This window comes from Massilimicrobiota sp. An142 (assembly GCF_002160725.1).
Lineage (GTDB): Bacteria > Bacillota_I > Bacilli_A > Erysipelotrichales > Coprobacillaceae > Allocoprobacillus > Allocoprobacillus merdigallinarum.
Genome location: NZ_NFLD01000004.1, coordinates 1 through 115,343, shown reverse-complemented (window position 1 = coordinate 115,343; position 115,343 = coordinate 1). Strand labels below are relative to the sequence as shown.

109 protein-coding genes, 1 pseudogene, 1 riboswitch and 2 other annotated features (1 of these 113 running past the window's edge) are annotated in these 115,343 nt (G+C 29.7%); of the genes and pseudogenes, 82 read left to right on the top strand and 28 right to left on the bottom strand.

Features of this window, described 5'->3' with window-relative positions; translation table 11 throughout:
* Positions 1–270, bottom strand: partial view of a biotin transporter BioY gene (locus B5E87_RS03000; protein ID WP_087243469.1) — the 5' end (the start) only. Its footprint begins 279 nt before the window's first position; only the first 270 of its 549 coding nucleotides appear in the window; its start codon is at positions 268–270; its stop codon lies beyond the left edge, outside the window.
* Between the two features lie 170 nt (positions 271–440).
* Complete coding sequence (locus B5E87_RS02995; protein WP_087243468.1) at positions 441–1,121, bottom strand: response regulator transcription factor; 681 nt, start codon at positions 1,119–1,121, stop codon at positions 441–443.
* Between the two features lie 181 nt (positions 1,122–1,302).
* On the opposite strand from B5E87_RS02995, the gene B5E87_RS02990 reads away from it, so the two are divergent.
* The 3 genes from B5E87_RS02990 to B5E87_RS02980 all read left to right on the top strand — a co-directional run bounded on the left by B5E87_RS02990 (position 1,303) and on the right by B5E87_RS02980 (position 4,726).
* Entirely contained in the window at positions 1,303–3,381 is a 2,079-nt protein-coding gene (locus B5E87_RS02990; protein ID WP_087243467.1) for a glutamine synthetase III family protein, read from the top strand.
* A gap of 122 nt (positions 3,382–3,503) precedes the next feature.
* Positions 3,504–3,965 carry a GNAT family N-acetyltransferase gene (locus B5E87_RS02985; protein WP_087243466.1) on the top strand — a complete coding sequence of 154 codons (462 nt, stop codon included), beginning with the start codon at positions 3,504–3,506 and terminating at the stop codon, positions 3,963–3,965.
* A 113-nt stretch (positions 3,966–4,078) separates the two neighbouring features.
* Positions 4,079–4,726 carry a YczE/YyaS/YitT family protein gene (locus B5E87_RS02980; protein ID WP_087243465.1) on the top strand — a complete coding sequence of 216 codons (648 nt, stop codon included), beginning with the start codon at positions 4,079–4,081 and terminating at the stop codon, positions 4,724–4,726.
* A gap of 14 nt (positions 4,727–4,740) precedes the next feature.
* On the opposite strand, the gene B5E87_RS02975 is transcribed toward B5E87_RS02980, so the two are convergent.
* Both B5E87_RS02975 and B5E87_RS02970 read right to left on the bottom strand, forming a co-directional pair.
* Complete coding sequence (locus B5E87_RS02975; protein WP_087243464.1) at positions 4,741–5,163, bottom strand: VanZ family protein; 423 nt, start codon at positions 5,161–5,163, stop codon at positions 4,741–4,743.
* A gap of 49 nt (positions 5,164–5,212) precedes the next feature.
* A complete protein-coding gene (locus B5E87_RS02970) occupies positions 5,213–6,631 on the bottom strand; it encodes a glycoside hydrolase family 1 protein (RefSeq protein WP_087243463.1) in 1,419 nt (472 codons plus the stop codon).
* 274 nt (positions 6,632–6,905) lie between these two features.
* On the opposite strand from B5E87_RS02970, the gene B5E87_RS02965 reads away from it, so the two are divergent.
* Both B5E87_RS02965 and B5E87_RS02960 read left to right on the top strand, forming a co-directional pair.
* Positions 6,906–8,024, top strand: coding sequence for a phosphotransferase enzyme family protein (locus B5E87_RS02965; RefSeq protein ID WP_087243462.1), 1,119 nt, complete (start codon positions 6,906–6,908; stop codon positions 8,022–8,024).
* Between the two features lie 41 nt (positions 8,025–8,065).
* The gene (locus tag B5E87_RS02960; protein ID WP_087243461.1) at positions 8,066–8,449 is read left to right on the top strand and encodes a DUF2500 domain-containing protein; all 384 of its coding nucleotides are present in this window, start codon (positions 8,066–8,068) and stop codon (positions 8,447–8,449) included.
* A gap of 12 nt (positions 8,450–8,461) precedes the next feature.
* On the opposite strand, the gene abc-f is transcribed toward B5E87_RS02960, so the two are convergent.
* On the bottom strand, positions 8,462–10,327 hold the full coding sequence (gene abc-f, locus B5E87_RS02955; RefSeq protein ID WP_087243460.1) for a ribosomal protection-like ABC-F family protein: 1,866 nt from the start codon (positions 10,325–10,327) through the stop codon (positions 8,462–8,464).
* A 119-nt stretch (positions 10,328–10,446) separates the two neighbouring features.
* Here abc-f and B5E87_RS02950 point away from each other — a divergent pair, with 119 nt between their 5' ends.
* From B5E87_RS02950 to B5E87_RS02915, 8 genes are all read left to right on the top strand, one after another.
* The gene (locus tag B5E87_RS02950; RefSeq protein WP_087243459.1) at positions 10,447–12,366 is read left to right on the top strand and encodes an aconitate hydratase; all 1,920 of its coding nucleotides are present in this window, start codon (positions 10,447–10,449) and stop codon (positions 12,364–12,366) included.
* Positions 12,366–13,358: an isocitrate/isopropylmalate dehydrogenase family protein gene (locus tag B5E87_RS02945; protein ID WP_087243458.1), complete on the top strand. Its 993-nt coding sequence runs from the start codon at positions 12,366–12,368 to the stop codon at positions 13,356–13,358. Before B5E87_RS02950 ends, B5E87_RS02945 begins: the two co-directional genes overlap by 1 nt.
* Before the next feature lie 11 nt (positions 13,359–13,369).
* Entirely contained in the window at positions 13,370–14,068 is a 699-nt protein-coding gene (locus B5E87_RS02940; protein ID WP_087243457.1) for a GntR family transcriptional regulator, read from the top strand.
* Between the two features lie 208 nt (positions 14,069–14,276).
* Positions 14,277–15,671: a 6-phospho-beta-glucosidase gene (locus B5E87_RS02935; RefSeq protein ID WP_087243456.1), complete on the top strand. Its 1,395-nt coding sequence runs from the start codon at positions 14,277–14,279 to the stop codon at positions 15,669–15,671.
* A gap of 272 nt (positions 15,672–15,943) precedes the next feature.
* On the top strand, positions 15,944–16,747 hold the full coding sequence (locus B5E87_RS02930) for a PD-(D/E)XK nuclease family transposase (RefSeq protein ID WP_158095536.1): 804 nt from the start codon (positions 15,944–15,946) through the stop codon (positions 16,745–16,747).
* A 181-nt stretch (positions 16,748–16,928) separates the two neighbouring features.
* Entirely contained in the window at positions 16,929–17,804 is an 876-nt protein-coding gene (locus B5E87_RS02925) for an ABC transporter ATP-binding protein (RefSeq protein WP_087243454.1), read from the top strand.
* 6 nt (positions 17,805–17,810) lie between these two features.
* Positions 17,811–18,611, top strand: coding sequence for an ABC transporter permease subunit (locus tag B5E87_RS02920; protein WP_087243453.1), 801 nt, complete (start codon positions 17,811–17,813; stop codon positions 18,609–18,611).
* Between the two features lie 59 nt (positions 18,612–18,670).
* Positions 18,671–19,582, top strand: coding sequence for an NAD-dependent epimerase/dehydratase family protein (locus tag B5E87_RS02915; protein ID WP_158095535.1), 912 nt, complete (start codon positions 18,671–18,673; stop codon positions 19,580–19,582).
* Positions 19,583–19,606: 24 nt separating this feature from the next.
* On the opposite strand, the gene B5E87_RS02910 is transcribed toward B5E87_RS02915, so the two are convergent.
* Together B5E87_RS02910 and B5E87_RS02905 are read right to left on the bottom strand one after the other, a co-directional pair.
* Complete coding sequence (locus B5E87_RS02910) at positions 19,607–20,419, bottom strand: purine-nucleoside phosphorylase (RefSeq protein ID WP_087243451.1); 813 nt, start codon at positions 20,417–20,419, stop codon at positions 19,607–19,609.
* Between the two features lie 64 nt (positions 20,420–20,483).
* Positions 20,484–21,002, bottom strand: coding sequence for a ferritin (locus B5E87_RS02905; protein ID WP_087243450.1), 519 nt, complete (start codon positions 21,000–21,002; stop codon positions 20,484–20,486).
* Between the two features lie 123 nt (positions 21,003–21,125).
* On the opposite strand from B5E87_RS02905, the gene B5E87_RS02900 reads away from it, so the two are divergent.
* From B5E87_RS02900 to B5E87_RS02870, 7 genes are all read left to right on the top strand, one after another.
* Positions 21,126–22,391, top strand: a complete 1,266-nt coding sequence (locus tag B5E87_RS02900; protein WP_087243449.1) for an HD domain-containing protein — start codon at positions 21,126–21,128, stop codon at positions 22,389–22,391.
* A complete protein-coding gene (locus tag B5E87_RS02895; RefSeq protein ID WP_087243448.1) occupies positions 22,372–22,782 on the top strand; it encodes a GNAT family N-acetyltransferase in 411 nt (136 codons plus the stop codon). Before B5E87_RS02900 ends, B5E87_RS02895 begins: the two co-directional genes overlap by 20 nt.
* A 281-nt stretch (positions 22,783–23,063) precedes the next feature.
* The gene (locus tag B5E87_RS02890) at positions 23,064–23,861 is read left to right on the top strand and encodes a PD-(D/E)XK nuclease family transposase (protein WP_158095534.1); all 798 of its coding nucleotides are present in this window, start codon (positions 23,064–23,066) and stop codon (positions 23,859–23,861) included.
* 163 nt (positions 23,862–24,024) lie between these two features.
* Entirely contained in the window at positions 24,025–25,092 is a 1,068-nt protein-coding gene (locus B5E87_RS02885; protein ID WP_087243446.1) for a hypothetical protein, read from the top strand.
* On the top strand, positions 25,089–26,363 hold the full coding sequence (locus tag B5E87_RS02880; RefSeq protein WP_087243445.1) for a hypothetical protein: 1,275 nt from the start codon (positions 25,089–25,091) through the stop codon (positions 26,361–26,363). Before B5E87_RS02885 ends, B5E87_RS02880 begins: the two co-directional genes overlap by 4 nt.
* A gap of 120 nt (positions 26,364–26,483) precedes the next feature.
* A complete protein-coding gene (locus B5E87_RS02875) occupies positions 26,484–27,593 on the top strand; it encodes a DNA-processing protein DprA (protein ID WP_087243444.1) in 1,110 nt (369 codons plus the stop codon).
* A gap of 1 nt (position 27,594) precedes the next feature.
* A complete protein-coding gene (locus tag B5E87_RS02870) occupies positions 27,595–28,788 on the top strand; it encodes a ComF family protein (protein ID WP_087243443.1) in 1,194 nt (397 codons plus the stop codon).
* Between the two features lie 39 nt (positions 28,789–28,827).
* Here the strand turns inward: B5E87_RS02870 and B5E87_RS02865 are convergent, their stop codons facing one another.
* Entirely contained in the window at positions 28,828–30,384 is a 1,557-nt protein-coding gene (locus B5E87_RS02865; RefSeq protein WP_087243442.1) for an AAA family ATPase, read from the bottom strand.
* 195 nt (positions 30,385–30,579) lie between these two features.
* Positions 30,580–32,139, bottom strand: a complete 1,560-nt coding sequence (locus tag B5E87_RS02860) for an AAA family ATPase (RefSeq protein ID WP_087243441.1) — start codon at positions 32,137–32,139, stop codon at positions 30,580–30,582.
* A gap of 405 nt (positions 32,140–32,544) precedes the next feature.
* Here B5E87_RS02860 and B5E87_RS02855 point away from each other — a divergent pair, with 405 nt between their 5' ends.
* Positions 32,545–33,141, top strand: coding sequence for a recombinase family protein (locus tag B5E87_RS02855; protein WP_087243440.1), 597 nt, complete (start codon positions 32,545–32,547; stop codon positions 33,139–33,141).
* Positions 33,142–33,353: 212 nt separating this feature from the next.
* On the top strand, positions 33,354–33,800 hold the full coding sequence (locus B5E87_RS02850) for a hypothetical protein (protein ID WP_158095533.1): 447 nt from the start codon (positions 33,354–33,356) through the stop codon (positions 33,798–33,800).
* Between the two features lie 251 nt (positions 33,801–34,051).
* Here B5E87_RS02850 and B5E87_RS02845 read toward each other — a convergent pair whose 3' ends face one another.
* From B5E87_RS02845 to B5E87_RS02830, 4 genes are read right to left on the bottom strand one after another with little or no spacing between them, the layout of a single operon-like run.
* Complete coding sequence (locus B5E87_RS02845; protein WP_087243438.1) at positions 34,052–35,047, bottom strand: hypothetical protein; 996 nt, start codon at positions 35,045–35,047, stop codon at positions 34,052–34,054.
* Positions 35,047–35,757 (bottom strand): CpsD/CapB family tyrosine-protein kinase, encoded by a 711-nt coding sequence (locus B5E87_RS02840; RefSeq protein WP_087243437.1) that lies wholly within the window; start codon positions 35,755–35,757, stop codon positions 35,047–35,049. Before B5E87_RS02840 ends, B5E87_RS02845 begins: the two co-directional genes overlap by 1 nt.
* Positions 35,758–35,759: 2 nt before the next feature.
* The gene (locus tag B5E87_RS02835; RefSeq protein WP_087243436.1) at positions 35,760–36,542 is read right to left on the bottom strand and encodes a CpsB/CapC family capsule biosynthesis tyrosine phosphatase; all 783 of its coding nucleotides are present in this window, start codon (positions 36,540–36,542) and stop codon (positions 35,760–35,762) included.
* A 1-nt stretch (position 36,543) separates the two neighbouring features.
* Positions 36,544–37,236: a YveK family protein gene (locus B5E87_RS02830; RefSeq protein ID WP_241147119.1), complete on the bottom strand. Its 693-nt coding sequence runs from the start codon at positions 37,234–37,236 to the stop codon at positions 36,544–36,546.
* A gap of 251 nt (positions 37,237–37,487) precedes the next feature.
* Between B5E87_RS02830 and B5E87_RS02825 the strand changes: the two genes are divergently transcribed.
* The 21 genes from B5E87_RS02825 to istB all read left to right on the top strand — a co-directional run bounded on the left by B5E87_RS02825 (position 37,488) and on the right by istB (position 60,362).
* Positions 37,488–39,395 carry a nucleoside-diphosphate sugar epimerase/dehydratase gene (locus B5E87_RS02825; RefSeq protein ID WP_087243473.1) on the top strand — a complete coding sequence of 636 codons (1,908 nt, stop codon included), beginning with the start codon at positions 37,488–37,490 and terminating at the stop codon, positions 39,393–39,395.
* Between the two features lie 493 nt (positions 39,396–39,888).
* Positions 39,889–41,115 carry a DegT/DnrJ/EryC1/StrS family aminotransferase gene (locus tag B5E87_RS02820; RefSeq protein ID WP_087243435.1) on the top strand — a complete coding sequence of 409 codons (1,227 nt, stop codon included), beginning with the start codon at positions 39,889–39,891 and terminating at the stop codon, positions 41,113–41,115.
* Positions 41,115–41,762: a sugar transferase gene (locus tag B5E87_RS02815; protein WP_087243434.1), complete on the top strand. Its 648-nt coding sequence runs from the start codon at positions 41,115–41,117 to the stop codon at positions 41,760–41,762. The genes B5E87_RS02820 and B5E87_RS02815 overlap by 1 nt, the downstream gene beginning before the upstream one ends.
* Positions 41,755–42,282, top strand: coding sequence for a GNAT family N-acetyltransferase (locus B5E87_RS02810; protein ID WP_087243433.1), 528 nt, complete (start codon positions 41,755–41,757; stop codon positions 42,280–42,282). Before B5E87_RS02815 ends, B5E87_RS02810 begins: the two co-directional genes overlap by 8 nt.
* 3 nt (positions 42,283–42,285) lie before the next feature.
* Complete coding sequence (locus B5E87_RS02805) at positions 42,286–43,293, top strand: hypothetical protein (protein ID WP_087243432.1); 1,008 nt, start codon at positions 42,286–42,288, stop codon at positions 43,291–43,293.
* Positions 43,294–43,308: 15 nt separating this feature from the next.
* Positions 43,309–44,373, top strand: a complete 1,065-nt coding sequence (locus tag B5E87_RS02800; RefSeq protein WP_087243431.1) for an ATP-grasp domain-containing protein — start codon at positions 43,309–43,311, stop codon at positions 44,371–44,373.
* A gap of 11 nt (positions 44,374–44,384) precedes the next feature.
* Positions 44,385–45,566: a glycosyltransferase family 4 protein gene (locus B5E87_RS02795; protein WP_087243430.1), complete on the top strand. Its 1,182-nt coding sequence runs from the start codon at positions 44,385–44,387 to the stop codon at positions 45,564–45,566.
* Between the two features lie 14 nt (positions 45,567–45,580).
* A complete protein-coding gene (locus tag B5E87_RS02790) occupies positions 45,581–46,411 on the top strand; it encodes a glycosyltransferase family 2 protein (RefSeq protein ID WP_087243429.1) in 831 nt (276 codons plus the stop codon).
* Complete coding sequence (locus B5E87_RS02785) at positions 46,395–47,543, top strand: hypothetical protein (RefSeq protein ID WP_158095532.1); 1,149 nt, start codon at positions 46,395–46,397, stop codon at positions 47,541–47,543. Before B5E87_RS02790 ends, B5E87_RS02785 begins: the two co-directional genes overlap by 17 nt.
* Positions 47,544–47,578: 35 nt before the next feature.
* The gene (locus B5E87_RS02780) at positions 47,579–48,376 is read left to right on the top strand and encodes a glycosyltransferase family 32 protein (protein ID WP_087243427.1); all 798 of its coding nucleotides are present in this window, start codon (positions 47,579–47,581) and stop codon (positions 48,374–48,376) included.
* Between the two features lie 19 nt (positions 48,377–48,395).
* Entirely contained in the window at positions 48,396–49,790 is a 1,395-nt protein-coding gene (locus B5E87_RS02775; protein ID WP_087243426.1) for a lipopolysaccharide biosynthesis protein, read from the top strand.
* A 52-nt stretch (positions 49,791–49,842) separates the two neighbouring features.
* Positions 49,843–50,547: a GT-D fold domain-containing glycosyltransferase gene (locus B5E87_RS02770; RefSeq protein ID WP_158095531.1), complete on the top strand. Its 705-nt coding sequence runs from the start codon at positions 49,843–49,845 to the stop codon at positions 50,545–50,547.
* 9 nt (positions 50,548–50,556) lie between these two features.
* Positions 50,557–51,441 carry a glycosyltransferase family 2 protein gene (locus tag B5E87_RS02765; RefSeq protein ID WP_158095530.1) on the top strand — a complete coding sequence of 295 codons (885 nt, stop codon included), beginning with the start codon at positions 50,557–50,559 and terminating at the stop codon, positions 51,439–51,441.
* Entirely contained in the window at positions 51,438–52,043 is a 606-nt protein-coding gene (locus B5E87_RS02760; RefSeq protein WP_158095529.1) for a CatB-related O-acetyltransferase, read from the top strand. The genes B5E87_RS02765 and B5E87_RS02760 overlap by 4 nt, the downstream gene beginning before the upstream one ends.
* A 756-nt stretch (positions 52,044–52,799) precedes the next feature.
* A complete protein-coding gene (locus B5E87_RS02755; RefSeq protein WP_087243422.1) occupies positions 52,800–53,738 on the top strand; it encodes an IS30 family transposase in 939 nt (312 codons plus the stop codon).
* A 531-nt stretch (positions 53,739–54,269) separates the two neighbouring features.
* The gene (locus B5E87_RS02750) at positions 54,270–55,028 is read left to right on the top strand and encodes a DDE-type integrase/transposase/recombinase (protein ID WP_087243421.1); all 759 of its coding nucleotides are present in this window, start codon (positions 54,270–54,272) and stop codon (positions 55,026–55,028) included.
* Positions 55,029–55,155: 127 nt separating this feature from the next.
* Positions 55,156–56,721, top strand: coding sequence for a tyrosine-type recombinase/integrase (locus B5E87_RS02745; RefSeq protein ID WP_087243420.1), 1,566 nt, complete (start codon positions 55,156–55,158; stop codon positions 56,719–56,721).
* Positions 56,694–57,707: a tyrosine-type recombinase/integrase gene (locus B5E87_RS02740; RefSeq protein WP_087243419.1), complete on the top strand. Its 1,014-nt coding sequence runs from the start codon at positions 56,694–56,696 to the stop codon at positions 57,705–57,707. Before B5E87_RS02745 ends, B5E87_RS02740 begins: the two co-directional genes overlap by 28 nt.
* Positions 57,694–58,731, top strand: a complete 1,038-nt coding sequence (locus B5E87_RS02735; protein WP_087243418.1) for a tyrosine-type recombinase/integrase — start codon at positions 57,694–57,696, stop codon at positions 58,729–58,731. The genes B5E87_RS02740 and B5E87_RS02735 overlap by 14 nt, the downstream gene beginning before the upstream one ends.
* Positions 58,732–58,956: 225 nt before the next feature.
* On the top strand, positions 58,957–59,640 hold the full coding sequence (locus tag B5E87_RS02730; protein ID WP_143746864.1) for a Mu transposase domain-containing protein: 684 nt from the start codon (positions 58,957–58,959) through the stop codon (positions 59,638–59,640).
* Positions 59,637–60,362 (top strand): IS21-like element helper ATPase IstB, encoded by a 726-nt coding sequence (istB, locus tag B5E87_RS02725; protein ID WP_087243416.1) that lies wholly within the window; start codon positions 59,637–59,639, stop codon positions 60,360–60,362. Before B5E87_RS02730 ends, istB begins: the two co-directional genes overlap by 4 nt.
* Positions 60,363–60,854: 492 nt before the next feature.
* Here istB and B5E87_RS02720 read toward each other — a convergent pair whose 3' ends face one another.
* From B5E87_RS02720 to B5E87_RS02700, 4 genes are all read right to left on the bottom strand, one after another.
* Complete coding sequence (locus B5E87_RS02720) at positions 60,855–61,505, bottom strand: glycosyltransferase family 4 protein (RefSeq protein ID WP_143746862.1); 651 nt, start codon at positions 61,503–61,505, stop codon at positions 60,855–60,857.
* A gap of 1,128 nt (positions 61,506–62,633) precedes the next feature.
* Positions 62,634–63,842: a glycosyltransferase family 4 protein gene (locus tag B5E87_RS02710; RefSeq protein WP_087243413.1), complete on the bottom strand. Its 1,209-nt coding sequence runs from the start codon at positions 63,840–63,842 to the stop codon at positions 62,634–62,636.
* Positions 63,832–64,620: an NAD-dependent epimerase/dehydratase family protein gene (locus tag B5E87_RS02705; protein ID WP_087243412.1), complete on the bottom strand. Its 789-nt coding sequence runs from the start codon at positions 64,618–64,620 to the stop codon at positions 63,832–63,834. The genes B5E87_RS02710 and B5E87_RS02705 overlap by 11 nt, the downstream gene beginning before the upstream one ends.
* On the bottom strand, positions 64,620–65,237 hold the full coding sequence (locus B5E87_RS02700; protein ID WP_087243411.1) for a sugar transferase: 618 nt from the start codon (positions 65,235–65,237) through the stop codon (positions 64,620–64,622). Before B5E87_RS02700 ends, B5E87_RS02705 begins: the two co-directional genes overlap by 1 nt.
* A gap of 328 nt (positions 65,238–65,565) precedes the next feature.
* Here B5E87_RS02700 and B5E87_RS02695 point away from each other — a divergent pair, with 328 nt between their 5' ends.
* The 4 genes from B5E87_RS02695 to B5E87_RS02680 all read left to right on the top strand — a co-directional run bounded on the left by B5E87_RS02695 (position 65,566) and on the right by B5E87_RS02680 (position 69,430).
* The gene (locus tag B5E87_RS02695) at positions 65,566–66,978 is read left to right on the top strand and encodes an LCP family protein (protein WP_087243410.1); all 1,413 of its coding nucleotides are present in this window, start codon (positions 65,566–65,568) and stop codon (positions 66,976–66,978) included.
* Positions 66,979–67,009: 31 nt separating this feature from the next.
* Complete coding sequence (locus tag B5E87_RS02690; RefSeq protein ID WP_087243409.1) at positions 67,010–68,437, top strand: LCP family protein; 1,428 nt, start codon at positions 67,010–67,012, stop codon at positions 68,435–68,437.
* Between the two features lie 135 nt (positions 68,438–68,572).
* A complete protein-coding gene (locus B5E87_RS14960) occupies positions 68,573–68,764 on the top strand; it encodes a hypothetical protein (protein ID WP_087243408.1) in 192 nt (63 codons plus the stop codon).
* A 186-nt stretch (positions 68,765–68,950) separates the two neighbouring features.
* Positions 68,951–69,430: a hypothetical protein gene (locus tag B5E87_RS02680; protein ID WP_087243407.1), complete on the top strand. Its 480-nt coding sequence runs from the start codon at positions 68,951–68,953 to the stop codon at positions 69,428–69,430.
* A 45-nt stretch (positions 69,431–69,475) separates the two neighbouring features.
* On the opposite strand, the gene B5E87_RS02675 is transcribed toward B5E87_RS02680, so the two are convergent.
* Positions 69,476–69,925 carry a LytTR family DNA-binding domain-containing protein gene (locus B5E87_RS02675; protein WP_087243406.1) on the bottom strand — a complete coding sequence of 150 codons (450 nt, stop codon included), beginning with the start codon at positions 69,923–69,925 and terminating at the stop codon, positions 69,476–69,478.
* Between the two features lie 657 nt (positions 69,926–70,582).
* On the opposite strand from B5E87_RS02675, the gene B5E87_RS02670 reads away from it, so the two are divergent.
* The 6 genes from B5E87_RS02670 to B5E87_RS02645 all read left to right on the top strand — a co-directional run bounded on the left by B5E87_RS02670 (position 70,583) and on the right by B5E87_RS02645 (position 77,533).
* The gene (locus tag B5E87_RS02670; protein WP_087243405.1) at positions 70,583–71,020 is read left to right on the top strand and encodes a hypothetical protein; all 438 of its coding nucleotides are present in this window, start codon (positions 70,583–70,585) and stop codon (positions 71,018–71,020) included.
* A gap of 404 nt (positions 71,021–71,424) precedes the next feature.
* Positions 71,425–71,961, top strand: coding sequence for a VanZ family protein (locus tag B5E87_RS02665; RefSeq protein ID WP_087243404.1), 537 nt, complete (start codon positions 71,425–71,427; stop codon positions 71,959–71,961).
* A gap of 515 nt (positions 71,962–72,476) precedes the next feature.
* The gene (locus tag B5E87_RS02660) at positions 72,477–72,932 is read left to right on the top strand and encodes a hypothetical protein (RefSeq protein ID WP_087243403.1); all 456 of its coding nucleotides are present in this window, start codon (positions 72,477–72,479) and stop codon (positions 72,930–72,932) included.
* A gap of 947 nt (positions 72,933–73,879) precedes the next feature.
* Positions 73,880–75,292 (top strand): oligosaccharide flippase family protein, encoded by a 1,413-nt coding sequence (locus tag B5E87_RS02655; protein WP_342670393.1) that lies wholly within the window; start codon positions 73,880–73,882, stop codon positions 75,290–75,292.
* A 266-nt stretch (positions 75,293–75,558) separates the two neighbouring features.
* Positions 75,559–76,572, top strand: coding sequence for a glycosyltransferase family 2 protein (locus B5E87_RS02650; RefSeq protein ID WP_158095527.1), 1,014 nt, complete (start codon positions 75,559–75,561; stop codon positions 76,570–76,572).
* Positions 76,547–77,533, top strand: coding sequence for a glycosyltransferase family 2 protein (locus tag B5E87_RS02645; RefSeq protein WP_087243400.1), 987 nt, complete (start codon positions 76,547–76,549; stop codon positions 77,531–77,533). Before B5E87_RS02650 ends, B5E87_RS02645 begins: the two co-directional genes overlap by 26 nt.
* A 429-nt stretch (positions 77,534–77,962) precedes the next feature.
* Here B5E87_RS02645 and B5E87_RS02640 read toward each other — a convergent pair whose 3' ends face one another.
* Complete coding sequence (locus B5E87_RS02640) at positions 77,963–78,286, bottom strand: DUF2589 domain-containing protein (protein ID WP_087243399.1); 324 nt, start codon at positions 78,284–78,286, stop codon at positions 77,963–77,965.
* Between the two features lie 192 nt (positions 78,287–78,478).
* On the opposite strand from B5E87_RS02640, the gene B5E87_RS02635 reads away from it, so the two are divergent.
* The 11 genes and pseudogenes from B5E87_RS02635 to B5E87_RS02585 all read left to right on the top strand — a co-directional run bounded on the left by B5E87_RS02635 (position 78,479) and on the right by B5E87_RS02585 (position 88,611).
* Positions 78,479–79,645: a MerR family transcriptional regulator gene (locus B5E87_RS02635; RefSeq protein WP_087243398.1), complete on the top strand. Its 1,167-nt coding sequence runs from the start codon at positions 78,479–78,481 to the stop codon at positions 79,643–79,645.
* A gap of 164 nt (positions 79,646–79,809) precedes the next feature.
* Positions 79,810–80,288: pseudogene (tnpA, locus tag B5E87_RS02630) on the top strand (IS200/IS605 family transposase).
* Positions 80,289–80,436: 148 nt separating this feature from the next.
* Positions 80,437–81,315, top strand: a complete 879-nt coding sequence (gene rfbA, locus B5E87_RS02625) for a glucose-1-phosphate thymidylyltransferase RfbA (RefSeq protein WP_087243397.1) — start codon at positions 80,437–80,439, stop codon at positions 81,313–81,315.
* Positions 81,315–81,893 (top strand): dTDP-4-dehydrorhamnose 3,5-epimerase, encoded by a 579-nt coding sequence (rfbC, locus tag B5E87_RS02620; protein WP_087243396.1) that lies wholly within the window; start codon positions 81,315–81,317, stop codon positions 81,891–81,893. The genes rfbA and rfbC overlap by 1 nt, the downstream gene beginning before the upstream one ends.
* Positions 81,893–82,927 carry a dTDP-glucose 4,6-dehydratase gene (gene rfbB / locus B5E87_RS02615; protein ID WP_087243395.1) on the top strand — a complete coding sequence of 345 codons (1,035 nt, stop codon included), beginning with the start codon at positions 81,893–81,895 and terminating at the stop codon, positions 82,925–82,927. The genes rfbC and rfbB overlap by 1 nt, the downstream gene beginning before the upstream one ends.
* Positions 82,927–83,763, top strand: a complete 837-nt coding sequence (gene rfbD / locus B5E87_RS02610) for a dTDP-4-dehydrorhamnose reductase (RefSeq protein ID WP_087243394.1) — start codon at positions 82,927–82,929, stop codon at positions 83,761–83,763. Before rfbB ends, rfbD begins: the two co-directional genes overlap by 1 nt.
* Positions 83,764–83,939: 176 nt before the next feature.
* Positions 83,940–85,283: a sugar transferase gene (locus tag B5E87_RS02605; protein WP_241147118.1), complete on the top strand. Its 1,344-nt coding sequence runs from the start codon at positions 83,940–83,942 to the stop codon at positions 85,281–85,283.
* A gap of 12 nt (positions 85,284–85,295) precedes the next feature.
* The gene (pssD, locus tag B5E87_RS02600; protein WP_241147117.1) at positions 85,296–85,778 is read left to right on the top strand and encodes a PssD/Cps14F family polysaccharide biosynthesis glycosyltransferase; all 483 of its coding nucleotides are present in this window, start codon (positions 85,296–85,298) and stop codon (positions 85,776–85,778) included.
* A gap of 11 nt (positions 85,779–85,789) precedes the next feature.
* Positions 85,790–86,290, top strand: coding sequence for a glycosyltransferase (locus B5E87_RS02595; protein WP_087243392.1), 501 nt, complete (start codon positions 85,790–85,792; stop codon positions 86,288–86,290).
* Between the two features lie 2 nt (positions 86,291–86,292).
* Positions 86,293–87,204, top strand: a complete 912-nt coding sequence (locus B5E87_RS02590) for a beta-1,6-N-acetylglucosaminyltransferase (protein WP_087243391.1) — start codon at positions 86,293–86,295, stop codon at positions 87,202–87,204.
* A gap of 216 nt (positions 87,205–87,420) precedes the next feature.
* Positions 87,421–88,611 carry a hypothetical protein gene (locus tag B5E87_RS02585; protein ID WP_087243390.1) on the top strand — a complete coding sequence of 397 codons (1,191 nt, stop codon included), beginning with the start codon at positions 87,421–87,423 and terminating at the stop codon, positions 88,609–88,611.
* Between the two features lie 96 nt (positions 88,612–88,707).
* Here B5E87_RS02585 and B5E87_RS02580 read toward each other — a convergent pair whose 3' ends face one another.
* A complete protein-coding gene (locus tag B5E87_RS02580; RefSeq protein ID WP_087243389.1) occupies positions 88,708–90,153 on the bottom strand; it encodes a DDE-type integrase/transposase/recombinase in 1,446 nt (481 codons plus the stop codon).
* Positions 90,154–90,368: 215 nt separating this feature from the next.
* Between B5E87_RS02580 and B5E87_RS02575 the strand changes: the two genes are divergently transcribed.
* The 3 genes from B5E87_RS02575 (at position 90,369) to B5E87_RS02565 (ending at position 94,167) form a co-directional block, all read left to right on the top strand.
* On the top strand, positions 90,369–91,394 hold the full coding sequence (locus tag B5E87_RS02575; RefSeq protein WP_087243388.1) for a glycosyltransferase family 2 protein: 1,026 nt from the start codon (positions 90,369–90,371) through the stop codon (positions 91,392–91,394).
* Positions 91,391–92,890, top strand: coding sequence for a lipopolysaccharide biosynthesis protein (locus B5E87_RS02570; RefSeq protein WP_087243387.1), 1,500 nt, complete (start codon positions 91,391–91,393; stop codon positions 92,888–92,890). The genes B5E87_RS02575 and B5E87_RS02570 overlap by 4 nt, the downstream gene beginning before the upstream one ends.
* A 155-nt stretch (positions 92,891–93,045) precedes the next feature.
* The gene (locus B5E87_RS02565; RefSeq protein WP_158094018.1) at positions 93,046–94,167 is read left to right on the top strand and encodes a glycosyltransferase; all 1,122 of its coding nucleotides are present in this window, start codon (positions 93,046–93,048) and stop codon (positions 94,165–94,167) included.
* 354 nt (positions 94,168–94,521) lie between these two features.
* Here B5E87_RS02565 and B5E87_RS02560 read toward each other — a convergent pair whose 3' ends face one another.
* The 5 genes from B5E87_RS02560 to tnpA (B5E87_RS02540) form a co-directional block, all read right to left on the bottom strand.
* The gene (locus tag B5E87_RS02560; protein ID WP_241147120.1) at positions 94,522–94,935 is read right to left on the bottom strand and encodes an IS66 family transposase; all 414 of its coding nucleotides are present in this window, start codon (positions 94,933–94,935) and stop codon (positions 94,522–94,524) included.
* The gene (locus tag B5E87_RS02555; RefSeq protein ID WP_158095526.1) at positions 94,869–95,252 is read right to left on the bottom strand and encodes an IS66 family transposase; all 384 of its coding nucleotides are present in this window, start codon (positions 95,250–95,252) and stop codon (positions 94,869–94,871) included. The genes B5E87_RS02560 and B5E87_RS02555 overlap by 67 nt, the downstream gene beginning before the upstream one ends.
* 528 nt (positions 95,253–95,780) lie before the next feature.
* The gene (locus B5E87_RS02550; RefSeq protein ID WP_087243383.1) at positions 95,781–96,608 is read right to left on the bottom strand and encodes an IS66 family transposase; all 828 of its coding nucleotides are present in this window, start codon (positions 96,606–96,608) and stop codon (positions 95,781–95,783) included.
* 107 nt (positions 96,609–96,715) lie between these two features.
* Positions 96,716–97,063 (bottom strand): IS66 family insertion sequence element accessory protein TnpB, encoded by a 348-nt coding sequence (gene tnpB, locus B5E87_RS02545; protein ID WP_087243382.1) that lies wholly within the window; start codon positions 97,061–97,063, stop codon positions 96,716–96,718.
* Positions 97,060–97,323, bottom strand: a complete 264-nt coding sequence (tnpA, locus tag B5E87_RS02540; protein WP_087243381.1) for an IS66 family insertion sequence element accessory protein TnpA — start codon at positions 97,321–97,323, stop codon at positions 97,060–97,062. Before tnpA (B5E87_RS02540) ends, tnpB begins: the two co-directional genes overlap by 4 nt.
* A gap of 690 nt (positions 97,324–98,013) precedes the next feature.
* On the opposite strand from tnpA (B5E87_RS02540), the gene B5E87_RS02535 reads away from it, so the two are divergent.
* The 5 genes from B5E87_RS02535 to B5E87_RS02515 all read left to right on the top strand — a co-directional run bounded on the left by B5E87_RS02535 (position 98,014) and on the right by B5E87_RS02515 (position 103,706).
* Positions 98,014–99,504 (top strand): LCP family protein, encoded by a 1,491-nt coding sequence (locus B5E87_RS02535; RefSeq protein ID WP_087243380.1) that lies wholly within the window; start codon positions 98,014–98,016, stop codon positions 99,502–99,504.
* A gap of 130 nt (positions 99,505–99,634) precedes the next feature.
* Positions 99,635–100,531, top strand: coding sequence for a nucleotidyltransferase family protein (locus B5E87_RS02530; protein ID WP_087243379.1), 897 nt, complete (start codon positions 99,635–99,637; stop codon positions 100,529–100,531).
* 173 nt (positions 100,532–100,704) lie between these two features.
* Entirely contained in the window at positions 100,705–101,655 is a 951-nt protein-coding gene (locus B5E87_RS02525; protein ID WP_087243378.1) for an Rpn family recombination-promoting nuclease/putative transposase, read from the top strand.
* Positions 101,656–101,827: 172 nt separating this feature from the next.
* Positions 101,828–102,127 (top strand): phasin family protein, encoded by a 300-nt coding sequence (locus B5E87_RS02520; RefSeq protein WP_087243377.1) that lies wholly within the window; start codon positions 101,828–101,830, stop codon positions 102,125–102,127.
* Positions 102,111–103,706: an ABC1 kinase family protein gene (locus B5E87_RS02515; RefSeq protein WP_087243376.1), complete on the top strand. Its 1,596-nt coding sequence runs from the start codon at positions 102,111–102,113 to the stop codon at positions 103,704–103,706. Before B5E87_RS02520 ends, B5E87_RS02515 begins: the two co-directional genes overlap by 17 nt.
* A 6-nt stretch (positions 103,707–103,712) precedes the next feature.
* Here B5E87_RS02515 and B5E87_RS02510 read toward each other — a convergent pair whose 3' ends face one another.
* Positions 103,713–104,327 carry a Crp/Fnr family transcriptional regulator gene (locus B5E87_RS02510; protein WP_087243375.1) on the bottom strand — a complete coding sequence of 205 codons (615 nt, stop codon included), beginning with the start codon at positions 104,325–104,327 and terminating at the stop codon, positions 103,713–103,715.
* Positions 104,328–104,416: 89 nt separating this feature from the next.
* Between B5E87_RS02510 and B5E87_RS02505 the strand changes: the two genes are divergently transcribed.
* From B5E87_RS02505 to B5E87_RS02490, 4 genes are all read left to right on the top strand, one after another.
* Positions 104,417–105,268, top strand: a complete 852-nt coding sequence (locus B5E87_RS02505) for a YitT family protein (protein ID WP_087243374.1) — start codon at positions 104,417–104,419, stop codon at positions 105,266–105,268.
* Positions 105,269–105,441: 173 nt separating this feature from the next.
* A complete protein-coding gene (gene ahpC / locus B5E87_RS02500; protein ID WP_087243373.1) occupies positions 105,442–106,005 on the top strand; it encodes an alkyl hydroperoxide reductase subunit C in 564 nt (187 codons plus the stop codon).
* A complete protein-coding gene (locus B5E87_RS02495) occupies positions 106,005–107,618 on the top strand; it encodes an FAD-dependent oxidoreductase (RefSeq protein WP_087243372.1) in 1,614 nt (537 codons plus the stop codon). The genes ahpC and B5E87_RS02495 overlap by 1 nt, the downstream gene beginning before the upstream one ends.
* A 67-nt stretch (positions 107,619–107,685) precedes the next feature.
* The gene (locus B5E87_RS02490; protein ID WP_162607361.1) at positions 107,686–107,931 is read left to right on the top strand and encodes a hypothetical protein; all 246 of its coding nucleotides are present in this window, start codon (positions 107,686–107,688) and stop codon (positions 107,929–107,931) included.
* A gap of 9 nt (positions 107,932–107,940) precedes the next feature.
* Here B5E87_RS02490 and B5E87_RS02485 read toward each other — a convergent pair whose 3' ends face one another.
* Complete coding sequence (locus tag B5E87_RS02485; RefSeq protein ID WP_087243370.1) at positions 107,941–108,645, bottom strand: DUF2238 domain-containing protein; 705 nt, start codon at positions 108,643–108,645, stop codon at positions 107,941–107,943.
* Between the two features lie 37 nt (positions 108,646–108,682).
* Entirely contained in the window at positions 108,683–109,180 is a 498-nt protein-coding gene (locus B5E87_RS02480; protein WP_087243369.1) for a DNA-deoxyinosine glycosylase, read from the bottom strand.
* 121 nt (positions 109,181–109,301) lie between these two features.
* Positions 109,302–109,421, top strand: a riboswitch (FMN riboswitch).
* 62 nt (positions 109,422–109,483) lie between these two features.
* Here B5E87_RS02480 and B5E87_RS02475 point away from each other — a divergent pair.
* The 6 genes from B5E87_RS02475 to B5E87_RS02450 form a co-directional block, all read left to right on the top strand.
* Complete coding sequence (locus B5E87_RS02475; protein WP_087243368.1) at positions 109,484–110,101, top strand: ECF transporter S component; 618 nt, start codon at positions 109,484–109,486, stop codon at positions 110,099–110,101.
* A gap of 3 nt (positions 110,102–110,104) precedes the next feature.
* Positions 110,105–110,746, top strand: coding sequence for an ECF transporter S component (locus B5E87_RS02470; RefSeq protein ID WP_087243367.1), 642 nt, complete (start codon positions 110,105–110,107; stop codon positions 110,744–110,746).
* Positions 110,747–110,758: 12 nt separating this feature from the next.
* On the top strand, positions 110,759–111,223 hold the full coding sequence (locus B5E87_RS02465; protein ID WP_087243366.1) for a pyridoxamine 5'-phosphate oxidase family protein: 465 nt from the start codon (positions 110,759–110,761) through the stop codon (positions 111,221–111,223).
* 137 nt (positions 111,224–111,360) lie between these two features.
* Positions 111,361–112,935 carry an LCP family protein gene (locus B5E87_RS02460; RefSeq protein WP_241147116.1) on the top strand — a complete coding sequence of 525 codons (1,575 nt, stop codon included), beginning with the start codon at positions 111,361–111,363 and terminating at the stop codon, positions 112,933–112,935.
* A gap of 37 nt (positions 112,936–112,972) precedes the next feature.
* Positions 112,973–113,221 (top strand) — a binding site (T-box leader).
* Positions 113,222–113,258: 37 nt separating this feature from the next.
* The gene (gene aroF, locus B5E87_RS02455; RefSeq protein WP_087243365.1) at positions 113,259–114,278 is read left to right on the top strand and encodes a 3-deoxy-7-phosphoheptulonate synthase; all 1,020 of its coding nucleotides are present in this window, start codon (positions 113,259–113,261) and stop codon (positions 114,276–114,278) included.
* A 105-nt stretch (positions 114,279–114,383) separates the two neighbouring features.
* Positions 114,384–114,636: a binding site (T-box leader), on the top strand.
* A gap of 47 nt (positions 114,637–114,683) precedes the next feature.
* On the top strand, positions 114,684–115,343 hold a 660-nt coding region (locus tag B5E87_RS02450; RefSeq protein ID WP_087243364.1), incomplete at its 3' end, for a 3-deoxy-7-phosphoheptulonate synthase.

The following is a 115,343-nucleotide window of genomic DNA, read 5'->3' as shown; positions in this document are numbered from 1 at the left end:
CGTTGTACCTAGAAGAACACTTATGCCACCAGTCAATCCAGCAAATACAGGAACTCCAATAGCCCCAAGAAGGATATATGTCAAAATTGTCAATGTCCCTCTTTTACCACCTAAAAGACCAACTGTCGTAAAGACACCCATTGTTTGTAGAGTATACGGAATACTGGCAGGAATGGAAATCCATGAACAAATAGAAATCATGGCAGTGAAAACACTCATATAGACAATATCTCTGGTTTTATTTGAATCAGTATCTTTTATATATTCCATAGTTTATACACCTCTTTCTAGTGAAGACAGTAGGCATCATAACAGATGTTTCTTTTATTGTAAACTATTAAATGTATTTTAGTTTACAATAAAATGTATAGTACTAGTTATTTGTAGAAAAAAAGAACTTTATGATTTGACTCAATAAAGTTCTTTTCTGTATGTATTTTTTAAAATGCCATTTTATAGCTATCTTTACCAAAACGCTTGATATATTCCTGATCATTATTAGCCAGTCTTAATTTCATCATGACATTACCAATCAAAGCTGGAATGGATGTACCATCTTCATATATTGAAGAACCCCAAACCTGTTCAAACAAATAAGAAATACTAAAAGGCTGATAAGGATGGGCAATGAGAATGGATAATAACTTATATTCATTTTTTGTTAGTGTTAAAGCTTTTCCATTACATGAACATGTTTTGGCAGTTGTATCCATCACAATATCTTTAAAACGATATATACGTCTAGGTTTTAATATTCCATTTTTATAAACTGATTGAATTTTAATATCTAAATCTTTTAAAGCAAAAGGTTCAGTTAAGTAGTCATCTGCTCCAGCGTTTAATAATGATTCTAAATAATCAGGAGCTAATGCATCACTTAAAACAATCGTAATGGGCTGACCTCTTAATTTAATTTGTACTAGAAAATCTCTTATTTGAATGCGTGGAAAATTATCTTCAATGATGACACAATCATAAGTATGATTTTCAAAATAATTTTCTAAATCTTTATATGTGATGACTTGTTGACAGATATAATCTTTAGATTCCAGATAGTCTTTGATTTGATTATTGAAATCTTTTTGACTATGAATAATAAGAGCTGTAAATTGTCCAAACATAAAAATTCACCTCTTTATAAGTATAATATGAAACGCAAAAAATACAATAGAATATATTCAAAATATTTTTATTTCATTATATGAAAATGTACGTTATTTAGCTATGACATGATAGATTTTATGTAGACATTGTGAAAATAAATTGATACAATGGTGGAAAAAGAAATGGGGGATGTATTGAATGGATATGAATAAGTTACTTGAAAACTATGGATGTTTGACTTTTAGTGATGATATCATGAGAGAACGTATTCCAAAATCAACTTATAAAGCTTTTCATGAAGCTTTAGATAAAGGTGAACCTTTAGCTAAGGAAACAGCAACAGTTATTGCGAATGCTATGAAAATATGGGCAGTAGAAAATGGGGCCACTCACTTTACACACTGGTTTATGCCAATGACGGGATTAACTGCTGAAAAACATGATGCTTTTTTAGAACCTGATGGTAATAAAGCTATCTTAGAATTTAGTGGTAAAACATTAAGAAAAGGGGAACCTGATGCGTCTTCTTTTCCATCTGGGGGATTACGTGCAACTTTTGAAGCACGCGGTTATACGGCCTGGGATTGTACTTCACCAGCTTTTGTGAAAGATGGAAGCTTATATATACCAACACTATTTTGTTCATATACAGGTGAAGCTTTAGATAAAAAGACACCTTTATTAAAATCCGTTGATGCTTTGACAAAAGCTTCATGTCGTTTATTACCAATGCTTGGTATGGAAGGTATCACTCATGTCAGTGCTTCTGTAGGAAGTGAACAGGAATATTTCTTAGTAGCAGATGAATATTATCAAAAGCGTATGGATTTAAAATTAACAGGTAGAACGCTTTTTGGTGCTATGGCACCTAAAGGTCAAGAATTGGAAGATCATTATTTTGGAAGCTTAAAGCGTAAAGTTGCTGCTTTTATGAAAGAACTTGATCAGGAATTATGGAAATATGGTATTCCTTCTAAAACAAAACATAACGAAGTGGCTCCTGCGCAACATGAAGTGGCTTGTGTTTATCGTAATGTCAATATTACAACAGACAATAATCATTTATTAATGTTATTGATGCAGGATATTGCGAAAAAACATGGATTAAGATGTTTGTTGCATGAAAAACCATTTGATGGTGTGAATGGATCAGGAAAACATAATAATTGGTCAGTTGTCACAAATACCGGTGTTAATTTATTTAATCCAGGACAGAACCCAAGTGAAAATTTACCTTTCTTAGCTGCTTTAGCATGTACAATTAAAGCTGTTGATGAATATGCAGATTTATTGCGTATGACAACTGCTACAGCTGGTAATGATCATCGTTTAGGAGCTAATGAAGCACCACCAGCTATCATTTCTATCTTTTTAGGTGAAGATTTAGATAAAATCATTCATGCGATTATTGAGGGAGCAGAATTAGAAAATATTGATAAAGCAAGATTCCAGACAGGTGTTTCTGTTGTTCCTGATTTTTCTAAAGATAATACCGATCGTAACCGTACATCACCATTTGCTTTTACAGGTAATAAGTTTGAATTTAGAGCTGTTGGTTCATCACAATCTATTGCGGGTCCTAATACAATCTTAAATTCTATTTTAGCTTATGAAATGGAAGAAATGGCAGATGAAATAGAAAGTGGTAAAGAACCTATGGAAGTTATTAAAGAATTTTTATCTCAACATCAAAGAATTATCTTTAATGGAGATGGATATTCTAAAGAGTGGGAAGAAGAAGCAAAAAGAAGAGGACTTCCAAATCGTAAAAATACAGTTGAAGCTATGGAATGCTTATTAGATGAAAAGAATGTTAAGATGTTTAAACGCTTAGGTATTTATAGTGAAATTGAACTTCAGGCACGTTATGAAATCTTACTTGAAAATTATAATAAAACGATTCAAGTTGAAGCTTTAACAGCATTAAAAATGGCAAGAAATGAAATTTATCCTGCCGCATTAGCTTATTTAGATCAAATGACAAAAACATCTTTGCATATGCAAGAATTAGGTGTCAATATTGATTATCTGGTGGATGATGTCAAATCATTATCATCATTGTTATCACAAATGAAAAATCAAACGATGATTTTAGAAAAACATATTGATAGAGCACAACATCTAGAAGCTGATATTTTAGAAATTGCAAAAATATGGCGTGATGATGTATTATCAACAATGACGATATTACGTCAGATTGTTGATCAGATTGAAAATTGTGTAGATGAAAAATATTGGCCTATGCCAACATATATGGATTTATTATTTGGTATATAAACTGGTATCTTTTGATACTGGTTTTTTTATTTGACAGGTAACTTTTGGGGTTCTCATACGAAAATGTTTCTTATTTGTCAAGAGTGTGATATAATGAAAATAGTTTTGAAGGGGTGGTGTAGATGAAAACGAGGTTATATAGGCAAAGTGATTTAGATTCTATTTTAGAGTTATTTTATCATAATATTCATACTGTTTGTGTTCATGATTATACATTAGAACAGCTAGATGCCTGGGCACCTGCAAATCCAGATGTTTATCGTTGGCAGGTTTCTTTGAACAGAAATCATACTTTGGTTGTAGAAAAGGATTCACAAATTATTGGATTTGGTGATGTTGGTGAAACAGGATATTTAGATAGGCTTTATGTACATCCTGATTATCTACATCAAGGCATTGCTTCATTGCTTGTTGAACAATTGGAAAAATATGCCAAAGCTAAAGGAATATCTTTTATGAATACGGCTGCTTCTGTGACATCAAGACCTTTCTTTGAAAAACAGGGGTATAATGTTTTAGAAGAACAGATCGTGGAAAGACGTGGCGTGAGATTGAGAAGATATTTAATGGAAAAGAAACTTTAGTTGTTGAGGAAGAAAAGAGATTTTCTTCTTTTTATTTTGAAGTTTCATAATTTGAAATTTAAAAGACAAAAATAAATATTTCGATATAATCATGATGATTGTGGAGGAAAATCATGAATAGAAATATAAAGAGATATATCATTATTATATTAGGGTTTATTATAACTGGGACAGGTTCAGCTTTAACTTTAAAGGCTGGTATTGGCGTTGGGGCCTGGGATGCTTTAGCTAAATCAACATCAGATCTGATTGGGATAGAGGTTGGAACAGCGGGTATTCTTTTCAATAGCAGTTGTGTGCTGGGACAAATTCTTATTTTAAGAAAACAATTTCGTTTGCGCCAGTTGCTTCAAATCCCTTTTAGTATTTTACTAGGTACGGTTATTAATTTTATGGTTTACCATATTTTAACTTTCCCATTTGATTCTTTTGGTGGCGGAATCGTTTTATATTTATGTGCCAGTACTTTATCGGCATTTGGTGTGTCTATTGTCATGTTGTTGGATGAAGTAACATTTGCTTTAGAAGGCTTCTGTATGGCATTGACAAAGCTTTTACCTTTTAAGTTTTCTACAATCAGACAAGCTGTTGATGTGATATCTATCTTGATGATTATAGGACTGACTTTATCAGCTCATATTTCCTGGTCTATTGGTGTAGGAACAATTCTAGGAATGTTAACATTTGGACCAACATTAGGTATTTTTATGAAATTATTTAAACCTATATTAAAAAGACATCAGTTGCTTAATTATGAATAAAACTCAAATCTATTTCAGACTTGAGTTTTTCTTTTCCAATAATTATAAAAATAATAAATCACAATGGCGATCAGGGCACCACATGTATCAATAAGAACATCTGTGAATTGACCAGCTCTGCCACCTATAAATAACTGATGGAATTCATCAGTGCAGGCATATAGAAAAGCACATATAAGTGAATAGACGATAATCTTTTTCAATGGATATTGATTCTTATAGAATCCATAAATAAAAGTCAAAGTTAAAACAGCATATTCGCTCATATGAGCAGCTTTTCTGACAATCAATTCTGTTATAGGAATATGTAAGTAAGTTTGAATCCATAAAACAATTTGTGAACTTAGTCCAGATGATTCATTTCCTGTTTGTTGTGAAAACATAAAAATGATGATCATTAAGATGAAGGATGGTATAAAATATTTGATTTTCTTCATAAAAACACCTCTTGGTTATTATAAAAGAACTTGTCTTTTTCGACAAGTTCTAATCTGTTAAATCTTCACCGTTAGAAGCAATGACTTTTTTATACCAATAGAAAGAATCTTTACGATATCTCTTCAGTGTTCTTAATTCAAATTCATCTCTGTCTACATAAATGAAACCATAACGTTTTTTCATTCCTTCATGAGTAGAAATTAAGTCAATAGCAGACCAAGGATTATATCCAAGCATTTTGCATCCATCACTAATCGCAAGTCTAATCTGTTCAATATGTTTTCTTAAATATTCAATACGATATGCATCATGGACTTTTCCATCTTCTGTTAATGTATCATAAGCTCCTAAACCATTTTCAGTGACTAATAATGGTAAACGATATCTTGAATACATTTCACGAATAGTCGCTCTAAATCCCATAGGGTCAATTTCCCAACCGAATTCAGTTGTTGGAAGATAAGGGTTTTTAAATCCTTTAAACATACCTGTTTCCCCACGTGCTGTTTGTTGGTCAGCTGCAGAGTCACATTCTACAGTGCCATCTTCCCACTCGCAAGTTGCCGTATTGTAGTAGTTGAATCCAATGAAATCTGGATGTCCATTTTTCAATGCTTCTGCGTCACCTTCACCAAAATCAGGTGTTGCATCATGTTCTTCTAGCCAAGCCCAAACAAGATTATTGTAAACACCATAAACAGCCATATCTAAATATAACCAGTTTCTAACGGCATTATAGTTTTGAGCAGCTAAAACATCTTCTGGTTTACAGCTAGCTGGATAAACAAGTGAAATGTTTGGTGCAGGCCCAATTTTAGCATCTGGTAACATTTCATGACATAATGCCATGGCTTTTGCCTGAGCTACTAACATATGGTGGTTTTGTTGATAGATTTCTTTTAATTCATTTGTACATCCTTCAGGTATAGTCAATGTTCCAATCACAGGGCCAACAAGTGTTAACATATTTTGTTCATTGATTGTTAACCAGTATTTGACTCTATCACCGAAGTTTTCAAACATCACTTTCGCAAAATTCACAAACCAGTCAATTGATTCTCTATTTGACCAGCTACCTCTTTGATCCAATGCAGCAGGCATATCAAAGTGGAACATTGTCACGATCGGTTCAATGTTGTATTTGAGACATTCGTTAATTAAGTTGTTGTAGAATTCAATACCTTTAGGATTGACTTCACCAGTTCCTTGAGGCAAGATTCTTGTCCATGCAATAGAAAAACGATAAGACTTGAATCCCATTTCAGCCATTAAGGCAATATCTTCTTTATAATGATGATAATGGTCAGCACAAACAGTCAAATCAGAAGTTCCTTCAGGAACTTTTTTAACATCCTGACAAGATGGCCCTTTTCCATCTTCTAAATTTGCACCTTCAACCTGGTAGGCAGAAGTACTTGCACCCCAAAGAAAATCTTTAGGAAATGGTTTTAATGTTTTGTGTATCATAATTTCTCCTCCTCATACAAGCGTTATTATATCGAAAAGTTTTTTGAAATAAGAAATTTTCCAGAAGATGAAAAAAATTTTTATAAAATGAAAACTATTTGAAGAAGGTGTATTGAAAATTGATGATTTATCATGAATAATAGAGAAAGATGTGAAAATAATCAGATAAATTGAAAATGGGATGTTCAAAACAATATTTGATAAGAGGATAGAAATCATTTTCGATTTTAGACAGTAATGATTCATGGTTATATGGGAAATAGGAGGGAAAATAATGAATCAAGACAAAATTATCAATGAAATTATTCCACATTTTTTATGTGAGGGGAAATTATTAAAAATCATTTCTTTTGGCAATGGTCATATTAATGATACATATCGTTTATATTATCAGCTTGAAGGTGGTCAGACACAATCTATGATTTTACAGAGAATGAATACATATGTGTTTCAAAGTCCTGACAAGTTAATGGAAAATGTTTTAAATGTCACTTCATTTTTAAAGAACAAAACAATTCAAAATGGAGGAGAACCTGAAAGAGAAACACTCACTGTGATTTTAACTGATCAGGACTTACCTTATTATCAAGATCATGACAATCATGTCTGGCGTATGTATGCCTTTATTGAAAATACAATGAGTTATGATTTGGTTGAAGATGAGAATATTTTTTATCAGAGTGCTTTAGCATTTGGAAAGTTTCAAAATTTGTTAGCTGATTATCCTGCTGATACGCTCTATGAAACAATTCCAGATTTTCATGATACAAGAAAGAGATATGATGCTTTTATAAAAGCAATGCAAGAAGATTGTATGCAAAGGGCTCAAGGTGTATCAAAAGAGATTGCGTTTGTTATTGAACATGAACATTATGTAGATCGCTTTAATGAAGCATTACAAAAAGGAGAAGTTCCTTTAAGAGTGACACATAATGATACCAAATTAAATAATATATTATTTGATTGTGATCAACATCAGGCTGTATGTATTGTGGATTTGGATACAGTGATGCCTGGACTTGTGATGAATGATTTTGGAGATGCTATTCGTTTTGGCGCAAGTACAGCTTTAGAAGATGAAAAAGATTTATCTCAGGTTGCATGTGATATGCATTTATTTGAAGTTTATACAAAAGGTTTTATTGAAGGAACACAAGGAAAACTCACACCTCAGGAAGTAGAATTGTTACCTTTAGGTGCTTTAATGATGACATTAGAATGTGGTATTCGTTTTTTAACTGATTATCTACAAGGTGATGTTTATTTTAAAACTGAGTATCCTGAACATAATTTGGTTCGTTGTCGTACACAATTTCAATTAGTCAGTGATATGGAAAAGAAATGGAATCAGATGACAACTATTGTGCATCAATATGCCTACGTTCACCAATAATACACTTCTTTATGGGATAATGATTGTAAGGAGGGAAGACAATGGTTGGTTTTGAGATGGGATTGGAAACAGGTGGTTATGATATGATGTTTACATTGGTTGCGTTATTGATTTTGGGCATGATTTTCGTGATTATCATCAGAGGGATTCAACAATGGCATCATAACAATCAATCACCTAGGCTTACAGTGAATGCTAAGGTTGTTTCTAAACGTACTAATGTCTCTTTTCATCATCATGGTCATGATCATGGCGTGACATCATCAACAACTTATTATGTGACTTTTGAAGTGAAAAGTGGAGATCGTTTAGAATTTGTAGTGAATGGACGTGAATATGGTTTTCTAGTGGAAGGTGATTATGGAGAACTCACTTTTCAGGGAACACGCTATATAGAATTTATAAGAACAGAAAAAAAGGGTTAAAGTTCATTGACTTTAATCCTTTTGCATATTTTCCCATTGTTCAAGAAGCTGATCAAGTTGTGTATGACCATCATCAATCTTTTGAACGATTTCATTATATTTTTTATAATCATTGAGTACGTCTTCTTCCTGTAATTGAAGATTCCATTCTTTGATTTGATTTTCTAGTGTGGAAATTTCTTTTTCAATTTTCTTGATTTGATTTTGATGTTTACGTTGTAAAGACTGTGCTTTTTTATTTTCAATATAAGATGTATTATTTTTTTCTTTGGTTTCTTTTACTTTTATTTTGTGATCCATATATTGAGAATAATTACCACTATAAATATGACTGCCATGAGCATCCATCTCTATAACTTTTGTAGCAAGTTTATTAATAAAATAACGATCATGACTAATAAAGAGAATTGTTCCTTCAAATGAAAGTAAAGCATCTTCTAAGACTTCTTTAGATTCAATGTCTAAATGATTGGTTGGTTCATCTAAAATCAGGAAATTACAGCGTGATAATAATAATTTCATTAAGACAACACGACCACGTTCTCCACCTGATAAAACATCAATTGTTTTAAAAACGTCATCACCTTTAAATTGAAAAGAAGCACAGGCATTTCTAATCTGGGTGTTATTCATTTGTGGGTATGTATCACTGATTTCCTGAAAAATCGTTTTATTGAAAGATAATGATGTGTGTTCCTGATCATAATATCCAATCATGACTTTGCTGCCTAATTTGATTTTACCAGCCGTTGGGACATAATCATTTAAAATCAGATGAAACAATGTTGTTTTCCCAATACCATTTGGACCAATTAAAGCAACACGTTCTTGTTTTTTAACTTCAAAATTAATGTGTTCAAAAAGTGGTTTATCAAATGCCATGGCTAAATCTTTCACTTTAAGCACATCATATCCTGATTCTACCAATGGTTGAAATTGGATACGTATCGCTTGTGGCAGGGCATCTGGTTTTTCAACTTTTTCCATCTTAGCTAAAGCTTTTTCTTTGCTTTCTGCACGTTTAACTTGTTTTTCACGATTAAATGATTTTAATAAATCAATACTTTCCTGCATACGTTTGATTTCTTTTTGATTATCAATATAATGTTTTAATTCTACTTCACGATTATGTTTTTTAATAATTGCATATTCCTGATATGAACATTTATAAGTTGTAGCTTTGCCATGTTCAATTTCAACAATCTGATTAGAAATCTGATCAATGAAATAACGGTCATGGGAAACCATAATAATCGCATGAGGATAATTTTTTAAATAGTTTTCCAGCCATTCAATGGATTCAACATCTAAATGATTGGTAGGTTCATCCAATAATAAAAGATCTGGTTTTAATAAAAGAAGTCTACCTAAAGCAATACGTGTTTTCTGTCCACCAGACAAAATAGAAATAGGCATTTCCCACATAGATTCATCAAAACCTAAACCTTTTAAAACACCTTTGATTTGACTTTGATAGCTATAACCATCATTATGTTCAAATTCATATGTTAAGCGTTCATATTCATCCATGATAACATCTAATTGTTGACTCGTTGACATCTGCTGTTCAAGTTCACGAAGACGTTTTTCTGTTTCAATAAGAGGCTGAAAGACATCTTCGAGAGCTTGATAAATAGAAAATTCTGGATTTAATGTATTATGTTGAGATAAATAGCCTATTTTGGTATTTTTAGGCATAAAGATTTCACCACTGTCATAGCTTTCCTCACCACAGATGATTCTAAGCAGTGTGGTTTTTCCTGCCCCATTGACACCAATAATAGCCAGTTTATCATGATTTTCAATTTTAAAAGTAATATCTTTAAGCAAGTCTGTTCCTTGGAATGACTTTTTTAAAGATGAACAAGCTAATATCATTTTGATCACCTCGTTCATTGTAACATACATCATTGAAAAGATAAACTGTAAAAGTTATAGTTGATTGTTTAAACATAACCTTGTATAATTGTATACAATAAGTGAAGGGGTGGTTAAAAATGAATTTAGCATATAAGGTTTTACAGGCACATTTAAAAGAGGGAGAATTAATTCCTGGAACTCCAATCTGTATTGGAATTGATCAGACATTGACGCAAGATTCTACTGGAACAATGGCTTATTTACAGTTAGAAGCTATGGATACAGGGAAAGTTGCAGTTGAAAAGGCAGTAGCTTATATTGATCACAATATGTTACAGACGGGGTTTGAAAATATGGATGATCATGAGTTTATTCGCAGTGTTGCGAAAAAACATGGGATTACTTTTTCAAAACCAGGGAATGGTGTTTGTCATCAGTTACAGTTAGAAAACTTTTCAAAACCAGGGAAAACACTGGTTGGAAGTGATTCACATACACCGACATGTGGCGCTATGGGAATGATTGCGATTGGTGCAGGGGGATTGGATGTTGCAGTTGCGATGGCAACAGGAAAATATTATTTACAATGTCCAAGTGTGATTCAGGTTCATCTGACAGGTAAAAAAGCACCTTGGGTGAGTGCTAAAGATATCATTTTAAAAATTTTACAGTTATTAAGCGTAAAAGGTGGCGTGAATAAGATTGTAGAGTATACAGGTGAAGGAATCGCTTCTTTATCATTAACAGATCGTGCCACAATCTGTAATATGGGAGCTGAACTTGGTGCAACAACATCTATTTTTCCAACCGATGCAAGAACTTTAGAATATTTAAAACAACAGGGTAGAGAAGCTGATTATGTGGAAATGAAAGCTGATGAAGATGCCCAATATGATGAACGATTAGATATTGATATGTCTACACTTGAACCAATGGTAGCCAAACCTCATAGCCCAGATGCTGTGGTAAGTGTTAAAGAACTAGAAGGTATGCATATCAATCAGGTTGTCATTGGGTCATGTACGAATTCATCATTTGCTGATATGATGCGTGCGGCCAAAATTTTAAAAGGTAGAAAAGTTGCAGATCATGTTTCATTGGTTATTGCGCCAGGATCTTCAAGTATTTTGGCTATGTTATCACAAAATGGGGCTTTGGCAGATATGATTCATGCAGGAGCCAGAATTCTTGAATGTGGCTGTGGTCCTTGTATTGGTATGGGGCAGGCACCTCTTTCTCAAGGGATTTCTTTAAGAACAATCAATCGTAACTTTAAAGGACGTTCTGGAACAAATGATGCTGGTGTTTATCTGGTTTCACCAGAAATTGCTGCCTTGTCTGCTGTTAAAGGATATTTATCTTGTGAATTTGAAGAGGATATGTATTTAGATGAAGTTCCATCAACACCATTTATTAAAAATGAAAACTTTTTTATCAATGAATATGATCCAAATACAAAAGTCTATATGGGACCTAATATTAAACCAGTTCCTCGTGGTGAAAAACTCTCAGCTGATATTCAAGGAAAAGTTGTGTTAAAAGTAGGAGATAATATTTCAACTGATCATATTGTTCCTTCAGATTCAAAATTATTACCATTCCGTTCTAATGTTCCACATTTGGCTAAATTTGCTTTTTCAAAAGTGGATGATCAGTTCTATACAAGAGCTAAAGAAAATCATGGTGGATTTATCGTCGGTGGTGATAACTATGGACAGGGATCTTCAAGAGAACATGCGGCTTTGGTACCGAATTATTTAAAGATTAGAGCTATTTTTGCTTTATCATTTGCAAGAATTCATCGTTCTAATTTGATTAATAATGGTATTTTACCGATTGTGATTGATCAGAAAGGTTATGATTTCTTTAATGAAGAAGATGACTATATTTTATTAAATGTCAAAGAATCCGTAGAAAATGATCAGCCTATTATAGTTCAAAATCAACGTACAAAAGAAACTTTATCAACGCAGTTGACTTTAGCACCAAGAGAAAAAACAATGATTTTACAAGGTGGATTATTGAATGCGATTAAAGAATTAGGAGGGGATTTTTAATGAAAGCTGTATTAATTCCAGGTGATGGGATTGGACCAGAAATTGCCAAAAGTGTTGAAGCTTTAACAACAGCCATGAATTTGGATATAGAATGGGTGAAATATCGTGCTGGGGCTGAATATGCCAAAGAAACTGGAGATGTTTTTGAACCTGGACTTGTCGAAGCCATTGAACAATATAAATGGGCATTGAAAGGCCCAACAGCAACACCTATTGGAACAGGATTTAGAAGTGTCAATGTGGCATTAAGACAAAAGTTTGCGACTTATGCCAATATTAGACCAATCCGTTCATTCAAGGGAATCAATTCTAGATATGATGATATAGATTTGGTCATCATTCGTGAAAATACAGAAGATTTATATAAGGGGATTGAATATAAACTCAATGAAAACATAGCCAATGGTGTCAAATTGATTACCAGAGAAGCCAGTGAAAAAATTTGTCGTTATGCCTTTGAATATGCGAAAATCAATCATCGTCATAAAGTGACTGCTATTCATAAAGCCAACATCATGAAATATACAGATGGACTTTTCTTGGAAGCTTTTAGAGATGTTGCCAAGTGTTATCCTGATATTGAAGCGCAGGAAGTCATTGTAGATAATATGTGTATGCAACTGGTTTTAAGACCTGAAACTTTTGATGTTTTGGTTGCACCTAATTTATATGGTGATATTGTTTCTGATTTATGTGCTGGATTAGTTGGTGGATTAGGTTTTGCGCCTAGTGGTAATATTGGAGATGAATATCGTATTTATGAAGCTGTTCATGGTAGTGCCCCAGATATTGCAGGGCAAAATATCGCCAATCCAAGTGCATTATTATTAGCTTTTGCGTTGATGTTGGAAGATTTGGGAAAGATCGAAGCGGCAAATGCTTTAAGAATGGCATTATCAAAAGTTGTTGAAAAACAGGAAACTGTTACACCTGATATTGGTGGACATGCTTCCACTACTGAATTTGTAGACGCAATTATAAAAGAATTATAGGAGGGAAACATATGCCGTCACATAGTTTATTTGAACATGTAACACATGGCTCTTTGGGAAATAAAATATTTGATATTTTAAGAGATCGCATTTTAAATGAAGAATATGAACATGGGCAAAAATTAAATGAATTGGCTTTAGCTAATGAATTAAAAATCAGTCGTACACCTATTAGAGAAGCTTTAAAACAATTAGAGTTAGAAGGATTGGTTGAAAGTATTCCTAATAAAGGTGTTTATGTCAAGGGATTTTCACCACGAGATATTGATGATATGTTTGAAATTCGTTGTGCTTTAGAAGGCTTAGCGATTCAACTGGCTATTGATAGAATGGATGAAGAACATTTAGCTAAAATTAAAGATGTGTTTGAATTGATGGAATTTTATACTGCCAAAAAAGATCAGGAAAAAATTAATGATTTGAATATTTTGTATCATGAAACCATTTATCAGGCAACACAATCTCAATATTTTGAACAGCTGTTAAAAGATGTGCATTATTATGTTTCTGTCACAAGTCGTCATTCTATTACCCAGCCTGAAAGATTGGAAACGGCTATTCAGGAACATCGTGCTATTTTAAATTCTATTGTGGCTGGTGATAAAGAATTAGCAAAAGATACGATTCAAAAACATATTAGAAAGACACAAACGCTTGTTCGTGCTTATTATGCGAATAAGAAAAAGAAAAATAATAAAGTGAATGATTGAGTCTGAAAATTCTTTTTCATGTCATATAAATCATCTCATAAAACATTTGTGAAGATACGATAATAAGTATCTTCTTTTTTTGATAAAATAAGCATGAAAAGACTGATGAATGATATAAGGAAAGAAACTCTTTTCAATAAATGAAAATAATAAGCAAAATAAACGATTTGATATTATACTTATCATTAAGGATAAAGGAGGATTGATTATGGAAAAGAAACCAGTAAAAATTGTAACAATTGGTGGAGGAAGTAGCTATACTCCAGAATTGATGGAAGGATTTATCAAGAGATATGATGAACTTCCAATTAGAGAAATTTGGCTAGTTGATATTGAAGATGGAAAAGAAAAATTAGAAATTGTTGGTGCTATGGCTCAACGTATGTGGGATGCATCTCCTTATGATGTCAAAGTGCATTTGACTTTGGATCGTAGAGAAGCATTAAAAGATGCAGACTTTGTCACAACTCAATTTAGAGTAGGTTTATTGAATGCTCGTGTCAAAGATGAAAGAATTCCATTTTCATATGGTATGTTAGGTCAGGAAACAAATGGAGCTGGAGGAATCTTTAAAGCCTTCAGAACAATTCCTGTCATCTTAAGCATTGTCGAAGACATGAAAGAATTATGTCCAGATGCATGGTTGATTAACTTTACAAATCCAAGTGGAATGGTCACAGAAGCTGTCATGAAATATGGAAAATGGGATAAAGTGATTGGACTATGTAATGTTCCAGTAGGTGCAATGATGGCTGAACCTGAAACAATTGGAAAAACATTAGATCAGTTAACATATAAGTTTGCAGGATTAAATCATTTCCACTGGCATAAAGTTTATGATGAACATGGAAATGAAGTGACTCAACAAATCATTGATGCAATGTATGAAGGAAAAGATGGAGGAATTCCTGCGAATATTCATGACATTCCTTTCTTTAAAGAACAGCTTGATACAATGCAAATGATTCCTTGTGGATATCATAGATATTATTATCGTCAAGAAGAAATGTTGAAGCATGGTCTTGAAGAATACAGTACAATTGGAACAAGAGCACAACAGGTCAAACAGACAGAAGAAGAATTGTTTGAATTGTATAAAAACCCTGAATTAGATCATAAACCAGAACAGCTTGCCAAACGTGGAGGAGCACATTATAGTGATGCAGCATGTGAAACAATCGCATCTATCTATGCGAATAAGAATACACATATCGTTGTCACAACAAGAAATAATGGAGCTGTCCCAGATTTACCACCAGAAGCAGCAGTAGAAGTTTCAGCATATATTGGAGCAACAGGCGCAAAAGCGATAGCATTTGGACCATTCCAGCCAGCAGAAAGAGGATGGCTACAATGCATGAAGAACATGGAATGGTGTGTAGAGGAAGCTGCAGTCACAGGAGATTATGGAAAAGCATTACAGGCATTTATCCTTAATCCACAGATTCCATCAGGAGCTACAGCGAAGAGAGTATTAGATGAATTATTATTAGCACATAAAAAATACTTACCACAGTTTGCTTCTAAGATTGCCCAGCTTGAAGCAGAAGGTGTTACAATCAAAGATGATGTCGCAAGAGAATTAACTGAAAAAGGTTTATAATAAGATTAAAAAGGCTATAAAGAATGAAAAGTTCTTTATAGTTTTTTTATGGATAAATATTTGTTTTAAAATGAGTTTATACCATAATATTTACTATCAGCAAATATTGTGGTATATTTGTTTTAGAAAGATATGTTTTTTAACTTTTTTATCCTGAAAAAAAGAAAAATGTCAAAATAATGCGTATATAGATAAGTGAAGGGTTCCTGATTATCATTCTTTAAATATCCAAGAGATTGAAACTATAAAAAATAAAAGGAGGAATGATCAAAATGAATCAGGAATATCTTGAATTTGTGAAAACATTAAGACCTATTGATGATATCTTTATGAAAGTCATCTTCAATGATCAGCACTGCATTGAATTATTATTCAATATCATTTTTGAAGAGGATATTTCCATTACAGAATGGCATATTCAGGATGAATACAGAAATCTTCATGGTAGAACAGTCATCATGGATATAGTGGCTTCAACAGAGAGTGGGAATATTATTGATGTGGAAATGGAAAGAAGTCTAAAGAATGCTTCACCTTTAAGAGCGAGGTTTCATGCCAGTATATTGGATGGCAGTCTGTCATATGTCAATGAGAAATGGGAAAAGTTGCCTGAAATTTATGTTATTTTCATATGTGAAAAGGATGTTCTAGAAACAAACAGATTGAAAAATCATATCCAGAGGTATGGAGAAGATGGAGAAGCATTTGAGGATAAGGTACATATCATTTATATGAATGCCACCAAGGAAGATGAAACACCTTTAGGGAAGATGATGCATGATTTAAGATGTGAAGATCATGAAGATATGTATGATGAAGTCTTGAAAGAAAGAGTCAGATATTTTAAACAAAAAGAAGGAGGAAAGAAAATTATGTGTGATATGATGAAAAAATTAGAAAAACGAGGAGAAAAAAGAGGAGAAATGAAAAGTCTTATTCAAATTCTATTGAAGAAATTTCCAGGCATGAACTTTGAATGGGTCAAGGAATGCAATGAACAACAGATAGAGAAAATCCAAGATCATATCTTAATGAATATCAGCTATGAAGAATTTTATCGCTTGATTCACTCATAAGTGAAAATGTAAAATAAATATTTATGGCTTTCTATGAGTTGATACTATTGTGAGAAAGATAATCGTTGAATGATGGAAAATGATTATCTTTTTTATTTTATTAAATATTAAAAAGTGAACATCATATTTTTATTGTGAAAGATTGACAAGAGAGTAAAATAGAAGTAGGGAGGGGAATGGAATGAATATCATAACAATTGATCATGTGACAAAGGATTATGGATGTCAACGTGGTATTTTTAATATGAGTTTTCAAATCAAACAAGGAGAAACACTGGGATTTTTAGGACCTAATGGTAGTGGGAAGACAACAACGATTCGACATTTGATGGGATTTATGAAACCAGATAGTGGCGTTGTTCAAATTCATGGTTTAGATTGTTTTCAGGATGCTGCTCAGATTCAAAAAATGGTAGGCTATCTACCAGGTGAAATGTCATTTATTGATGATATGACAGGAATAGATTTTATTCAATTGATTGCTAAACTGAAGGGAATGCAAGATTTGAGTTATGCTTATGAATTGATGCAATTTTTAGAATTGGATGCAAAAGCTCCAATCAAACGCATGTCTAAGGGAATGAAACAGAAGATAGGTTTAGTCATAGCATTTATGCAAAATCCGCCAATCTTGATTTTAGATGAACCTACAAGTGGACTTGATCCATTAATGCAATTAAAGTTTGTAGAATTGATGAAACAATTCAAACAACAGGGAAAGACAATTCTTATGTCTTCGCATATTTTTGAAGAGATTGAAAATATATGTGATCGTGTGGTTATTATTAAAGCTGGTCAAATTGTAGCTATTGAAGATATGGAAAAACTTAAACATAATCGTTATAAACATTATGAAATTCAATTCAGTTCATTACAGGAAGCAAACTTATTTATGCAAAAATATCCTGATGCCAGGCAAAATGAATGTTATGTGTCTTTAATGCTTCAAGGACATATTGATGATTTTATTAAAGATTTATCTCATTATAAGGTGAATGATTTGAATATTCGCTCACAATCATTAGAAGAAATCTTTTTACAATATTATGGGGAGTGATGGTAGATGTCCTGGATTTTATATCAAAAAGAATTAAAATCAAACTATAAAATTCTTTTGCTTTTTCTTGTTGTGATAACGATGTATTCAAGCATTATTATCGCTATGTATGATCCAGATATGAATAGTAGTCTGGAAATATTAGCAAAATCTATGCCACAAATTTTTGCGGCATTTGGTATGATGAACATAGCGACAACACTTTTAGATTTTATTACAAATTATCTATATGGATTTATACTTATTGTTTTTCCTTTTTTATTAAGTGTGATCTTATGTTATCGTTTGATTGGCAAATATGTAGATCATGGATCTATGGCTTATTTATTGGCAACACCTTTAAGTCGCCAACAGTTCATGATGACACAGCTGATGGTTTTATTAACGGCTTTGGTTATTGTTGTGATATATGCTTTTGGATTTATTTCTATTTATGCGTGGTTGATGGTTAAAGATGCGAGTATAGATATGATTTCCTTTTTATCTGTCAATATAGGATTGTTAGGTATCCATTGTTTATTGGGAAGTTTATGTTATCTATCTTGTGCTTTGTTTAATGAAGCTAAGTTATCTATTGGCTTTGGTGCTGGATTAGGTATTGTGTTTATTTTGATTCAAATGTTATCTGATGTCAGTCAACAATTTGAAATTCTTAATTATTTGACACCTTTAACTTTATTTGATCCTCAAAGCTTATCGAGTGGAGAATATCAGGCATTTGTTTATGTATTTATACTTTTTGTAAGTGCTTTGTTGTTGTTTGGGATTGGACAATGTCTTTTTAAAAAACGTGATTTACCATTATAGGCATATATGTTGTGCCTATGATGGTTTTTCTATATAATGAAGACAAAGGTGGGATATTTGTGAAAGTATTAGTTATTGGTGGTAGTTATTTTTTAGGACGTGTTTTAACCATGTCTTTATCAAAGCAATGGGATATGACATTGGTTAATAGAGGACATTATTCTATGAAAGATTATGGTGTCTTGGAATATATTTTGGATCGTCATGATTTGGATGCCTGGCAAAAATTACCAAAAGAAGATTATGATGCGGTTATTGATTTGTGTGCTTATCAAAAAGGAGATATTCAAACAGTGATTCAGTCCTTTCCTGGTCAGATTCGTCATTATATATTGATCAGCACTGTTGATGTGTATCAGCGTCAAACAGGTCTTGACAAAGATGAACAGCATCCCCTTGAAACACGTCAGTTTGAAGGAGAAACAGGGGCTTATATTTTAGGAAAAGTTCAATTAGAACAAGAATTACAGTCATTATCAAAAGAATATCATATTCCTTATACCATTTTAAGACCAGGCAATATTTATGGTCCATTCAATTATGCACCTAGAGAATCTGTATTGATTGAAAGAGCAGTGAAAGGATGGCCTCTATTTTCAATTAAGGATGCTCAGTGTACTTTTCAGCTTGTCTATGTGAAAGATGTTGTCAGTGCGATTGAAAAAGCTGTTGAAAAGAAAGCTTATAATACTATTTATAATGTTATTAATGATGAACAAGTGACTTATTCTATTATGAATGAAATTCTTAAAACTTGTCAGCCTGATGTCAGTATAGAAGAACATTCTTTAGTTGAAGCCATTGAACAACAATATCCATTGCCATACCCTATTTTTCAAGAAGAAATGGAATCTTATAATGGACAAAAGATTGTTCAAGAATTAGGTTTATCTTATACCCCATTAAAAGTCGGATTAAGTAAGACTTATCAGGCTTTTTATCCAGTCTTTAGTCAAAATGAAAAACGATGAGATTTTGATTCTCATCGTTTTCTTTTACATATCTTGAATAGTTTGTTTGACAAGTTTCACAAGATTGATTTCAGCCTGATTGGCAGCTTCCATGACTTCCTGATGATTTAATTCGCTATTTCCTAAACCAGCCGCTTTATTTGTCACAAGTGAAATACCTAAAGTTGTCATACCAGAATGTCTAGCGACAATCGCTTCAGGAACTGTAGACATTCCAACCATGTCTGCACCAATTGCTTTTAAAACACGAATTTCAGCAGGTGTTTCAAACATTGGACCTTTAAAGAAACAATAAACACCTTCTTTAAGAGAAACATTTGTTTTTTGGGCTGCTTTTTTCGCAATTTCCTGTAAATGTTTTGAATAGACTTCTGTCATATCTTTAAAGCGTGGACCAAATTCATCTAAGTTAGGGCCACGTAATGGACTAGGTGCCATAAATCCAATATGATCTGAAATTAAAGTGATTTGTCCAGGATTTAAATCTTCTCTAATTCCACCACAAGCATTTGTAACAAATAAATAAGGAATGCCTAGTTTCGCAAATACACGAATAGGTAATGTCACAACATCCATATCATGCCCTTCATAATAGTGAAAGCGTCCTTTCATGGCACAGACTGTTTTTCCAGCAATGGTACCAATATAAAGTTTTCCTTCATGTCCAGGAATAGTAGAAACTGGAAAATGAGGAATATCCTGATAATCAATAATGATTGGATTTTCAATTTCATCAGCCAATGGACCTAAACCAGATCCTAAAATAATCGCAATATCAATTTTCCCATGATAGCGAGAATGGATATATTCATAAGCTTCATTAATTTTTGTATACATAACTCTCCTCCTTGTTTTCATTATAAACAAACTGTGCATGAAAAAAAAGACCTTTTTGAGGTCTTTAGTCAGCATTTAAGATTGCTGCCTGTGTATATGTTCTTTGAGTTAATTCATTATTTAATGAATAAAGTGATTTAGGATCATGACCAAACAATTCAAATTGTGTTAATAAGTCAGTTGCATTTTTTTCTTCTTCACCTTGTTCAGAGACATACCAGTCTAAGAATTTCATTGTACGATAATCTCTCACTTCATATGCAGCATCATAGATTGTATGAATTAAACTTGTGACATATTGTTCATGTTCTAATCCATATTTTAATGGATCATCAAGATGATTTAATTCTTTATCAGGTTTATCAATAGCAGATAATGTTACAGCATAATCATTATCCTGTAAATATTGAAGAATACCCATAGCATGATCCATTTCTTCTTTAGCTTGAATATTATACCAGTTGGCATAACCATTTAAACCCTTATGCGTATAAAAATTAGCAAAATCTAAATATAAATAAGCAGAATACATTTCTTTATTAATTTGTTCATTTAATAAATCAGCAACTTTTTGATCTAACATTTTTTCATTCCTCCTTATATGTTTCATTATATACCTGATAGAATACAAAAACAATGTTCAACATTTAAGATTATGGACTTTATGAATCAAAATTTGATACAATATATATAAGAAGGTGAGGCTATGAATTTTAAGGAGAATTTTAGACTACAATCAATTGAACTTAATGAAAAAAGAGTCATACGTGATGCTATTCATGATTATATTCATGTTGATCATTTGATTATCTGGCGTTTGATTAATTCTAAGGAAATGCAAAGGCTTCGAAGAATTAAACAATTAGGAGGAACTTATCAGGTTTTTCAAAGTGCAGAACATTCAAGATTTGTCCATTCTTTAGGTGTGTATCAGGTTGTCAGACGCATGTTAGAAACAGAGTGTTTAACAAATGCTTTAAGTGATTATGATAAGCTTTGTGTGATGTGTGCGGGATTACTGCATGATATCGGACATGGTCCATTTTCTCATTCTTTTGAAGGTGTTTTTGAAGAAAATCATGAAGATATGACAGTCAGAATGATTTTAGAAGAAAGTGAAGTGCACGATATTCTCGTATCGTTATATAAACAACTACCACAAGATGTCGCAAGTATTATTCAACATACACATCCTAATCGCATTTTAATTCAAATGGTATCCAGTCAGTTAGATGCTGATCGCATGGATTATTTATTAAGGGATTCTTATATGAGTGGAACGACTTATGGACATTTTGATATGTCACGTATTTTGCGTACAATGCGTATTCGTGATGGGAAAATTGTGTATAAAGAATCTGGAGTTCAAGCCATTGAAAATTATATTCTAGCAAGATACCATATGTACTGGCAGGTGTATTATCATCCGACAGCTCGTAGTTATGAACATCTTCTACAAAGCATTTTTCAAAGAGTCAAAGATTTATACTATGATGGTTACGTTTTCCAGACCCATTTACATTATTTAATTCCCATGTTGGAACACCGTTTTCAGGTCAGTGATTTTGTTGATTTAGATGAAGCCGTTATTTTATATTATTTTAAAGAATTTACACGTGAAAAAGATTTCATTTTAAGTGATCTGTCATCAAGATTTTTAAATCGTCATTTATTTAAATATCAACAATTGAAAAGTCAAAAAGATCTCGTGTCTATCAAAGCAATTGCCCAAACCAAAGGATATCATCCGGATTATTATATTGTCAGTGATAATCAAAAACAAATTCCATATTTGCATTATGGTGAAAGTGGAGAATTAAGTGAAATTGAAATTTTAGATAGTGAAGGTTGTCTATCACCATTACCAATGAAATCTGAGATTGTTTCAGCTATCTTAAATTCAAAACGTTTTAAATCAGATCAAAAAGTATTTTTCCCAAAGGAGATTAAAGATGAACTATCAATTTTTTAATAAGCTTCCTGAAGAAGCAAAAATGATTAGAGAAAAAGTCTTTGTTGAAGAACAGGGATTTCAAAATGAATTTGATGAACAAGATGAACATAGTTGGCATCTGGTTATTTATGATTATCGTACACCTGTAGGATGTGCCCGTATGTTTGATGAAAAGGGAGATATTGTTTTTGGGAGAATCGCAGTGATTCCAGAAAAACGACATAAACATTTAGGAAGTTATATCTTACATGAACTAGAAAAGAAAGCCAGAGAACTTGGTTATCCAAAAGCTAAACTTTCAGCCCAGGTGGGTGCTATGGGATTCTATGAAAAGAACGGTTTTCAAGCATATGGTGAGGAATATTTAGATGAATTTTGTCCTCACATTCATATGGAAAAAAGATTATAATATGTATCATTGTCAATGAACTGTTGTTCATTGACTTTTTTGAAAAATAAAATCATTTGAATATATAGAAACTATATATAATGTTTCATATACCATAATATTTACTATCAGCAAATATTGTAGTATATTTGTTTTAGAAAGATATGTTTTTTACTTTTTTGTCCTGAAAAAAAGAAAAATGTCAAAATAATGCGTATATAGATAAGTGAAGGGTTCCTGATTATCATTCTTTAAATATCCAAGAGATTGAAACTATAAAAATAAAAGGAGGAATGATCAAAATGAATCAGGAATATCTTGAATTTGTGAAAACATTAAGACCTATTGATGATATCTTTATGAAAGTCATCTTCAATGATCCCCGCTGCATTGAATTATTATTCAATATCATTTTTGAAGAGGATATTTCCATTACAGAATGGCATATTCAGGATGAATACAGAAATCTTCATGGTAGAACAGTCATTATGGATATAGTAGCTTCAACAGAGAATGGGAATATTATTGATGTGGAAATGGAAAGAAGTCTAAAGAATGCTTCACCATTAAGAGCAAGGTTTCATGCCAGCATATTGGATAGCAGTCTATCATATGTTAATGAGAAGTGGGAAAAGTTACCTGAGATTTATGTTATTTTCATATGTGAAAAGGATGTTCTAGAAACAAACAGATTGAAAAATCATATCCAGAGGTATGGAGAAGATGGAGAATCATTTGAGGATAAGGTACATATCATTGATATGAATGCCACCAAGGAAGGTGAAACACCCCTAGGGAAGCTGATGCATGATTTAAGATGTGAAAATCATGAAGACATGTATGATGAAGTCTTGAAAGAAAGAGTCAGATATTTTAAACAGGAAAAAGGAGGAAAGAAAATTATGTGTGATATGATGGAAAAATTAGAAAAACGAGGTGAAATGAAAAGTCTTATTCAAATTCTGTTGAAGAAATTTCCAGGCATGAATTTTGAATGGGTCAAGGAGTGCAATGAACAGCAGATAGAGAAAATTCAAGATCATATCTTAATGAATATGAGTTACGAAGAATTTTATAAGTTGGTACTTCATGATAAATAATAGAATGTAATAAAAAAATAGAGAAGTTCTATGATAAGCAGTTATAGCTTATATCATAGAACTTTTTGAATAGGGATAAAAAAGAATCTCTGTGTTGATTTCGATAAAATTGTCTTTATTTGTCAGGAATTATGATATACTAAAACAAAGGAAGGTGAGGCAAATGCTTTGTTATTATGCTGTTTTTCCAACAAAAAATTTAAATCAAGATATATTAATAGGTTTTTTATGGGATTGGCTAGAACATTCTAAAAATAAAATGGAAGGATTATATATAGAAAAAACTTTTCCATTTGAATATGAAGTGGATCATAAACATTTAAAGCTTCAGATCTTTGATGAAAAATATTTTACGATTTATTTTTCTACACAGGATAATGATAAAAATACACATTTTATAGTAGAAGTGATATATGATATGTTAGAAGAAAAAATACATTTACGTTTTTCTAAAGAAACATCTCATGATTCACGTTATATATCAGCTGTATCTATTCCCGTTTTGTTTAAAAACATATTAGTATCTCCCTATATAAAAAGTGATATTTATCCGCTTTCTTATAAAGCACATCATGTTAAAGATATTGAAGCTATGAAAGTTCAGGAACACCAGTTACCGATTCTTTACATGCATACCACATATATAGATGCAAATCTTCTTGCAAGAAAGATGCTGGGCTTAGCGCATGTCTGTTATTGTAAAAATCAAAAAGAAGAAGGATATATTGAAATCATTGATGATCATGAAAGCCGTATATTTCAATTGAATAAAAAACGTCAAAGTTTATATCAGATTTATGAATTAAATGAACTGTTGAGAAATGAAATCATTAAAAAATATAAAAATCATATGCCTTCTTATGAACAGCTTTATCAAAATCAGATTCTTCATCAACAAAATATGACAATGAAAAATGCTTATGACTATCAAGAAGAATTTAAAAAAGAAATCAAACGTCAACAAATTGAAGTGGATGAACTGAAAGATATATATCATATGCTAATGGAAGATAAACAAAAGGCCCTAAAACAAAATCAAAAATTAATGCAGGTGGGACAATATCATGATGCTTTGATATATGTGGATCATATGGACAAAATAGCAAGCTATCATGATTGTCTTCTTCAGTATATTCAACATAAAGCTCATGATTTAGAAACAACACAGGAAATTTATCGCCGTCTGGATATTTTAAATGCAATTTTAAAAAAGAATGGAGATTCAATATGAAATCATTTTCAACTTATTTAAAACTCAAAGAAAAATGGACAATTCCACAGTTTATAGATTCATTATTTGAAGTCTATGATATTCAATATGATAATCTCAATTTACAACAAAAAAGAATTATTGAAGATTATTTTGATATTTATCAGTATCCTCAAGATCAAAGTGTTGTGATTCATTTGTATCATCGTATGGAATACATATATAATGAAAAAGATGGTGGTTTGTGTATTCATAATGAGGGATATCAAAAAGGATATCGTTATATAGATTATTTATTGACACATCAGTTGATTCAAACGAGTAGAATTCCTATCAGTGATAGCCCTATAGCAATTGATATGGATCATTGTCAACAAGTCATGCAATGGCTTGAAACTTATGAGAGTTTACCTATTGTTTATATTAATTATGAACAGGTTGTTGATCCTGATTATCTTGCCGGACAGTTAAGAGGAATAGCTCATGTTATGTATGAAACATCATATGATGTCTCATTATGGATGAAAGAACATTGTCAGCTCATTCCTTCACAAAGCCGAGTGATTCTCTATTATTTGAATCATGATTATAAGGCATATCGCTTTTTTAAAAAAGAATCCCAAGATCAATTACAACAACGTATTCTTCATCATCTGAGTCTGTATTTAAAACAAAGACGGTATGGAACAAGTTATGATTTTCATAGTTTACAAAAAAGATATCTGGAAGAATTAAAAAATCATGCACAAGATTATGAAGAAGAAACAATTTATCAGTTAGATCAGGAAATGGAAAAATTAGAGAATGAAAAAATCAAATACAGTGAATTAATCAGTCAATTAGAAAATGAAGTAGAATTATTGAAAATGCAAAATGAAATGTTAGAAGAACAAATGAGTCTACAAAATCAATATGGTATTTTAAATAAAGGTGATATTCAGGAATATTATCAGGGAGAACAGAAAGATATTCTTTTAAATATGCTGGAAGATGATGTGAAAAAGAAAAATGTTGGAAATCTTGATATGAGTCTATTGGAAGATATTCTCCAACAAAATACGAAAGATGGCATTAGAGAGGAATATTTAAATTGTATTTTGAAAGCTTTAATTAGCAGTTATGATATATATAAATTAAAAAGCTATGGTATCACAATCAAAGATGAAAAAAACAAGCATCCTGTGGCTATGTTTTTTGATAATCCAAGATATCAATCTGCGCTTTCATCGACACCAAGTGATCAAAATGCCTGTCGACAGATTTACAGACAATTTAGAAAATACTTTTTTTAAAAAGGAACGAAATAGATTCGTTCTTTTTTGTGTAAGAAAGTGAGAACTTGATTTCAACTTGTTTTTTTAACCTTATTATATATAATTGAAAATAGAAACATCAATGAAGCAGGTGATGAGATGGATAGAAAAGATATTTTGAAAGTGATGGAAAATATTTATACATCAAAGGAAGCAGCTGAATATTTAGATATGTCTTATGAAGCTTTTTGTCAGATTGTCCAAAGTCAACAGATTCAACCTATTAAACAAAGTCATACAGTTATGTTATTTTTAAAAAGTGATTTAGATGATTATTATAAGATGAAACATTCACAAGAATCATTCAATATTAATCAAGTTTCTGTAAGAGATGCGATATTGTATTATACAATCCAGCAATATTTTGATAATAGTGATAAAAAAACATTGGCTTTTATCCAACAGATTAAGCAATTCTATCATTTTGATTTTCATGCAGGTTTAAAAATAAATATTCCGTTTTTAGCTTCTCAATTTCATATCACAGAACAAGAATTTTATAATAGCTATTTACAAATCAAAAAAGCTTTTACACAATTACCAGCCAATACACACATTATAAAAAAAGGAGAAGACAAGTATCCTCAACAACTTGCTGATACAAAAGAGGCTCCACTATTTTTATTTGTCAATGGTCAAGTCAATTTACTGTATCAAAAGTCTATATGTGTTGTAGGAAGTCGAAAGGCATCTCCATATGCCATTGAACAGACAAAACAATTGGTGAAAGCATTAGTGGATGATGGTTTTGTTGTGAATGCCGGTTTAGCAAAAGGAATTGATACGGTGGTGCATCAGACTGTTTTGCAAAACAAAGGACAAACAATAGCAGTCATTGGCACATCACTACATGAATATTATCCAAAGGAAAATCAGACCTTACAATTTACAATTGAAAAAGAAGGGTTGGTTGTTTCACAATATCCACCATGTCAGCATGTGAATAGATGGAATTTTCCAAAGCGTAATGCAACTATGAGTGGATTATCAATAGGGACTGTGATTATGGAAGCAAGTGAAAACAGTGGCACTTTGAAGCAGGCAGACTATGCTTTACGACAAGGCAGATATGTTTTTATACCTCAATATATTGTTGATGATTCATCTTTACAGTGGCCACAAAAATATATAGATAAAGGTGCATATGTATTTGAAACTTATGATGATATGATGAAGATCATTCAACATCAAAAACAGGAGGAATTTTAATATGTGGAAATGGACACAAATCAATCATTTAAAACTGATTATTCTTGATTGTGAGTCTTTAAATCAAAAATATATAGATTTTCCTTATCAGCATCTTTTGGGTGTTGATGTTTTGAAAATAGAATCACTTGACATTGATAAAAATATTGATTTAGATGCTTTGATTGCGAATTTCTTAATAATGGCACAGTGTCAATCCTATGAAGCAATTGTGATAAGTGGAGATATGACATGGTTAAAGAAAGTGATGAGTTATCGTATTGGAACTTTATTTGTTGGGCATCTTCAACAAAAAGATTTAAAATATATGCCGGATTTTGTGGTTGATTCAATTGATTCGTTAGTAGATGTATTATCAGAAAAAGACAAGGGATATAGTGGAGAAGTACTTACATTTGAAAATAAAAAAGGATCATTGTTGTCTTGTCAAACTGAGATTGTTAGTGATGATGGAAAAAAATATCTTACAGAGTTATATTTTGGAGGACGTTATTATCCAGAGAAGCATCAATATTTATTAGATGATGCATTATCATATATGATATTGAAATTTAAACATGAATATGTAGATATCATAGATATATTTTTTGATGAAGCAATTATGGATATACGTAAAAAAGAAAAAATAGATACTTTGACATATATACCACCTAAACCACAAGATATTGAAAAGAAAAGATTTCAAAGATTTTTGAGTTTAAAACTTGAACGCAATGCACAAGATGGATTGATGTTAAAAGATTTCTTGTCATGCCAATGTGATTTTTCACAAAAAGGAAATGATTTGGCTGAAAGAAGAAAAACTGTTAAAGGTGTTTTTCGTGTGAATGGGGATGTGAAAGGGAAAAATATTATTTTAATTGATGACGTTTTTTCTTCTGGTTCAACAATGATTGAAGCTATGAAAACATTGTATGAAGCAGGAGCAAATAAAGTGATTGCTTTAGCTATTGCAGTGAGTCAAATGACAGAATCCCCCTTTGCTTATCAAAAATTAGTTTGTTCATATTGTCAGGAACCGATGGAACTGATGTATTATAGAAAAACACATAAATTACTATTTGGATGTCCTCATTACTATTCACATCCTGATCAAAAAAGCATGATGAGTTTAAGATTAGGAATCTTTTGTTTAAAGAAGAGAAACAGATTATATGATGGAAGTTATGATATGATGAATAGGGAAGATTGTTGATGAACTGATCATAAGAAAAACACCAATGAGATAAAATCCTTATTGGTGTTTTTCTATATGACAAATATGTTTCTTTGTTTTCTTATCATAACTAATTCCGACAATCAGTAAGTTCTCTTTATATTTCTCTAATCCTTTTGGATATTTTTTCTCTTTGATCTGGTCGATTGCTGTTTTGACCTCTTGATTCCATTTCAGCTCTATAATCATAGCTGGTTTATCTTGATAAGGAATCAAAACAATATCAGCAAAGCCTTTTCCTGTAGGCATTTCTCTGATGATTGTATAATCATCCCTAGCTGTAATATATGCCAATGATAATGTGTAGGCTAAGGCGTTTTCATTATTGTAAGTCAGTATTGATGTGTTGAGATGGGCTTCTTCGATATATCTTGCGACAGCTTCTTCATCCTGTCTCCATGTTGCCTCTAAAAGTTCACGACTGTTTAATAGTGCTTTTGTCGATTCATGCCAGTTGGAACTTTTAATAGAATTCGCAAATGAGTCAATCACTTCTTTATTTGGAATATAGGCTTGTTTTTCTTTTTTTAGATATCCTAGATAACCAAGATGTATTAATAATGTAAGCACATCATCCTTGACTTCAAAAGTGCTCATATCATTCTGGAATGATGATGTTTGTACAGGAACATTTTCACCAGCTAACATTTTAATCACATCATCTTTGAGTCCGTCTTTATTGATGTCTATATAAAATTTTAAAGCTTCATAGGTTTCTGTAGAAGTCCAGTAATTGCCAAATTCTTTTCTAGTCAGAGACATGACGACTGATCTAGGTGAAAAAGTGGAAATCTCATCTGTAAGATGATATCCATCATACCATTGTTTCATTTCATCATAACTAACGTTATATTGAATACAAAGATCTTGAACTTCAGCTTCAGTAAATCCCATAAATTCAGGTAATAATCCCGGATCAATCATAGAGATTTCTTCAAACATATTTAAGGCACTATGTGTTCCATATTTTTTAATAGGCAATATCCCTGTCATATAGGCTAATTCTACATAAGGTTTATCTTTCAATAGATTTCTTAAAAAGTCAAGATATTGTTTCTGTGCTTCTTTATCTTGCTTATATTCTCTAAAGATACAATCCCATTCATCTATAATAAAAATAAATTGATTCTTTGTGGATGCATAAATGTCTTCTAGCGATAATGAAAGATTTGTTTCATCAAAGAACGTGATTGAATACTCTTGTTTGAACTCATTTAGAATTCTCGCTGTTAATAGTTGGATCATTTTATCAATGTTGTGTGTGTTGCTTAAAAAACTTTGTATATTGATATGAATAACATGATGTTTGTTAAGATGTTTTAAATAATGATCAGTTTGACTGATTTTTAATGAATCAAAAATATATTGAGAATCACAGCCTTTAGAATAATAGGCAACAAGCATATTGGCATCTGTACTCTTTCCAAAACGTCTAGGTCTTGATACACATAACTTATTATCACCGGTACCTATTAATTGATTTGTATAGTTAATCAGTAATGATTTATCTACATATATAGGATTGTTGATTGCTTGTTGAAAACTATCATTTCTTGGATTGAGATATAATCCCATATATCTTCACCTGCTTTCTTTTCACTCATCATTATATCATTTATTTCATTGATATGCTATGACTATATATGTTGTAAATTGTTTATGGATTTGGTGATTTGTTGATATTTTAAGAATATAAATTCTATATTGTATGTAAAAGCTTTTGAAAAAAGATTATAGTGTTATAGAAAAAACACCAATAAGCATTATCTCTCATTGGTGTTTTTCAATATGACAAATATGTTTCTTTGTTTTCTTATCATAACTAATTCCGACAATCAGTAAGTTCTCTTTATATTTCTCTAATCCTTTTGGATATTTTTTCTCTTTGATTTGGTCGATTGCTGTTTTGACCTCTTGATTCCATTTCAGCTCTATAATCATAGCTGGATTATCTCGATATGGAATCAAAACAATATCTGCAAAGCCTTTACCTGTAGGCATCTCCCTTATCATCGTGTAATGATTTCTTGCATAAATATATGCTAAAGCGAGTGTATATGACAATGCATTTTCATCGTTGTAAGTCAGTATTGATGTGTTTAAATGTGCTTCTTCGATATATCTTGCGACAGCTTCTTCATTCTGTCTCCATGTTGCCTCTAAAAGTTCACGACTGTTTAATAATGCCTTTGTGGTTTCATGCCAGTCAGAACTTCTAATAGAATTAACAAATGAATCAACAACTTCTTTATTAGGAATATAACACGTATGATCTGAACTATTATATCCTAGATATCCCAGATGTATCAAAAGTGTTAAAACATCATCCTTTGACTTAAACGTTGTCATATCATTCTGGAATGATGTTGTCTGAACAGGCACATTTTCTTCTGCTAAAAGTTGAACGATATTATCCTTCAAGTCATCAAAGTTCATATCTATATAAACCTGCAAGGCTTCATAGGTTTCAGTAGATGTCCAATAGTTTTCATACTTTCTATCCATAAGAGCATAAACAACAGAACGATGATTGTAGACAGAAATGTCATCTGACATGCGATATCCATCATACCATTTTTTCATCTCATTATAATCCATATTATATTTCAAGCATAAGTCATAAACTTCCTGTTCAGTAAATCCCATGAAAGATTCTAACGGTGTTGCATTTAACATAGATATTTCCTTAAACATGTTCAAGGCACTATGTGTTCCATATTTCTTAATAGGCAATATCCCTGTCATATAGGCTAATTCTACATATGGTTTATCTTTCAACAGATTTCTTAAGAAATCAAGATATTGTTTCTGTGCTTCTTTATCCTGCTTGTACTCTCTAAAGATGCAATCCCATTCATCTATGATAAAAATAAATCTTGCACTCGCTTCAACATAAACATCTTCCATGATTTGAACAAGATTAGATGAATCAATATAATCTACATCACAAAAAGCTTTCTTGATTTCTCTAAATATTAGTTTGGCTAGAAGTAAGATCATTTTATTGATATCATGAGTCTTGCTTAAAAAATCCTGCATATTGATATGAATGACATGATGCTGATTAAGATGTTTTAAATAATGATCAGTTTGACTGATTTTTAATGAGTCAAAAATATCGTGAGAATCACAACCTTTAGAATAATAGGCAACAAGCATATTGGCATCTGTACTCTTTCCAAAACGTCTAGGTCTTGATACACATAACTTATTATCACCGGTACCTATTAATTGATTTGTATAGTTAATCAGTAATGATTTATCTACATATATAGGATTGTTGATTGCTTGTTGAAAACTATCATTTCTTGGATTGAGATATAATCCCATACATCTTCACCTGCTTTCTTTTCCTGTTCATTATACCATTTATATGATTAAAATACCATGATTATATATGTTATCAATTGTTTATCATTTTTGAAATTTATTACTATATTTGTTTATAGATACAATGACGATAAGATACGAAAAACATAAAGAACTCATTCATAATGCATATAAATAACTGATTGCTATGTTTGTATATTCAAAACTCTTTTCACAAACAAGAAATAGTCTTTATATACTTTAAACAAGCCGTATGATGAAATAGACAATAAGTATGAAGTTATATTTGTGATTTGAATAAAAAACGTTAAATATTCGTTTTTTTGATTATACTAAATATGGCAAGAATGCTCTTTTGATATTTCATTGTGACTCATTTTCTATAGTTAATAAGGAGGACATAAATTGAAAAGAAATATATATGGGTATGTCAGAGTATCGTCTAAAGATCAATGTGAAGACAGACAATTACTAGCATTAAAAGAATTTGGGGTTGTGGAGAGGAATATATATACGGATAAAATCAGTGGGAAAAATTTTAATCGACCACAATATCATCGTTTAATGAAAAAATTAAAACAAGGGGATGTCGTTGTTATTTTATCTATTGATAGACTTGGAAGAAATTATGATGAAATACAGAATCAATGGAGAATCATTACAAAAGAAAAACAGGCTGATATTGTTGTCTTGGATATGCCATTATTAGATACAAGAAAAAGTCAAAATAATGATTTGACTGGAACATTTATTGCAGATTTAGTTTTACAGATTCTTGCCTATGTTGCACAAATTGAGCGAGAGAATATTAAACAAAGGCAAAAAGAAGGAATTCATGCGGCTAAGTGTAGAGGTGTACAATTTGGTAGACCAAGGAAAAATATCCCTGATAATTTTGATGATGTAAAAGGAAAATGGGAAAAAAGTGAAATTAATTCTCGGCAGGCTGCTCAAATATTAGGAATCTCTCAAAACACATTTTTAAGATGGTCACATGAGTAGATATATAGAGATTTTATTTTGTAATTTTGCCTTTAAAAAGTAGACATTATCGTTCAATGAATTTATAATAAAAATAAGCTTTTCATGAGTAAAAAAATATAAAAAAATTTACGATTTTTGATGAAATATAAAACAAAAAGTATGCGTGAAAATGTCTACTTTATCATTCGTTTTTTAGTTTATGGAGAAAGGTGTTGAAAAATGTGTCATTTATGACGAAAGAAATGTATTTTACAATTGCACTTTTATCATATGAAAATGGTGTGGTTTGTGGTGATTTACATAGTCCAGTTTTAAAGAAAAGTATCCAGTTTCATAATTTAACAGAACTTATATTAATAATGGATCAAATCATGAAAGATTTAAATATCCCTGAATATGATGAAAGATATCATCATGTGATCATAAAAAATCAATTACTTGATGTTGAATTGGATTATCAGGAATTAAAACAAAATAATTTTGAAAAGTATTTAAATCGTTCATTAATGTATCCTAAAAAGAGTAAAGATATTTTTATGGTGAAAGTGATGTATAGGCAGAATAATACATGGCAAGGAAAAATCACATGGCTTAGAACAAATAAAACCAGATTTTTTAGGAGTGCATTGGAATTAGTGGAACTCATATATTCTGTGATTGATAAATATCATAAATAAAAGAGTTTATATTCTTATCATTAACAAGCAAGGACACTATTTTTCAATACCATTACTATAAGTATGATTTATGTAGATAAAAAGAGAATTGTTTTATATGTTTATAATCTATGAAATAGAGATAAAATAAGGTATTGTATCTTTAATAATTCAATATAATATATATTGATTAAAGGATAAAATCTAAATTTATTATAATGAAAGAAAAACCTCTATAGTTATAATCGTTTATAACTATAGAGGCTGTTTAATTAAATTTGAGTATTTTTTAAATCATCGTCCGTAATATATTTTAATTCTTTCATTTTTTGAATTAATTGTTTAGCTAACAATTCATGAAATTCAGTGTTTCCATCAACTAGATTGTCTTGAAGAAGACTACGAGGAATATATCCTTTATCTAGATCGCTTTGATCTTGTTTTGTTGGAGTGATATCAGCATCCTGTAAACCATTTTCTAAAAGATAATCTCTAAAATTAAGAAAATGCTCTTCATGTTCTTCTTCTAATACACTATTCATATCATTTACAATCTGAAATGTTCTTTTTGATGTTAAAGAAACAACGATATATTTCTTGATGCCTAATTGATTAAGTATAGCACGTTGATATGTGATTGTTCTGAAGATACTACCTGATTCATAGGGGTCATATGTTCCAGTAAAGATAATAGCAATTCCATTTTTATCAAAAGTTGGAAAATCAGCATTAATACGAGTATATTCATCAAGTGTTACGGATTCACCAGCTTCATCTCTAGTGAATGTGTGTACTTCTTTTTCAGAATCATATTTCAATATACCACTGATACCAGCAATTTCGACATTAGAAAAGTTACTGCCTTTATTTTTTAAAACATCTAATTCTTCATGATCTTCATTATATAACGTTAATTCTACAGGATCAGTTTGTGCAGGAATCGTAATATCATAAGCATATATTTTTGTTCTGCCTGATCTAATTGCTATATCTATTGTTTGATCCTGTGAACCCCCAAATGTCTCTATTGATAAGTTTGTTAATTCAGAAAGAACAGTTGGATATGCATGAGATCCTAGTGTTAAACTATCACCTATACAATAAAGTGTTTGAGTATTTGAGGATTTTGTAGAAGATGTAGGATAATCTTCTTGCAGATTCTGATACTTTTGACTATCTTTACGTGTAATGAGAGTATTATATCCTATAAGCGTTAAAATAATACATACAAGTAGGATAACGATTAAAGGAAAGGATATCTTTTTCATCAGTAGTAATAATGATATGAACCAGAACCAGAATCAGCTTTTGTTAAGACGCTACCAATAACATTAACATTACTACGTTTAAGTAAATCTACACATTGAGCAGCATCTTTACGTTTTGTATCTTTAGCAGAAACAACAAAAATTGTTCCATCTACTGCATTTCCTACTGGAATAGCATCAGAAATAGCCCCAATAGGTGCACAGTCAATAATAATAAAGTCAAAGTTTTGTTTTAATACTTTCATATATTCTTTAAAAGTATCAGAACTTAATAATTCTGATGGATTAGGAACATGAATTCCTGCAGTTAAAACATATAATAAACCTGAAAAAGATGGATGTTGATATGTTTGGAAATATTCATCTGTAAAACGATGTGTTTTTCCATAGTTAATTAATGCATCTGTTAAACCATATGAGTTAGATAATTTCATATATTTGTGTAACATTGTTTTTCTTAAGTCACAGTCAATAATTAATACTTTTTGATATTTAGCAGCAAAGATAAATGCTAAATTCATTGAAGTTGTTGATTTAGCTTCTCCAGGTTGAGAAGATGTAATTGCAATTGATTTAATAGGATTATCAACATTAGAGAATTCGATATTTGTACGAATATGTCTAAACACTTCAGTATAGTCAAATTGAGACTGTTTTTTTGATTTTTCTAATATATTTAGTGTTCTACGATATTTTTGTTTTTGAGCCATAATTATCTCCTTTTAAATAATTTTTTGAAAAAAGATTGATTTACTTCAATTGCCTCAACACTTTCATTTTCTAATATATGAAGTGGATTATCATACATTAAAGTTTTAAGTGTTTGATAATCATATTTTTTCGAAAGTAATTGATAGACTTCTTGTAAACAAGGAATACGATGTCCAGTACTACGATGTGTATCAGTTGCAATAACATGGACAAGCCCATTATTTAATAATTCATAAGCATTATTTTTAACAGTTTTTCCATGAACTCCTAGTAAACTAGAAGCATTGACCTGAATGACATATCCATTGTCTATGAATTCTTCAACTCTTTCTAAATCAATACCATTTGGAAAATATCTTTCAACATGGGCAATGATTGGTGTATATCCTTTGATATCAATTTCATATAAATAATCTTCTACTTCATATTCTTTTCCTAATTCTTTTCTAACATCAAATTCAACTAATAAATAAGACGTATTTTCAATAGGAATGAATTGTTGATTTTGAAGACTGTTGTTATAATCATGATTTAAAAATAACTCACAGCCTTGAAAAACTTGAATTTGCATATGACTTGCAATTTCTTTAAGCTCATTAATTCTATTTTTAAAATGTTGGATATCTGTTTCATTATGTGTTCCTGGAACAACATGGGGTGTTGCAATAATAGCAGAAATATTATTTTCTTTAGCAAGTTTTAAAGCTTCAATAGCTTCTTTTTGTGATGGGACCCCATCATCAATTCCCCAAGCATAATGACCGTGTATATCAATAAATTGCATATTAGTTATCGAAATAAGGAATTGATCCTAAACAAGGAATACCTAAATATTTTTCTGCTTCTTCCCTGTTATGGATGTGCGTATCTAACATAAACTTAATAAAGATATATCCAACACTTAAGAAAGCACCTATTAATGCGCCAATGATTAAATTCATTTTTAAATTAGGAGATACTGGCGTTGTTGCAAGTTGTGCCTGATCAATTGTAGAAATATTATTGATATTTAATGTATCTTTTGCTTCTTTCTTAAATGTGCTCACTAATTCATCAACAATATCTTTGCTTAATTGTGGATCAGTTGTTGTTGCTGAAATACTAATGATTTGTGTATTTGTTTGATTAGAAATAGATACACTACTACTTACTTGAGCAGTTGTAATTTCTAAAGTTTCAGCAACTTGGCTTTGAATATTGTTCCCCTTCAACATTTCAATATAGTTATTAACCATTAAGTTATTGGCATTGATCTGTGTATAATCAACAATACCTTCAGAAACTTCTGGTTTTGGATAGATACTTGCTGTTGATTGATATTTACGACTAATAAAAAATGTTGTTACAATCCCAGCAATAATTGTCATGACTAAAATACTAATCACAATTAATTTGTATTGAGATTTCAATACAGCAAATAATTCTCCAAGATTAATTTCAATTTCTTCATCATTCTTTATCATTTCTTGTTCAGTCATAAAGACCTCCTTATTTTTTAAATTGTTAAATTTGTAGAAATACATGTCAATTGTCACAAAACACTTGATTTTATCAGTCATAAATGCTATTGTTTTCGTAGCTGTGTGACTGCTGTGTGACCATTGCATATTCCAATAGGTATTATGCTAGATTCACAAAAAAAAATCAAGTAAATATCAAATCTTTTCATTTTATTGTAATATTTGGTGGTTAAATGGTGTGTCTCAAGCAGAAAAGGAAAGGGATGATTATGAAATACATAGGGGAGAAGTATCAATTAAGAGTTCGTAGAATTGTTTTGATTGCTATAGATATCATCAGTGTATTTTTAGGATACTATGGATCAATGTTGTTATATGATCAGGAAATGTTAAACAAATCATTTTTGAATGAAACATTTCCAATGTTTATTATATTGTTATTATTAAGTTTGATTGTTTTTATCATGATGAAACTTTATAGTAGTTTATGGCAGTTTGCATCCATGACAGAATTATTCAATATAGTTATATCAACATTGTTAAGTACTTGTTTATTGATTGGTATTAATATAGCTATGGGTAATCATCTTGCAATAAACGTTATTTGTGGTTATTTCATGATAATTACCTTGTTGATTGGTGGCAGTCGTTTTAGCTACCGTTTTGTGAGACTTTATTTTAGTCGTCATCACTTATTTGGGAGAACTGACATTCAAAGAAAACGCGTGATGATTGTAGGTGCTGGAGCAGCTGGGGATAAGATATTAAGGGAAATTCTAAATACCAAAAATCTTAATAAACAAATTGTTTGTTTTATTGATGATGACCCTACTAAAATAGGAAGAAGTATTCATGGTGTTCCTATTGTAGGAAATAGAGATAATATCATTAAAAATGTTTCAAAATATAAAATTGAGGAAATATATATTGCTTTACCTTCTGTGAATAAACAAGAAGTCGCAAAAATTTTAAATATTTGTAAAGAAACAAAATGTAAATTAAAAAGATTACCAGGTATTTATCAATTTATTAATGATGAAATCATCTTAAATAAATTGAAAGACGTAGAAGTTCAGGATTTATTAGGTAGAGATCCAATTAAAGTCAACTTAGATGAAATCATGTCCTATGTAACAAATAGAGTCGTTATGGTGACAGGTGGTGGTGGATCAATTGGTAGTGAGTTATGTAGACAAATTGCTGAAAGATCACCAAAACAATTAATTATTGTTGATATCTATGAAAATAATGCTTACGATATTCAACTAGAATTAAAACGTAAATATCCTGACCTAGATTTACAAGCCATGATTGCATCAGTCAGAGATATTGGAAAAGTTAATGATTTATTTGAAACATTTCATCCAGATATCGTTTATCATGCAGCTGCACATAAACATGTTCCACTCATGGAAGATGCACCTCATGAAGCCATTAAAAACAATGTATTTGGAACATTAAATGTTGTTAAAGCTTGTGATCAATATGGAGTTAAGAAATTTATCTTAATTTCTACAGATAAAGCTGTTAATCCAACAAATATTATGGGTGCATCAAAGAGAATCTGTGAAATGATTGTACAAGCTTATGATCAATTATCAAAGACAGAGTATGTAGCAGTGAGATTTGGAAATGTTTTAGGATCAAATGGATCTGTGATTCCATTATTTAAAAAACAAATTCAAAATGGTGGACCAGTGACAGTCACACATCCTGATATCATTCGTTATTTTATGACAATTCCAGAAGCTGTATCACTTGTCTTACAAGCTGGAGCCTATGCTAAAGGGGGAGAAATCTTTGTTTTAGATATGGGTAAACCAGTAAAAATTGTTGATATGGCAAGAAATCTTATTCAGTTATCAGGATATGAACCTGATGTGGATATCAAGATTGAATTTACAGGATTACGTCCTGGTGAAAAACTTTATGAAGAGATGTTAATGGAAGAAGAAGGAATGCAAACAACACCTAATAAATTAATTCATATTGGTCATCCTATTGAAATGGACATTCCTTCATTCTTAAAGGAACTTGGTGAATTAAAAAGAATTGCTTATGATGAAGACAGTGATATGAGAAAAGCAGTAAAACATATTGTTAATACATATCACTATGATGTTGAAAAGACAAAAGTAAAAAGAAAAATAAAAAAACAAGAAGCTGTTTTATCTTAAAAAGGATTATTCGTCAATAATCGTCGCATTGTTCTTGTTATTGAACTAGTATTTGGAAACTATCTTATATAATATATTTTAGTGATTTATAGCAAGTATTGATAAATAAAATGTAAAAAGTAGCATGAATTTAATTTTGAATTCATACTACTCAGGCTGTTGATAATACAATTGTTTGTCGACAGCCTGAAAGTTGGGAGACCTATTTTTTTACTAGAAAATAAAGTTGAATTTAAGTAGTAATTTTGTAATACATGATAAATTAAATAATATATGGTAATATGATAGTTAACAAATATTAAGTAAAAAAAGTTGTCAATGTGATATCATTTTTATGAATGATATCGCACATATTTTTATATTAATTATATAAAAAATATATAAAAGTAGGTAAAATGATTTATTTTGTATGTTTTTTTGTAAGAACATTATGTTTTTATTTATAGAAAGATATGAATTCCATGCTTGTAGTGAAAACGGGGGAGTGGTATATATGGAAAAGTTTAAAAATAAAGTTTGGTTAAGTTCTCCAACAATGCATGGTGATGAACTTAAATATGTAACAAATGCATATGAAACTAACTGGATGTCAACAGTAGGTCAAAATATCAATGAAGTAGAAAGAATTACAACTGAAAAAATTGGTTGTAAATATGCAATTGGTTTATCAGCAGGTACAGCAGCTTTGCATATGGCAGTAAAGATGGCTGGAATTAAACCAAGGGATAAGGTGTTTTGTAGTGATATGACATTCTCTGCTACAGTAAATCCAATTACATATGAAGGTGGTATTCCTATTTTTATTGATAGTGAATATGAAACTTGGAATATGGACCCAAAAGCATTAGAAAAAGCTTTTGAATTATATCCAGAAGTAAAAGTAGTCATGTTAGTTCATTTATATGGAGTAGCAGCAAAAATTGATGAAATAAAAGAAATATGTGAAAAACGCAATGCTATCTTAATTGAAGATGCTGCTGAAGCTTTAGGAGCAACTTATAAAGGTATTTCATGTGGACATTTTGGAGATTATAGTATTATTAGTTTTAATGGTAATAAGATTATTACTGGTTCATCTGGAGGAATGTTCTTAACTGATGATGAAGAAGCGGCTAATAAGGTAAGAAAATGGTCAACACAAGCAAGAGAAAATGCCCGTTGGTATCAACATGAAGAAATAGGATATAACTATCGTATGAGTAATGTGATTGCTGGTGTAGTTAGAGGACAATATCCTTATTTAGAAGAACATATTAGACAAAAGAAAGATATTTATTATCGCTATAAAGAAGGATTAAAAGATTTACCTATTAGTATGAACCCATTTATTGAAAATGAATGTGAACCAAACTATTGGCTATCTTGTATGATTATTCATCCTGAAGCAATGTGTAAACAAGTAATGAGTGAGAACGATTATTTATATCAAAGTGAACCAGGGAAATCATGCCCTATGGAAATCTTAGATGCGATTGCTAGTATAAATGCAGAAGGTCGACCAATTTGGAAGCCAATGCATATGCAACCAATTTATCGTAACCATGCTTTTATTACGAAAGATGGTAATGGTAGAGCAAGAACAAATGCTTATATTGCGGGAAATAGTACTGATGTAGGTATGGATCTCTTTAGTAGAGGCTTATGTTTACCTAGTGATAATAAAATGACTGTTGAACAACAAAACCGTATTATTGAAGTGATTAAGGAGTGTTTTAAATAATGTATAGAAATTATGTAAAAAGAATTTTTGACATAATTATTTCACTTATTGCTTTAATTATTTTATCTCCTATTTTATGTGTTTTAACAGTTGTTGGTTTTTTTCAAATGAAAGGCAATCCATTTTTTTATCAAGAGAGGCCTGGTAAAAATGGTAAAATTTTTGGTTTAATAAAATTTCGTTCTATGAGTAATGCAAAAGATAAAAATGGAAAATTACTACCCGATAATGTGAGATTAAATTCTTATGGAAAATTAATAAGAAAATTGAGTTTAGATGAATTGCCCGAATTAATTAATATTTTGAAGGGCGATATGAGTATAGTTGGTCCAAGACCATTAGCGGTTCAATATTTACCTTATTATAATGATGAAGAAAAAAGAAGACATGATGTTTTGCCAGGTTTGACAGGTTTAGCTCAAATAAATGGAAGAAATTGTGTGAATTGGCCAGAAAGATTTGCATATGATATAGAATATGTTGATAATGTGAGTTTTATGTTGGACGTAAAAATTATTTTGAAAACAGTGGTAAAAGTTGTTAAGAAAAGCGATATTGCTGTTAGAGCATCAGGTGAAATAATAGATTTTGATAAATTTAGAATTAAACAAAATATGGAAATTCAAAGGAAGAAATCAAATGTGTAAAATTAATAAACATGTATTAATTAGACCGATAAAATATGAGGATGCAGAAATATTAATGACATTAAATAATGATCGAAAAATAAGTTCTTTTGTTGTGGGTAATCCTGTATATGTGTCTTTAGAAGAACAATTACGATGGATGGATAGCATATCAAATGAGAAAAATACTGATCGATTTATGATTGATTGTGATGACGAAACAGTAGGTACTTTAATCATTTCTAATATTGATAACTCTAATGGAGTAGCAAATATTAATATAAAATTGCTTAACGAAATGCAAGGTAAAGGTATAGGGACATCTAGTATTATATTAGGATTAGATTATTGTTTTAATGTATTATCTTTGAATTGTGTTACTGCACATGTTTTAAGTTATAATGATGCTTCGTTAGCATTATTTAGGAAGTGTGGATTTATTAGAGAAGGGGTATTGAGGTCAAGGGTTATAAAAAATGGAAAAAAGATTGATTTAGTAAGTTTTTCGATTTTAAAAAGTGAGTTTAATAAGGAGATTTAATAAATGAAAGAAATAGGCAGTGAATTTATGTCAAACTCTTTTAAGTATGGGAAGAATCAATATATTAATTTAGTTGATTATCCCAAAAGGTATGTATTGTCTGGAAGAACAGGTCTTTACTTAATTGCTCAAGAATTGAAAATTGAAGGTGAAAAATCTATAGCATTACCGGCATATTGTTGTAGTTCAATGATTTTTCCTTTTATTGAATCTGGATTTGATATTGAATTTTATTCAGAAAATTCGTTACCAATAAGTAAAAATGTATTGATTATGGATTATTTTGGTTTTTCTTCAAAAGACACACTAAAATTTGTTCAATACTGTAAAAAACAAAATAAAATAATTATTATAGATGCAACTCAAACAGCATTTAGTAAATTTGAAACCTATAATTATTCTGATTATTTAGTAGTTAGTTATAGAAAGTGGTTGGACTGTTTATGCGCAGCAGTTTATAGTAAAAATGGTTTCAAAACTGAAGAATATTTAAAAGAAAATATTGAATATATATCAAAGTGGAGAGTTGCATCCAAAATGAAAAAAAAATATATAGAAGAGTGTATTGGTGAAAAAAAAGATTATTTAGACGCATTTAAAGATGCTAACAGAATATTAGTTAGTGATTATAAAGAGTATAGAGCATCGATAAGTGAAATTCAAATTTTTGAAAATTTAGATTCTAGTGACTTGAGAGATTGTAGAAGAAAAAATGCACAAGTATTGATACAGTTATTAAAAAAAACAGGTATACTAATGTTTAAAGAGTTACACAATGAGGATTGTCCTTTACATGTTCCTATCGTATTAGAAACAGAAAAAAGAAATGTATTAAGAAAAAATATGATAGATTCAGAAATTTATTGTCCTTATCATTGGCCTATTGATAAAAATTTTATTTATGCAGAGACAAAACTGCATTATAAGGAAATGTCTTTAATATGTGATCAACGTTATTCAGTTGATGATATGAATAGAGAAGCATCTAAAGTAATGCAATATATAGAGTAGAAAGTGAGTGATAGTGTGAGAACAATTTTGATTACAGGGATAGGTGGCTTAACACCACGATCTATTGCTACTATTATTAGAGAAAGACATCCAGAATATAAGCTTATAGGATGTGATATTAATAATAAAGCTATTGGTTTTTTTATGAATGGATTGTTGGATGAGTATTATGTATGTCCAAAATGTAATTCGGATGAATATTTTCCTTGGATTGAAAAGTTAATTGCAGAAAAAAAAGTAGACTATGCATTTGTTCAACCAGAAAGTGAAATTGTCGAATGGGGAGATTATTATGATAGGAACGGAAAATTTCCTTGCCCAGTATTTATGGGAAGTAAAACATTATCTATGTCTTTAAAGGATAAATCGATAATGGCTGATTTATTAGAAGGTACTGATTTTATTCCAAAAACAATTAAAGTTACACAAGATAATCCTAGACTTAATGACGTTGAAAAAACAATTGGTTTTCCATGTTGGATTAGAGCAACAGAAGGCACAGGTGGTCTAGGTTCACTTAGATTAGATGATATGTCAAGTTATAAAAGTTGGTTATTTATTAATTCAAAAATACCAGAATTTACAGTAAGTGAATTTTTACCAGGAAGGCATTTGGCTAATCAAATGCTATATTATCACGGAGAATATGTTAAAGGAGCTGCTTTAGAATGTGTAGAATATGTAATGGCTAGTACAGCTCCATCAGGTGTAACAGGTAATACACATTTTGGCAGGTTTTTAAATGATGACAAAATTAATAAATTTTGTGCTTCTTGTGTTGAATACTTAGAAAAAAAACTTAATGTTCAGGCACACGGGATTTTGTCTTTTGATTTAAAAGAGGATAAAAATGGCAGTATGAAAGTTACTGAGATTAATATAAGACATATGGCATACACGGGAGTTATGGCAAAAGTTGGATTTGATTTAATAGAAGATACTATTAGAATTATGGAAGATGGCAACTGCGATAATATAATTAGAGACCAATTTCATAAATATGAAAAACCATATGTGTTTTTACGAGATGTAGATATTGAACCAATTATTTTAGAAAGTGAAAATATATTTGAAAAGTAGGGTTAAATAATATGGATATAATTATTGTAAGTCAATATTTAAGAAATATTGAAAATCTAAGAGAAAATAATAGCCGATTTGTATATATAGCAAAAAAACTATCTGAAGATAAAAATATAAATGTAGAAATAATCACATCAGATTATAATCATTCTAAAAAGAATCATTTTGAAAATGTTGATATGCTTGATAAAATAAAAATTACAGTATGTCATGAACCTGGTTACAACAAAAATGTATCTATTAAACGCTTTATTAGTCATTATAATCTTTCAAAAAATATAAAAAAATATTTAACCCAAAGAAAAAAGCCAGACATGATATACTCTGCTATTCCTTCATTAGATGTTGCAAAAGTATGTTCAAATTATTGTAAAAAAAATGATATTAATTTTATTATTGATATTCAAGACTTATGGCCAGAAGCATTTAAAATGGTGTTTAATATTCCAATACTTAGTAATATTCTTTTTTTTCCTATGCAAAATCAAGTGAATAGCATATATAAGAACGCTGATGGAATTATAGCGGTATCAAATACCTACTTAGAAAGAGCTAAATTAGTTAACAATAAAAGCAAATTTTATGAAACTGTATACTTAGGTACTAGTAAACAAGATTTTGATAAGTATTTTGTTAAAGAAAAAAGAGAAACTACCAATATAAAAGTAGTTTATATTGGTAGTTTAGCTGCTAGTTATGATCTTGAAACAGTTATTGACGCTATATCTGAAATTAATTATCCTATTATTTTTGAAATAATGGGTGACGGAGCTTATAAAGAAAAATTTGAAAAGTATGCTCACAAAAAAAAAGTCAACTGTAATTTTACTGGAAAATTGGAGTATTCTGAAATGGTTAAAAAGTTAGTAAATTGTGATATAGCAGTAAATCCAATAAGAAAGGGTTCAGCGGGAAGTATTATAAATAAGGTTAACGATTATGCTATGGCTGGATTACCTGTAATTAATACTCAAGAATGCTTAGAGTATAGAAATTTATTAATAGAGTATAATTCAGGAATAAATTGTGGATGCGAAAATGTAAGTGATGTAAAAGATGCATTATTAAAATTAATCGAAAATAAACCATTGAGAATTGAAATGGGTAAAAATTCTAGAAGAATGGCTTTAAATTATTTTGATAGAGAAAAAAGTTATAGAGTTATACTAAATGAAATAAAAAATATGTGAAAGGAGACGAATTAATGATAGAGGTATTATTATCTACTATGAACCAAAATAATCTATCATTTTTGGATGAAATAAATGCTAATACTAATATTTTGGTAATTAATCAAACTGATAAAGAAGATTATTTGGAAATACAAAAAAATAATAAAACAGTACGAATGATTAGTTGTTCTGATAGAGGAATATCTAAGAGTAGAAATTTAGCCATAAAAAATTCAATCGGCGATATTTGTGTTCTATGCGATGATGACGTAAGATATGTAGATGAGTTTGAAGCTATAGTTAAAGAAGCTTTTAACAATTTACCAAATGCTGATTTGATAGTTTTTAATATATCTCAAATGAATTCAAGATATTCAACGGAAAAACAAATTACAAAAGTTCACAAGGTTCCCATATATAAATCATATGGTAGTGTTAGGATTGCTTTTCGAAAAGAAAGTATATTGGAAAATAATATATGGTTTAATGAGAAGTTTGGAACCGGGTCTGGTATGTATTCGATGGCTGAAGATTCATTATTTTTAAGAGAAGCTCGGAGAAAACGCTTAAAAATTTATGCATACCCAAAAAAGATTGCGAATGTAGATTTTTCGACATCTACTTGGTTTAAAGGCTACGATAAAAAATATTTTTATGATATAGGGGCATTTTTAAGTGCTGCATATCCAGTATTAAAATATATTTTAATATTTTACTACCCGTTTAGGATGAAAAATATGACTGATTTAACTTCTTATGAAATAATTTGTTTAATTCAACGTGGTTTTTATGGGTATAAAAAGAAAATTTCATATGATGAAATGGAATGTGAGCTAAATAAATATGATGTTGAAAAAAAATAAATTATTAATATCTAAAGCAAGAATGATGTCTATATCTGTTATCGGAATTTTATATGCTTTTTATTATTCCTATTCATATGGTGTATCTTACAATCTATTTATGTTGTTTACACTTGGTATTACGCTATATATGTATTTAATACTATTATTTAACTTTAAAAGAGTAAATATAACATATTTCTTTCCAATAATTTTTGTTGTGTTTATTTCTATTATTAATGGAATTTTCAGAGGTAACACTATAGATCCAATTATTATTAGTCATTCATTAATACTTCCCTTTGTGTTAAGTTCAATTGAGTATGAAGGAATTGATAACTATAAAATGTATATTCCTTGTTGCTTAATTACTATTGGCATTGTAATAATACAATTATATTTTTCAGTTTATGATAATTTTAATAGTAATACTTTAGGTTTTATTCTATATATGGGTGGCTCATTTAGTTTTTTGTGGTTTAAATCTTCTAGAAATAAAGTGTGGCCTATGTTATATTTAGTGGTATTTTTAATTTTAATGTTTAAAACAGATTGTAGAAATGCAATGGTTGTAACCATAGCAACGTTATTATTACTTGTTTTATCTGATAAAGTATTCTATAAAATAAATAATTTTCGAATAATATACATAAGTGCATTAATATTTACAATTATTACACCAATATTAATAAGTTTTATTTTTAATAATCCAATTTTGTCAAAATTTATAAATGAATTTATAGGATATTTTTCAAATAAAAGTTATGGTATGGATTTAAGAATTGGATACTATAGTATGATTTTGACAAAATTAGAATCTTTTAATATTTTAGAAAAAATGTTTGGAATGGGAATCAATACTGGTTCAGGACACAATTTATGGTTTCAAGGTTTGTTTGTATATGGATATATTGGGACAATAATCATTTATATTTACTATATAAAAATTTTTGAAACGGCATCTAGGCTGTACATTAAAACTAAAGATCCCATTGTTTTAGGTTGTTTTATTGCTTTAGTTGGGAATATATTATTGCAATGTGTTGATGAGTATTTAATTTGTAATCCAACCTGTGTTGTCATTCCTTTTTTGATGATGGGGATGATTAATTCAAAGGCGCAAATATATAAAAAAAATTTGAAAGGAGAGTAACGTAAAACATTTACGTATACAAAATGCTGTAGAAGATGAAAAAAGTTATTCATTATTGTTGGTTTGGTGGAAATAGCATACCGGAAAGTGCACAAAGATGTATTGATTCATGGAAAAAATTTTTACCTGATTTTGAAATCATTCAATGGAATGAAACTAATTTTGATATAAATACCTGTGAATATGTAAAAGAAGCATATTCACATAAAAAATGGGCTTTTGTAAGTGATTATGCAAGATTTAAAATTTTGTTAGAAAATGGAGGATTATATTTTGATACTGATGTAGAAGTAATAAAACCTTTAGACGAAATTATATTAAAAGGATCATTTTTAGGATGTGAAAAACTTATGATTAATCCAGGTTTAGGGATGGGGTTTGATTTTGATAATAATAAAAAAGGAAAAATGATAATTGAAGAAATATTAAATTTTTATGAAGGTATACATTTCGAAAATCCTGATGGTTCGCTAAATCAGACAACTATTGTCGAATATACAACCACTGTATTTAAAAAATATGGTTTTAAAGAAAAAAATTCGATACAAGAAATAAATGGGATAAGTATATATCCGAATGAGTATTTTTGTCCAATGGATCCAATAGAAAAAAAAGTGATCATTACAGATAAAACATTAACAATTCACCATTATGATGCAAGTTGGTATGGAAAACCGGAAAAAGAGATTATTAATTTATGTCAATTTTTGAACAAAAAGTTGCAACTTCCTTGGCGCATTTCGAAAAGAATATCCGTATTATTGATTAATTTGAAATATGAAGGATTATTCAAAACTTTTAAACGATTTTTGAATAAAATTATTAAGAAATAATTATATAGAAAGGTATTAAATGAAAAAGATAAAGAATTTTTTTAAAACTGCAGGAATATTTTTTTTGGGTAATGTGTTTACTAAATTAGTATCTTTTTTTCTATTACCATTGTATACAAGTAAAATAGAGCCAAACGCATTCGGTAATTATAATCTAACTATTTCTGTTATGAACATTATTGTTCCAATATGTTATTTATCAATATGGGATGGCATATTTAGATTTTCTTTTGATTATGAAGAAGAAGAGAGAAAATATCAAGTTTTTAATATTGGTTTTCCTGTAATGATTTTTGGAACTATTATATTGATATTTATTATATTAATGATAAATATGTTGGTTGATATTGATAATGTTATTTTAGTATCTATATATGGAATTTTATCTGCATTTCAATATTTTTATACTGTGATTGCTAGATCATTGAAAAATAACAAATTATTTGTTATGTCTGGTTGTATTAATACGACTATTGCTCTAATAATCAATGTAATTCTGATAACATATCTAAATTTAGGAGTAGAATCATTTTACATATCTTATATTTTTGGCGTATTGATTCAATTAATATTGATTGAACAACATACAAAGTTCTTAAATAAAATAGAATATCAATATTGTTTTGATAAGCTTAGACAATTCTTAAAGTTTTCTGTACCATTAACATTAACTGCAATTTCAAATTGGTTATTAAACGGTGTCACTCAAGTATTTATTGTGTACTTTTTAGGAAGTTATTATAATGGATTATATAGTGTGGCTAATAAATTTTCTTCGGTATTGTTATTAGCGATAAGTGTTTTTCAATTTGCATGGAATGAATTGGCTTATGATATGAGTTCGATAGCAAATAGGAAGTTATACTATCAAAGAGGTATTAGCGAAATATTAAAATATTCAATAGTTGGTCTATCTTTGTTAATAATTGCTGTAAAGTTTATTTTTCCTATTATGATAGATTTGAAATATGTAGATAGTTATCCTATTGTTCCTATTTTGTTGATCGGAAGCACAGCAGGAGCATATGCATCTTTTATAGGTACTATATATTTAGCTGAAAAAAAATCATCACATCTAGTTTTTTCAACACTTCTAACAGGTATTTTTAATGTGATTTTAACAATAATTGCAATAAAATGTTATGGATTTTTAGGTGCTGTAAGTTCCTTGAGTTTAGCATTGATTTTATTGGTACTACAAAGAATCATGGATATAAATAAATTGTTTTCTATAAAACCTGAAATTAACAGTTTATATCCATTATCATGTTTGTTGGTATCAATAATATTATATTATTTAATTGATGATATTGTTATTAATGTATTATCAACTATAATAGTTGTAATTATAGTTTTATTAATTTTGAAAGATTCAGTCATTAATTTATTAAATGAGGTGAAAAAAAATGATTAACAGGTGGTATAAGCGATGTATTGTTTGGTTTAAAACAGCATATTATTTTATAATGTCAATAAATTGTTATAGAAATGCCACTTTACTATCTAGTGAAAAAACAATCGAAAAAATAGTTAATTCTAAAAAAAGTTTGATTAGATTTGGAGATGGAGAACTATTAAGTATGAAAGGGAAATCTATATCGTATCAAGAACAAAATTTAAACTTATCATTAGAATTAAAAAGTATAGAACAAATGTATCTTAGAGAAAAAGTTGATTGTAACTTTATATTATGTATGCCCAATGAATTTTTAAAGTGTAGTGGAATGGAACTATTGAAAAGAAGAGAATGGATATCTTCATGGTCATTTTTTCGTTATTATTTTAAAAATAATTTAGATAAATCTGTTGAATATGGAGATTCGTTTATTTTTTCAAAACGTTATAGAGAAAGATATAAAGAAATTTGGGAGAAAAAAGAAAACATCATATTTGTACACAATAAAAAAAATTATGCTGATGATTTTGAAAAATTAACAGGGAAAAAAGTTGTTTTTATAAGTGTTCCAGAAAAAAATGCTTATGCGAGTATTGATCATATTGTCAATAATATAAAAAATGAAATAAATAAATTAAAGAATTTGGAAAAATCAATGGTATTGATTTCGGCGGGTCCATGTGCAAAAGCAGTAATTTTTCGATTAATAAATGAAGAAATACAAATAATTGATACAGGTCATTGTTGGGATGATCCATTAGAACTTAGAGAGTAGAGGATGCTTATGATAACGGTGATTACGCCTACATATAATAGGGCACATTTATTAAAAAACTTATATATTAGTTTACAAATGCAAACAGTTTTTGATTTTGAGTGGATAGTTATAGATGATGGATCATTTGACAATACAAGTGAGCAGATTGAGTTATGGATAGCAAGTGAAAAAAAATTCAAAATAAAATTAATAAAGAAGGAAAATGGTGGTAAACACCGTGCAATTAATCAAGGAGTAAAATTAGCAGAGGGAGAGTTTGTTTTTATTGTTGATAGTGATGATGTGATAACGCCTGATGCTATAGAAATTATTAGTAAATGGATAGAAGATATAAAAGATAATCCCAAAATTGTTGCCGTATCTGGTTTGAGGGGTAATAAAAACAATGAGCAAATTGGTGATTTTCCTAAAGGAAAAGATTTTGTAGATGTGAAAAATTCAGAGCGATGTATTAACCATTTATTAGGTGATAAAGCAGAAGTATATAAAAAAGAAATATTACTAGAATATCCTTTTCCTGAATTTGAAGGAGAATTATTTATAACAGAAGATGTTGTATGGAATTTGATTTCTTTGAAAGGATATGTAGTAAGATGGTATAATAAGGTTATTTATAAAGGAAACTATTTGAAAAATGGATTAACGGATAGATCGCTTGAATTGAGAAAAAATAATTTTAATGGGTATACTTATAGTGTTAAACAAAACTTTGTTGCATTGCCTTTTCCATATAACTTTGTTGCATTGTCGGTATATAAGGATTTAGCAAAAGAAAAAGGTTTTGGTTTAAAAAAATTAAAAAAAGAATTTAATATGTCAAACAAGGATGTTTTCTTATTGATTATTATTTCATTCTTAAGAAAGGTAAGATCGAGATGTGGATCAAATTGAAAAGATTTTTAAAAAATTTAAAAATATATTTTAATTTATGGATGTTAAAAAAGAGAAATAAACTAATATGCAATAGTTTAATTTCTATTAAAGCTACATATGGTCAAAATATAAGAATAGGAAGAAATGTTATTGTAAGCGATGATACTTCAATAGGAGATTACACATATATTAATAAAAATACTACAATAGAAAATTGTCAAATTGGAAAATATTGTTCAATTTCTGAAGGTGTAAAAATAAATCCAGTTAACCATAATTTCAAATTAAAAACTACCCATCCAATAATTGGTGATAATGGACATTATGGCTTGGAAAACAAAAAAGTTGTTATTGGTAATGATGTTTGGATTTCTTTAAATGTGATAATTCTGCAAGGGGTAACAATTGGAAATGGGGCTGTTATTGGAGCGGGCGCAGTTGTTACGCATGATATTCCACCTTATTCGATAGCTGTTGGTGTTCCTGCTAAAGTCATTAAGTACAGATTTGATAGACAAACAATCAATGAATTAGAGCAGATTAAATGGTGGGATTGGCCAGAAGATAAAATTATGAAAAATATTGATTATTTTAGATGCCGAACAGATCAAATTATTTAATTGTAAATGTTTTGATTGTAGTAAATTTAAGCTTATTATTATACCTAAATTAAAATTGGTAATCTAAAATAACATGGGGTTTTGGGGTTTTAGATTCTAAATTAATACGGGAAGAACTACCTTTCCGTTTTTTAATACCTATAGTCGAGAATTTGGCATATTTAATATTCTGTTTTTAATGTGTACTGTTGATTATAAAATTGTAGGATTTCCTACCTGATAGTACGTTTGACAGGTCATTGTGACCAGATAGCATGAAATGTCAATCGTAAAATAATGATTCCTTTTTATTTTGACATTTTAAACATAGTTGAAAAGTATATATACACCATATAAAAATGAAATAAATAACGTATCAGCAAATAAATTAATAGTTGATCTTATGAGATATTATACACAGTCTATAATAAGCGTAGCTATTAATAATAGATGCCAAATAAATGGATTTAAAGTCATCATTAATATATATACTTATCACCTTTATAACTAAATCATATAACATTAAATAGAAGAAAACAAAGAAATGTTTGAACAATCTTTAAACTTTTTTATATGAGCTATATGATCAACAAGCTATTGAATTTCCCGTGATTTTGGAACATAGATTGTGAAAATGGAAAAGGAGATTTCCCGTAAAACTTATTCGTTTTGGAAAACCCCGTGACTTCTTAGACTATCTTAAAATTTAAAGTGCACCACTAAGGTGTGCTTTTTTGATACAATAAAGGAGCTCACCCGACGAAAAGGAGCTCCCATATGAATTATAAACATTTAGATGAAAAAAAGAAAACACAAATTGATATTTTGCATGAGTGTAAATGCTCAATGAGAGAAATTGGAAGACGACTCAATATCTCTCATTCTACTGTTTCCAGATATCTTAATAAGATTCATAAGCCACGATCGATACCTGATATTCACGTCAAATATAAAGATTTTATCGAATATCTTATCGAGCGTTATGACTGGAGAGTCAATTCAATTGAAGCATGTGTCTACAAATTTAAGAAATACTATCCAACCAAGCCATCAGTCAGTGCACAACAGGTTTATAACTGGATCAATGACGGAAAGATAGAAATCCAACCAAAAGATACCTGCTATAAAAGAAGAAAGAAAAAGAGAAAAAGAAAAAATGGAATGATGAACCACCTCAAATGGAATCTAGATCATAAAACGGTATTACCAATAAGATTAAGGCCCAAATACATAGAAAAAAGGGATGAGCCAGGGCATTTAGAGATAGATTCAATTATAGGCAAGAAAAATGAATATGCCAGCATCATATCAATCGTAGATAGATGTACAAGGGTGATGTGGCTAATCAAGGCAGAAGGAAGAAATGAATACTATATAGATAAGCTGATAAGAAAATATATAGAAGAAAATGAAATAGAAGTAAAATCAATAACGGTTGATAATGGCAAAGAATTTGAGGCATTGGGAATCACAGCAAAAAGAATGAATGTAAAACTGTATAAATGTGATCCATATTGTTCATTTCAAAGAGGAACAAACGAGAGAGCAAATGCACTGGTAAGAAGATTCATACCAAAAGGAAAATCAATGTACAACATTGAACAACAATACTTAGATGATATAAGCTTTAAAATCAACTCAATGAATAGAAAAATGTTTGACTTTAAATCAGCATATGACATAGAATGTGAATATATGATAAATGGTGCACTTTAGATTTTAAAAAAAGAATAATATTTTTAGAAAATATAATTTTTTGACACATTATAATATTTATATTGCAATGTTAATAATGATTTTTATGATAATAAACATTTTATTTGAATTTTTATTAGATTATTTGAGTCCTTTAAATAATTGAGGGGTTCTAACTAAAAATTTTAAATTAATAGCGGGGTCTAAATACCCCGCTTTCATTGTATACAATAAAACCCACAGATAGTCTGTGGGCCAATAAAAAGCTTTAGCGTAGTGATAATGATATAAACCTCCTGTATAATAGTATTGCGGCCTGGAAACTGCAAAACTAAAAAACAGGAGGATAATCAAATGAATGAAAGAAATCAATCAAATGACTTACATAGTTTATTGAATATTTCACTTTGAAAATCGAATAATGTTACTTGTTTGATGTCGTCATCACACTGGTGTGATGACGATTTTTCTTTTATTTTTGTTTTTCCTTTCTACAATGGAATTGTAAGGATTTCCCACCTTACATTTACATGAAAGGAGGTCATTTTTATTATGACAAAAGAAAAAGAAATTTTAAGACTCCGATCGTTAGGAATGTCTCAAAAGGCCATCATGTCTGTCGTTCATTGTGCAAGCAGAAAAATAAAGTCTACCTATGAAAAGGCTGATGAACTTTCTATAACATATGAACTTATTAAAGATAAAACTGACGATGAAATTAAAGAAATATTTGGGAACAAGAAGGAGGTGATTTATTATCATGAAAGACCAGATTATGATTATGTTCATAAGGAACTATTAAAGCCTGGTGTCACTGTTATGCTTCTATGGGAAGAATATATTGAAAGATGCAAGCTTGAGAATAAACCGTTTCTTAAATATACTCAGTTCTCAAAACTTTACAAGAAACATGTTGAGAAGAATAATCTAACAATGCATATTGGACAAAAACCGGGTGAAAAGGTTGAAGTCGATTTTGCAGGACAGACTTTACCAATCTATGATCTGTCACGAAGACAAATCATATCCAAAGCTTATCTTTTCGTTGCAGTGCTTCCTTTTAGTCAATATATTTATTGTGAAGCAACCGACAACATGAAACAGGAAAGCTGGATTAATCTTCATATCAACATGTTAAGATTCTTTGGTGGAGTTCCATTGATGATTGTCCCTGACAATTTAAAAACAGGTATCATATCTCATAAAAAATATGAAGATATCATCATTAATAAAGCATATCAAGAAATGGCAGAATACTATGATACTGTCATTATACCTGCTAGAGTTAAGAAGCCAAAAGATTATCTCTAAAAAAAGATTATCTTCAAAATAGAGAAGATAACCTCTTATTTAGGATGTTTTTTGTTTTATTTTTGAAGATAATGTTTTTTCTTATGCTATGCTATTCTTGTCTAAATGAACAGAAAGGATGACATAAATGAACGAACTAGAGAACATTATGAAAACTTGTTTTGAATTGAATCAAAAAAGTAATAATCTTTGTGAGACGACTATTTTGAGACATCATTGGTATTTGAAGAGTTTTTTAAAATTTGGATCATGCAATGGATTTACAAGGCCTTGTCAAAAGTTATATGATGATTTTATTTTAGCCGGTTCTAATGGCTATGATGCCATTTTAAATCGAAAATGGGTTGTTAAACTTGTTGATGAAGTTGCCTCTACTAACGCTCTTGATCAAGATGGATATTTATTAAATTTGCCAAATCTTTATACATATGAAGAAGTTACCGCTTATTTTAAAAATTTTACGTTTCCTTTAGACGACAGTGCAGATAATTTGTATTTAATCAGTTATACTTTATATAATATTAAGAATGAAGATACTACCCAATCAACATATGGTCAGTATAAAAAAGCTTATCTTTATATTTATTCATGGTTAATTTCTCATAAGAATTTTACTTATGATAAAGAAGTTTTAAACAGTTTTTTAAAAGATAACCAATTAAAGTTTGATACTGGTTTATTGAAAAAATGGGTTTATAAGATACGAAAAAGAGCTTTAAATATTCTTATCGAAGTAGCCAATAGCGGTACATATCATTGGCACATATTTAAGTCAAGTAAAATTATATTGGATGAAGATTTACAGATTATTATACAGGATTATATGTTATCTATGAACAATAATAATATGGCATTAGATACAGTGAATCTCTATTACTATGTCTTCAAAAAAATGATGATCTATCTGAATGTAAAGAAATCAGATGATTTATTATTAATAATCGAAAATGACATAGAAATGTTATGTGAAAAAGTAATAAAAGATTTTACCCAATCATCCCTTAAAACCATCTATCCTATAGTCAAAAAAATATTGTTATACCTTTATAATCAAGGATACATGATTAAAAATTTTTCGTCTATGATACAAAAACCACTATATCTAAAATCTTTCAATCCTTCAATAATTTCAAAAGATGACGAATTGAAATTGATTGCTTATTTGGATAAGATTTCGTATCGAGATCAAGCCATCATGTTACTAGCTATCAGATACGGCTTAAGAGATTCTGATATTTGTAATTTGAAATTTGATGAAATTGATTGGTATCGAGATCAAATTAAAATTACTCAGACAAAAACAAATGTTTATCTCACACTTCCTTTGCTGGATGATGTTGGAAACGCTATTTTCAATTATTTGGAAAACGAACGCCCCGAATGTAATACACCTTATATCTTCATAAGAAAACAGAAACCCTATCACAAAATTAAGAGTGCCTATAATCTATGCTCACGAATTTTTGAAAAGTTAAATATTACGCCTTTAAATGGTAAGGGGAAAGGGACACATGTCTTCAGGTATTCTTTAGTAAAAAGGTTATTGGACATGGAAGTACCTTATCAAATTATAACGGATAGCCTAGGTCACGTTAATAAAGATTCAGATAAATATTATTACTCACTGGATTCTGAAAAATTAAGAAGTTGCTGTTTAGACGCTAGATGGATTGGAATCAAATCATGGATGTAAAAATTCGAAGCTACCAATATCATTCTAAAATGAGTCAATTAATACAATCGTTTATTAATCAAAAGCGCAATTCTGGCTATCCTTATAATTCATCTGCACAGATTTTAAGCTGTTTTGATAAAATGCTCGTTGATAACTTTCCAGAGGCAACTACCATTACACCAGAAATAATAAATGCTTGGGTAAACTATAAGCCTAACGAACACCAAAACAGTTTACTCCGAAGGATATCGCCTATAAGGCAACTTTCAAAATATATATCAGGACTAGGCATTGATTGTTTTGTGGTTCCCGGTCATATTCCACAAAAACAAATCAAATATGAGGCTCATATTTATACTAAAGAAGAATTAATTTCTTTCTTTAAAATAGTCGATAATTTATCCGATTCAAAGGGTTCTCCTTATAAAAAATATGTTGCTCCAGTTATTTTCAGACTTTATTATTTATGTGGGATGCGACTTTCAGAAGCCATCAATTTAGAATTAGAAGATGTTAATTTTAATGATGGGTATCTCCTAGTTCAAGAGGCAAAAGGTTGGAAAGAACGAAAGGTTTACTTAAGTGATGAGTTGATTTCTATGCTTAAAGAATATAATCAGATAATTTCATTCCTATTGCCAGAAAGAAAGTATTTTTTTCCCACAAACACTGGTGATAAAAAAATAGGTAAGGCAACGATTGACAATTGGTTTCTTGAAATAAGCGTAATTGCTTTTAAAGATATACCGCTGGTTGGTAATAAAAGAAGAATACATGATTTTAGGCATACTTTTGCTACTGAACGCCTTTCAAGATGGGTTGAAGATGGCATTGATATTAATCAAATGTATCCTTTTTTCTCCAGATATTTAGGTCATACTCATTATACAGATACAGATTATTATATCCAATTAGTTCCAACCTTTTATTCGACTTTCAATAGTTTAATGACAGATACAAATAACACAGTTTTACCTGAGGTGATCGATGATGACAAAGAATAATATTTTATTTCATGATTGGCTAAGTGAATATCTAAAAATTTACTTAATCACAAAAAGACATTACTCTGAAAAAACATTAAAAGCGTATAAACAAGCATTCAACCAAATAAGAATTTATTTTGATACTACCCTTAATATTAAATTTGTTAATATGAATTTTGATAATTTCAATAAAGATAATGTTTATAGTTTTCTAACCTACTTAAAGAACGAGAAAGGCTGTTCAATAAATACAATTAATCTTAGATTATCTGCGTTTAAGTCTTTTTTAAAGTATTGCGCGGAAGAAGATATAGAATTATACAACTATTATGTGAAAGTTAAAAGTATTCACCGATTTAAAGGCGGAAAAAATAATAAACTAGAGTATTTGACGACAGATCAAGTTAAGCTATTGTTGAATGAGCCAGATACAAAATTAAGAATAGGAAAAAGAAATCAATTTTTAATGATCATGTTGTATGAAACTGGAATACGTTTAGATGAACTATTAAATTTAAAATTAAATGATATATATAGGTTTGATAATCGAATTGAGATTAGAGTTTTAGGTAAAGGCAACAAAGTCAGAAGAATCCCTATACTAGAAGGAGTTGTTGTTCACCTTGACAATTATTTGAAACAGTTTCATGATAATTCAAAAGCGGATGAATATTTGTTTTACACAAAACATCAAAATCTTAAAACTAAAATGTGTCCAGGAACAGTTGATGCAATATTAAAAAAATATGCGAGACAAATTCATGAAAAAACGCCAGATTTTCCACTCAACTTACACGCACATATGCTTAGACATTCAATAGCTATGGCAATGTACAAAAATGGAGTACCTATGTCCTATATAAAAGATTTTCTAGGGCATTCAAATATAATGACAACCTCTATATACGCATATACTGATGATGAAGACATAAGAAAAGCACTAGAAGCAGTCAAAGATAATTTTCCATCAAATCCTAATAGAAAAGAAAAAAAGTGGAAAGGAAAAGAAGCGGATTTATTAAAATATTGTGGTTTGGAGTAAAAACATTATCTTCAAAAATAAAACAAAAAACATCCTAAATAAGAGGTTATCTTCTCTATTTTGAAGATAATCTTTTTTTAGAGATAATGCTTATTATCTTAAATTTAAGATAATAAGCATAAGGCATCTGTAGAATCCAGTGTTGGTATTCTTACAACTCAGATTATTGCAAGATTAAGAAATTATAGATTTTCAAGCATAGAAGAAGCAAATGAATGCATATTGGTGGAACTGGATAAAATCAACAGAAAACCATTTCAAAAGAGAGAATACAGTAGAAGCTTTGTTTATTTAAACGAAGAGCTTCCCTGTCTAAGACAACTTCCAGAGTTTCCCTATGAATTTGCAGAATGGAAGAAAGCTATCGTCAACTATAACTACCATATCAGCTTCGAAAAGAATTTCTATTCTGTCCCCTATAGATTTCTCCGAGAAAAGGTAGATGTGCGCGCTTCTAGAAAGATGATCGAAATTTATCATCGTGGTTCTAGAATTGCCAGCCATCCTAGATTGAATGGGGTAGTCAATCAGTATTCTACAATTGAAGATCACATGCCTGACCATCATAAGCTTTATACTGAATGGAATGGTGAGAGATTTAAAAAATGGGCTGAAAGAATAGGCCCATTCACCTGCAGAATCATTACTCAGAATCTTGAAAGTGTTAAAATTGAGGAACAAATGTACCAAAGATGTATGTCAATTTTAAAACTTAGCGATAGATATCCATCAGATCTGATAGAAGAAGTATCAAAATCTATACTTGAAAAGCGAGTAACCTGCAGCTACAAGAATTTTAAATCATATCTGGATTATCTACAAGATAAAAATAATAAACCAGCAGAAGAAAAAGAAGACAATGAAGGCGCACTGTTAAGAGGCGCGGATTATTATGGAGGTAGAAAATGATTAATCAAACATACGAAAAGCTATTAAGCTTAAAATTACATAAGATGGCTGAAATCTATAAGGAACAGTGTAACAACCAAACTTTCAAAGAACTTTCATTTGACGAAAGACTGGCATTAATGGTTGATGAAGAAGTCAATGACAAATATAATAATCTTGTCACAGGTATACAAAGAAGATCAAAAATAAAAATGATGAATGCAGCGTTGGAAGATATACAGTATTACCCTGATAGAGAGCTTGACAAGGAACTCATCATGAAACTCTCAACATGCAGTTATATTGATGATCATATCAATGTCATTGTGATTGGTGCAACTGGAAGCGGGAAATCATATATTGGATGTGCACTTGGAGTTGAAGCATGTAATAGTGGACTGAAAGTCAAATATATTCGACTGCCAGATTTATTGTCCGAATTAGAACTGTCAAGAATACAGGGAACATATAAAAATAAAATCAAACAATATGAAAAATGCGATCTTCTTATTCTTGATGAATGGCTGTTAGTTAATACAAGCAACATTGAACAGCAAGATATATTGGAAGTATTAGAGAAAAGATATAGAATACATTCAACAATATTATGTTCACAATTTGATGTAGGAGGATGGCATAGCAAGCTAGGAGGTGGTGCATTAGCTGATGCCATACTTGATAGAATCGTACCAAAATCACATACAATAAAGATACTAGGTGATAAATCAATGAGAAGTCGATAATAAATAAAAGGATCCTGATTAAACAATAATCAGGATTTCATTATTGATCAGATTCATCGGAATAGCTGGTCCGGATAATCAGAATGTCGAGAACAATGTTGGTTGATCAGGGATATCGGAATAGTTGGTCAGCCTAATCGGAATGATTGGTCAACTTGAGCAGAATAATCAATACACCACAATGAGTATAAATAAGCATCACCATACCTAGAAATATTAAATGAACCATAATACGAAAAATAAGAATTTTGTCCGAAAAAATATGTTATTTGATGTATCATAGAAAAAAGGTAAAGACATATAATAAGTATAGAATTATAATTAATAATTTTACCATATATTTTTTTACTGTAAAAAATATATGAAATGACAGATAGAAAACACATTATTGAAAATATATTCTTAACAAAAAAATCATTTGTTCTAAATAAAAAATACAATATTGTTGTAATAATAGTAGAAAAAATCGTGAACAAGAACAATTTTTTATATTTAATTGATATCATTTTTCAAACTATCTAGGTACATTTCAGTTAATTTTTTTAGACATACTGTATCAGTATAATTTTTAATTAAATTTTCATGATTTTTTCTAGATACTGCTTTTCTAATATTTATATTACATAATAATTGTATTTTTTTTATATACTCATCTATATTATTATTATTTACAATTGTATAATTTTTTAAAAACTGATTTTTAAATACAATTGATGCTGCACCAACATTATTAGTTATTATTGGTACACCTGAATTCATAGAATCAAGATATACCATTGGAAATCCTTCTGCAATACTTGGTAGGATTAAAAGATCTGCCCTTTTTTTTATAAATTCAACAACCTCATTTTTAGGAATAGAATCATGAATTATAACATTGGTCAATCTCGAAGAAAAATTTTCTTCATTTGGTCCTACAAGATGAAAATTGACATTTTTCATCTTTAGTGCAATTTTGCATATTACTTCGCTTCCTTTATCTTTAGATATCCTGCCTATATAAAATATGTCTTTAATTTCAGTCGATGGTTCATAATCATAATCTAATAATTGATTTTCAGGAATAAAATTTGGAAAAATCTCTACTTTGGGACTAAAATTACATATTTTTATATATGATTGTTCATTCAATACAAGATTCATATTAGCATTAATTGCTAAAAGTTTTAACAACTTTTTTTAAAATATGAATTACAGTATATATTCACATCACAATGATATTCAATAAATATGATTTTTTTTCTTAGTTTTAAAATCATTATCCAAATTATTTCTCTTAACATACCTAATAAACTGCACGAAGTATTGATATGGACTATATCAAATTTTCTCATAAACAAACAATAGAAAATAATTTTAAGTGTTACAAGTAAATCAAATAATTTTACAACAAACAGATTTTTTGAGCATTTTTTACCAGAATCAACTAATACAAACATTGACTTATACTTAGAATTTAGTATATTATTTGTCCAACTTGAAATTCCACCAATAGGTTTTGTAGGAGAAATCAACATAATTTTCATTTTATTTATTTCAACCTCCTGTTTTTATATAATTAGGCAAATCATCTCATTTTCTTAATATTATAATATTACATTTTTAAAGTTATAAATAACATACTCCACATATTTATCAATTAGTTTTATATGTAACGGAAATGTTATATCATTGACAAACATTTATAGACATTTGAATAATTTTTAATGTCAAATACAAGATTTTATATACTTTCAGTATTGTTAAAGGGTTATAATGAACATTGCAACTTATTCCTTTTTCTGCTGTTTTTACAATAACAGCATTTCTTTGCTCTAATGAAATGTTATTGGTTCTTACAAGATATAAATAAAATAACCCAGTGGATTGATAATTATCAATTGTAGTGATTTAGTATCTATATTCAAGCTATTCAAATTTTTTATTATACGTATTAATAATATTTTTTCCTGAATATCTTTTCAAATAAGTCCATCCTATAGTGTTTTCCTATAGTGCTCTAATTTGGAAGAACTCACATAGTAAGTTGTTTCAATTATACTACAAGAAAAAAAGGCTATATCTTGCATAACATTCTTATACTACTAATATTTCTAATGTAGAGTTTGAATTTATGATAAGTATCAAAACACCTTGATTGATACTTAAATCTCATGTTATCACGTTTTCGGTTCATCTCTCTTGAAAATCATTACTTTTTATATTTATTTCTTGCTTAATACTGTATTATCAATGGAGTAAGTACTACCGGTTATTAACAAAATTTTGTCTTTAAATGGTTCCTTCTTTTTCATACCTATCCTCTAGTATATTTTTAAATTGCTTAGTAATAACCTCTAATGTATATTTTTCTTTGAATAACTTGATGGCGTTATAATGCATGTTTAGTATACTATTTTGATTTTTATAAAAATAATTTAATCCATTGACTAAACAGTCGTAATCTCCATTGTTTATTAATATTCCATTTTTATATTGATTAATATCTTTAGCAATATCAGTATTAGAATCAATAATTGCAATGACAGGGATACCCTTTGCAAGATATCCATATAATTTGCTTGGAGAACCTAGACCAACACCAAATTTTTCCAAACTTACAAAAGCAAAATCTACACTATCCATTAGTTGATCATATTCATTTTTGGGTAAGAAATCATGTATTTTGCAATTAGTAATGTGATTTTCTTTAATAATATTAATTAACTCTTCTTTTTTAGTACCATGTCCAGCAAAAATAAACTCAAACTTTGAGTTGTTTTTTAAATTTATGATAGTATTATAAATTGTTTCCATATCCTGCATAATTCCCATATTTCCACCATATAGTATTTTTAAAGTTTTCTTAGGATATGTTTTTAATTCTATATTCTGTTGTTTATACCAATTCGGAATAATTTCTATTTTTTTACTATCTAATTGTCTAGTTTGTAACAAATAATTTTTACATTCTTGTGATAGAACAATAATTATATAAGCATATTTTAAGGCATAGTTTGTTAAAAAATTAAACATCTTAGTAATTTTGCTTTTTTCTGAAATCATATGTGCATTTATTGCTGTATCAGGATATAAGTCATATATTTCAAAAATATATTTGAACTTATATTTTTTTGATAACCATGCTATTATAGGTGGTAATAATGGAGGATTTGTATAAGAAATACAAAAATCTATATTTTTAAAATATTTATGATGAAATAGAACGGCAATACAAAACGAAAAATAATTTATTAATCTACCTAAAACTTTTGATCTTTTAAAAGAAAGATATTTAAGACGCTTTACAAAAACCCCATTAATATTTTCAACTTTTTTTACATAACGATTTTCAGTATATTCATGTGGATAACCAACCAAGGCTTTAATTTCATAATTGTATTTAGCCAATTCTGATGATAGCTCAAATGGTAAGACTGCTGAAGAGACTTTTTCAGGATAAAAATATTGACACACAAATAAAATTGATTTATTTTTCATATTTTAAATCTCCAAACACTTTCGTTATTAAAATTTGTTTACCAATCAAAATATTAATTAATGGATTAAATATTGAAATAAATAATACTTTTACATTCTCTTTCATCATTTGTTTTCTTAGAATGTCATAAGTACACATATATGTATCATTTTGTGGTAAATATATCTTGCTAAAACATTCATCGATAATGTTTTTAACTTCTTCAGATAACTTTTCTACTGTTATAGAACTTCTTTCATTCTTTATAGTAGGGAACAAATGGACTTTTCTTACTACTTTGAATAATTTAGTAATATTCCCTGGACAACCATCTCCATAAACCATAGGTGGTCGTAAAATTGAAACTGTAAAATCTTTATCAGTTAATTTCTGTATTTCCATTTCGGCTTCCAATTTGCTCTTACCATAATTTGTTTTTGGATGTGTGGGTGTTTGCAAGTTAATCAATTCATCTGAACAATCTAATCCGTAAACACTCATAGAACTCATAAAAACAAATTGTTTAATACCAGCATTTTTAGATATTTTTGCTGTTTCAATTGCTAAGTCTCTATTGACTTCATAATATAAATATGCATTTTCTTTAGTTTCCTTTTGATGAGCAATTCCAGCCACATGAAAGACTGTATCATAACCACTAAAGTCATAATCCTTCCAGTCAGAATTCAACATATCCAGTGTATCTATCTGATAGTCATCAGGATAGTTCTCCTTCATATACTTTTCAAATGAGGTCCCAATATAGCTATTGGCACCTGTAATCAATATTCTTTTCATTAGGCTTCACCATCCCTTTTGTGAAGCTCACCTGTACCACCTTCAACAACACCATCAGATTTCAATACTGATGTGATTGTTCCAAGGAAGCATTTCAAGTCAAATAAAAAAGACATACGTTCTACGTATTCTCCATCCAGTCTTGCTTTGACATCGATTTCCAGCTCATCTCTACCATTGATCTGTGCCCATCCTGTCAGTCCTGGTCTGATATCATTGGCATGATATCTGTCTCTTTCCTCGATAAGATCATCCTGATTCCATAATGCTGGTCTAGGTCCAATTACTGCCATTTCACCCTTAAGGATATTAATAATCTGTGGCAGTTCATCAAGTGATGTCTTTCTAAGAAAATGACCAGCTTTTGTTATATACTGATCAGGATTAGATAACATATGTGTTGGCATGTCCTTTGGTGTATCTGTATACATGGTTCTGAATTTATATATGTTGAAATACTTTTTATTTTTGCCGACTCTTTTCTGCTTGAAAAGAATCGGTCCCTTTGAATCTAGTTTGATCCATATACAAAGAATAATAAAAACAGGACTAAGAATAATCAGTCCACATAGTGACAGTATAAAATCCAGTATTCTTTTTATACAATTTCTATACATATATCCACTCCCTCTATAAAGGATAATAGCGGATTATCCTTTAGGGAGGCATAATGACAAAAATAGCTCAATAACATTTCGATTATTGGCAAAATTTGATATAATAGATATATATTTGAGGGAAGGTGTAAAGGATAATTGCTGATTATCTATATAAATAGGAGTTATAAGTTATATTTGATTTTATTGTATAGATAGTTGATGAAGCAATGGAATTGCTAATATGTACTTATTGAAATATAAAGCCAAATATTATATGATAAAGGCGCATGATTTCATATAAAATGTCGTTGATGTGACTTTTATATGACTTAAGGAGGGATGAGTCATGTTAAAAAATATAATAGATAAGATTGTAAGATGGAAAATAATGCTTATCATACAAGTGATTATATCAATTGTATTGGCAGTTTTATTAATACAATTGAATGTATTACCTATGATGTATATTGCTATGATTATAGTGATTGAGATATTACTTGGTGTTGGTATTTTCTTTTTGATGAGAAATGCACAAAAAGTAAGATTAATCGTGAGTCATATCATCAGTCTTGTTATAAGTATTGTGTTAGTGATTGGGTGTATGGCAGTTTCACAAGGAAATAGTGCAATCCAAGGTTTAACAAGTGATCATACACAGACAAATCGTATTTCATTATATGTATTAGATGATAGTTCATATCAGGAACTGAGTGATTTAAAAAATCAAAGTATTGAAGCTAATGTGAATGATGAACATATGGCTGAAGCAATAGATGCATTAAATAAAGAAGTTGATCTTTCAATTCAAGGGCAAGAAGATTATGTACAAATGTCTAATGATTTATATGATCAAAAAACAGCTGGTATCTATATGAATGAAGCACAATCAGCATTGTTTGATGAAATTCATGAAGATTTTCATGAAAAGACAAGAGTTTTATATACATATGAAATCACAGAAGAAGTTGAAGATTTTTCTAAAGATGTGAGTGTGACACAAAATGCATTTAATGTTTTTATTAGTGGTATTGATACAACAGGACCAGTATCTACAGTTTCAAGATCAGATGTGAATATGATTGTGACTGTCAATCCTCAAAGCAAGAAAATATTAATGACAAGTATTCCAAGAGATTATTATGTCACTCTTGCAAATATGGGACAAAAAGATAAACTGACACATGCAGGACTTGCAGGAGTTGAAAATTCAGTCAAAACTTTAGAAAATTTCTTGGGAATTGATATTAATTATTATGCCAGAGTGAATTTTACATCATTGATTCAAATGGTTGATGCCTTAGGTGGAATAGAGGTTTATTCGGATCAAGATATTCCAAAATTAGGTATTCATGAAGGTATCAATGATATGGATGGAAAAAAAGCTTTATCATTCTCTAGAGAGAGATACTCATATAAGAATGGGGACAATCATAGAGTCCAAAATCAACAAAAAGTATTAGAAGCAATGATTAATAAAATGATGTCACCAGCGATTATTACAAATTATTCATCTATATTAGAAAATATTGATGGTTCATTTGAAACAAATATGACATCTGATGAAATAACAAGTTTGATTAGAATGCAGTTAAATGACATGGCGAGCTGGGATATTCAACAAATTCAATTACAGGGTCATGGAGCTATGTTAACTGGTGGGGCATATATGCCAGGTAATCGATTATATTATATGATTCCAGATGAAGAAAGTGTTAATCAATGTGTATCAAAGATAAAAGAAATACAAGGTAATAATTAATATATTTTGAGTATATTAATGGAGGGAGAATATGAATAAGTATTTAGAATATATCAGAACATCAGTTATTGGGAAAATAACACTTGTATTACTGATACTCATTTTCATGTTAGGAATATATTGTTTTTCACAAGTTTTTATCTATCTACCAACTGTGACTTTTGTAATTGGATTGATTACTTTTACTGTCATTATTGCATTGCTTGGTTTGTCTCATTATAAGATACCTAAGATATCTCTTGCTTTGGAGCTTGTTATCTGTATATGCTTAATCATAGGTGTACTTGCAGTGAATAGGGTAACGACTTTTACAAATAAGGTTACAGAAACAAATGAAGTAGAAACGGTTGAAATTGTTGCTTTAAAAGATTCAGATATTACTCAAGATCAATCTTTTTCTGATCTGGTTCTAGCTTACAGCCAAGATGATGATCAGGCATATAAGAAATCAACAGAAATATTGAAAGAACATACTAAGTCTGTAAAAAAAGAAAAACCGTATCAAAATATGGAAAAAGCTTATAATGATTTAAAAAATAAAAAAGTAGATCTTTTGGTTTTAACAAATATTGGAAAAAGTGATTTATCAGTTATAGATGAAAATTATAATCAACAAATTAAAGTTATTTTATCTAAGGATTATCCTATGGAAACTGCCACAACAAAAGCAGTTGATATTTCAAAAGAACCTTTTACTATATATTTTCAGGGAGCTGATTTATCATCAGGACAAAATATTAATTCAACAGGTAGGGGTGACGTTAATATTTTATTAACTGTTAATCCTAATACCAAAAAAGTCAATATGCAGGTTATTCCAAGAGACTTATTTGTTTATATTCCATGTAAAGATGCTAGCAGTAAATTATCTTATAGTGGATGGTGGGGCGGTGTTCAATCCTCTATTGCTAGTATTGAAGATAAGTTGGGGATTGAAATCAATTATTATGCAAAGATTAATTTTGAAGGATTAACTGATTTGGTTGATGCTTTAGGTGGTGTTCAGGTTTATAGTCATTATACATATGATGCAGGTGGCTATCATTTTACAGAAGGCTATAATGAAGTTGATGGAGAGAAAGCTTTAATGTTTGCAAGAGCAAGAAAAATGCTTCCATTAAATGAACGTTCAAGAGGATATCAGCAAATGGAATTAATCAAAGGAATATTTACAAAATTTGCTCAAGAACCAACTTATGATCATGCCATGAGTGTCTTTGAATCTTTAGAAAATAATTTTACAACGAATCTGCCTAAAGAAGACTTTTATAAAGCTTTTCAGCTTGTTGTTGATTTATTACCTCAACTTCAAACAATGGAAAATCACTCTATTGAGGGAGAATACCAATGGCATTATGATGAAGTCAGAACAAATTATTATCAATATTACTTCTATCCTGCTGATGGTGAATTACAGGCAGTCAAAGAAAGAATTGATAGTGTTTTAAATGAACAATAAAAGAGAATATGTACAACAATCACTATGGAGATTTAATATCTGTAGTGATTTTTTTTATCTTATGAAATGAAGATTTTTGTTGTTTAATCATGAAATTTGTATAATAAGACAAGAAATGCTATATGCATGAGGTTTTTGTTTTATGATAGTAGTATCAAAGATATATCATTGATAATCAAAAATAAAGGAGAAGATTTATATGAAAAAATAAGTGGAGAAGAATATGATGTTCAACAATTTCAAAATGTCTATAAGGATCATTGTACAAAACATCCTTCATATGACCAATTTAAAGAAAAACTTCATTTAACAGATAAAGAAGCGTAGGAAGTGTGAAATTTACTTACTCAAGGGGTCATGAGATAAGATGAGTTAAATAATGAAGCAGAGAAAATGTTTGATGTGAATGATCGATTTTGGAATAAATATTGCCAGGATGAAGAATAAAGACTTATATGCCAGAATATTTATCAGAATTTAGAAGATGACAAAAAACAGGAATATATCAGAACAGTGGTTAGAAATTCCAATGAATATTATTTACAGTTTGCTGATAAATTGGCAGAATCTCTTAATGTTTTATCTGAAACTGAATTAGCTTTATGGTCAGGTGGAAGAGATTTAAGTGATCAATATATTCATGAGCAAAGACCAGATTATGATTCTTTTTCTAGATTAAAAATGGAAATAGAAGACATTAAAAAACAAATTAGTGCTTATGATCAAGACATCAATAATATTCATCAGCAAATCAGTTCTGCTATCAAAGACATTACTTATCTGACAATCTTACAAAATCGTGTAGAAGATACACTTGCAAATAGTCAAAACATAGGTAAAGTCTTGCAGATGTTAGATAAAAGTCCACAAACTATCCACTATGATAAGGATGATATTTATTTTGATATGTTGGAGAAATGGAATCAGAGTCATGATATGAATGTTTTTCAAAACTATATTATGCAAAGTGAAAATGAATTTTTTAGTGCATAATCAAAGATAACTATAAAGCAACCTTCATGCAATGGTTGCTTTTTGTTACAAGTTGAGTACAAGATGATCACTCTTATCAGCATATTCTCTACTGACTTGTAAATGTTCATTATTTGTCAATAATATCAATCGTTTCTTATCGCCAATAATTTTAATAGAGACAATGCTATTTTTGTTAACAAGTACAGAATGAGTGATTCTATAAAAATCTTTACTTTTGATTTTTCTTTGAAATTCTTTTAATGATGTCATATGTAATATATATTGTTGATTTTGTGTATATGCAAATATTTTTCGATCAACGATTTCAATATAGAGAATGGAAATCAAAGGAATAGGATACATATTATTTTGATCATCGTAGACTTGAATGAGCTGAAAGGATTCTCGTATTTTTATTTTAAAGTTTTTACATATATTTTTATAGTTAGGATGAATAAATAATATAATTTCATTTCTAGAAATATTTCTGTCAAAATTAAAAGTAATTTTCATTTTTTCCCCCTTAAAATGATTTATATCATTTTAAGGGAATTCATGAGTTGTTTGATAAATCTATGAGTTTTTTGCACATTTCATGTTTATTTTACAAATTTTGGATATGGATATACAAAAAATCAAAAGTATTATTGATCAGATACTTTTATTGTCGATTTAGTTTTATAGATTTTGTCTCATATTGTACAAATAGAATAAGAGAATATCAAATAAAGATAAAAAGAAGACATTACTGCTACTAACCAAAGAAGTATATAATTTGGAAGATAAAAAAATGTTTGAAATAATTTCTATAATATAAAAAATTTTAGAAAAAGAATGAGATTAACTTTAGTTGGATTACTAAAATATAGGATATTTGTTAAAATGCTTTTTAAAGTGATTACGCAAAAAAAACAAAGTACTACTTTGTATTGAACGTTGGTAAATGCCTTGAATTTTACGAATTTAAAATGATTATAAATAAGTGGAAAATAGCCATCAAGCATAAGTCGTTTTTTGGTGATGTTATATATCTACTATTTTTAATACTAAAGTGGGAAAGAAAAAATGTAGACTTCTTCATTTTTTAAAGCTTGTTTTTATTATAAATTTATAGGATGATAATAGCTAATTTATAGTTCGACTTTTATGATGTATAGGAAGGAGTTAAATATGTTTATGGTTCAAAAAAATATGTATTTTACAGTTTCTATACTTTCTTCTCAAAATGAAAAAGTATATGGAAACTTGCATAGTTCATTATTAAAAAATAGTCTTGAATTTCATGATTTAACACAATTAGTATTGATAATGGATCAGTTGATAAGGGAATGGCATATTCTTGATTTGGAAAATATGAGAACATTTTTAACACAAAGCCAAAATATTGTAGAGAATTTATCTTATCAACAAATCAATCAAGATAATATAAAAGAGTATTTAAATGCTTTTTTATATTATCCTAAAGAAAGTCAAAATGTATTTTTGATTAAAGTGATGTATTATCAGAATTTTACATGGCAAGGAGAAGTTCAGTGGATTAATCAAGCTGAAACACAGTATTTTAGAAGCACTTTAGAATTATTGAAAATGATTAACTCTATTTTATAGTTTTTAATTATTATTTACATGATAAAATGTGTTATAAGTTTTCAAATAAAAAAACAAAACAGAAGAGCAATGTCATTAGGTTAAAGGGGTATTGGATTTAATGGTTAAGTTAAGGTACTGATTCAATTGAGAGGTAATCCAAAAAAATACGGGTTCGTGGAGATTTGGATTACCTTGATTTATAATCTTAACTTAATGACTTTGATGTACGACTAAGTCTTCAAGTAATTCTTTCATATTCATTATATATTCACGGAGAGTATTTAATATATTGACTTATCCTTTTTTAATACCTCTTTATAGAAAATAATATTATATGATTCATATTAAGAAATTCTTAAGAATAAATTTCTTGATATTTATGATAAAGATCATTATAATGCTATCAAGATAGGAGGGATATAATGAATCCCAAAGTAAAAGTAAGGTTAAGAATTATTGCAATATTAACAACATTAATATGGATGATTGTCATCTTTAGATTTTCAATGGATACGGGTGTTTCATCGCATGAATTGAGTGATTTTTGTGTACAGGTCTTTAATAAAGCTGTTTATCATTTTACAGGTAAAGATTTAAGAATATCTATTACTCCAGAACATTATGCTTTGATAGAATTGTTTTTTAGAAAACTGGCTCATATGAGTATCTATTTTATATTAAGTATAAACATTATGATTGTTTTATTTACATTTAATATGAAAATGACATTAAGAATGTTTATATCTGCTTTATTTTGTTTTATTTATGCTTTATCTGATGAATTTCATCAGATGTTTGTAGATGGTAGAGGAGCTAGTTTTACAGATTGTTTAATTGATACAGGAGGAGCGATGTTAGGTATTTTAGCAGCCCTTGTGATTTATTGCATTATGTATACAATTATGACGAAGTATCAAAAACACAAAGGTTTAATCAAAGATGCATATGAAATTAATTAGGTAAGAATTATGTGATTCTTACCTTTTGTTTTTGTTATTTGACAGCTTGCATAATCAATAATAAAGTTATGAATTATGAAGATAGAAAAGTTGTTTTTATATAAAATAAATAAGTCAATATATAATCTGTTTTGTTCTTGAAAAATAAAATAAATAATTTTATTTTATTGATATATGAATGCTTCAAATGTTCAAATACGGGAAGATAATGAAGTAAAAGGTAAGTGAAAAATAGTGAAATTAATTCTCGGCAGGTAGTTAAAATATTATGTATCTTTCAAAATACATTTCTAAGGTGGTCATACGAGCAGTCACACAGAGATGTGAATTTATAATTTTGCATGCAAAAAGTTGACATTATCGTTCAATAGATTTTATAATAAAATTGAGTTCAAAAAGGGCTTAAAACTAATAAAAATGTAAGATTTTATACAAAAAATCATGTAAAAAATAACGCTCGAAAATGTTCACTTTATCGTTCATTTTTTACTTTATATTGAGAGGAGTTGGGAAAAATGTCATTTGTTACAAAAGATATGTATTTTATAATTGCAATATTTCCACATGAAAAATGTGAAATATGTGGAGATCTGCATAGCCCAGTTTTAAAGGAAAGCGTACAATTTCATGATTTAACAGAGTTAGTCCTTATTATGAACAAAATCATGCAAGATTTTAATATTCCAAAATATGATAAAAAAAATCGAAGCTTTGTCTCAGATTATAAATCAATCAATATTCCATTAGAATATCAAGATTTAAATTCAGGTAATTTTGAAAGATATTTGGATAAATCATTGAAATTTCCGATGGAAAGTAAAAACATTTTTACAGTTAAGGTTATGTATAGACAACATTGTACATGGCAAGGACAAATTGTTTGGATTGGACAAGATAAAGTGCGATTTTTTAGAAGCGATTTGGAGCTTATTGCATTGATTTATTCAACTTACAATGAAGATTATCAGTAATGTTTTCTTTCTTTGATGACTATTGTAGCTGTTTTTTTGATCATTCTATTTATGGGAGTAAAACTGTTAGGTGATAGTCTATAAGTTGTAACAAGTTGAAATATGATTTCTCATTATCAAAGGAGGGTTAATATGTGTATATGATAACTTTAATTGCAGAATTTATCATAAAAGTTATTTGAGTTGATTTGTGTTGACTCTTGTTTTTTTGATATTTGTTTGGTTAATGACATTCACAATGAGCATATATTCTACTCATGTTGTAAAATCTTTCAATATATTCAAATACCAATCGATATGCTTTTTCATAATTTCTAATCTTATAGAATTTTAACCATTCTCTCTTGATTAATGCATGAAATGATTCAAGATATACCCATGGTATCCCTTTTCTTGAATAGCCTCTTATAAATTCTTCTGTCATTTCTTGATATTGTATTGATGTATACTATACAACTTTTATGAATTCAGGATATTGTGACATGCATGACAACCACTACATAAAGTATCACAGTTTCATGTGATAAGAATGGTTGCTCTGGTGATACTCTTTTTGGACTTGATTAAGTAAAAAAGCTTAATGGAGTCATTCACAAATATGTTGAGCGAACTTAGTTTGGGGCAAGAACTTGGTTAGTGAGAGGTATAACATTTATGAATAGAATAAGTTTGGAATCAGATTGTCAAAAAATCATCAAGTTGTTATATCTTTTGAGTTTGTCAAAAATAGGAAAATGAATAACTAAAATTTAAAATACATTCATTAAATAATCTTTGGTTGAAGTTAGTAGTGTTTTAAATATCAATGATTTAGAGAAAGGTATATCTAATGTATTTAAAGAAAATTATGTGTCATACTTAGCGAGAAACTATATCGAGAGTTGACAAAATAAATCAAAGTTTTTTAAAAGTCCTTTAAAATTATTTATTCGCAGTTATAAAGGAAAATAATTAAACAAGGGGGGGCGAAAAATATTTCTGTTAAAAAAAATTTAATTTATCAAATGGGATACCAATTTTTTATGATGATTACTCCTTTTATTTTATCTCCATATTTAGCAAGAATTTTTGGCCCTGAAAATATTGGAAGAACATCTTTTATATCCAATATTAATAATTATTTTTTATTGTTTGCCTCTTTAGGGATTTCTGTATATGGAAATAGAGAAATTGCATTTGTGAGAAATGATCGAAACAAGCTTAGTCAAATTTTTATGGATATATTTTTTGTTCATTTTATTGTAGGAAGTATTATATTCGTCATATATTTATTTTTTTGTTTTTATACTAAAAATGATCAAATTTTATATTTAATAAGTTCATTAAATATTTTAGCAACTATTGTTGATATTAGTTGGTTTTATGCAGGTATTGAAAAATTTAAAATTACTATTTTTAGAAATGTTTTGATGAAAGTATGTTGTATTATACTTATATTTTTATTTGTTCATAGTCATCTAGATATAGGATTATATTTATTTATTAATGCATCTACTTTATTAATAGGTCAATTATTAACATGGATAGCTTTAACCAAATATATAACATTTGTAAAACCTGACTATAGAAAAATTTTGTATCATTTAAAACAAATGATAATACTATTTGTACCTATAGTGGCAATGAATATATATCATCAAATGGATAAAACGTTACTAGGTATTATGTCTACAAATGCAGAATTAGGATTTTATGTTTATGCTGAAAGAATTATTGCTATACCGGTTGCATTATTTAGTGTCGTTTCAACAGTTATGATGCCTAGAATATCACATGTTACGCATCAAAAGCAGTATGAACAACAGAATCAATATATAAATATAATGTTTAAATTAAATACATTTTTAAGTATAGGTTCTTTTTTTGGATTATTAGCCATAAGTCATATATTTGTTGAACTTTTTTTTGGAATAGATTTTTATAAAGTTTCTGACATAGTTAAATGTTTGTCTTTGACATTACCAATTATTGGTTTTTCTAATGTGATTGGAAATGGATATTTATTACCAAATAAAAAGGATAATATATGGATATTATCTTTAGTTGTAGGTGGAATTGTAAATTTGGTTGCAGATATGTTTTTAATCCGTTATTGGTATGCTCTAGGAGCAGCATGGGGAACTGTACTTGCAGAACTTTCTGTTTTGATTGTTCAGTTTATATTATGTAAAAATAATTTTGAATGGAAAGTTGTATTTAAATATGTTTTTAGAAATATTATTTCAGGAATAGTCATGTTTTTAATTGTTTATCAAATTTTATTCTATGGAGAGAATTGGCAATTTTTAATTTTATCAGTAAGTATAGGATTTGTTATTTATACATTTCTTAGTTTCTTTAATTTTAAAAATATTAAATAAGGAGGTATAATCTGAAAATACTAAAAAAGCATTAAAATTGGATGTGTTGAAACACAAAAAGGACTCTAAAAAGAGCCAAAAAAATTTTATTCCCATCTAAAAACAAGTAGCACACCTGCACATTAAGATACAAATCGATGGGTAAATTTGAAATTAATGCCGGGAAGCTTATATAACCACACATATTATAACACTTACTTTGATAAAAAGAAATGTTTGATTTTCATGACTATGTGTGCCTTGCAGCTTCAGGCGGAAAGGAATGTATGGTTAAGATGAAAATAAAGTATAGTTTTATAATACCTGTTTATAATCGTGAAAAATATATAGATAGATGTTTAAATAGTATTCTTAAACAAAAGATATTTAATATTCCTTTTGAAGTTATTATTGTTGATGATGGGTCAATTGATGAAACGGAAAAGCATATTAGAAATTATTTATCACCTCATATTCACTATTTAAAAATTAAACATAGCGGACCTTATATTGCTAGAAAAATTGGTATAGAGAATGCTAAAGGGGAATATATATTATTTGTTGATTCAGATGACTGTATTACAGAGGAATATTTAAAGATTATAGATCAAAATATTAAAGATTATGATATTTTGGAATTTGGATTTTATAGTAAAGACGCCAAAAAAAATTTTTTACCTTATGACACTGATTCTTCTATTTATTTAAAGCATTTAGTTTCTTCACGATATAAAGGGTATATTGGCTCTTTATGTATACGTGTATTTCAATCAAATTTATTTAAAAAGTTTCTTTTAGAAAATTATCATTATTATTATTATACAGAGGATTATATGCTTCTGGTACATGCTTATCAACATGCTAAAAAAGTAGGCAATATTAAGCAAGTTTTATATCACATTTATCCATCTGATAATTCTCTTACACGAAGTCAATTTGATGAGAGGAGATTTTCTGCCATAGAGATACATGAAAAAATTTTGCAGCTTTTAAAAGAATATAATCAACATTATGATATGAAAAAAGAAATTATGTATTCTAAATCTTTTATATTACAAGAAGTATTAGTTTTGTCGTCGCATTTATATTTAAACAATTATAAGGTTTGGAATAAAAATAAAAATAGATTAAAAACATATGTTCATCAGTATAGTTCTTTTGCAGCATTTTATTATCTATCTTGGAAGATGAAAATAGGCTATTTCATTTACATAATAAGTCCTACTCTGTTCTTTTTTATCTTTAAGCATTATATATTATTAAGAAAAATTCCTAATGAAAACCAAGACACCTTTAGTTAGTGTAATTGTTCCTGTATACAATGTTAAAGACTATTTGAAAGATTGTTTAAACTCTATTGTATTACAATCTTATAGTCATATGGAAATTTTGCTTATTGATGATGGAAGTACTGATGGAAGTGGTGATATTTGTGATGAATATGCAAAAAAGGATTCTCGAATTAAAGTTTTTCATCAAAAAAATTTAGGTCTATCTGCTGCAAGGAATGTGGGATTAAATCATATGAATGGTGAATATCTCACTTTTGTTGATTCTGATGATACTATTTCTAAGTTCTTTTTAGAATTATTATTGAAAGAAATATTAATGTATCAAGTAGATATGGTTGTATGTGATTATTTAAAATATGTTCATGATGATGAAATTACAGATCAATATATTGATTCATATCAATTGTTTTTTTTAAGTGGTACCGATGTTTTAAAATCTTTAGGAAAATCATATCATTATTTATTCATACCTTCTTGGGGAAAATTATACCATAAAGATATATTTAAACATTTACGATTTAAAGAGGGAAAAATACATGAAGATGCTTTTATATTTCATTTGTTATATGAAAATGTGAATAGTATTTGTTGTTTAAATACTAAATTATATTTTTATAGATTATCATATATGAGTATAACGAGAATAAAGGGGATATATTATGATCATTTTGATATTATAGATGCATTAGAAAGTAGACTTCGTTTTTATCAACAAAAACAATGGGGTGAATGTGTAGATGCAACTATTAATGAGATTATTTATAAATTGATGAATGGTTATGATGATGAAAGATGGGATAAAGATTTCATTAAAGAGAAAATAAAATATTACAAAAAGAAGTATTCTAAAAAAAGGAATTTAAGATTATGTATTGAGTTGTTTTTATTTTCTATATCTCCAAATTTAAGAAAATATAGTATTTTACTTTTAAAATATATGAAAAAATTAATACATATTTTTAAAAGGTGAAATTTTGAAGAATACTTTGTTCTTTTCTACAATATCTGTAAGTCCTGTCTTTGGGAATTAACGTTAAAAAATAGTGTTATTTTTAAGGATGATGAAACGGTGCTCATTTAAAATGATTAAGATAATTAGTTTAGCTATTTGTTATAGATTTTATATATTGATGATTTATAGTACATATTGATGATTTATAATACAGAATTGTTTTGAGTTTGATGGAAATGATTGTATGTGAGAATTTAAAATATGAGATGACAATAATATATGACCATTTGTATATGAAAATTGGAGGAGGAATTAAGTTGAATCTCAGTTACTCTCCAATTTTATTATAGAGATTATCTATTCTGATATTGAGTGGTTTTTATTGATTGTAAGTGAACTCAAGCACTTTGAAATTCTTATTTCATATATTAAATGAAAACATTATCATTAAGAATTCTCATCTGGTTTACTTTCTTTGATTTCCATATCAAATTCAACATAATTTGGATTGATTTGTAGATGAGGAATTAGAACAATTGTACGCAATGGAGCATCGATGTTTATATCTTTATTGATAATTGTTTCATCAGAATTTTCATTTTCTTTTGTATAATCAAATTGATCATTTCTGATTTCCTTTTGTTTTTCAAATTCAACTTCTTGAATGTGTTCTGTTTGCTCAAATATTGTTTTAGCATCATCTTTAGCCTTTAATGGTTTACCAATCAATTCTTCCGTATCCAGTCCTTTAAATTGACTATTTATTGACATTTTTCATTATCCTCTCATTACTTATACTTAAATATATTATAAACAATCAATAGATAGTAATCAAATATATTGAATATTTCAATAAGAGTTCCTTTGGCTTAGACATCATCACTTGTATAGATGAAACTAATATACTTGTGATAAAACTTTTAATAGTGATATAATAAAAATGATACTGAGGATGTGAGAAAAATGAACTATTATAAAACAGGTGAATTTGCTAAAAAAGCCAGTATATCTATAAGGACAGTTCGCTATTATGATAAAAAAGGATTGTTAAAACCATCATTAATTGATACTAATGGGTATCGTTTATATACTGATAAAGACTTTGAAAAGCTTCAAAAAATATTATCTTTAAAATATTTAGGATTTTCTTTAGATGATATTTTTGCAATGACAGCCAATGATAGTTATTTATCTTTGAAACAGTCCTTAGACTTACAAATGAAATTGATTCAACAAAAAATAGAAACATTGCAATCTATGCAATCTTTTTTACAGGAAGCACAAAATACTCTCATTCACAATGAAAAAATAGAATGGTCCGAGTTTATGAAGAATATCCAAATGGATGAAATGGAAAAAGAACTTGTAGAGCAGTATCGTAATGCGACAAATATTGATATTAGAATGAGGTTGCATGATAAATATTCTATAAATCCAATATCTTGGTTTCGTTGGTTGTTTTCTTATTATTGCTTACATGAAGACAGTTGTGTTTTAGAAATTGGTTGTGGGAATGGTCAATTATGGAAAGAAAATCAAGAATTGATTCAAGGACATATTGTTTTATCAGATATATCACAAGGCATGGTTGATGATGCTAAAAAGAATCTTGAAAATATATCAGATATCAATTATCAATGTTTCGATTGTTTAAATATCCCTTATCCAGATGAATCGTTTGATATAGTGATAGCAAATCATGTTTTTTTCTATTTGAAGGATTTAAATCAGGCATTGAAAGAGATTCAAAGAATTTTAAAACCAGGAGGTTATTTGTATTGCAGTACGTATGGTAGTCAACATATGAAAGAAATTACAGATTTGGTCAAAGAATATAACCCTAAGATTGTATTATCAAATAGACAATTATATGACGTATTTGGATTAGATAACGGTAAAGATATTCTATTGAAATATTTTACTGAAGTTAAACAAGAAAAATATGAAGATCATTTAGAAGTAGATAATATGGATGATATTGCTAATTACATTTTATCTTGTCATGGCAATCAAAGTGAGTATATTTCTAAAGATTATATGGCTTTTAAAAAATTCCTTGATCGTAAATTATCATCACATTCTCATTTCTATATTACAAAAGATGCTGGTATGTTTATTTGTCAAAAATAGGTATTGACCATGACGTTACGTCATGGTTTATATTTTATTAACGAAGTGAATACCACGTGCTATGCGCGTGGTAAGATTTTAGCTTAAGCGTTGTGAATAAAAACCTCCAATGATAAGATATATTTAGCCTGGCAGCTGAATATAAAATCAAAGGAGTATGTCTAATGAAAGACACAAACAGTTTATCACATACATCATATAGATGTAAATATCATATTGTTATAGTACCAAAGTATAGAAGAATGATAATATATCATAAATTGAGAAGAGATATTATAGAGATATTAACGCTGCTCATCAATCGAAAACCAGATGTGAAGCTTATATCAGGAGAAGCATGTCCAGATCATATACATATGTTATTGGAGATACCACCAAAATATGCAGTAGCAGATTTTATGGGGTATCTGAAAAGTAAATCAACATTGATGATATTTGATCGACATGCAAACTTAAAATATAAATATGGAAGTCGACATTTTTGGGCAAAAGGGTATTGCGCGATACAGTTGGAAAGAATGAAAAAGTAATCAAGGAATATATTCAAAATCAATTGCAGGAAGATAAGCTATATGATCAAATGAGTATGAGAGAATTCATAGACCCGTTCACGGGTGAGCCAGTAAAAGGAGGCAAAAAATAAAAGCCCTTAAAGGGCTAGCCAGAAAAGGTGTTGCGGCTGTCAGGCTTCAGAGTGTGAAACACGGCGCAACAGAATGCCCTTCTAGGGCGCGTACATACCACGTCTTTTAGGCGTGGTTATGATTTGTAGAAAACGGAGGAAAATGAATATGAAAGGAATTATTTTGGCAGGAGGAAGTGGGACAAGACTTTATCCTCTTACACAAGTGACAAGTAAACAATTATTACCTATTTATGACAAACCAATGATTTATTATCCATTAAGTATCTTGATGAATGCGGGGATTAAAGAAATCTTGATTATTTCTACTCCTGATGATACACCAAGATTTCAGGAGATATTAGGAGATGGACATCAATTTGGAATTGAATTACAATATAAAGTACAACCTTCTCCTGATGGATTAGCTCAAGCATTTTTATTGGGTGAAGAATTTATTAATGGAGATAGCTGTGCTATGATTTTAGGAGATAACATTTTCCATGGTCATGGACTTACAAAACGCTTAAAACAGGCAGCATCTAAAACTTCTGGAGCGACTGTTTTTGGTTATTATGTGGATGATCCTGAAAGATTTGGGGTTGTTGAATTTGATGAAAATGGAAAAGCTATTTCTATTGAAGAAAAACCAGAACATCCAAAATCAAATTATGCTGTTACTGGTTTATATTTCTATGATAACAAAGTTGTAGAGTATGCTAAACAGATTAAACCAAGTGATAGAGGTGAATTAGAAATCACTGATTTAAATAAGATTTATTTAGAAAAAGGTGATTTGGAAGTCACTTTATTAGGTCAAGGCTTTACATGGCTAGATACAGGAACACATGAATCATTAGTAGATGCAACAAACTTTGTGAAAACTGTGGAAACACATTCACATAGAAAGATAGCATGTCTAGAAGAAATTGCTTATCTGAATGGATGGATTTCAAAAGAAGAGTTAGAAAAAGCATGTGAACTTTATAAAAAGAATCAGTATGGAAAATATTTAAAAGATGTATTAGAAGGGAAGTATATTGATTAATGAATGTTATTGAAACAAAAATACCAGGAGTTTTGATTATTGAAACAGATGTTTTTGGTGATCATAGAGGTTATTTTACAGAAACATATTCTAAACCAAAATATGAAAAATTAGGAATTACAGTAGATTTTGTACAGGATAATATGTCATTTAGTGCACAAAAAGGAACTTTGAGAGGATTGCATTGGCAAAATCCTCCATATGCACAATCAAAACTTGTATCTTGTACAAAAGGAAAAGTGATTGACGTTGCTGTGGATATTAGAAAAGGTAGTCCTACATATGGTGAATGGGTATCTGTTGAATTAAGTGCTGAAAATCATAGACAGTTCTTTATTCCACAGGGATTTGCTCATGGGTTCTTAACTTTAACAGATGATGTGGAATTTAGATATAAAGTGGATAATGTGTATAATAAAGAAACTGAAGGTGGTATGCGTTATGATGATCCTACTGCTCATGTGGATTGGGGAACATTATTAAATGGTATTGAACCAGTATTAAGTGAAAAAGATCAGACAGGACCAACTTTGGAAGAATCAAATAATCAGTTTGTATATGAAGGAGAAGAAAAATAATGAAAATATTAGTCACAGGTGGAGCAGGATTTATTGGTGGTAACTTTGTTCATTATATGGTGAATAAATATTCTGAAGATATGATTGTCAATTTAGATTTATTAACTTATGCTGGAAACTTAGAAACATGTAAACCAGTAGAAGGAAAACCTAATTATAAGTTTGTCAAAGGTGATATTGCTGATAGAAAGTTTATCTTTGATTTATTTGAAAAAGAAAAGTTTGATGTTGTTGTGAACTTTGCAGCAGAATCACATGTTGATAGAAGTATTGAAGATCCTGAAAGTTTTGTCAGAACAAATGTCATGGGAACAACAACACTACTAGATGCTTGTAATCAATATGGAATCAAAAGATATCATCAGGTATCAACTGATGAAGTCTATGGTGATTTACCGTTAGATAGACCAGACTTGTTCTTTACAGAAGAAACACCATTACATACATCTAGTCCATATAGTTCATCTAAAGCAGCTGCTGATTTATTTGTACTAGCATATCATAGAACATATGGTTTACCAGTCACAATCAGTAGATGTTCTAATAACTATGGACCATATCATTTTCCAGAAAAACTGATTCCATTAATGATTTCAAGAGCATTAGCTGATGAATCATTACCGGTTTATGGAACAGGAGAAAATGTAAGAGACTGGTTACATGTTTATGATCATTGTGTTGCTATTGATTTAATCATTAGAAATGGAAGAGTTGGAGAAGTCTATAATGTTGGTGGACATAATGAAAGAACAAATCTTCAGGTTGTTAAAACAATCTTAAAAGCATTAGATAAACCAGAATCATTAATCAAGTATGTAGAAGATAGAAAAGGACATGATTTAAGATATGCGATTGATCCAACAAAATTGGAAACAGAATTAGGATGGAAACCAAAATATAACTTTGATACAGGTATTCAACAAACTATTCAATGGTATCTTGATAACAAGGAATGGTGGCAAAACATTCTTTCAGGAGAATATCAGAATTATTTCCAAAAAATGTATGTTGATAAAGGTAGAGTAGAAGAATAATGAAAGTATTAGTGACAGGAGTTAAAGGACAATTAGGCTACGATATTGTTAATGAATGCAAAAAAAGATGTATTGAAGCAGTTGGTGTAGATGTAGAAGAGATGGATATTACTGATGCAAAACAGGTTGAAAATGTCATTACTGATGAATATGATGCAGTGATTCATTGTGCAGCTTGGACGGCTGTTGATAAGGCTGAAGATGAAGTAGCAATGTGTAGAAAAGTGAACAAGGATGGTACAGAAAACATTGCAAGAGTCTGTCAGCAATTAGATATTCCTCTTATGTATTTTTCTACGGATTATGTTTTTGATGGTCTAGGTGAAGAACCATGGCATGAATATGACAAAAGAAAACCATTGAATGTTTATGGACAGACAAAATATGAAGGTGAATTAGCTGTTGAAAAGTTACCAAAACACTTTATTATTCGTATTTCTTGGGTGTTTGGAGTCAATGGAAACAACTTTATTAAAACAATGCTACGTTTAGGAAAAGAAAGAGGAGAAGTCAGTGTTGTTGATGATCAAATTGGATCACCAACCTATACATATGATTTAGCAAAGTTATGTGTAGATATGATTCAGACACAAGAATATGGAACATATCATGCAACAAATGAAGGAATTTGTTCTTGGTATGAATTTGCTTGTGAAATATTTAAGCAAGCACAAATGAATGTTAAAGTTAATCCAGTGGATTCAGCAGCATTTCCAGTTAAAGCAACAAGACCTAAAAATAGTCGCATGAATAAATCAGAACTTGATAAACATGGTTTTGATAGATTACCTACATGGCAAGATGCATTAAAGAGATATTTAAGAAATATTTTATAAAATGAAAGTGAGGTTAAAACCTCACTTTTCAATTTTATATGATGAATAAAGAGAAAATGAATGTTAGAGTTATGTAAATTATGTTGACAATTTTAACAAAATGGCATATGATGTTGAAGATAAGTGGGAAAAATGCTATAATTATGGTGTTATTTAGTAAAAGGGGAGAGGATAACATGAAGGAAAACATATTTGCTATGGGATTAATTTGTGTTGAAATGGCATTTTTTTATCTTCTCTATTTCATTGTAGACTTACCGTCAGATTTTTATTTACAGTTAGGATTACTTTGGATGATTATCATGCTTCTAAGTCAACATTATAAAATACGATCTACTCTTGTATGGGATGAAATTAAAAGCGATTTGAAGGCATTTATATATTTTGTGCTAGTTGCTTTTGTTTTTGCATATCCAAAAACAAATTTCTATTTAGAAATAGTGGGGGTAGGTTTTTTTATGTCTGTTTTTGCTGTTTTTGCAAACAGAATGATTCGTATTTTATTTAGAAACAAATTGTCAAGAAAAACTTTGATTATTGGGACGGGAGATGAAGCATATCGTATTGGTAAAATTGCTAATAACAATAGATTTGCTTTAACAAATGTTATTGGATTCGTATCAACAGATAATCAAATTGATAATGAATTGAAAGAAGATATGAGATATCCTATTTATGATTATTATGAATTAAATGATTTATTGAAAAATCATATTGATCAGGTTATTATTGCATTACCAGAGGCATCAAAAGAAGAAATAGATGTCATCACAAGACATTTATTTGATAGAGTGCGTTATATTAAGATATTACCTCAATTAAATTTTACAATGACTTTTAATTCTAGAATTGATGATTTTGATGGAGAATTACTTATATCAACATCAAGAGGTAGATTAGGAGTTTTTGGTAAAGCGTTAAAACGTATTATTGATGTTTGTGCAGGATTGTGTGGTTGCTTGTTACTTATCCCATTAACTATATATGTTTCTAAAAAGAATAAGAAAAGTGGAGATACAGCGCCAATATTCTTTAAACAAAAAAGAATTGGTGAAAATGGAAAAGATATATATATTTACAAATATCGCTCTATGGAACCAAATGCTGAAAAGGTTTTAGAGGAACTAATGAAAAAAGATCCTGCTATTAAAAAGGAATATTTAACCAATAAAAAATTAGTCAATGATCCACGCATTACTGAAGTTGGACATTTTTTAAGAAAAACTTCTCTAGATGAATTTCCACAATTTATTAATGTTCTTAAAGGAGAAATGAGTTTGGTTGGTCCAAGACCGTATCTTCCAAGAGAAAAAGATGATATGGATATTTATTACCATTCTATTATTAAATGTAAACCTGGTATTACAGGAATGTGGCAGGCTAATGGTAGAAGTGACGTTGGTTTTATTGATCGATGTAAACTTGATGATTATTATTACAAAAACTGGAGTATTGGTTTAGATATTATTATTGTCTATAAGACAATTAAGAGTGTTATTTATGGTAAAGGTGCATTATAGCACATATTGACTATGCAAAAAAATTTAATAAGAGAGGAAAATAATATGAAAATAGGTTTAGTTGGTTCAAGTGGGGGGCATCTTACACATTTATATATGTTAAAACCTACATGGGAGAAATACGATAGATTTTGGGTTACTTTTGATAAAGAAGATGCTAGAAGTATGTTGAAAGATGAGCAAATGTATTCTTGCTATTATCCTACCAATAGAAATCTTAAAAATTTAATCAAGAATACTTTTGTTGCATGGAAGGTATTACGAAAAGAAAAACCAGATATTCTTATTTCTTCTGGTGCAGCAGTAGCTGTTCCTTTCTTTTACTTAGGAAAGCTAATGGGTAAAAAACTAATTTATATTGAAGTATTTGACAGAGTGGATAAACCAACATTAACAGGACGTTTAGTTTATCCAATTGTTGATGAATTCATTGTGCAGTGGGAAGAACAATTAAAGGTTTATCCTAAATCTAAAAATTTTGGGAGTATTTTCTAGGAGGGGTTATAATGATATTTGTTACTGTGGGAACACATGAACAACAATTTAATAGATTGATACAAAAAATGGATGAATTGAAAGGTAATAAAATTATAAACGATTGTGTATTTATCCAAACTGGTTTTTCAACATATGAACCTAAGAATTGTGAGTGGAAAAAACTTTTGACATATGATGAAATGAATGAAAAGTATAAACAAGCAGACATTATTATTACTCATGGAGGACCAGCAAGTTTTATGAAAGCACTTGAAATTGGTAAAGTACCTATTGTGGTTCCTAGACAAGTTCAATTTGATGAGCATGTTAATAATCATCAAGTTGATTTTGTAAAATTAGTAGAAGAAAGATTTGATAGTATTATAGGTGTATATAATATAGAAGATTTAAAAAATATGATATTAAATTATCAGTTAATTATAAGTACAAAAAAAAGTGGCAAGAAAAGTAATAATAAAGAATTTAATGATAAAATGAATAATTTATTAAACAAATTAATAGGAGAATAAATATGAAACATGCTTATTTAATTATGGCACATAATAATTTTGAGCAATTAAATAGATTAATTACTTTACTTGATGATAAAGATAATGACATTTTTATTCATATAGATAAAAAATCGAATATTTTATTAGAAAATATGAATTTCGATTTGAAATTTTCAAAAGTATATTTATATAGTAGGTATAAGATTTATTGGGGTGATTATTCTATGGTAGAAGCAGAGATGTTTTTGTTCGAAAAAGCTTCAAAAATAGGGTATGATTATTATCATTTATTAAGTGGTTTAGATTTACCGATAAAATCAATTAAGCATATAAAAAATTTTTTTTATGAAAATAGGGGAAAAGAATTTGTTATTTGTGATAAGGTTTTTTCTAAACAATCACAAGTAAAAAGGCGTGCAAAATATTATTACCATTTACAAAAATATCGAAAAAATAGTAATAAATTTATTTCAATAATAATTAATTTTTTAAATAAAGTAGATATTGTTTTACAAATGTTTGTAAGAGTAGATCGTTTAAAATTTGAAAATATTGAACTAATGGCAGGTTCTCAATGGGTTAGTATTACACATGAGTTTGTTTTATACCTATTAAAACAAAAAGAGCTAATAGCAAAATTATTTATGTATACGAATTGTAGTGATGAATTGTTTATTCAAACTATTTTGTATAACTCAGATTTTAAAAATAAATTATATGTAAATAGCAGTGAAAGATATGATAATATGAGAAAAATTTTTTGGGAAAAAAATAACTCTGGAAGTCCTTATGTATGGCGAAGTGATGATTTTAATGAATTGATTAATTCAGAATCCTTATTTGCTCGAAAATTTGATACTAAAATTGATGATAAAATTATTAATTTAATTAGTAATTATGTAAATTTGAATAAAGAAACAAATAAATACTAGTAGTATAACAGTAAAATATATTACTTTTAAAATTTATAAAATCAACTGGTAAATGTTATAAATCAATTGACATGCTGTTCTTATTTTTTTAATTTTATCTTTATAAAGTAAAATCCATAACAATAATTAGTATTATCTATTTTAGATAAAAATAAACTTTATTTGAATATAGATTTATTATAACAAGTGATTAAATTTAATTAAAGGAGTGCGATTATGGTAAACATTCAAGAAAATAAATCTTTAAAAATAATGTTGTTTTCGTTTATTTTTTTTATGCAAACTGTTGATAATATTTTTACTCAATATCAATATGCATTTCAGCCCCAGGTAAAATTTTTAAAAAATATATTTTTATTATTATCATTAGTAATTATGATATATTATATTTTAAAAAAATGTAAAAATGTTAGAGAGTTAAAATTTTTTAATGAAATTTTATATTTTATTATAGGTATTTTTGTTATAGCATTGATTTCTTTGATTTTAATAATATACAATCAAAAGTTTAATATCATTACTATAAATGCATTGATAAAAATTACTTTTCCATTATTAGTGTCTTTTGTTTTAATAAATTTTTATTCAATAGATGAATTAAAATTAGCTATGAAAATATCACTTTTAATTACTTTTATTGGATATATATTTTTCGACTTGGCTTTTAGAGGGTTAACATGGCAGGATATTGCTTCCATATCTTTTGTTCAATCTTTTTCACCATTTGAATCACATTACTTTTCTCCACAGGCAATGGCATTTTGTTGTTTCTTTATGTATTATAGAGAAGATAAACTAATAACATTTATTTCTGCATTATTTGTATTTATGACATACAAGAGATTAATGATAGTTGCTATGATTGTTTTATTTTTATTACCTAAAATTTTTAATCCAGATTATAAATTGAAAAAAATATTTAATGTTGTTACTATAATATTTTTTGTATTATCATCATATATTTTATTATATTTCTTAAAAGCTGGGAATATAAGTATATTAGGTATTACTTTTGATCAGTTAACTATGGGTAGAAGTTATTTTTATAGATTATTAATGGAAACTGGCTTTTCAAGTTATGGATTAAATACTTCTGTTATTGCATTGGGAAGAGATTTAGAAATGGATTTAATTAAACTATTATTGGAAGTTGGTTTTTTTGGCTTATTTGCTTATATTTCAAGTATAGTATTAATAGGTGGACAGAAATTATACAATATGGCATTAGTAATTTTTGTATTAGGAAATTCTTTAATATCTCACTTTTTTGATATTACATATTTTTGGATTGTTTTTTATATAACTATTTATTGCATAAAGAATAATATAAATAATGCTAATGACAAATTATTTTCAATAAATGTGTATAACTTATTCAATCAATTAAATATGTTTATTAAAAAATAAAATAAGATTTTTTTATTAGGATTAATAGTGATTTAAGTAATATTATTGTATTTGGTAGTGTCAAATAAGTTATGAAAAAATGAATTTTTTTCATAACTAGAATTCCATAGTCGATTCTATGTAGTAGTTCATTGCTTCATCCAGTAATATATTCCATTTGCTTGGCATATTATGTATCTTTTTAAGACAATCCAGTTCTACAGGTGGCTTATAGCCAAGTGTTGTATGATTTCTTAAAAAATTAAAGTATGTCGTGAATAGACACATGAAATCATTTGCACTTTCAAGTGAGTTGAATCCATTCTTAATGGCATATGAATACTTGAATGTTCTATTTAGTCGCTCAATGATTTGCTTGGCAGGACGATGTTCCTTTGATACAGGATCATCATTCGTAAGTCCAATAACCTGTGTGACCCTGAAAAAGATACGCTTAAGCTGAAAATACTGCTGAGCAGCCTTGTATATTGGATTGCCATCAACGACAAATTCAAGATTTTCTGGTATTTCCTTGAATTTTCTCAAAACAGAATAGAAGGCATCAATGGCACTGAAGGTATCACGATTCATGTATATTCTATAGGATGTAATGATTTTCTTTTTGACATCGCACATGAAGAAGACATAGGCTTTCTTGCCAAGAACCTTGACATAGGTTTCATCGCCACATTGATAATCATTGAGATCATGCTTGAAATGATCCATCCATGGAAAAAGAAGATGACTTGCAGCCTGAGCATAGTTGGCAATTGTCTGATGAGATATTTTAATGTCATGAACTTCATATAGAATAAGTGCGGTTTTTCTTAAAGAAAGGCCATAATTAACGTAATAAGTCAAAACAAGACCTAAGACATGTTTAGAATTACGAATACGAGAAAGATCAACTTTAGAAGGCTCAATTCTCAGTTGAACTTTTTCAAGCATATCTAGTGAAGCATTGAAGATACGGGTGATGTAATGAAGGGAAAAGGCAGAAGGATTTTGTTTATATTTTGCTTTGTCCTCTTTGGAAAGTTTTTTCAGTTCGGCCTTATAGTGAGAACATTTAGGATTCGTACACTTATATATATCAAAGTGATTTCTTGACTTGATGAGTGACAACTTTGAACCACAATGGGGACATTTTCTGACAATCTGCTGAGAATAGGTTTTTTGAGTGGAAAAAGTTTTTTCACAGACCTTGCATCTGATTTGAGTTCTTTTATCGCCATTATTATAGGAAAGGTATTCATGAGTTGCCCCACAATGAGGGCAAACAGTTCCCTTAGGAGGATAAGACTTGCCTTCATGTCTAAAGACAGGCTTAAGAGGTTTGTTGTGTTTAAGTTCATAGATAGCCTTGGCTTCATCAAAAGGGATGGGTAGATGTCCGGGCTCTATGACAGGCAGGGGATGGACCTTGAATCTCCTGTAGGCTTCGCTTGAAGAAGAAGGGTTAGGATCGCTTGGAAGGAATTTCAGGAGAAAGCATTCAAATTTATATAAAAGTTTCTTAATGATATTTAAAAAATGAATAATTAATGATATAATCTTGACCATGGTAATAACCTCCTATTATTGTGGTGTGGTAACTTCATTATAGAACGGTTATTACCTTTTTGTATAGAAAGAAAGGTCAAGTTTATAGATTAATTTCAGGGGGAAATTAATCAGAATAGATAAAAAACCAAGGTAGAATGAGGTTTATAGTTCATTTATAAATAAAATAAACTAACTATTTTTGACACTACCTTGTATTTTGAAAGGAGAAAAGTATGCAAGAGAAAAAAGTATCAGTAATAGTACCTGCATATAATTGTGAAAAATTTATAAAACAATGTATAGATAGTATACTTGATCAGTTGTACCCTAATATTGAAATTATAGTGATTAACGATGGCTCAACTGATAATACAGCTAATCTCCTAAATAGTTATAGGGATAAAATATTTTTAATTAATCAACAAAATTGTGGTGTGTCAAAAGCAAGAAATGCAGGAATTGAAGTATCAACTGGAGATTATATAATGTTTGTAGATAGCGATGATTGGATAGAAAATAATATGATTTCTACAATGATTAAATATGCAGATTATGATACAATTGTAAGGTGTAGTTATGTTGTTGAGGATGGAAAAAATGAAAAAAAACAAAATGGAGATGTTTGCAAAGTAATTTCTAAAGATCAAATTTATAAAACATTAATTGAAACATATGATTTTAACCCTCCATATTGTCAGTTAATCCCAAGAAAATTAATAAAAAAGAAGTATGTAACTAATATTTCTATGGGGGAGGATTATTTATTTAATTGTTATCTATACAGTAATGTGGAATTTATTAAAATTATAAATAATCAATTTTATCATTATCGAAAAGTAGAAAATAGTTTAGTGAATACAAAAGATGTTGAAAAGATTTTAAAAAGAACCGAAGATGTGATATTTGTGTATACTCAGTTATATTCATTTGCTAATCAGTGGAATTATAAAGATTTAGATATGATAGAATATAGAATTATCAAAGAGCTAAATTATCAGTTGCTTCAATTGTTTCAAACACAAGAATTAGAAAAATATTTTATTAAAAAAAATTTAATATATTTTTTTAATAAACTGAAAGATAACACTAAAATAAAAAAATTTAATAAATATATCATCAGAAAAATAGGAATTTATCAACCAGCAATGATTTTTTTAATACTAAATAATATTAATTTTTATTACTTATATGCTAATTCTATATATAAAACTATTTATAAGATTACACACTATAAAGATATGAAAAGAGGAGTTTCATGAGAACAAAAAGGGCACTTAAAAATTTATTTTTTAATTTATTACAACAATTTTCTTTAATATTGTCAAATTTTATAATGCAACCTATTTTAGTATCTAGATTTGGATCATCTATTAATGGATTAGTTTCAACAATTAAGCAATTAATGTCATATGTTCAGCTGACTGGTGCAGGAATTTCAAGTGCCAGTACTTTTGCAATGTATAAACCAGTTGCTGATAATGATTATAAAAAGTTAAGTGGGATATATACTGCCACAGCAAAAATGTTTTTTAAAGCGGGTAATGTTTTTACAATTATTACTCTTATAGTAGCAATTATTTATCCTTTTACTATCAAATCAAATCTTAATTATTTTATGATTTTTGGATTAATCATTGTTATGAGTGTTTGTGGTGCATCTGAGTTTTATGCTAGTGGAAAGCTTAGATCAATTTTAATTGCTAATCAAGATAACTATATTGTTGATATTTCTCAAATAATTGGAAATGTCTCTACAATTTTGATATTAATTTTATTAGTTTCATTAAAACAAAATATTGTTATAGTAGAATTAGGAATTAGCATTACGTATATACTTAGAATATTATTTATGTATGTATATGTATCTAAAAAATATACATATTTAGATTTGTCTATAAAACCATTGTTTTCAGAAATTAATCAACGCGGTGATGCAGTTGTGCATCAAATTTCAGGGCTAGTTGTAATGGGTAGTTCAACTTTAATTATTAGTATATTGTTGGGATTAGAAGAAGCAAGTATATATTCTGTATACTCAGTTGTTTTTAATGGAATAAATGTTTTATGTTCCTCTTTTTCTAATGCAATTTATTCAGCATTTGGAGAATTGATATCAAAAAATGAGCAAAAAACATTACAAAGTTCTTATGATACATATGAGTATATATATTTTATTATGATAAGTATTGTATATTCCTGTACTTATATATTAATTATGCCATTTATCAAGTTATACACTGCTAATATGAATGATGTCAATTATTACTTACCAATATTGGCTCTATTATTCATTATTGTAGGTGTTGGAAATAACTTAAGAATACCAGCTAATACTATAGTAACTGGTGCAGGTCATTTTAGAGAAACGAAAATTTATGCTATTATTGAAATGATTATTAATTTATTAGCTCAAATTATTTTAGGATATTTTTGGGGATTATATGGGGTTATTTTTGGCTCAATAATATCTTATATTTTTAGAACGATTCAATTTATATACTATGCTAATAAAAAAATAATAAAAAGGAGATCCATAATATCAGCATTAAGAATAATAATAAATGTTTGTACATCTGTTGTAATTTGTAAAATCATAGAAATATTAAGAATAATTGAAATTAATAATTATTTTGAATGGGTATATAATGGTTTTATTATTTTTTTCATAACTGCAGTTCTGATATTATTTATTAATTTTATATTTGATAGGAAAGCATTTTCAAAATGCTTATCGATAATTAAATCGTTGATTTAATGTATTATTTTATAAAATATTCTATATATTTATCATTGTGCAATTCATTTAAATATATTGTTGAATCAGTATGGGATTGAAAAAGTAATCATTTCAATGATTTTTTAGTAGGGCGCTATATGAATGAGACAGTTTCTCAATTTGGAGGTTTAAAAATGTTAAAGGAAAAAATAGTATCAGTATTATATGTTTGTACAGTAGAATTATCAAGAAATGGAATTGTTAATTGGTTATTAAATTACTCAAGTTCAATAAAAGAATTATATCCTACTTATGAAATAACAATAGTTGTTCCAAAAATTTTAGATGAAAAATTGTTACTAAAATTTAATGATTTAAATATAAATGTGATTGAATTAAACAACAGAAATAAAAATCCATTGAAATATATTTTTCAGTTAGCGAATTTAGTAAAAATAAATAAATTTGATATAGTACATATTCATGGCAATAGTTCAATGATGCTTATAGATTTACTAGGTGCAAAATTAGGAGGATGTCATGTGAATTTAGTGCATAGTCATAGTACAAATACTAATTATCCTACTTTAAATAAAATTTTAAAACCTATTTTTTTACATTCTTATACATGTGCATTTGCATGTGGGTATTCTTCGGGAAAATGGTTATATGGTAAAAATAATTTCTATATTATTAAGAATGGTATCAGTTTTATTAAGTTTAAAAAAAATTCATTAAAAAGAAGAAAAATGCGTGAACAATTTTCTATTGAAGATGATATAGTATTGGGACATGTTGGATATTTTGATGAAAATAAAAATCAAATATTTTTGATTAGATTGTTAAACGAATTAAATAAAATTAGTCCTAAATACAGTCTTGTTTTGATTGGAGATGGTAAAAATAAGGATTATGTTTTTCAAGAGGTACAAAAATATAATTTAGAAAATAAAGTAAAATTTCTGGGAGTTGTATCATCTCCATCTGAATATATGCAAACATTTGATATATTTGTTCTTCCATCTTTTTTTGAAGGTCTTCCATATGTATTAATTGAAGCACAAGCTATGAATATTCCATGTATAGTTTCTAAAGATGTATCTGAAGAGGCATGTTTGACTGAAAAATATTTTTCTTTACCTCTAGAAATAAATCAATGGATAAATACGATTATTTCTTTAGTAAAAGAGAATAGAGTTGATGAGAATGTACCAAATAAGGAACTATTTGATTTTGATATTTCTTTAAATACAAAAAAACTTGTTGAACAATATGATAAAATTTTATTAAATACTCTATCAGGTAAACATGGGTAATATATAGAATAGAGTTGAAGTTATTTGATTAAGATTTAATTAGAAAGTAGATATTATTTCTTTTACATGATTTTTAAAGTAAATTATTTAAAATATTAATATATTTTTATATATGAAATAAAAAAGGTAATCTAAAATAACATGGGGTTTTGGGGTTTTAGATTCTAAATTAATACGGGAGGAACTACCTTCCCGTTTTTTAATACCTATAGTCGAGAATTTAGCATGTTTAATAGTAAGCGTAAAATGAAAAAGCCCTATTATCAATCAACGACATTGATTATAATTAGAGCTGTAATAAATTGACAATTTATATATGTATGATTTACAGGACACGACTAAAAGATCGTATCTCTACGATTTTTTAGTCAGATATGTATTATCAGGCAATTCTTTTGACCATGGCATATAATTATCAAGGGCTTCTTCATCATTGATATCTATTTCTGTCAATGATGACAAAAGATAGTTAAAATATTCATAGGGATTGAGATTGTTTAGCTTTGCAGTTTCTATAAGTGAATATAAGGCAGCGCTTGTCTGTGCTCCCTGAACCGTATTGGTAAACAGCCAGTTGCGTCTGCCTACACAGAATGGGCGTATCGCATTTTCTGCTCGGTTGTTTGATATCTCTATTCTCCCATCTTCAAGGTAGACTCTTAGTTTTTCTTCCTGGTTGATGCTGTATTTTAGTGCTTCACTTAACTTTGTTTTATCCACTGCAACTTTTGCACATTCCCTGACATCTTCAAAGAAATCATCAACCAGTGGTTTTGACTGTTCCTGTCGAATTTGCCTGATTTCTTCATAGCTTCTGTCCGCGTTTCCTTTTCAATTTGAAAAAGCTTGTTGATCTTATGAAAAAGCATATAGCTGGCAGTTTGTTTGAGATCTACCCCAGCAGGCGCACTGTCTAGTGCTTCCTTATATTTTCTACGACAATGAGCCCAGCATCCCATGTGTGTAATGCCTTCAAGTTTCTCATAGGCCTGATAGCCATCCGTCTGAAGTATATGATGATAGCCCTCCAGATGCTTCTGGGCATGCTCGTGTCCTCTTGTATTTTCGTATATTGAGTATTTCACTAAAAAGATGACACCGTTTCACTCATTTGATGACGTCATCACACTAGTGTGATGATAAAATAGTCATTATAGATTTGACCATAGTGGCATCTTTTTATTAATCCTTTTTTGTATTCTCATTGATTTGTCACCATTTATATGAATAGTATATGAAGACGTTACTATTCTATCAAGTATGGCATCTGCTATTGATTATTCTGCTCAAGTTGACCAATTATTCCGATATTCCTAATTAACCAATATTGTTCCTAATATTCAGATTATTCTGACCAGTTATTGCGATGAATCTGATTAATAATGAAATTCTGATTTTACAGTAAGGTTATAGTTAAATCTATTTTATATAAAAATAAAACTGAAAGATTAACTTAAATTCTCCCGTTAAATTATAGGATTTATCTTATCAATTCAATCAACTTTTTAAATAGACTTTATTATTTGGTGCTTACAAAGAAAAACAAAAATAAAAGAAAAATTATCATCACACTGGTGTGATGACGACATCAAACAAGTAACACTATTCGATTTTTAAAGTGAAATATTCACGTATATGAAAACAACTATCTGCTTCTCCTCGCTGCGTCCTGTCTTGTATACCCACATATAGGATTTTGTGGTTGCCTTTTGATGCGGTGCCTTTAAAACCTGAACAGACGTTTCATCTCCGTGCAGGTATTGACTTTTTAACAGAACCTTATGCATATGACTAGCGATTGTCCTGAAATATTCATCATGCAGTTTGATCATCCAGTTGGCCATCGTCTGTCTTGACAGCTTCAGCCCCATCTGATTGAACATGACTTCCTGTCTATACAGAGGCAGTGCTTTGTTGAACTTGTTATCAATGATATATGACAGAAGTGATGGCGATGCAAAGCTCTTGTATATGACTGGTTCCTTCATGGGTGACTTGTATATTGGCGATTGAACAGCTTCCCTGTCACATCGATCGCACGTATAGACATATTGAATATGTTCAATGACTTCATATCGTGCAGGATGGTAGACAAGCTCCTTTCTTTTGTTTTCGCCTATCTTTCTAAGCAGTGCACCACATTTTGGGCAGCTTTTATTGTCAATATCATGAATGACCTTCTTTACTGGCAGTGATGAAATATCTATTCCTCTCTGTCTGCTTTTTCTTTTTCTTCTGTATGTGATTTCTTCAAGTTCCGGTTCCTGCTTGATTGGTGTGGATTCTAGTTCAATTTCATCAAAAAGAGAAATCTGATTAGGAAGAACAGTCTTTTCTGAAGATGAACCAAAAAGCTTCTTCTGCTGAAGCTTGATCTGCTGACTGTACCAGTTCAGCTGCTCAGTCAATGCTTCAATCTTTTTATCCTTTTCATTAATCATCTTGATCAGTTCTTCCTAACTTAGATTTCTCAAGTTCATGACATCTTCACACCCTACATTACATGATTTCAGCTGTTTCGTATTATACCATAAAACAAACTGCTTTGTTAGATGAGAAGCTGCTTTTCTTTCAATTTTTCATCATATTCAAGACCCTCCAGAAGCCAACTGAGCTGACGGGAAGTGATGGCTCTTGTCAATGATTCCTGCGATTCCTGGATTTTGAATTTTCCATGTTCAAGTCTCTTGATGAACAGCCAGAAGCCGTTGCTTTCATAATAGAGAATCTTGATGCGATTTCTTGATCGGTTGGTAAAGATAAAAAGGCTGTGATCAAGGACATTCATCTGGAATTGGGAATGCACAATGAGTGTCAGCCCATCTATCGACTTGCGCATATCCACGAAATGCGTTGAAACGTAGATATTCTTGACTTCATCAGCGTTGATGATCATTTGAGAGCACCAATGATTCTGTCAAGAAGTGCAGGATCAAATTCAATACAATGACCATCAATGGTCATTGATACATTGGGGTGGGCATCATCCACAACCTCGACAGGAACAAATAAATCACTTTGAAGTTCATCATTTTCCAGTCGTCTTTTTGACTTATAGAAAGAAGACAAACAGATATTGTTCTGTCTGCAGAATTCCTTGACAGTCAAAGTGCTTTCCTTTTGACTATTTATGATTTTTTTCCAATCATATTGCATATAGTAAGTACCTCCTTTTTTATTGTACTTACATTTTAAATGAATATCCGCAGTCTTGTTAGTGCCTTTTCATTTGTCGCTTACTGTGTATTGTTGATTATGAAATTGTAGGATTTCCTACCTGATAGTACGTTTGACAGGTCACTAAGACCAGATAGCATGAAATGTCAATCGTGAAATAATAATTCCTTTTTATTTTGACATTTTAAACATAGTTGAAAAGTATATATACACCATATAAAAATGAAATAAATAACGTATCAGCAAATAAATTAATAGTTGATCTTATGAGATATTATACACAGTCTATAATAAGCGTAGCTATTAATAATAGCTGCCAAATAAATGGATTTAAAGTAATCATTAATATATATACTTATTACCTTTATAACTAAATCATATAACATTAAATAGAAGAAAACAAAGAAATGTTTGAACAATCTTTAAACTTTTTTATATGAGACATATGATCAACAAGCTATTGAATTTCCCGTGATTTTGGAACATAGATTGAGAAAATAGAAAAAGAGATTTCCCGTAAAACTTATTCGTTTTGGAAAACCCCGTGACTTCTTAGACTATCATAAAAAATGGGGTAGAAGAACTTTTCAATGTTTTAATAATGGATATGTTCTTGAAAAATACACATGAATATGCTAACATTTGACCGAATAAGAAAAGAGGGATAAAATGGCAAAAAACAGCAAAGACAATATAGTTTCTAAAATTGTTTCTTGGAAAGTGATTTTAGGAATTCAACTCGTTGCATCTATTGTACTTGTTGCACTTATTTTTAAATTAAATGCATTACCAATGCTTTATACAATGGTTGTAATAGGTGTTATCGTATTATTAGCTTTGTTTTCATTCGCATTAATGAAACCATCTAAGAAAGATGGAAAAGGTAAAATTCGAAATATTATTGGAAAAATTATTAGTATCTTATTATCTGTTCTATTAATGATTGGATCTTTATATGTTGCACAAGGAAATTCTGTATTAGATTCTATTACAGGTGCAAATGAAAAGACAACAAGAATTTCTTTAGTTGTTTTAAAAGATAGTGATTATCAATCAATTTCAGACTTAAAAAATAAAACAATTGAAGCAAATCTAGATGATGAAGATAATGCGAAATACATGAGTAAAGCTATTGAAGCATTAAATAAAGAAGAGTCAACAATTAAGGTTGAGAATGCATCAAGTTATGCACAAATGGCAGATGATCTTTATAATGAAAATACAGAAGCTATCTATATCAATGAGGCAAACTACGGTATGTTAGAAGAAGAACATGATACATTCTTAAATGATACAAGAGTTTTATGGTCATATGATATTGTTGAACAAACTGAAGATATTTCTAAGAATGTTAATGTTACAAAAGAAGCATTTACAATTTTCATTAGTGGTATTGATACAACAGGACCTGTTTCTACAGTTTCACGTAGTGATGTCAATATGCTTGTGACTGTTAATCCAACAACAAAACAAATTTTAATGACAAGTATTCCAAGAGATTATTATGTCACTCTAGCAAACAGAGGAGAAAAAGATAAATTAACTCATGCTGGATTAGGTGGAGTAGAAAACTCTGTAGCAACTATTGAAAACTTTATGGATATTGATATTAACTATTATGCTAGAGTTAATTTTACATCTTTAATTGAGATGGTCGATGCATTAGGTGGTATAACAGTATATTCTCCTGTTTCATTTACAACAATGCACGGTGGATATCAGATTCATGAAGGAAATAATGAAATGAATGGAGATAAAGCATTAGGATTTGTAAGAGAACGTTATGGTTTATCTGGTGGAGATAACGATCGTGTTAAAAACCAACAAAGAGTTTTAACAGGAATGTTAGAAAAAGCAATGTCACCTGCAATTTTAACAAATTATTCAAGTGTATTGAGTTCTATTGAAGGTTCATTTGAAACAAATATGTCATCTGGTGAAATTACAAGTTTAATCAAAACGCAGTTGAATGATATGTCTTCATGGGATATCTATCAAGTTCAGTTAAGTGGTAGTGGACAAATGATGACTGGTGGTTCATATATGCCAAATAATAGACTTTATTATATGGTTCCAGATGAAAGTAGTATTAATGAATGTTCATCATTGATTCAACAAATGGTTAATGGTGAAAAAATTAATGTTGAACAAAGTGAATAAAATTATTGAAAGGGGTGTCTTCTGATGCCTCTTTTTGTTTAGTTTTTGTTAAATTATGTTTATTTTGTTGTGATAAAGTCAATAAATTGATATAATTGTTTTCGAGAAATAATTTAAGGAGTTGAATAATATGAATAATGTTACACTTGTCGTAATGGCGGCAGGAATAGGAAGTCGATTTGGAGGTGGAATCAAACAGTTAGAACCAGTAGGGCCTAGTGGTGAAATCATTATGGATTATTCTATTTATGATGCTTTAGAAGCTGGATTCAATAAAGTTGTTTTTGTCATTAGAAAAGATTTAGAAAAAGACTTTGATGAAATCATAGGACAGAGAATGAAAAAGAAAGTTCATGTTGAATATGCTTTCCAGGAAGTCGATAACATTCCTGAAGAATATAAGGATAAGTTTGCAGGACGTACAAAACCTTGGGGTACAGGACAGGCTATTTTAGCATGTCAAGGTTTAGTTAATGAACCATTTTTAGTGATCAATGCAGATGATTATTATGGAAAGGAAGCTTATAAAGAAGCATATCAATATCTAACACAAGAACATCCAAAGAATCCAATGCCAGTATGCATGGTAGGTTTTATTTTAAAGAATACACTCAGTGATAATGGGGGAGTGACAAGAGGAATCTGCCAGATTGCAAATGATAAGCTGATAGATATTGTGGAAACACATAATATAGAAAAAATTAATGGAAAAGCAGTTGTAGAAGGAAAAGAGATAGATCTCAATTCAGCAGTATCTATGAATATGTGGGGATTATATCCAGAGTTTATAGAAATGCTAGAACAGGGATTCAATGACTTCTTAAAAGAAACACCATCAGATAACTTAAAAGCAGAATACTTGTTACCAACAATTATAGGAGATATGTTACATAACAATGAAGCAGAAGTCACAGCATTAAAATCACATGATGAATGGTTTGGAGTGACATATAAAGAAGATAAAGATTATGTAAAAGAAAATATCCAGTTATTGGTAGAAAAGGGAATGTATCCACAAAAAATTTAATAGAATCAATCTAAAAGCAAGTTAACAATGATAGTTATCTTGCTTTTATTTTATATATAAATATGCTTTAAGCAAATAATATGGTATAATAAGATTATAAAGTGAAAATATTGAAGAAATAAAAAGAAAAACAATGAATAAAATGCGTATATATAAGTAGGAGGAGTTATTCTATGACAGATTTCAGAAACCTATTTGATATACGCATTAAAAACTATTTTCGTCATCATAACCATATTGCTGATCTTTTGTCTGTCATTCTTTTTGACGGCCATAGAGATACGCATATTCGTCTGATTCAATATATTCCAACTGAAAAATCAACAGCTCTGTTGACAACCAATGAAACAATCGAACGTACAAGAGATCATCTCATTCATGTCATGATTGATGGAAGACATTCTTATGTTGGCATTGAACATCAGTCCTATAATGATCAGACGATGTTTCAGCGTATCATGGAATATGATTATCTTGATTATCTCCAACAGTATCATGATTATCAGGATAGCCGTGGCAGGGACAAAATCAAGAAAATCATCACAATTGTCATTTACTATGGCGAAAAGAAATGGACAGGATCTAGAAACTATGAAGACATGACAATGGAAGCACCTCAAATATTTGAAGGATACTATAATGTGCATTTTATGCCATTGATAGAAGTTGTTCATTTAGATGAAAATAAGTTTTCTAACAAAGATAACTATAACCTCGTCAAAGGATTAAAGATGCTTTATGGGAAAATCGCTCCAGATGATGATTTCATGGTCAGTCATGAGGTGGCCTGTGTGCTAGGAGCCCTGACACATGATGAAGAGATTTATAATCATATCGAAAAACAGGAAGGAGATGTTCATATGGGTCAATATGTATTAAATATTAGCAAGAAAGCACGACTCGAAGGTATAAAAGAAGGAAAAAAAGAAGGAAGAGAGCAGGGGTTGCATGAAGGTATTACTCATACACTTCTTCAGCTGCTTCAATCAAAGCTAGGCCAACTTTCACCAAAGATTATTCATCAAATTCAAACAAGTAATGATGAACAACTACATGCCTTAACAATACATATTTTTGGTATAAACAGTGAAGAAGATGTTTTGAAGATACTTAAAAATGACTAGACTTTATTTGCTTTGTCATGTTCTTAAAATAACAAAACCCTGCTTTAGAATAGATATCAATAAAAGTGAAAATGTGATTATGACAATTTAAGCCAATGATATTTTATTTTTCTTAAACTACACATTTGTCGAGATTCGTAGTAAAATAAACATATAGATAGGAGGTTTTGTTATGAATAATTTTAGTGAAGATTTAAAAAAGGTTTTATTAGCAGGAATTGGTGCTGTTGCTGTGACTGCTGAAAAATCTAAAGAAGTTGTTGAAGACTTAGTGAAAAAAGGAGAATTAACTGTTGAACAAGGAAAGGTTTTGAATGAAGAATTAAAGCATAATGTTGCTGAAAAATTAAGAAAACCAGTCAGTGTAGAAACAGTAGAAAAAGATTTACAGAATATGGACGTAGAAGACTTGGAAACTTTAAAAGCAAAGATTGAAGAATTACAAAAAGCAAAGAATGAAACAAACGAATAATTTAAGTACAAAACGACGTCTTGCACAAATTCTGACAATACTGAGAAAACATCATTTAGCAAAGGGCATTGATCCTGTTAAATTTAGGATGATTTTAGAGGATCTAGGGCCAACATTTGTAAAGATTGGTCAAATTATGGCTTCCAGACAAGATATGTTTTCTCAGCGTTATTGTCGAGAATTAGTTAAATTAAGAGATAATGTTGCACCTATGAGCATTGAAACAGTCAAGACTGTGATTGAAAATGAATATCAGGAAGATTTGAATGATGTATTTTTAGATTTTGATATTGTGCCATTAGGAAGTGCTTCCATTGCACAAGTACATAAGGCAACATTAAAAGATGGACGCCATATTGTTGTGAAGGTTCAACGTCCTGGCATTTATGAAATGATGGAAAGAGATATTTCATTAATTCGTAAAGCTGTGAAAATCTTAAAATTAAATGATGTTTTAGGAAGTGTTGTTGATTTAAATATTGTATTAGATGAATTTTGGCATACAGCTAAAGAAGAAATGGATTTTTTAAATGAAGCGCATTATGCAAAAAGGTTTTCTCATCTACATCATGATATTCAATATATTGATGCTCCAGAAATCATTGATGATTACAGTACAAGTAAAGTTCTGGTGATGGAATATATTGATGGTTATGAAATAGATGATCGTATCACCCTTAAAAATGCTGGATATGATTTAAAAGAAATTGCAGCGAAATTAGCTGAAAATTATATTAAACAAATTGTAGATGATGGCTTTTTTCATGCTGATCCCCATCCTGGGAATTTAAGAATTCGAGATGGAAAGATTGTCTGGATTGATTTTGGAATGATGGGTATTTTAAATCGTGCTGATAAGGATTTAATGAGAGATGCTGTTTTGGCTATTGGACAAAATGATACCCAAAAGCTTGTTGATGTGATTTTGACTTTGGGAGAACATGATGATCGTATTGACTATGCTCTATTTTATGATAATATTGAAACTTTTATGAAGCATTATGTATCAATGGATTTAACAGATATCAATTTAGGTGATGTTGTGCAGGAAATCTTTGTGATAGCTCATAAGCATCGTATATCTATGCCTAAAGGTGTCAGCATGCTGGCAAGAGGATTGGTGACGATTGAAAGTACTGTTATGCTTATTGATCCCCATATTAGCATTTTAGAAATTGCGGCGAATCATGTGGCTAATCATATATCAAAGAAATTGGATTATAAAAAAGAACTCACAAAATCAGCAAAAAAACTTTATAATTCTAGTCAGAATATTTTAGATTTACCGGGTCAGATATCAGATATTATGCGTATGCTGATGAAAGGAAGACTCAAGGTGAATCTAGATATTATGGAATCCAGCGTACCTATGACAGCTATTAATCATATGGTTAATAAACTTGTTGTGGGAATTGTCAGTGCAGGTTTATTGATGGCAAGCAGTATGTTATGTACGACTCAAATGACACCTAAAGTGTTTGGTATTCCAGCTCTTGGCTTCATTGGATATATGACTGCCGTTGGACTTGGTATCTGGCTATTATTGACAGTCTTAAAAGAAAGAAAACAGAAAAAATAACTGTATTCATTTATGTAAAAATGAATACAGTTTGTTTTTATCTTTGACAATAATTGTTTTATATTGAATAAGAATCATTTTTTCTTTCACAAATTCATTTAATACTTTGGTCACAGTGACACGTGATAAACCAAGCAATGAAGCAATTTCTTCATGCGAATATGTGATTTCATGATGATGATAGTGATCCATTTGATCTAATAAAAAAGCAGCGACTTTTTCATAACGATTATATGTATAGGATCTTTTGATCATGGCTGTCAGATAATCACATGTTTGAGATAAAGATTGTAAAATATTGATGAGTAAATCCTGTGATTGTTGAAGATAAGGATAGAGATGTTTAGGATAACAAGCAATAACTTCAACATCACTTATTGCTTGAATGGTTGTTGGACGTTTAGATGGACTGATAAAGGCAGATTCACCAAAAATATCTCCAGATTGTAAAATATCCATCGTCACTTCTTTTCCATTAGAATTCATAACATAGACTTTTACTTTGCCATTTAAAATCAAATATATCAAATCGGCATCATCTTCCTGCATATAAATGATATCTGAAGGCTGATAAACTTGTTTTTGACCTGCTTCTATAAAATATTCTTTTTTTATTTTCATAGACTTCTCACCACTTTTCTTTTTAATTGTAACATAGATTACATTTTAAAGAAAGCAGATATGATAAAGTCTTGAGCGAGGTGAGGAATATGAAACAAAAAGTTTTGAATTTGATTTATATTATCGTTGGAAATATTTTAATTGCTTTAGCAGTCAATACATTAATTTTAGAAAATCATATTATTGTAGGGGGAACTTCTGGGATTGGAAATGTCTTAAATTATTATTTTCATATCCCTGTTTCATTAAGTGTTGGATGTTTAAATGTGTGTTTATTTTTAGTAGGATTATTTTTCATTGGAAAAAAATTTGCCATGACAACATTAATCTCTACATTTTTATTTCCAATTGTATTACAATTCTTTGAAACACATGCCATGTTTCATCATTATTTAAATGATCCATTATTAGCTGCCATTTTAGCTGCCTGCTGTGTAGGGGTAGGTATTGGTTTGATTTTAAGAGCAAATGCTTCTACTGGTGGAGTCGATATTTTAGCTATTTTATTAAATAAAAAATTGGGCTTCCCTGTACATATTGTCTTAAACTGCATAGATTTATCTATTTTGGTTTTACAGTTTACTTTTAATGATACAACACATGTGATTTATGGAATTATGATTGTTATGATTACAGCTGTTGTATTAAATAAAACATTAACACAAGGAACAAGTCTTGTACAATTAACAGTCATCAGTGATGAATATGAAACAATCAAAGAATCTATTTTGCATGAGTTTGATGCCGGTGTAACTCTTTTAGCAAGTGAAAAAGGTTATACAAAAGAAAATTCTAAACTTATTTTATCTGTTCTTCCATATCGTAAATTACCATCTATTAAAGCAAAAATCCATGAAATTGATCCTTATGCTTTTGTGATTGTCTCTCACGTAGAAGAAGTCGGTGGTAAAGGATTTACATTAGAAAAAAGAAATGCCTAAGTTCCTTTGGGAACTTTTTTATATGATGATGGAATAGAAATTGATGAACAAATATTGAAAGTGCAAATGCTTTGCACTTTTTCTTTTTTTATGCTAGACTAACATTAGTTAGTTAAAGCTAACTAAGACATATAAAATTACAAAAGTTTCAAATATAAAAGGAGGTCATATATATGTCATTAATCGGAAAAGAAATCAATGAGTTTAAAGTACAAGCATACCAAAATGGTGAATTTAAAGAAGTGACAAAGGAAGATTTATTAGGAAAATGGAATGTCTTTTTCTTCTATCCTGCAGACTTTACATTTGTATGTCCAACAGAATTAGAAGATTTAGCCAATCTATACGAATCATTCCAAAAAATCAATTGTGAAATTTATTCAGTGTCATGTGATACACACTTTGTGCATAAAGCTTGGCATGATACATCAAAGAGAATTCAAAAAATTCAATATCCTATGTTAGCTGATCCAACAGCCGCTTTAGCGAAAGATTTAGATGTTTATATTGAATCAGAAGGTGTCGCAGAAAGAGGAACATTTATTATAAATCCTGAAGGAAAAGTTGTAGCTTATGAAGTGATTGCTGGTAATGTAGGACGTAATGGAGATGAGTTATTAAGAAGAGTTCAGGCATCACAATTTGTTGCTGAACATGGTGATGAAGTTTGTCCAGCCAAATGGCAACCAGGTGAAGAAACATTGAAACCATCATTGGATTTAGTAGGAATATTATAATGTCTAAGATTTATGATGCGATTATTGTTGGTGGAGGCCCAGCTGGGCTCTCTGCCGCTATATATCTTGCTAGAGCAAAATATAGTGTCCTGGTTTTAGAAAAAGAAAAATTTGGTGGACAGATTACCATAACATCAGATATTGTGAATTATCCAGGCGTGCTGGAAGATTCTGGTGAAGGTCTCACAATCAAAATGAGAAAGCAGGCTGAAAACTTTGGCGCATCTTTTCAAAAGGCCCATGTCAAAAGTCTTCACTTACAACAACCTATCAAAACGGTTGAAACTGATCAAGGAATCTATGAATCTGTTGGTCTCGTATTAGCTCCAGGAGCTCATCCTAGAAAGCTTGGTTTCCCTGGTGAAAAGGAATATCAGGGACGTGGAATTGCTTATTGTGCGACTTGTGATGGAGAATTTTTTGAAGGATGTCCAATCTTTGTTATTGGGGGAGGTTTTGCAGCATGTGAAGAAGCTCTCTTTTTAACACAATATGCTTCAAAAGTAACAATGATTGTGAGAGAAGAAGATTTCACATGTGCCAAAACAATTGCTGATCAAGTGCGTGCTCATGATCAAATAGAAACGATTTTTGAAACAGAAATTGTGGAAGTTGGTGGACATGACACGATGGAATATGCTGTTTTTAGAAATAATCGTGATCAGTCATTATGGCGTTATGATGCTTCAACGCATGGGCGTTTTGGAATCTTTGTTTTTGCTGGATATGTTCCACAAAATGAATTATTTCAAGATCAGCTGGCATTAAATGCCCAAGGGTACTTAATCACTGATCGTCATCAAAAAACAAGTATGGATGGTGTTTATGGTGCTGGTGATATTTGTGAAAAAGATTTACGTCAGGTTGTGACTGCTGTCAGTGATGGCGCTATTGCTGCAACATCTTTAGAAAAATATATCACGACAACAAAAGACAAATATGATATCCAAACAATAGCTTATCAAAATCATTCTCAAAAAACAAAAATTTCAAAAGTGGATGATTCTTCCATGTTTATCAGTCAGGATATCAGAGAACAGTTACAACAGATTTTCAACAAATTCACAAAAGATGTTTATTTAATAGGTCAATTATCAACAGATCCTTTTTCATTAGAAATGAAAAACTTTATGGAAGAGTTGGCTTCATTAAGTCCACATATTCACAATGTTTATCAATCTGTTCAAGATCATCCTCAAATCATTTTATGTGATAGTCATCAAAATGATTTAGGTGTACATTATCACATGGTACCAGGTGGCCATGAGTTTAATTCGTTTATACTTGCTTTATACAATATCGCAAGTCAAGGACAGCCATTGGATCAACATGTCATAGAAAGGATTCAATCATTAAAATCACATCAGATTCAAGTGTTTGTCTCTTTATCTTGTACAATGTGTCCAGAAGTTGTTCAGGCAACACAACGTATAGCTTTACTTCATCAGGATATCCAAACATCTATTTATGATTTATCACATTATCCTGAATATAAAGAACAATATCAAATAATGAGTGTACCATGTATTGTGATTGATCAACAACATGTCTTGTTTGGAAAAAAGACAATGGAAGAGATGATACAGGTATTAGAAAAGCTTCAGTCAAAATGAAGCTTTTTTGTTTGTTTACCCATACCATTTTGATAAAAAGACATAACTTATATTGAGGTGAATGAAATTGGATTTTAATGAAAATCAATATGACATGTATGATCCATACAACCAGCGTGTTATGATTCAGCCATGGTTCTGGTGGTGGTTTTTCCCACCACAATTTTTCCCACCAGGGCCTCCAAGACCTCCGCATCCTCCAGGACCACCTAGACCGCCAAGGCCACCAGGTTCTCCAAGACCTCCACAGCCACCAAGACCACCTGGACCACCAGGATCACCAAGGCCTCCTTATTCAAGAGAATATATGTAAAAAGGCACATCAATTTGTGCCTTTTTGTGATTTTTGCTTTTTTTCAAGTTTGACGTATTCAATACAAGCGACACCAATAGCCCCAGCTAAATCTAACATCAGATCTTTCATCGTATCATTGAGAGCCTCATGCCCCTGTAAAGGAATATCATCTTCGTCATACAGTGTAGAACGAGTTGTTTCCATATATTGCTGATTATTTGTTTTGAAAATATCATCAACAGTATATTCACCAATTTCCCATATCGCACCAATGGCTAAAGCTACACATACAACAATCAGACTCATAAATAAAGGTGATACAGATAGAGGAATGCGATATTCCTGATCAAGATATTGAATGACTATAAAACCAACATAAGCAATGACAACACCTGAAAAAGTATGCAAAATAGAATCCCAATAAGGAATACGTCCATAAAAGTTTAAAACATCCCCTAAAATAAAACCACTAAATGCAAAAGTGATTAAAATAAAATCTAATAAATGTGGGATTTCAAAATGATATATATCTTGAATAAACTTAGGAATACGTAAAACAAATAACATAGCCACTAATTGGACAATAGTGAAAATTAAACGTCCTTTATTATCACCAGTGCGTGTAAATAATAAAAACACAGCAATTCCTAACATCAAGACAACGCTCCAGAAAATCAATTTTCTTGCGATAATTAAATAATAAGGTTTTCTTTCTTTTAACTTTGTTTTCATAAATCCTCCCTCATATTGCCTATATCATATATGACAATTATGAACTTTCCATAAATTCCTGACATATTTGTTGCCATTCTATTAAAAGTTTATCTAAAGAATAGGCAGCATTAGCAGGAGAAGTTGAAGGTAAACATATATCTTTTTGATGTGTCAATTCATAACAATACTTCATATACAGCTGATGGGCTTTTTTTCCATTGGTATAGATATGTGTAATATGTGTATCTTTTAATAAACCCGCAATATCATTGACAATGACATTTTGAATTGAGCTGTCACTAGAACCATGAATATCACAGCTTTGAATCACATCCCATAATGCAATATGATTTTCAAGTAGAAAATTCTTTTTTTCTTCAATCGTTAATAATGGCTCATGGTGATAAAGCGTAGCCAGAACTTTCCAGAAACGATTTTGTGGATGATGATAAAAAAACTGAGCTTCACGTGATTTGACAGAAGGAAATGAACCTAAAATAAGAATTTGTGAATCCTGATTATAAATAGGAGGAATGTTGTGTATTGCGAACATGTTTTCACCACCTTTTCATTTATTATAACAAATTTTATAAATTCATTTTACAAAAAAAGAAAAAAGGTATATGATAAGTATGTAGATGATGTCAATTCTATAACCGGTTTTCAAAACTGAATAACGTCTTTGGGGCAGGGTGTAATTCCCTACCGATGGTGATAGTCCATGACTCGCTGATAGCGACTGATCTGGTGAAATTCCAGAACCGACGGTATAGTCCGGATGAGAAAAGACAAATTCTATGCAACTTAGACATTTTTTTGTTTAAGTTATTTTTTTTAGAAAAAAGGAGATAGAAAAATGAAAACAAAAAAATTAAACGTCAAAAAAATAGCTTTGATTGGCATGTTGGGTGCATTGGGTGGTCTTTTAATGTTGATCAAAACACCTCTTCCATTTATGCCACCATTTATGGATTTTGATCTGGCAGCATTACCAGAAATCATTGGTGGATTTGCCCTTGGACCGGTGGCAGCTGTTTTGATTGTCATTGTCAAACTGATTGTCAAATTAGCTATTTTAGGAACCAGTACAGCATTTGTAGGGGAGCTTTCTAATTTTATTGTAAGTGTTGCCTATGTATTACCAGCTGTATTGATTTATGATCATCATAAAGAAAAGAAATCCGCATTACAGGGTATGATTATTGGAACAATTGTGTGTACACTGGCAGCTGTGATTTCTAATGTTTATATGATTATCCCGTTTTATGCGAATATGATGGCAGGGTGGTCAGTGGATACAATTGTAGACATGTGTCATGCTGTTTGTCCTTTGGTGAATGATATCTGGACTCTCGCATTGTTTGGCGTTGTCCCATTTAATTTAATTAAATGTGGTGTGACTTCAGTGATTACTTTTATTGTGTATAAGAAAATCAGTGTACCACTTAAAAAATTTGTGAAAGCTGGGATGTAGACAATGAAAGTCAAAAAAATAACAACTATTGGCATTCTTTGTGCATTAGCCATGATTGTAAACATGTTTGCCTTTATGCCACTTGTTCCTACTGTCACATGGCTGACTTATGATCCTAAAGATATTATAATTGTGATTGGTGGTTTTATATATGGTCCAATGACATCTTTGATTATGAGTGGCATCTGTTCAGTGCTGGAAATCATGATCAAAGGTGGAACAATCTTAGATGTTTTCATGAATATGATTTCAACCTGTTCATTTGCTTGTGTCGCAGCAGCAGTTTATAAACATAAACATACCAAACAGGGAGCCATGATTGGCTTGTTATTAGGGGTGGTTATAACTGTTATAAATATGACGATCTGGAATTATATTGTCACACCAATTTATTATGGTATGCCTCGAGCAGCAGTTGTAGCATTGTTGTTACCTGGTATTATTCCATTTAATATATTAAAAGCTGGACTTAATGCCGGAATCACTTTATTTGTATATAAGAGTGTTGTAGCTATTTTACGTCATACTCATTTTATTGAAGCAAGTGGACAACCTACTTCCCAAACGAAGTCATTGGTCTGGGTTGGACTGTTTATTACAATATCTATAATCTGTATTATTTTAGCTATTCAAAATATTATTTAAGGAGTTGAAGATATGAACTTTTTAGAAGCCAAGACTTATTTATTTGAAAAATTGGCACCATCAAAAATTATGGCACTGGCATCAAGTGTCAATGATTATGTTATGGTTAGAAATGTCAGTTGTTTAATTTATAATGATGCCATTTATTTTAAGACTGATAAAAATTTTAGAAAGACAAAGCAGTTATATAAAAATCCTCGTGTGGCTTTATGTTATAGTGGCATTCAAGTTGAGGGTAAAGCAGAGATTTTAGGATTAGTTATTGATGAACCAGGACGTCAATTTGAAAAATTATATCAGAAATATTTATGGGGAAGCTATAATGCTTATAGTCATAAAGAAGATGAAATTTTAGTAAGAGTTGAACCTGTTTTTGTAGAAATATGGGATACTGATGAAAAGAATCAGGCTTTTCAGACTTTTATTGATTTTGAAAAAGAAAGTGTAGAATATTGTCAGTATGATGACAAAAAATAAGAAAATAATGATTATTTCTCTTTTTTCATGAAAAATTCATAAGTATTTTCTATAATCATGGTGTACTTTTACTTTGTAATTGTATAAATAGTGTGTATAATGGTTATGTTAGAATTTAATGAAGAAAGAGGGATTTCATGAAAAAACTCATTAAGGTGTTACTTTCAAGAAGATTGTTATTGATTATTACACTCATTGCGGCAATTGTTTTTACTGCCGTTGCCTTTGAGTTAAGTATACTTCCATTAAAATATTTTATACCATTGATTGTGATTATTTTCTTGTTAGCTTTTTTATTTTATCGTCTAGCTAGAGATAAAAATGATCGTCATCCTATTAAGGTTGCTTTAATGAAATTATTAAATGTCTTACTTGCTATTGTCTTAATTATAGCATCTTTATCTTTGATGAAGGGTTCAAACTTTATTTCTTCTATTACGGGAGGAAATGAAGAAATCATTGAAATGAATGTGGTTGTCTTAAAAGATTCTGCCTATAACTCTATAGATGATTTAAAGGGACAGCCTTTTGGAGCGCATCAGGGCGATGCTGTGAATATCAATAAAACAGAAACAATGATTGAAGATGATATTGGTGAGATTGTTGTGACAAACTATAGTACAAACAATGAGCTTGTGGCAGCGTTATTGGATCATGAAATGAGTGCTATTATTGTTAAAGCTGTAGATTTAGAATCTTTTGATTCTATTGAAGATAAGTTTAATGAAAAGATCAGAATTATTCAAAAATATGAAATCAAGTTACCGAAAGTAGCTGCAAATAGTGCTAAGGTGACTCAAGAGCCATTTGTTGTCTTTATTAGCGGTAGAGATAAAGAAGGGCCAATTAATACATTCTCATTATCTGATGTGAATATGATTGCGGCTATTCATCCTCAAACAAAACAAGTTCTATTAGTGAGTATTCCTAGAGATTATTATGTAGATATGAAAGGCATTGAGGGTGTAGAGGGTCAAGATAAGTTAACTCATAGTGCTAAAGGTGGAATTGATGCGACAATTCAGACTGTAGAAAATTTAGTTGGTGTAGATATGAACTATTATGCTAAGTTTAATTTTACATCATTTATGAATGTAATTGATGCTTTAGGTGGTATTGAAGTGACTGTGCCTAAATATGATGTGATTGGTAGAGATGATGGTGTCTTTACAACACGATTAGATAAATATACAATTAAACCTGGAAAACAGACTTTTGATGCAAAACATGCCTTATCATTTGTCCGTGAAAGATATGCCTTTGTTGATGGGGATGAAGTTCGTGGAAAGAATCAGATGTTAATGTTGAAAGCTATTATTAAAAAATGTTGTTCACCAAGTATTATTACGAACATGGATAGTGTTTTTGAATCTTTATCAGATAGTTTTGAAACCAATTTAAGTGCTGATGATATCAAATCATTAATTAATATGCAAATTAATGATATGGCTTCATGGGATGTTCAATCTTATCGTTTAACAGGAGATGCTTCACAGAGAGTTTTTGAACTTGCGACAGTCGGTGATGTGACATCTGTTAATGCAAATGGTGTTTATGTCACACAACCAGATGAACAATCTGTGGCTCAGGCAAGAGAATATATTCAACAAGTTATGAATGGTGAAATTGTTAAAGTGACTGAAAAATCATCTGACAGTGATTCTACACAGGAAAATACAGCTTCAACAGAAGAAAATACAACAATTGAGTAAATGAATTGCTTAAATGAAAAACATATGCTAATATAAAGAAAATACAATGAAAAGAAAGAGTAAATGGATTGTTGATGACGTAGAGAGTTCTTGGCTGGTGAAAAAGAAATCATGACACCATTGAATACATCTTGGAGTAGGTGGCTGAAATAAAAGTAGGTTAACACGGGAATGCCCGTTACAGCATCAAAGTATGAACCTGATAGACAGGCGTACTTGTTAAGGCTTATATAGTGATATATAGGTGAATTAAGGTGGTAACACGATGGTTCCTCTCGTCCTTATGGTGGGAGGGACTTTTTGATTATAAGGAGGTTAAGAATATGATTATTGTTTTAAAACCCAAAGTATCTAAACAAGAAATTCAGGATTTGGTAGAGAAAGTAGAAAGCTATGGATTAACAGCTCATGTATCTCAAGGAACAGAAACAACCATTATTGGAATGATTGGAGATGTCACAAAGGTTGATCCTAAACAATTAGAGGTTTCACCTGTTGTCGATCATGTGATGCGTGTCAGTGAACCTTATAAACTGGCAAACCGTGCCTTTCATCCAGAAGATTCCATCATTGATGTTGCCGGTGTCAAGGTTGGTGGAGATCATCTGGCATTGATTGCAGGTCCATGTTCTGTTGAATCCAAGGAACAGGTTATCATGATTGCCAAAGCTGCCAAGGCAGCAGGAGCGAATATGTTAAGAGGTGGTGCATTCAAGCCAAGAACGTCACCCTATGCTTTCCAGGGAATGGGAACAGCTGGATTAGATATCTTGTTAGCTGCAAAAGAAGAAACAGGATTACCCATTGTATCAGAATTAATGAGTGCTGAGTATATTGAAGAATTCAATGAAAAAGTTGACTTGGTACAGATTGGCGCAAGAAATATGCAAAACTTTGATCTTTTAAAAGAAGTAGGAAAAAGATGTACAAAGCCAATCTTATTAAAACGTGGATTAAGTGCAACATATGAAGAATGGATCATGAGTGCAGAATATATCATGGCCAGTGGAAATCCCAATGTGATTCTATGTGAAAGAGGTGTCAGAACATATGAAACCTACACAAGAAATACATTAGACTTGCAGGCGATACCTGTTATCAAAAGATTGACACACTTGCCAATCATTATAGACCCATCACATGCAGGAGGAAAATGGTGGCTGGTAGAGCCAATGGCTAAGGCAGCAGTTGCTGCAGGATGTGATGGATTGATGATAGAAGTGCATAATGATCCAGAACATGCTTTATGTGATGGACCACAGTCATTAAAACCAGAGAAATATACAGAATTATTGAAACAGGTTGGAGAAATCGCACATATTGTTGGAAAAGAAATCAAATAAAGCATGATATTTTATAAACTGAACAAAAAAATTATGGAAATTTATAAAAATGATTGACATTTTTGTATTTATCGCATAATATATTAACATATTCAAAATACTGTTATAAATACTGTGAAAAGAAAGAGTAGATAAGTCAGCTTGTATAGAGAGTTCTTGGTTGGTGAAAAAGAATCAGGTCAGCTTATTGAATTCCTCTTGGAGTAGGTGGCTGAAATAAAAGTAGGCTAACACGGGAATGCCCGTTACAGCATCAGAGTATGAACCTGATAGACAGGCGTACTTGTTAAGGCTTATATAGTGATATATAGGTGAATTAAGGTGGTAACACGGCAGATGATAATCTCTCGTCCTTAGGGATGAGGGATTTTTTATTTATACAGTAGAGAGAGGAGATAGAGAAAAATGATTATTGTATTTAAACCCAAAACAACTGATGAAGATGTACAAAAAATAGTCAAACAGGTAGAGGACAAAGGACTTACAACGCATATTGTGGTTGGAACAGAAACGACGATTTGTGGTGTTATTGGAGATGTCACAAAGGTTGATCCGAAACAATTGGAGGTTTCACCTGTTGTCGATCATGTGATGCGTGTCAGTGAACCATATAAACTGGCAAACCGTGCCTTTCATCCTGAAGATTCCATCATTGATGTTGCCGGTGTCAAGGTTGGTGGAGATCATCTGGCATTGATTGCAGGTCCATGTTCTGTTGAATCTAAGGAACAGGTTATCATGATCGCCAAAGCTGCCAAGGCAGCAGGAGCCAACATGTTAAGAGGTGGTGCATTCAAGCCAAGAACATCACCCTATGCTTTCCAGGGAATGGGAACAGCTGGATTAGATATCTTGTTAGCTGCAAAAGAAGAAACAGGATTACCCATTGTGTCAGAATTAATGAGTGCTGAGTATATTGAAGAATTCAATGAAAAGGTCGACTTGATACAGATTGGCGCAAGAAATATGCAAAACTTTGATCTTTTAAAAGAAGTAGGAAAAAGATGTACAAAGCCAATCTTATTAAAACGTGGATTAAGTGCAACATATGAAGAATGGATCATG

Bases quoted from the DNA above. Each gene is read 5' to 3' on its own strand.
- B5E87_RS02815 (WP_087243434.1), top strand. From the start codon at position 41,115: ATGTATAGAAATTATGTAAAAAGAATTTTTGACATAATTATTTCACTT.
- B5E87_RS02710 (WP_087243413.1), bottom strand. From the start codon at position 63,842: ATGAAAAATAAATCAATTTTATTTGTGTGTCAATATTTTTATCCTGAA.
- B5E87_RS02900 (WP_087243449.1), top strand. From the start codon at position 21,126: ATGAATTTTAAGGAGAATTTTAGACTACAATCAATTGAACTTAATGAA.
- B5E87_RS02850 (WP_158095533.1), top strand. From the start codon at position 33,354: ATGACGAAAGAAATGTATTTTACAATTGCACTTTTATCATATGAAAAT.
- B5E87_RS02570 (WP_087243387.1), top strand. From the start codon at position 91,391: ATGAGAACAAAAAGGGCACTTAAAAATTTATTTTTTAATTTATTACAA.
- rfbD (WP_087243394.1), top strand. From the start codon at position 82,927: ATGAAAGTATTAGTGACAGGAGTTAAAGGACAATTAGGCTACGATATT.
- B5E87_RS02905 (WP_087243450.1), bottom strand. From the start codon at position 21,002: ATGTTAGATCAAAAAGTTGCTGATTTATTAAATGAACAAATTAATAAA.
- B5E87_RS02640 (WP_087243399.1), bottom strand. From the start codon at position 78,286: ATGTCAATAAATAGTCAATTTAAAGGACTGGATACGGAAGAATTGATT.
- B5E87_RS02795 (WP_087243430.1), top strand. From the start codon at position 44,385: ATGGATATAATTATTGTAAGTCAATATTTAAGAAATATTGAAAATCTA.
- B5E87_RS02875 (WP_087243444.1), top strand. From the start codon at position 26,484: ATGGATAGAAAAGATATTTTGAAAGTGATGGAAAATATTTATACATCA.
- B5E87_RS02895 (WP_087243448.1), top strand. From the start codon at position 22,372: ATGAACTATCAATTTTTTAATAAGCTTCCTGAAGAAGCAAAAATGATT.
- B5E87_RS02810 (WP_087243433.1), top strand. From the start codon at position 41,755: ATGTGTAAAATTAATAAACATGTATTAATTAGACCGATAAAATATGAG.
- B5E87_RS02510 (WP_087243375.1), bottom strand. From the start codon at position 104,327: ATGAAAATAAAAAAAGAATATTTTATAGAAGCAGGTCAAAAACAAGTT.
- B5E87_RS02565 (WP_158094018.1), top strand. From the start codon at position 93,046: ATGTTAAAGGAAAAAATAGTATCAGTATTATATGTTTGTACAGTAGAA.
- B5E87_RS02580 (WP_087243389.1), bottom strand. From the start codon at position 90,153: ATGGTCAAGATTATATCATTAATTATTCATTTTTTAAATATCATTAAG.
- B5E87_RS02720 (WP_143746862.1), bottom strand. From the start codon at position 61,505: ATGAATCTTGTATTGAATGAACAATCATATATAAAAATATGTAATTTT.
- B5E87_RS02960 (WP_087243461.1), top strand. From the start codon at position 8,066: ATGGTTGGTTTTGAGATGGGATTGGAAACAGGTGGTTATGATATGATG.
- B5E87_RS02920 (WP_087243453.1), top strand. From the start codon at position 17,811: ATGTCCTGGATTTTATATCAAAAAGAATTAAAATCAAACTATAAAATT.
- B5E87_RS02480 (WP_087243369.1), bottom strand. From the start codon at position 109,180: ATGTTCGCAATACACAACATTCCTCCTATTTATAATCAGGATTCACAA.
- B5E87_RS02530 (WP_087243379.1), top strand. From the start codon at position 99,635: ATGAATAATGTTACACTTGTCGTAATGGCGGCAGGAATAGGAAGTCGA.
- B5E87_RS02675 (WP_087243406.1), bottom strand. From the start codon at position 69,925: ATGAAAATTACTTTTAATTTTGACAGAAATATTTCTAGAAATGAAATT.
- B5E87_RS02930 (WP_158095536.1), top strand. From the start codon at position 15,944: ATGAATCAGGAATATCTTGAATTTGTGAAAACATTAAGACCTATTGAT.
- B5E87_RS02635 (WP_087243398.1), top strand. From the start codon at position 78,479: ATGAACTATTATAAAACAGGTGAATTTGCTAAAAAAGCCAGTATATCT.
- B5E87_RS02465 (WP_087243366.1), top strand. From the start codon at position 110,759: ATGAACTTTTTAGAAGCCAAGACTTATTTATTTGAAAAATTGGCACCA.
- B5E87_RS02535 (WP_087243380.1), top strand. From the start codon at position 98,014: ATGGCAAAAAACAGCAAAGACAATATAGTTTCTAAAATTGTTTCTTGG.
- abc-f (WP_087243460.1), bottom strand. From the start codon at position 10,327: ATGATATTAGCTTGTTCATCTTTAAAAAAGTCATTCCAAGGAACAGAC.
- rfbC (WP_087243396.1), top strand. From the start codon at position 81,315: ATGAATGTTATTGAAACAAAAATACCAGGAGTTTTGATTATTGAAACA.
- B5E87_RS02785 (WP_158095532.1), top strand. From the start codon at position 46,395: ATGTTGAAAAAAAATAAATTATTAATATCTAAAGCAAGAATGATGTCT.
- B5E87_RS02505 (WP_087243374.1), top strand. From the start codon at position 104,417: ATGAAACAAAAAGTTTTGAATTTGATTTATATTATCGTTGGAAATATT.
- B5E87_RS02860 (WP_087243441.1), bottom strand. From the start codon at position 32,139: ATGGGATTATATCTCAATCCAAGAAATGATAGTTTTCAACAAGCAATC.
- B5E87_RS02660 (WP_087243403.1), top strand. From the start codon at position 72,477: ATGTCATTTGTTACAAAAGATATGTATTTTATAATTGCAATATTTCCA.
- istB (WP_087243416.1), top strand. From the start codon at position 59,637: ATGATTAATCAAACATACGAAAAGCTATTAAGCTTAAAATTACATAAG.
- B5E87_RS02865 (WP_087243442.1), bottom strand. From the start codon at position 30,384: ATGGGATTATATCTCAATCCAAGAAATGATAGTTTTCAACAAGCAATC.
- B5E87_RS02945 (WP_087243458.1), top strand. From the start codon at position 12,366: ATGAAAGCTGTATTAATTCCAGGTGATGGGATTGGACCAGAAATTGCC.
- B5E87_RS02950 (WP_087243459.1), top strand. From the start codon at position 10,447: ATGAATTTAGCATATAAGGTTTTACAGGCACATTTAAAAGAGGGAGAA.
- B5E87_RS02590 (WP_087243391.1), top strand. From the start codon at position 86,293: ATGAAACATGCTTATTTAATTATGGCACATAATAATTTTGAGCAATTA.
- B5E87_RS02690 (WP_087243409.1), top strand. From the start codon at position 67,010: ATGAATAAGTATTTAGAATATATCAGAACATCAGTTATTGGGAAAATA.
- B5E87_RS02550 (WP_087243383.1), bottom strand. From the start codon at position 96,608: ATGATTAATGAAAAGGATAAAAAGATTGAAGCATTGACTGAGCAGCTG.
- B5E87_RS02740 (WP_087243419.1), top strand. From the start codon at position 56,694: ATGGATTGGAATCAAATCATGGATGTAAAAATTCGAAGCTACCAATAT.
- B5E87_RS02840 (WP_087243437.1), bottom strand. From the start codon at position 35,757: ATGGCTCAAAAACAAAAATATCGTAGAACACTAAATATATTAGAAAAA.
- B5E87_RS02985 (WP_087243466.1), top strand. From the start codon at position 3,504: ATGAAAACGAGGTTATATAGGCAAAGTGATTTAGATTCTATTTTAGAG.
- tnpB (WP_087243382.1), bottom strand. From the start codon at position 97,063: ATGATCATCAACGCTGATGAAGTCAAGAATATCTACGTTTCAACGCAT.
- B5E87_RS02980 (WP_087243465.1), top strand. From the start codon at position 4,079: ATGAATAGAAATATAAAGAGATATATCATTATTATATTAGGGTTTATT.
- B5E87_RS02735 (WP_087243418.1), top strand. From the start codon at position 57,694: ATGACAAAGAATAATATTTTATTTCATGATTGGCTAAGTGAATATCTA.
- B5E87_RS02705 (WP_087243412.1), bottom strand. From the start codon at position 64,620: ATGAAAAGAATATTGATTACAGGTGCCAATAGCTATATTGGGACCTCA.
- B5E87_RS02975 (WP_087243464.1), bottom strand. From the start codon at position 5,163: ATGAAGAAAATCAAATATTTTATACCATCCTTCATCTTAATGATCATC.
- B5E87_RS02695 (WP_087243410.1), top strand. From the start codon at position 65,566: ATGTTAAAAAATATAATAGATAAGATTGTAAGATGGAAAATAATGCTT.
- B5E87_RS02770 (WP_158095531.1), top strand. From the start codon at position 49,843: ATGTCAATAAATTGTTATAGAAATGCCACTTTACTATCTAGTGAAAAA.
- B5E87_RS02885 (WP_087243446.1), top strand. From the start codon at position 24,025: ATGCTTTGTTATTATGCTGTTTTTCCAACAAAAAATTTAAATCAAGAT.
- B5E87_RS02485 (WP_087243370.1), bottom strand. From the start codon at position 108,645: ATGAAAACAAAGTTAAAAGAAAGAAAACCTTATTATTTAATTATCGCA.
- B5E87_RS02970 (WP_087243463.1), bottom strand. From the start codon at position 6,631: ATGATACACAAAACATTAAAACCATTTCCTAAAGATTTTCTTTGGGGT.
- B5E87_RS02890 (WP_158095534.1), top strand. From the start codon at position 23,064: ATGAATCAGGAATATCTTGAATTTGTGAAAACATTAAGACCTATTGAT.
- B5E87_RS02460 (WP_241147116.1), top strand. From the start codon at position 111,361: ATGAAAAAACTCATTAAGGTGTTACTTTCAAGAAGATTGTTATTGATT.
- B5E87_RS02470 (WP_087243367.1), top strand. From the start codon at position 110,105: ATGAAAGTCAAAAAAATAACAACTATTGGCATTCTTTGTGCATTAGCC.
- B5E87_RS02835 (WP_087243436.1), bottom strand. From the start codon at position 36,542: ATGCAATTTATTGATATACACGGTCATTATGCTTGGGGAATTGATGAT.
- ahpC (WP_087243373.1), top strand. From the start codon at position 105,442: ATGTCATTAATCGGAAAAGAAATCAATGAGTTTAAAGTACAAGCATAC.
- B5E87_RS02820 (WP_087243435.1), top strand. From the start codon at position 39,889: ATGGAAAAGTTTAAAAATAAAGTTTGGTTAAGTTCTCCAACAATGCAT.
- B5E87_RS02805 (WP_087243432.1), top strand. From the start codon at position 42,286: ATGAAAGAAATAGGCAGTGAATTTATGTCAAACTCTTTTAAGTATGGG.
- B5E87_RS02475 (WP_087243368.1), top strand. From the start codon at position 109,484: ATGAAAACAAAAAAATTAAACGTCAAAAAAATAGCTTTGATTGGCATG.
- B5E87_RS02645 (WP_087243400.1), top strand. From the start codon at position 76,547: ATGAAAACCAAGACACCTTTAGTTAGTGTAATTGTTCCTGTATACAAT.
- B5E87_RS02670 (WP_087243405.1), top strand. From the start codon at position 70,583: ATGTTTATGGTTCAAAAAAATATGTATTTTACAGTTTCTATACTTTCT.
- B5E87_RS02790 (WP_087243429.1), top strand. From the start codon at position 45,581: ATGATAGAGGTATTATTATCTACTATGAACCAAAATAATCTATCATTT.
- B5E87_RS02585 (WP_087243390.1), top strand. From the start codon at position 87,421: ATGGTAAACATTCAAGAAAATAAATCTTTAAAAATAATGTTGTTTTCG.
- B5E87_RS02965 (WP_087243462.1), top strand. From the start codon at position 6,906: ATGAATCAAGACAAAATTATCAATGAAATTATTCCACATTTTTTATGT.
- B5E87_RS02745 (WP_087243420.1), top strand. From the start codon at position 55,156: ATGAACGAACTAGAGAACATTATGAAAACTTGTTTTGAATTGAATCAA.
- B5E87_RS02775 (WP_087243426.1), top strand. From the start codon at position 48,396: ATGAAAAAGATAAAGAATTTTTTTAAAACTGCAGGAATATTTTTTTTG.
- B5E87_RS02520 (WP_087243377.1), top strand. From the start codon at position 101,828: ATGAATAATTTTAGTGAAGATTTAAAAAAGGTTTTATTAGCAGGAATT.
- B5E87_RS02910 (WP_087243451.1), bottom strand. From the start codon at position 20,419: ATGTATACAAAAATTAATGAAGCTTATGAATATATCCATTCTCGCTAT.
- B5E87_RS02925 (WP_087243454.1), top strand. From the start codon at position 16,929: ATGAATATCATAACAATTGATCATGTGACAAAGGATTATGGATGTCAA.
- rfbA (WP_087243397.1), top strand. From the start codon at position 80,437: ATGAAAGGAATTATTTTGGCAGGAGGAAGTGGGACAAGACTTTATCCT.
- B5E87_RS02870 (WP_087243443.1), top strand. From the start codon at position 27,595: ATGTGGAAATGGACACAAATCAATCATTTAAAACTGATTATTCTTGAT.
- tnpA (WP_087243381.1), bottom strand. From the start codon at position 97,323: ATGCAATATGATTGGAAAAAAATCATAAATAGTCAAAAGGAAAGCACT.
- B5E87_RS02995 (WP_087243468.1), bottom strand. From the start codon at position 1,121: ATGTTTGGACAATTTACAGCTCTTATTATTCATAGTCAAAAAGATTTC.
- B5E87_RS02780 (WP_087243427.1), top strand. From the start codon at position 47,579: ATGAAAAAAGTTATTCATTATTGTTGGTTTGGTGGAAATAGCATACCG.
- B5E87_RS02990 (WP_087243467.1), top strand. From the start codon at position 1,303: ATGGATATGAATAAGTTACTTGAAAACTATGGATGTTTGACTTTTAGT.
- B5E87_RS02665 (WP_087243404.1), top strand. From the start codon at position 71,425: ATGAATCCCAAAGTAAAAGTAAGGTTAAGAATTATTGCAATATTAACA.
- B5E87_RS02525 (WP_087243378.1), top strand. From the start codon at position 100,705: ATGACAGATTTCAGAAACCTATTTGATATACGCATTAAAAACTATTTT.
- B5E87_RS02940 (WP_087243457.1), top strand. From the start codon at position 13,370: ATGCCGTCACATAGTTTATTTGAACATGTAACACATGGCTCTTTGGGA.
- B5E87_RS02845 (WP_087243438.1), bottom strand. From the start codon at position 35,047: ATGAAAAAGATATCCTTTCCTTTAATCGTTATCCTACTTGTATGTATT.
- B5E87_RS02880 (WP_087243445.1), top strand. From the start codon at position 25,089: ATGAAATCATTTTCAACTTATTTAAAACTCAAAGAAAAATGGACAATT.
- B5E87_RS02515 (WP_087243376.1), top strand. From the start codon at position 102,111: ATGAAACAAACGAATAATTTAAGTACAAAACGACGTCTTGCACAAATT.
- B5E87_RS02765 (WP_158095530.1), top strand. From the start codon at position 50,557: ATGATAACGGTGATTACGCCTACATATAATAGGGCACATTTATTAAAA.
- B5E87_RS02595 (WP_087243392.1), top strand. From the start codon at position 85,790: ATGATATTTGTTACTGTGGGAACACATGAACAACAATTTAATAGATTG.
- B5E87_RS02755 (WP_087243422.1), top strand. From the start codon at position 52,800: ATGAATTATAAACATTTAGATGAAAAAAAGAAAACACAAATTGATATT.
- B5E87_RS02830 (WP_241147119.1), bottom strand. From the start codon at position 37,236: ATGACTGAACAAGAAATGATAAAGAATGATGAAGAAATTGAAATTAAT.
- rfbB (WP_087243395.1), top strand. From the start codon at position 81,893: ATGAAAATATTAGTCACAGGTGGAGCAGGATTTATTGGTGGTAACTTT.
- pssD (WP_241147117.1), top strand. From the start codon at position 85,296: ATGCAAAAAAATTTAATAAGAGAGGAAAATAATATGAAAATAGGTTTA.
- B5E87_RS02825 (WP_087243473.1), top strand. From the start codon at position 37,488: ATGAAATACATAGGGGAGAAGTATCAATTAAGAGTTCGTAGAATTGTT.
- B5E87_RS02650 (WP_158095527.1), top strand. From the start codon at position 75,559: ATGGTTAAGATGAAAATAAAGTATAGTTTTATAATACCTGTTTATAAT.
- B5E87_RS02935 (WP_087243456.1), top strand. From the start codon at position 14,277: ATGGAAAAGAAACCAGTAAAAATTGTAACAATTGGTGGAGGAAGTAGC.
- B5E87_RS02700 (WP_087243411.1), bottom strand. From the start codon at position 65,237: ATGTATAGAAATTGTATAAAAAGAATACTGGATTTTATACTGTCACTA.
- B5E87_RS02575 (WP_087243388.1), top strand. From the start codon at position 90,369: ATGCAAGAGAAAAAAGTATCAGTAATAGTACCTGCATATAATTGTGAA.
- B5E87_RS02495 (WP_087243372.1), top strand. From the start codon at position 106,005: ATGTCTAAGATTTATGATGCGATTATTGTTGGTGGAGGCCCAGCTGGG.
- aroF (WP_087243365.1), top strand. From the start codon at position 113,259: ATGATTATTGTTTTAAAACCCAAAGTATCTAAACAAGAAATTCAGGAT.
- B5E87_RS02750 (WP_087243421.1), top strand. From the start codon at position 54,270: ATGACAAAAGAAAAAGAAATTTTAAGACTCCGATCGTTAGGAATGTCT.
- B5E87_RS02605 (WP_241147118.1), top strand. From the start codon at position 83,940: ATGAAGGAAAACATATTTGCTATGGGATTAATTTGTGTTGAAATGGCA.